Source organism: Haloterrigena salifodinae, assembly GCF_003977755.1.
GTDB classification, from domain to species: domain Archaea; phylum Halobacteriota; class Halobacteria; order Halobacteriales; family Natrialbaceae; genus Haloterrigena; species Haloterrigena salifodinae.
The window spans coordinates 1-111713 of record NZ_RQWN01000005.1 but is presented as its reverse complement, the minus strand read 5'-3'; the positions used below and the strand labels follow the sequence as shown (position 1 = coordinate 111713).

General features: G+C 65.4%; 112 protein-coding genes and 2 pseudogenes (1 of these 114 running past the window's edge). 55 read left to right on the top strand and 59 right to left on the bottom strand.

Features of this window, described 5'->3' with window-relative positions:
- Positions 1-431, bottom strand: partial view of a helix-turn-helix domain-containing protein gene (locus EH209_RS20715; protein WP_126664713.1) — the 5' portion only. Its footprint begins 241 nt before the window's first position; 431 of the gene's 672 nt are visible here — the first part of the coding sequence; the start codon lies at positions 429-431; its stop codon lies off the left edge, out of view.
- Between the two features lie 134 nt (positions 432-565).
- Here EH209_RS20715 and EH209_RS20710 point away from each other — a divergent pair, with 134 nt between their 5' ends.
- The 3 genes from EH209_RS20710 (at position 566) to EH209_RS20700 (ending at position 1670) form a co-directional block, all read left to right on the top strand.
- Complete coding sequence (locus tag EH209_RS20710; RefSeq protein WP_126664712.1) at positions 566-850, top strand: DUF2249 domain-containing protein; 285 nt, start codon at positions 566-568, stop codon at positions 848-850.
- 76 nt (positions 851-926) lie between these two features.
- Positions 927-1160, top strand: coding sequence for a DUF2249 domain-containing protein (locus EH209_RS20705; RefSeq protein WP_126664711.1), 234 nt, complete (start codon positions 927-929; stop codon positions 1158-1160).
- Positions 1161-1349: 189 nt separating this feature from the next.
- A complete protein-coding gene (locus EH209_RS20700) occupies positions 1350-1670 on the top strand; it encodes a DUF2249 domain-containing protein (RefSeq protein WP_126664710.1) in 321 nt (106 codons plus the stop codon).
- A 48-nt stretch (positions 1671-1718) separates the two neighbouring features.
- On the opposite strand, the gene EH209_RS20695 is transcribed toward EH209_RS20700, so the two are convergent.
- A complete protein-coding gene (locus EH209_RS20695; RefSeq protein WP_126664709.1) occupies positions 1719-2633 on the bottom strand; it encodes an alpha/beta fold hydrolase in 915 nt (304 codons plus the stop codon).
- Between the two features lie 99 nt (positions 2634-2732).
- Positions 2733-2858, bottom strand: a complete 126-nt coding sequence (locus EH209_RS24990) for a hypothetical protein (RefSeq protein WP_267878306.1) — start codon at positions 2856-2858, stop codon at positions 2733-2735.
- Positions 2859-3072: 214 nt separating this feature from the next.
- On the opposite strand from EH209_RS24990, the gene gatC reads away from it, so the two are divergent.
- The 3 genes from gatC to EH209_RS20680 all read left to right on the top strand — a co-directional run bounded on the left by gatC (position 3073) and on the right by EH209_RS20680 (position 5133).
- A complete protein-coding gene (gene gatC / locus EH209_RS20690; protein ID WP_126664708.1) occupies positions 3073-3351 on the top strand; it encodes an Asp-tRNA(Asn)/Glu-tRNA(Gln) amidotransferase subunit GatC in 279 nt (92 codons plus the stop codon).
- Positions 3352-3353: 2 nt separating this feature from the next.
- Positions 3354-4628 (top strand): Asp-tRNA(Asn)/Glu-tRNA(Gln) amidotransferase subunit GatA, encoded by a 1275-nt coding sequence (gene gatA, locus EH209_RS20685; RefSeq protein WP_126664707.1) that lies wholly within the window; start codon positions 3354-3356, stop codon positions 4626-4628.
- A gap of 91 nt (positions 4629-4719) precedes the next feature.
- Entirely contained in the window at positions 4720-5133 is a 414-nt protein-coding gene (locus tag EH209_RS20680) for a hypothetical protein (RefSeq protein WP_126664706.1), read from the top strand.
- A 56-nt stretch (positions 5134-5189) separates the two neighbouring features.
- Here EH209_RS20680 and EH209_RS20675 read toward each other — a convergent pair whose 3' ends face one another.
- On the bottom strand, positions 5190-5540 hold the full coding sequence (locus tag EH209_RS20675; protein ID WP_049941854.1) for a helix-turn-helix transcriptional regulator: 351 nt from the start codon (positions 5538-5540) through the stop codon (positions 5190-5192).
- A gap of 137 nt (positions 5541-5677) precedes the next feature.
- Positions 5678-6460, bottom strand: a complete 783-nt coding sequence (locus EH209_RS20670) for an NRDE family protein (RefSeq protein ID WP_126664705.1) — start codon at positions 6458-6460, stop codon at positions 5678-5680.
- A gap of 246 nt (positions 6461-6706) precedes the next feature.
- Here EH209_RS20670 and EH209_RS20665 point away from each other — a divergent pair, with 246 nt between their 5' ends.
- The gene (locus EH209_RS20665; protein ID WP_126664704.1) at positions 6707-8302 is read left to right on the top strand and encodes a BCCT family transporter; all 1596 of its coding nucleotides are present in this window, start codon (positions 6707-6709) and stop codon (positions 8300-8302) included.
- Positions 8303-8344: 42 nt separating this feature from the next.
- Here the strand turns inward: EH209_RS20665 and EH209_RS20660 are convergent, their stop codons facing one another.
- The 7 genes from EH209_RS20660 to EH209_RS20630 all read right to left on the bottom strand — a co-directional run bounded on the left by EH209_RS20660 (position 8345) and on the right by EH209_RS20630 (position 16528).
- On the bottom strand, positions 8345-9928 hold the full coding sequence (locus EH209_RS20660; RefSeq protein ID WP_126664836.1) for a class I adenylate-forming enzyme family protein: 1584 nt from the start codon (positions 9926-9928) through the stop codon (positions 8345-8347).
- Positions 9925-10998: a mandelate racemase/muconate lactonizing enzyme family protein gene (locus EH209_RS20655; protein WP_126664703.1), complete on the bottom strand. Its 1074-nt coding sequence runs from the start codon at positions 10996-10998 to the stop codon at positions 9925-9927. The genes EH209_RS20660 and EH209_RS20655 overlap by 4 nt, the downstream gene beginning before the upstream one ends.
- A gap of 1 nt (position 10999) precedes the next feature.
- Positions 11000-11941 (bottom strand): 1,4-dihydroxy-2-naphthoate polyprenyltransferase, encoded by a 942-nt coding sequence (locus EH209_RS20650; RefSeq protein WP_126664702.1) that lies wholly within the window; start codon positions 11939-11941, stop codon positions 11000-11002.
- 71 nt (positions 11942-12012) lie between these two features.
- The gene (locus EH209_RS20645) at positions 12013-12720 is read right to left on the bottom strand and encodes a cohesin domain-containing protein (RefSeq protein WP_126664701.1); all 708 of its coding nucleotides are present in this window, start codon (positions 12718-12720) and stop codon (positions 12013-12015) included.
- A complete protein-coding gene (locus tag EH209_RS20640) occupies positions 12713-13927 on the bottom strand; it encodes a DUF7350 domain-containing protein (protein WP_126664700.1) in 1215 nt (404 codons plus the stop codon). Before EH209_RS20640 ends, EH209_RS20645 begins: the two co-directional genes overlap by 8 nt.
- A 43-nt stretch (positions 13928-13970) precedes the next feature.
- The gene (locus tag EH209_RS20635) at positions 13971-15236 is read right to left on the bottom strand and encodes a DUF7405 family protein (RefSeq protein WP_126664699.1); all 1266 of its coding nucleotides are present in this window, start codon (positions 15234-15236) and stop codon (positions 13971-13973) included.
- A 347-nt stretch (positions 15237-15583) separates the two neighbouring features.
- Complete coding sequence (locus EH209_RS20630) at positions 15584-16528, bottom strand: 1,4-dihydroxy-2-naphthoyl-CoA synthase (RefSeq protein ID WP_126664698.1); 945 nt, start codon at positions 16526-16528, stop codon at positions 15584-15586.
- A 373-nt stretch (positions 16529-16901) separates the two neighbouring features.
- Between EH209_RS20630 and EH209_RS20625 the strand changes: the two genes are divergently transcribed.
- Positions 16902-17786, top strand: coding sequence for a hypothetical protein (locus tag EH209_RS20625; RefSeq protein ID WP_126664697.1), 885 nt, complete (start codon positions 16902-16904; stop codon positions 17784-17786).
- Between the two features lie 48 nt (positions 17787-17834).
- On the opposite strand, the gene EH209_RS20620 is transcribed toward EH209_RS20625, so the two are convergent.
- The gene (locus tag EH209_RS20620; RefSeq protein WP_126664696.1) at positions 17835-19193 is read right to left on the bottom strand and encodes a right-handed parallel beta-helix repeat-containing protein; all 1359 of its coding nucleotides are present in this window, start codon (positions 19191-19193) and stop codon (positions 17835-17837) included.
- A gap of 442 nt (positions 19194-19635) precedes the next feature.
- Here EH209_RS20620 and EH209_RS20615 point away from each other — a divergent pair, with 442 nt between their 5' ends.
- On the top strand, positions 19636-20718 hold the full coding sequence (locus EH209_RS20615; RefSeq protein WP_126664695.1) for a J domain-containing protein: 1083 nt from the start codon (positions 19636-19638) through the stop codon (positions 20716-20718).
- Between the two features lie 231 nt (positions 20719-20949).
- On the opposite strand, the gene menD is transcribed toward EH209_RS20615, so the two are convergent.
- The 3 genes from menD to EH209_RS20600 all read right to left on the bottom strand — a co-directional run bounded on the left by menD (position 20950) and on the right by EH209_RS20600 (position 24840).
- Positions 20950-22752 (bottom strand): 2-succinyl-5-enolpyruvyl-6-hydroxy-3-cyclohexene-1-carboxylic-acid synthase, encoded by a 1803-nt coding sequence (menD, locus tag EH209_RS20610; RefSeq protein WP_126664694.1) that lies wholly within the window; start codon positions 22750-22752, stop codon positions 20950-20952.
- The gene (locus EH209_RS20605; RefSeq protein WP_126664693.1) at positions 22749-24104 is read right to left on the bottom strand and encodes an isochorismate synthase; all 1356 of its coding nucleotides are present in this window, start codon (positions 24102-24104) and stop codon (positions 22749-22751) included. The genes menD and EH209_RS20605 overlap by 4 nt, the downstream gene beginning before the upstream one ends.
- Positions 24105-24189: 85 nt before the next feature.
- Positions 24190-24840, bottom strand: coding sequence for a sulfite oxidase-like oxidoreductase (locus tag EH209_RS20600; RefSeq protein WP_126664692.1), 651 nt, complete (start codon positions 24838-24840; stop codon positions 24190-24192).
- Between the two features lie 256 nt (positions 24841-25096).
- Between EH209_RS20600 and EH209_RS20595 the strand changes: the two genes are divergently transcribed.
- Both EH209_RS20595 and EH209_RS20590 read left to right on the top strand, forming a co-directional pair.
- Positions 25097-25396: a hypothetical protein gene (locus EH209_RS20595; RefSeq protein ID WP_126664691.1), complete on the top strand. Its 300-nt coding sequence runs from the start codon at positions 25097-25099 to the stop codon at positions 25394-25396.
- 311 nt (positions 25397-25707) lie between these two features.
- Positions 25708-25935: a ribbon-helix-helix domain-containing protein gene (locus tag EH209_RS20590; RefSeq protein WP_008895334.1), complete on the top strand. Its 228-nt coding sequence runs from the start codon at positions 25708-25710 to the stop codon at positions 25933-25935.
- 30 nt (positions 25936-25965) lie between these two features.
- Here EH209_RS20590 and EH209_RS20585 read toward each other — a convergent pair whose 3' ends face one another.
- Entirely contained in the window at positions 25966-26148 is a 183-nt protein-coding gene (locus tag EH209_RS20585; protein ID WP_126664690.1) for a DUF7550 family protein, read from the bottom strand.
- A gap of 196 nt (positions 26149-26344) precedes the next feature.
- On the opposite strand from EH209_RS20585, the gene EH209_RS20580 reads away from it, so the two are divergent.
- The 4 genes from EH209_RS20580 to EH209_RS20565 all read left to right on the top strand — a co-directional run bounded on the left by EH209_RS20580 (position 26345) and on the right by EH209_RS20565 (position 30536).
- Complete coding sequence (locus EH209_RS20580) at positions 26345-27043, top strand: hypothetical protein (RefSeq protein WP_126664689.1); 699 nt, start codon at positions 26345-26347, stop codon at positions 27041-27043.
- Positions 27040-28404 carry a hypothetical protein gene (locus EH209_RS20575; RefSeq protein WP_126664688.1) on the top strand — a complete coding sequence of 455 codons (1365 nt, stop codon included), beginning with the start codon at positions 27040-27042 and terminating at the stop codon, positions 28402-28404. Before EH209_RS20580 ends, EH209_RS20575 begins: the two co-directional genes overlap by 4 nt.
- Positions 28405-28550: 146 nt before the next feature.
- On the top strand, positions 28551-29363 hold the full coding sequence (gene hisF, locus EH209_RS20570) for an imidazole glycerol phosphate synthase subunit HisF (RefSeq protein WP_126664687.1): 813 nt from the start codon (positions 28551-28553) through the stop codon (positions 29361-29363).
- Between the two features lie 279 nt (positions 29364-29642).
- Entirely contained in the window at positions 29643-30536 is an 894-nt protein-coding gene (locus EH209_RS20565) for a hypothetical protein (RefSeq protein ID WP_126664686.1), read from the top strand.
- 201 nt (positions 30537-30737) lie between these two features.
- On the opposite strand, the gene EH209_RS20560 is transcribed toward EH209_RS20565, so the two are convergent.
- Positions 30738-31022, bottom strand: a complete 285-nt coding sequence (locus EH209_RS20560; RefSeq protein ID WP_008895328.1) for a DNA-directed RNA polymerase subunit L — start codon at positions 31020-31022, stop codon at positions 30738-30740.
- 157 nt (positions 31023-31179) lie between these two features.
- Here EH209_RS20560 and EH209_RS20555 point away from each other — a divergent pair, with 157 nt between their 5' ends.
- From EH209_RS20555 to EH209_RS20540, 4 genes are all read left to right on the top strand, one after another.
- Positions 31180-33009, top strand: a complete 1830-nt coding sequence (locus EH209_RS20555) for a rhomboid family intramembrane serine protease (RefSeq protein WP_126664685.1) — start codon at positions 31180-31182, stop codon at positions 33007-33009.
- Positions 33010-33308: 299 nt separating this feature from the next.
- Positions 33309-34079 (top strand): ABC transporter ATP-binding protein, encoded by a 771-nt coding sequence (locus EH209_RS20550; protein WP_126664684.1) that lies wholly within the window; start codon positions 33309-33311, stop codon positions 34077-34079.
- Complete coding sequence (locus tag EH209_RS20545) at positions 34069-35343, top strand: ABC transporter permease (RefSeq protein ID WP_126664683.1); 1275 nt, start codon at positions 34069-34071, stop codon at positions 35341-35343. The genes EH209_RS20550 and EH209_RS20545 overlap by 11 nt, the downstream gene beginning before the upstream one ends.
- Positions 35340-36590, top strand: coding sequence for an ABC transporter permease (locus tag EH209_RS20540; protein ID WP_126664682.1), 1251 nt, complete (start codon positions 35340-35342; stop codon positions 36588-36590). Before EH209_RS20545 ends, EH209_RS20540 begins: the two co-directional genes overlap by 4 nt.
- Before the next feature lie 416 nt (positions 36591-37006).
- On the opposite strand, the gene EH209_RS20535 is transcribed toward EH209_RS20540, so the two are convergent.
- Both EH209_RS20535 and EH209_RS20530 read right to left on the bottom strand, forming a co-directional pair.
- Positions 37007-37645 (bottom strand): METTL5 family protein, encoded by a 639-nt coding sequence (locus EH209_RS20535; protein ID WP_126664681.1) that lies wholly within the window; start codon positions 37643-37645, stop codon positions 37007-37009.
- 9 nt (positions 37646-37654) lie between these two features.
- Positions 37655-38056 (bottom strand): hypothetical protein, encoded by a 402-nt coding sequence (locus tag EH209_RS20530; protein WP_126664680.1) that lies wholly within the window; start codon positions 38054-38056, stop codon positions 37655-37657.
- Positions 38057-38220: 164 nt separating this feature from the next.
- On the opposite strand from EH209_RS20530, the gene EH209_RS20525 reads away from it, so the two are divergent.
- A complete protein-coding gene (locus EH209_RS20525) occupies positions 38221-38388 on the top strand; it encodes a TFIIB-type zinc ribbon-containing protein (RefSeq protein ID WP_008895321.1) in 168 nt (55 codons plus the stop codon).
- Between the two features lie 88 nt (positions 38389-38476).
- On the opposite strand, the gene EH209_RS20520 is transcribed toward EH209_RS20525, so the two are convergent.
- Both EH209_RS20520 and EH209_RS20515 read right to left on the bottom strand, forming a co-directional pair.
- Positions 38477-39502: a hypothetical protein gene (locus tag EH209_RS20520; RefSeq protein ID WP_126664679.1), complete on the bottom strand. Its 1026-nt coding sequence runs from the start codon at positions 39500-39502 to the stop codon at positions 38477-38479.
- Between the two features lie 98 nt (positions 39503-39600).
- Positions 39601-40500, bottom strand: a complete 900-nt coding sequence (locus EH209_RS20515; protein ID WP_126664678.1) for a DUF7139 domain-containing protein — start codon at positions 40498-40500, stop codon at positions 39601-39603.
- A gap of 246 nt (positions 40501-40746) precedes the next feature.
- On the opposite strand from EH209_RS20515, the gene dph2 reads away from it, so the two are divergent.
- Positions 40747-41796, top strand: a complete 1050-nt coding sequence (dph2, locus tag EH209_RS20510; protein ID WP_126664677.1) for a diphthamide biosynthesis enzyme Dph2 — start codon at positions 40747-40749, stop codon at positions 41794-41796.
- Between the two features lie 43 nt (positions 41797-41839).
- On the opposite strand, the gene EH209_RS20505 is transcribed toward dph2, so the two are convergent.
- Positions 41840-42619 (bottom strand): superoxide dismutase, encoded by a 780-nt coding sequence (locus EH209_RS20505; protein ID WP_126664676.1) that lies wholly within the window; start codon positions 42617-42619, stop codon positions 41840-41842.
- A gap of 306 nt (positions 42620-42925) precedes the next feature.
- Between EH209_RS20505 and EH209_RS20500 the strand changes: the two genes are divergently transcribed.
- The 4 genes from EH209_RS20500 (at position 42926) to EH209_RS20485 (ending at position 48188) form a co-directional block, all read left to right on the top strand.
- Complete coding sequence (locus EH209_RS20500) at positions 42926-44137, top strand: DUF7344 domain-containing protein (protein ID WP_126664675.1); 1212 nt, start codon at positions 42926-42928, stop codon at positions 44135-44137.
- Positions 44138-44335: 198 nt separating this feature from the next.
- A complete protein-coding gene (locus EH209_RS20495) occupies positions 44336-45166 on the top strand; it encodes an MBL fold metallo-hydrolase (protein ID WP_126664674.1) in 831 nt (276 codons plus the stop codon).
- Between the two features lie 85 nt (positions 45167-45251).
- A complete protein-coding gene (locus EH209_RS20490) occupies positions 45252-47189 on the top strand; it encodes an AAA family ATPase (RefSeq protein WP_126664673.1) in 1938 nt (645 codons plus the stop codon).
- Between the two features lie 63 nt (positions 47190-47252).
- Positions 47253-48188 carry a hypothetical protein gene (locus EH209_RS20485; protein ID WP_126664672.1) on the top strand — a complete coding sequence of 312 codons (936 nt, stop codon included), beginning with the start codon at positions 47253-47255 and terminating at the stop codon, positions 48186-48188.
- Positions 48189-48453: 265 nt separating this feature from the next.
- On the opposite strand, the gene EH209_RS20480 is transcribed toward EH209_RS20485, so the two are convergent.
- From EH209_RS20480 to EH209_RS20470, 4 genes and pseudogenes are all read right to left on the bottom strand, one after another.
- On the bottom strand, positions 48454-49491 hold the full coding sequence (locus EH209_RS20480; protein WP_126664671.1) for a tyrosine-type recombinase/integrase: 1038 nt from the start codon (positions 49489-49491) through the stop codon (positions 48454-48456).
- The gene (locus EH209_RS20475) at positions 49484-49870 is read right to left on the bottom strand and encodes a DUF5805 domain-containing protein (protein ID WP_126664670.1); all 387 of its coding nucleotides are present in this window, start codon (positions 49868-49870) and stop codon (positions 49484-49486) included. Before EH209_RS20475 ends, EH209_RS20480 begins: the two co-directional genes overlap by 8 nt.
- A 2017-nt stretch (positions 49871-51887) precedes the next feature.
- Positions 51888-52499, bottom strand: a pseudogene (locus EH209_RS25200) (transposase); the annotation flags it as partial.
- Positions 52500-52585: 86 nt separating this feature from the next.
- Complete coding sequence (locus EH209_RS20470) at positions 52586-53029, bottom strand: ester cyclase (protein ID WP_126664669.1); 444 nt, start codon at positions 53027-53029, stop codon at positions 52586-52588.
- 140 nt (positions 53030-53169) lie between these two features.
- Between EH209_RS20470 and EH209_RS20465 the strand changes: the two genes are divergently transcribed.
- Positions 53170-53802 carry a helix-turn-helix domain-containing protein gene (locus EH209_RS20465; RefSeq protein ID WP_126664668.1) on the top strand — a complete coding sequence of 211 codons (633 nt, stop codon included), beginning with the start codon at positions 53170-53172 and terminating at the stop codon, positions 53800-53802.
- Positions 53803-54322: 520 nt separating this feature from the next.
- On the opposite strand, the gene EH209_RS20460 is transcribed toward EH209_RS20465, so the two are convergent.
- Positions 54323-54559, bottom strand: a complete 237-nt coding sequence (locus tag EH209_RS20460) for an HVO_2901 family zinc finger protein (RefSeq protein ID WP_126664667.1) — start codon at positions 54557-54559, stop codon at positions 54323-54325.
- Between the two features lie 318 nt (positions 54560-54877).
- Between EH209_RS20460 and EH209_RS24270 the strand changes: the two genes are divergently transcribed.
- Positions 54878-55045, top strand: coding sequence for a hypothetical protein (locus EH209_RS24270; protein ID WP_164722100.1), 168 nt, complete (start codon positions 54878-54880; stop codon positions 55043-55045).
- Between the two features lie 297 nt (positions 55046-55342).
- Here EH209_RS24270 and EH209_RS20455 read toward each other — a convergent pair whose 3' ends face one another.
- Entirely contained in the window at positions 55343-56752 is a 1410-nt protein-coding gene (locus EH209_RS20455; protein ID WP_126664666.1) for a class II fumarate hydratase, read from the bottom strand.
- Between the two features lie 210 nt (positions 56753-56962).
- Between EH209_RS20455 and EH209_RS20450 the strand changes: the two genes are divergently transcribed.
- The 4 genes from EH209_RS20450 to EH209_RS20435 are packed head-to-tail and all read left to right on the top strand — an operon-like array spanning position 56963 to position 61389.
- Complete coding sequence (locus tag EH209_RS20450; RefSeq protein ID WP_229380159.1) at positions 56963-58231, top strand: ABC transporter substrate-binding protein; 1269 nt, start codon at positions 56963-56965, stop codon at positions 58229-58231.
- Positions 58232-58245: 14 nt separating this feature from the next.
- Positions 58246-59256, top strand: a complete 1011-nt coding sequence (locus EH209_RS20445) for a carbohydrate ABC transporter permease (protein ID WP_211338402.1) — start codon at positions 58246-58248, stop codon at positions 59254-59256.
- Complete coding sequence (locus tag EH209_RS20440; RefSeq protein WP_126664665.1) at positions 59253-60176, top strand: carbohydrate ABC transporter permease; 924 nt, start codon at positions 59253-59255, stop codon at positions 60174-60176. The genes EH209_RS20445 and EH209_RS20440 overlap by 4 nt, the downstream gene beginning before the upstream one ends.
- Positions 60177-60216: 40 nt before the next feature.
- On the top strand, positions 60217-61389 hold the full coding sequence (locus EH209_RS20435; RefSeq protein ID WP_126664664.1) for an ABC transporter ATP-binding protein: 1173 nt from the start codon (positions 60217-60219) through the stop codon (positions 61387-61389).
- 84 nt (positions 61390-61473) lie between these two features.
- Here EH209_RS20435 and EH209_RS20430 read toward each other — a convergent pair whose 3' ends face one another.
- The 6 genes from EH209_RS20430 to EH209_RS20405 all read right to left on the bottom strand — a co-directional run bounded on the left by EH209_RS20430 (position 61474) and on the right by EH209_RS20405 (position 67031).
- Entirely contained in the window at positions 61474-62181 is a 708-nt protein-coding gene (locus tag EH209_RS20430) for a DUF4013 domain-containing protein (protein ID WP_126664663.1), read from the bottom strand.
- A gap of 151 nt (positions 62182-62332) precedes the next feature.
- Entirely contained in the window at positions 62333-63976 is a 1644-nt protein-coding gene (locus tag EH209_RS20425; protein ID WP_211338401.1) for a PH domain-containing protein, read from the bottom strand.
- On the bottom strand, positions 63966-64427 hold the full coding sequence (locus tag EH209_RS20420; RefSeq protein ID WP_126664662.1) for a PH domain-containing protein: 462 nt from the start codon (positions 64425-64427) through the stop codon (positions 63966-63968). Before EH209_RS20420 ends, EH209_RS20425 begins: the two co-directional genes overlap by 11 nt.
- 49 nt (positions 64428-64476) lie before the next feature.
- Positions 64477-66213 carry a PH domain-containing protein gene (locus tag EH209_RS20415; protein ID WP_126664661.1) on the bottom strand — a complete coding sequence of 579 codons (1737 nt, stop codon included), beginning with the start codon at positions 66211-66213 and terminating at the stop codon, positions 64477-64479.
- Between the two features lie 5 nt (positions 66214-66218).
- The gene (locus EH209_RS20410; RefSeq protein WP_126664660.1) at positions 66219-66680 is read right to left on the bottom strand and encodes a PH domain-containing protein; all 462 of its coding nucleotides are present in this window, start codon (positions 66678-66680) and stop codon (positions 66219-66221) included.
- 96 nt (positions 66681-66776) lie between these two features.
- The gene (locus EH209_RS20405; RefSeq protein WP_126664659.1) at positions 66777-67031 is read right to left on the bottom strand and encodes a BolA/IbaG family iron-sulfur metabolism protein; all 255 of its coding nucleotides are present in this window, start codon (positions 67029-67031) and stop codon (positions 66777-66779) included.
- A 132-nt stretch (positions 67032-67163) separates the two neighbouring features.
- Between EH209_RS20405 and EH209_RS20400 the strand changes: the two genes are divergently transcribed.
- The 4 genes from EH209_RS20400 to EH209_RS20385 all read left to right on the top strand — a co-directional run bounded on the left by EH209_RS20400 (position 67164) and on the right by EH209_RS20385 (position 71279).
- Positions 67164-67658: a DUF7523 family protein gene (locus tag EH209_RS20400; protein WP_126664658.1), complete on the top strand. Its 495-nt coding sequence runs from the start codon at positions 67164-67166 to the stop codon at positions 67656-67658.
- A gap of 179 nt (positions 67659-67837) precedes the next feature.
- Positions 67838-68869, top strand: a complete 1032-nt coding sequence (locus EH209_RS20395) for a patatin-like phospholipase family protein (protein ID WP_211338400.1) — start codon at positions 67838-67840, stop codon at positions 68867-68869.
- A gap of 102 nt (positions 68870-68971) precedes the next feature.
- Entirely contained in the window at positions 68972-70468 is a 1497-nt protein-coding gene (gene cysS, locus EH209_RS20390; protein ID WP_126664657.1) for a cysteine--tRNA ligase, read from the top strand.
- 115 nt (positions 70469-70583) lie between these two features.
- Complete coding sequence (locus EH209_RS20385) at positions 70584-71279, top strand: DUF6517 family protein (RefSeq protein ID WP_211338399.1); 696 nt, start codon at positions 70584-70586, stop codon at positions 71277-71279.
- 104 nt (positions 71280-71383) lie between these two features.
- On the opposite strand, the gene EH209_RS20380 is transcribed toward EH209_RS20385, so the two are convergent.
- From EH209_RS20380 to EH209_RS20365, 4 genes are all read right to left on the bottom strand, one after another.
- On the bottom strand, positions 71384-72451 hold the full coding sequence (locus EH209_RS20380; protein WP_126664656.1) for a presenilin family intramembrane aspartyl protease PSH: 1068 nt from the start codon (positions 72449-72451) through the stop codon (positions 71384-71386).
- Positions 72452-72545: 94 nt separating this feature from the next.
- Positions 72546-72806 carry an H/ACA ribonucleoprotein complex subunit GAR1 gene (locus EH209_RS20375; RefSeq protein WP_126664655.1) on the bottom strand — a complete coding sequence of 87 codons (261 nt, stop codon included), beginning with the start codon at positions 72804-72806 and terminating at the stop codon, positions 72546-72548.
- Position 72807: 1 nt separating this feature from the next.
- Positions 72808-73089 carry a signal recognition particle subunit SRP19 gene (srp19, locus tag EH209_RS20370; protein ID WP_008895289.1) on the bottom strand — a complete coding sequence of 94 codons (282 nt, stop codon included), beginning with the start codon at positions 73087-73089 and terminating at the stop codon, positions 72808-72810.
- A 62-nt stretch (positions 73090-73151) separates the two neighbouring features.
- Positions 73152-74249: a PGF-CTERM-anchored ABC transporter substrate-binding protein gene (locus tag EH209_RS20365; RefSeq protein WP_126664654.1), complete on the bottom strand. Its 1098-nt coding sequence runs from the start codon at positions 74247-74249 to the stop codon at positions 73152-73154.
- A 60-nt stretch (positions 74250-74309) separates the two neighbouring features.
- On the opposite strand from EH209_RS20365, the gene btuC reads away from it, so the two are divergent.
- Positions 74310-75440: a vitamin B12 ABC transporter permease BtuC gene (btuC, locus tag EH209_RS20360; protein ID WP_126664653.1), complete on the top strand. Its 1131-nt coding sequence runs from the start codon at positions 74310-74312 to the stop codon at positions 75438-75440.
- 149 nt (positions 75441-75589) lie between these two features.
- Positions 75590-76894 (top strand): annotated as a pseudogene (locus tag EH209_RS20355) (ATP-binding cassette domain-containing protein); the annotation flags it as partial.
- Positions 76895-76930: 36 nt separating this feature from the next.
- Here EH209_RS20355 and EH209_RS20350 read toward each other — a convergent pair.
- The gene (locus EH209_RS20350) at positions 76931-78046 is read right to left on the bottom strand and encodes an acyltransferase family protein (protein WP_126664651.1); all 1116 of its coding nucleotides are present in this window, start codon (positions 78044-78046) and stop codon (positions 76931-76933) included.
- Positions 78047-78508: 462 nt separating this feature from the next.
- Between EH209_RS20350 and EH209_RS20345 the strand changes: the two genes are divergently transcribed.
- Entirely contained in the window at positions 78509-79063 is a 555-nt protein-coding gene (locus tag EH209_RS20345; protein ID WP_126664650.1) for a hypothetical protein, read from the top strand.
- Positions 79064-79154: 91 nt separating this feature from the next.
- Here the strand turns inward: EH209_RS20345 and EH209_RS24265 are convergent, their stop codons facing one another.
- Both EH209_RS24265 and EH209_RS20340 read right to left on the bottom strand, forming a co-directional pair.
- Positions 79155-79301, bottom strand: a complete 147-nt coding sequence (locus EH209_RS24265) for a hypothetical protein (protein ID WP_164722099.1) — start codon at positions 79299-79301, stop codon at positions 79155-79157.
- A gap of 63 nt (positions 79302-79364) precedes the next feature.
- The gene (locus tag EH209_RS20340; RefSeq protein WP_394343711.1) at positions 79365-80177 is read right to left on the bottom strand and encodes a hypothetical protein; all 813 of its coding nucleotides are present in this window, start codon (positions 80175-80177) and stop codon (positions 79365-79367) included.
- Between the two features lie 243 nt (positions 80178-80420).
- Here EH209_RS20340 and gatE point away from each other — a divergent pair, with 243 nt between their 5' ends.
- Positions 80421-82289, top strand: a complete 1869-nt coding sequence (gene gatE, locus EH209_RS20335) for a Glu-tRNA(Gln) amidotransferase subunit GatE (protein ID WP_126664649.1) — start codon at positions 80421-80423, stop codon at positions 82287-82289.
- Between the two features lie 65 nt (positions 82290-82354).
- Here gatE and EH209_RS20330 read toward each other — a convergent pair whose 3' ends face one another.
- On the bottom strand, positions 82355-82837 hold the full coding sequence (locus tag EH209_RS20330) for an Lrp/AsnC family transcriptional regulator (protein ID WP_126664829.1): 483 nt from the start codon (positions 82835-82837) through the stop codon (positions 82355-82357).
- Between the two features lie 186 nt (positions 82838-83023).
- Between EH209_RS20330 and EH209_RS20325 the strand changes: the two genes are divergently transcribed.
- The gene (locus tag EH209_RS20325; protein ID WP_126664648.1) at positions 83024-83977 is read left to right on the top strand and encodes a DMT family transporter; all 954 of its coding nucleotides are present in this window, start codon (positions 83024-83026) and stop codon (positions 83975-83977) included.
- Positions 83978-84135: 158 nt separating this feature from the next.
- Positions 84136-84795, top strand: coding sequence for an HTH domain-containing protein (locus EH209_RS20320; protein WP_126664647.1), 660 nt, complete (start codon positions 84136-84138; stop codon positions 84793-84795).
- A 68-nt stretch (positions 84796-84863) separates the two neighbouring features.
- On the opposite strand, the gene EH209_RS20315 is transcribed toward EH209_RS20320, so the two are convergent.
- On the bottom strand, positions 84864-85643 hold the full coding sequence (locus EH209_RS20315; RefSeq protein ID WP_126664646.1) for an RNA methyltransferase: 780 nt from the start codon (positions 85641-85643) through the stop codon (positions 84864-84866).
- Between the two features lie 990 nt (positions 85644-86633).
- Here EH209_RS20315 and EH209_RS20310 point away from each other — a divergent pair.
- The 3 genes from EH209_RS20310 (at position 86634) to EH209_RS20300 (ending at position 90063) form a co-directional block, all read left to right on the top strand.
- The gene (locus EH209_RS20310) at positions 86634-87875 is read left to right on the top strand and encodes a Cdc6/Cdc18 family protein (protein WP_126664645.1); all 1242 of its coding nucleotides are present in this window, start codon (positions 86634-86636) and stop codon (positions 87873-87875) included.
- Between the two features lie 88 nt (positions 87876-87963).
- Positions 87964-89157 carry a dihydropteroate synthase gene (gene folP, locus EH209_RS20305; protein ID WP_126664644.1) on the top strand — a complete coding sequence of 398 codons (1194 nt, stop codon included), beginning with the start codon at positions 87964-87966 and terminating at the stop codon, positions 89155-89157.
- A 207-nt stretch (positions 89158-89364) separates the two neighbouring features.
- Positions 89365-90063, top strand: coding sequence for a 6-hydroxymethylpterin diphosphokinase MptE-like protein (locus tag EH209_RS20300; protein ID WP_126664643.1), 699 nt, complete (start codon positions 89365-89367; stop codon positions 90061-90063).
- A 105-nt stretch (positions 90064-90168) separates the two neighbouring features.
- Here the strand turns inward: EH209_RS20300 and EH209_RS24260 are convergent, their stop codons facing one another.
- On the bottom strand, positions 90169-90324 hold the full coding sequence (locus tag EH209_RS24260; RefSeq protein WP_229380158.1) for a hypothetical protein: 156 nt from the start codon (positions 90322-90324) through the stop codon (positions 90169-90171).
- A 327-nt stretch (positions 90325-90651) separates the two neighbouring features.
- Between EH209_RS24260 and EH209_RS20295 the strand changes: the two genes are divergently transcribed.
- Both EH209_RS20295 and EH209_RS20290 read left to right on the top strand, forming a co-directional pair.
- Entirely contained in the window at positions 90652-91089 is a 438-nt protein-coding gene (locus EH209_RS20295; protein WP_126664642.1) for a hypothetical protein, read from the top strand.
- 170 nt (positions 91090-91259) lie between these two features.
- Complete coding sequence (locus tag EH209_RS20290; RefSeq protein ID WP_126664641.1) at positions 91260-91562, top strand: HalOD1 output domain-containing protein; 303 nt, start codon at positions 91260-91262, stop codon at positions 91560-91562.
- Positions 91563-91592: 30 nt separating this feature from the next.
- On the opposite strand, the gene EH209_RS20285 is transcribed toward EH209_RS20290, so the two are convergent.
- The 8 genes from EH209_RS20285 to trmB all read right to left on the bottom strand — a co-directional run bounded on the left by EH209_RS20285 (position 91593) and on the right by trmB (position 100383).
- Complete coding sequence (locus EH209_RS20285; protein WP_126664640.1) at positions 91593-92561, bottom strand: sugar phosphate isomerase/epimerase family protein; 969 nt, start codon at positions 92559-92561, stop codon at positions 91593-91595.
- 155 nt (positions 92562-92716) lie between these two features.
- Positions 92717-93034 carry a carboxypeptidase regulatory-like domain-containing protein gene (locus EH209_RS20280; protein ID WP_126664639.1) on the bottom strand — a complete coding sequence of 106 codons (318 nt, stop codon included), beginning with the start codon at positions 93032-93034 and terminating at the stop codon, positions 92717-92719.
- Between the two features lie 71 nt (positions 93035-93105).
- Positions 93106-94185, bottom strand: a complete 1080-nt coding sequence (locus tag EH209_RS20275; protein WP_394343712.1) for a Gfo/Idh/MocA family protein — start codon at positions 94183-94185, stop codon at positions 93106-93108.
- A gap of 146 nt (positions 94186-94331) precedes the next feature.
- Positions 94332-95519 (bottom strand): ABC transporter ATP-binding protein, encoded by a 1188-nt coding sequence (locus tag EH209_RS20270; RefSeq protein WP_126664637.1) that lies wholly within the window; start codon positions 95517-95519, stop codon positions 94332-94334.
- A 4-nt stretch (positions 95520-95523) separates the two neighbouring features.
- A complete protein-coding gene (locus EH209_RS20265) occupies positions 95524-96561 on the bottom strand; it encodes a carbohydrate ABC transporter permease (protein ID WP_126664636.1) in 1038 nt (345 codons plus the stop codon).
- Positions 96561-97604 carry a carbohydrate ABC transporter permease gene (locus tag EH209_RS20260; protein WP_126664635.1) on the bottom strand — a complete coding sequence of 348 codons (1044 nt, stop codon included), beginning with the start codon at positions 97602-97604 and terminating at the stop codon, positions 96561-96563. Before EH209_RS20260 ends, EH209_RS20265 begins: the two co-directional genes overlap by 1 nt.
- Positions 97594-99063 carry an extracellular solute-binding protein gene (locus EH209_RS20255; RefSeq protein WP_211338398.1) on the bottom strand — a complete coding sequence of 490 codons (1470 nt, stop codon included), beginning with the start codon at positions 99061-99063 and terminating at the stop codon, positions 97594-97596. Before EH209_RS20255 ends, EH209_RS20260 begins: the two co-directional genes overlap by 11 nt.
- 255 nt (positions 99064-99318) lie before the next feature.
- Positions 99319-100383: an HTH-type sugar sensing transcriptional regulator TrmB gene (gene trmB, locus EH209_RS20250; protein WP_126664634.1), complete on the bottom strand. Its 1065-nt coding sequence runs from the start codon at positions 100381-100383 to the stop codon at positions 99319-99321.
- Between the two features lie 158 nt (positions 100384-100541).
- Between trmB and EH209_RS20245 the strand changes: the two genes are divergently transcribed.
- Positions 100542-101579: a mechanosensitive ion channel family protein gene (locus EH209_RS20245; RefSeq protein WP_126664633.1), complete on the top strand. Its 1038-nt coding sequence runs from the start codon at positions 100542-100544 to the stop codon at positions 101577-101579.
- A 110-nt stretch (positions 101580-101689) separates the two neighbouring features.
- Entirely contained in the window at positions 101690-102133 is a 444-nt protein-coding gene (locus tag EH209_RS20240) for a universal stress protein (RefSeq protein WP_126664632.1), read from the top strand.
- 70 nt (positions 102134-102203) lie between these two features.
- On the opposite strand, the gene EH209_RS20235 is transcribed toward EH209_RS20240, so the two are convergent.
- Positions 102204-102614: a universal stress protein gene (locus EH209_RS20235; RefSeq protein WP_126664631.1), complete on the bottom strand. Its 411-nt coding sequence runs from the start codon at positions 102612-102614 to the stop codon at positions 102204-102206.
- Positions 102615-102768: 154 nt separating this feature from the next.
- Here EH209_RS20235 and EH209_RS20230 point away from each other — a divergent pair, with 154 nt between their 5' ends.
- Complete coding sequence (locus tag EH209_RS20230) at positions 102769-103008, top strand: DUF5816 domain-containing protein (protein ID WP_008895260.1); 240 nt, start codon at positions 102769-102771, stop codon at positions 103006-103008.
- A 281-nt stretch (positions 103009-103289) separates the two neighbouring features.
- On the top strand, positions 103290-103595 hold the full coding sequence (locus tag EH209_RS20225; RefSeq protein WP_126664827.1) for a DUF7116 family protein: 306 nt from the start codon (positions 103290-103292) through the stop codon (positions 103593-103595).
- Positions 103596-103631: 36 nt separating this feature from the next.
- Here EH209_RS20225 and EH209_RS20220 read toward each other — a convergent pair whose 3' ends face one another.
- Positions 103632-104837, bottom strand: a complete 1206-nt coding sequence (locus EH209_RS20220) for a pyridoxal-phosphate-dependent aminotransferase family protein (RefSeq protein ID WP_126664630.1) — start codon at positions 104835-104837, stop codon at positions 103632-103634.
- A gap of 193 nt (positions 104838-105030) precedes the next feature.
- Here EH209_RS20220 and EH209_RS20215 point away from each other — a divergent pair, with 193 nt between their 5' ends.
- The 4 genes from EH209_RS20215 (at position 105031) to EH209_RS20200 (ending at position 107659) form a co-directional block, all read left to right on the top strand.
- Positions 105031-106023, top strand: coding sequence for a metal-dependent hydrolase (locus EH209_RS20215; protein WP_126664629.1), 993 nt, complete (start codon positions 105031-105033; stop codon positions 106021-106023).
- An 81-nt stretch (positions 106024-106104) separates the two neighbouring features.
- Entirely contained in the window at positions 106105-106722 is a 618-nt protein-coding gene (locus tag EH209_RS20210) for a hypothetical protein (RefSeq protein ID WP_126664628.1), read from the top strand.
- The gene (locus EH209_RS20205; RefSeq protein ID WP_126664627.1) at positions 106715-107374 is read left to right on the top strand and encodes a hypothetical protein; all 660 of its coding nucleotides are present in this window, start codon (positions 106715-106717) and stop codon (positions 107372-107374) included. The genes EH209_RS20210 and EH209_RS20205 overlap by 8 nt, the downstream gene beginning before the upstream one ends.
- An 84-nt stretch (positions 107375-107458) precedes the next feature.
- On the top strand, positions 107459-107659 hold the full coding sequence (locus EH209_RS20200) for a dodecin (RefSeq protein WP_008895254.1): 201 nt from the start codon (positions 107459-107461) through the stop codon (positions 107657-107659).
- A gap of 195 nt (positions 107660-107854) precedes the next feature.
- Here EH209_RS20200 and EH209_RS20195 read toward each other — a convergent pair whose 3' ends face one another.
- The 4 genes from EH209_RS20195 to EH209_RS20180 all read right to left on the bottom strand — a co-directional run bounded on the left by EH209_RS20195 (position 107855) and on the right by EH209_RS20180 (position 110272).
- Positions 107855-108229, bottom strand: a complete 375-nt coding sequence (locus tag EH209_RS20195) for a HesB/IscA family protein (RefSeq protein ID WP_126664626.1) — start codon at positions 108227-108229, stop codon at positions 107855-107857.
- A 150-nt stretch (positions 108230-108379) separates the two neighbouring features.
- Complete coding sequence (locus EH209_RS20190) at positions 108380-108625, bottom strand: hypothetical protein (RefSeq protein ID WP_126664625.1); 246 nt, start codon at positions 108623-108625, stop codon at positions 108380-108382.
- 81 nt (positions 108626-108706) lie between these two features.
- Positions 108707-110002, bottom strand: a complete 1296-nt coding sequence (gene hisD / locus EH209_RS20185) for a histidinol dehydrogenase (RefSeq protein WP_126664624.1) — start codon at positions 110000-110002, stop codon at positions 108707-108709.
- A 48-nt stretch (positions 110003-110050) separates the two neighbouring features.
- Positions 110051-110272 (bottom strand): hypothetical protein, encoded by a 222-nt coding sequence (locus EH209_RS20180; RefSeq protein ID WP_008895250.1) that lies wholly within the window; start codon positions 110270-110272, stop codon positions 110051-110053.
- Between the two features lie 274 nt (positions 110273-110546).
- On the opposite strand from EH209_RS20180, the gene EH209_RS20175 reads away from it, so the two are divergent.
- Entirely contained in the window at positions 110547-111170 is a 624-nt protein-coding gene (locus EH209_RS20175; protein ID WP_126664623.1) for a metal-dependent hydrolase, read from the top strand.
- The last annotated feature ends 543 nt before the right edge of the window (positions 111171-111713 follow it).

Here is a 111713-nt window from a genome sequence, read left to right as displayed (position 1 = left end):
AGCCGTTCGCGGACGTGTTCGATCCGGTACTGCAGCCCGAAGTGCTCGAGCTGTTCGGCGAGTTCGGCCAGCCGATCCCGCGATCCGGTCACCTCGATGGTCGCCTCGCCGTCGACGATCTCGACGGGGAGTTCGATCGGCATCCCCGAGTCCCGCGAGGAGAACAGTAGCAGGGGGTCCGTCGTCTCGAAGTGGACCGTCACCTCGTTGTCGCTGTACTGGGCGAGCGAGAGTTCGGTGAGCTGATCGTGGCCGCGCATGTCCTCGACGATGTCCGCGACGTCGGGACCGGCGATGCGGACAAGCGCGAATCCCGTATCGGAGCCGGGAACGGCCGCCAGTACCCGAAAGGTCGCCCCCGGATACGCCGTCGAGAGCTGCTGTATCCAGATCTGTTCGGGCATCGTGATAGTGAGTGTCGCCTGAGCCATACGAACGTGTTCCGTTCGACAGTATATCCTCGTACCGTCGAATATATTCGCCGTAGTTCCCAAGCCGTGGGAACACCGTCGAATCGAACACGTTCGCCCGAATAGCCACGCCCGTTCCGCCCCACAGTCGACCTATGGCAACCGATTCCACTGCTTCCGAGACGATCCTCGACGTCCGCGAGATCGACGGTCCGCCGTTCGACGACATCGTCGCCGCCCTCGAGGAGCTCCCGGCAGATGGCCGACTCCACCTGATCGCGCCCTTCGAACCGAAGCCGCTCTACGAGGTCCTCGAGACCCGCGGGTTCGAGCACGAGGTCGAGCGCAGCGAGACCTCGGAGGGAGCGAGCGGCGATGCCGCGAGCCGCGAAACCGAGCGGCGCGACGGCGCCTGGCACGTCGTTATCGAGCACGCCTAGGCGCGACGATTCGCCGGTTGCGTGCGAACACGTTCGTGCGAACACCCATGCGATCGCGATACCCACCACTATCCGTATGACACGACTCGACGTCAGGGACGTGCCGCCGATGAACCGCCACCCCAAGATTCACGACGCCTTCGAGGAACTCGAGCCTGGCGAGGCGCTGACGATCGTCAACGATCACGAGCCGAAGCCGTTGTTCTACGAGTTCCAGGCGGAAGTCGACGCGTTCGACGCCGACGGCTACGAGGTCGAACGCGTCGAGTCCGACGAGTTCGTCGCCCGGTTTCCCAAGGTCGAGGCGTAGTCGGCCGCCGACCCGCGTCGCTCGTCCCGACTCGGCCGGCTCGCTCGATCCCTGCCAGTGCCGGCCGTCACGACCGTCGCGGAACCGCCTGCTCCATCCCTTTTGTGTCATCTCACGCGTCACCTTCCCGGTCTCCGACCGAACACGTACGGGACGAAAACGAGGTCCCGTCGCCGCGAACGAACGCGTATGCAATCGCTCGCTACTGTCGTCGATAGCACCGATGCGCCGAGCGATCGACCGCGGACGGTGATCGACGTGCGGTCGCTCGGCCCGCCGGAACCGCTCAAAAACACCCTCGAGAAACTGGTCGAGTTGCCCGACGAGACCGTCCTCGTCCAGCGCAACGACCGCGTCCCGCAGTTCCTCTTCCCAAAACTCGACGACCGCGGCTACGCGTACGAGACCGTCGAGGGCGACGAGATGTCCGATGACAGCGAGGGACGAAGTCCCTCGAGCAGCCGGACGCAGTCCGGCGACGAGGTCGTGACCGTGATCTGGCGGCCGTAACTGATTCGACGGGCGCGATCACGACCGCGACCGTGACCGTGACCGCGACTACGCGCCGTTTTCGAACGCCTCGAGCAACAGTTCCGTCAGTCGGGTCGGCCGTTCGTGTTGCACCCAGTGGCTCGTCTCCGGCAGGAGTTCGAGGCGACTCCGGCGACACCGTTGGTCGCTGTCGACCGCGAGCGACGGCGTCAGCGCGGCGTCGTCCTCGCCCCAGACGATCGTCGTCGGGGCGTCGACCCGCTCTCGAGGCGGCGGCGAGGGAGCGCGAGCGGCCGCCCGGTACCAGTCGAGCATCCCGGTCAGCGCGTTCGGCCGAGCCCAGGCGCGGCGATACCGGTCCAGTTCCGCGTCGGTGAACGTCCCCGGAGCGGCCGTCTCCCGGAGCGCGCGCTCGAGCAGTCGGAAATCGGCCGCCCCGAAGGCCAGTTCGGGCAGCCACGGAAGCTGGATCGCGGCCGCGTACCAACTGCGCCGCAACTGCTCGGGGTCCGACAGCAGGTGCTGTCGGTAGACCGTCGGATGCGGCGCGTTGACGATCGCGAGCCGATCGACCGCCGACGGGTACCGAAGCGCGAGATCCCAGGCGACCATGCCGCCCCAATCGTGGCCGACGACGCGCGCGCTGTCCCGTCCCTCCGTCGCGATCAGGCGGGCGATATCCCGCGTGCACTCGCTGATTCGATAGGCCCGCAGCGCCTCTGGCTTCTCGCTCAGGTTGTACCCTCGTTGATCGGGCACGAGCACGCGGTAGCCGGCCTCGACGAGCGGCTCGAGTTGGTGGTGCCAACCGTACCAGAACTCGGGGAACCCGTGCAACAAGACGACGAGCGGGTCGTTCTCGTCGCCTGCGGCGACGACGTGCAACCGGACCCCGTTGACTTCCCGAACGGTCGATTCCGCGTCGACCGTCGACAATAGCTCCGCGTCCGTCCCGGCCCGCGTCGACGGCATCGTAGCCATACCTCGACCGACGACGGAGAGCGTGATACCGGTTTGGGGACGACCGCCGCGAGTCGGCGCGTCAGATCGGGCTCCGACGGTCGATCCGGTAACCCTGCGCTACGTCCAGACGCGGAGGCACTCGCTCGAGCAGAAGTGCAGTTCGACCTGCTCGTCCGGCGCGTCCGCGACATGGGTCGTCAGCGTGTAAGCGACCTCCTCGGATCGGCAGTTGTCGCAGTTCATACGCGACAAGTCGGTGCTGATGGTTTTCAGTATACAGTTACTATATTCGGTTCGTATCGGTTAGTGGCGTAATAACTCGAGTCAAGCCGGTATTGACGATCGGCCGTGATCGACGGCCGGCGGAGCCCCGATCGGGTCGAGACCCCGCTCTCCGGCGTCGATCCGTAACGACGGTATCGAAACCCTTACTCTCCGCCCGCCGGTTCGAGCAACCATGAGCGACGACGCCGTCAGCCCCGAGGAGGTCCGCCACGTCGCGGGACTCGCTCGCGTCGACCTCGACGACAACGAGGTCGACCGGTTCGCGCGACAGTTCGCGGACATCCTCGAGTACTTCGAGACGCTAGACGAGGTGCCCGAGGTCGACCGCGAGGCCGACCTCACGAACGTGATGCGCCCGGACGAGGAACGCGACTCGCTGGACCGCGAGGCGGCCCTCGAGAACGCCTCGGAGACCGAGGACGGCTACTTCAAAGGACCGAACGTATCCTGATCATGTCGGAGAACATCTACATCACCGAGGAGCGAATCGAGGGGGCCGACGACGGGCCGCTTTCGGGAACGACCGTCGCGGTCAAGGACAACATCTCGACCGAGGGCGTCCGGACGACCTGCGGCTCGAAGATGCTCGCCGAGTACGTCCCGCCTTACGACGCGACGGTCGTCTCCCGCCTCAAGGAGGCCGGTGCGACCATCGTCGGGAAGGCTAACATGGACGAGTTCGGGATGGGGACGACCAACGAGACCTCCCACTTCGGCTCGGTCGACAACCCCGCCGCACCCGGTCGCGTTCCCGGCGGCTCCTCCGGCGGTTCGGCGGCCGCGGTCGCCGCCGGCGAGGCCGACGTCGCGCTGGGCTCGGACACCGGCGGCTCGGTCCGCTGTCCCGCCGCCTTCTGCGGTGTCGTCGGGATCAAGCCTACCTACGGGCTGGTCTCCCGGTACGGGCTCGTCGCCTACGCCAACAGCTTAGAGCAGATCGGTCCCTTCGGCGAGACCGTCAAGGACGCCGCGCAGTTGCTCGACGTCATCGCCGGCGACGACGAGCGGGACGCGACGACGCGCGAACTGCCTCTCGAGGAGGGCGAGACCTACGCCGACGCCGCGACGGGCGACGTCGACGGCCTGCAGATCGGCGTCCCAACCGAACTGCTCGAGGGCGCCGACGAGGGCGTCGTTGAGACCTTCTGGGACGCCGTCGCCGAGTTAGAGGACCGCGGCGCGGAGTACCACGAGGTCTCCCTACCCTCCGTCGAACACGCCGTCGAGGCCTACTACGTGATCGCGATGTCCGAGGCTTCCTCCAACCTGGCGCGGTTCGACGGCGTCCGCTACGGCCACTCGGCCGATGCCGAGGGCAACTGGAACGAAACCTTCGCGCAGACCCGCGAGGAAGGGTTCGGCGACGAGGTCAAGCGTCGCATCCTGCTTGGCACCTACGCCCTCTCGGCGGGCTACCACGACAAGTACTACAAGAAGGCCCAGGACGCCCGCGCGTGGGTCAAACAGGATTTCGACGAGGCGCTGTCGGAGGCCGACGTGCTCGCCAGCCCGACGATGCCCGTCCCGCCGTTTGAACTCGGCGAGAGCCTCGACGACCCGCTCCAGATGTACCTCGCCGACGCGAACACGGTTCCGGTCAATCTGGCCGACCTCCCCGCAATCTCGGTGCCGGCCGGCGAGACCGACGGCCTCCCAGTCGGACTCCAGCTGGTCGGCCCCGCGTTCGGCGAACGGCGGCTGATCCGCGCCGCGAGCGCGCTGGCCTGAGCCGCGACTCACATCTCGAGTCGGAGGATAGCTTTTTATACTAATTTTGCTAACAGTACCCATAGCTAACCGATCTCTCGGTGACCGTTCAATGCAAATTACACACAATCAACAGGTCGAGTTCGACGAGTTCTCTCGGGCGTGCGATCTCGTCGAAGGCTACTTCGGGGAGACGATCGACGAGATCGCGCTGCACGCGCCGGTCTCGCGGCGCCAGCTCGTGGCCGTCCTCGCGCGAGCGCAGCTATCGGGACGCCAGCTCGCGATCGAGGGGCTGACCGAGGAGGGAGAGGTCGTCTACCAGTCCAACGACGAAACGCTGCTCTGGCTCGACGGCGGGTTCTGGAACGACATGCGAGGTCGACACCACTTAGAGCCGGACGAGGGCCGAGCCGCACGCGAGGTTCACCGCCGTCTCATCGAGGCCATCGACGGCGACGTCCCCTACTACAACCGCGAGCGGGATCCGTTCGTCCTCATCGAGCAGTTCGATCCCTACGAGTAGCCGTCGCTTGGCAATCGGGTCCGTCGAAAAGCGAGTACTCGAGTCGCGGTCGGTCGCTAGTCCTCGTAAGCGAGGTTCATGATCCACTGCGAGAAGGCGTCGCTGTTGGGATCGACCTCCTCCTCGCCGATAAACGGCGAGAGCATGTCGCCGGCCATCAGCAGCGTGAAATCCAGGTCTCGAGCGGTCGGCGCGATGTAGTAGGTGTTGTGACCGTCGTAGACCGTGTCCTCTCGGTCGACGAGTTCCTTCTCGACCAGCGACTCGACGATTCGGCTGCCCTTTCGCGAGGAGACGCCCAGTTCCTTCCAGAAGTCGCTCTGGTGGATGCCGCCGGTCTCGCGAACGAGTTCGAGCCCGGCGCGCTCGTCCTCGGAGAGTTCCGCTTCGGCTGTCGACATGCTCACGGTGACCACCTCTCCGTACTCGTCGCTAGCGGCAGGAGTGCGTCCATGTGCGTATGAGATAGATGGAGGCGCATGAATCTACCGCTCCCCGGTTCGGTCCGCCGGCGGTCGCTCGAGAACCAGTGAGCCGGCGTGCGTTATTCCCGCCCCTCTGAGGCGAGACCGGTCTCGAGGGAGACGGGTACGGGTTCGTACGCCGTCTCGCAGGGCGGCCCCGGTGCGAACTCGTAGCGAGGCCCCGCAGGACCGAGCGCGATCAGCGACGACGACCGCGTCCCGAACCCGTTGTGGTGGATGCAGACGCCGTACTCGTGGTCGCCCAAGACCTCGCCGGCCCGCTCGAGCCACTCGTCGACCGATTCGCCGTCAGCGGCGTCGCCGTCGACCGCCAGTGCCTCGCGAACCCCGCGGGCGTTGGCGGCCTGCGTTCGTCCCGCGTCCGCTCGGAAGTCAGGAACGTCGACCGTCTCGTCGACTGCCACGTTGACCACGACGTGGACGCCGGGGTCGAAGTCGATCCGCTCGAGGGAGCTGTCCCAGTAGTAACAGTACGCGTCCGTCTCGTCGGCGACGACGAGGTAGAATCCGTCGTACTCGTAGTCGTCCGTCTGGGCTTCGACGATCGCACCGGCTTCGGCGGCCGACGTCGCCTCGAGAACGTCGGCGACGAGCAGACCTCGCGAGCGCTCCCCCGCGAGATCGGCGTCGGTCCACTTGTTCGTGATCCCCGCGAAGACGCCGTGCTCGTTGTATCCGATCCACGTTCCGCCGGCCTCGGCGTCTCTGGGCGCGACCACCAGCGGCTCCTCGTGGTAGACGTCTGGTGGGAGCGACTCGCGGCCGACCGCCTCGTCGCGGTTGGCGGCAACCGCGACCGGCGCATCCTCGAAGACCTGCCAGGCGAGGGTCAGTGTACACACGACTCGCGATAGGGACGCCAGCGATTTAACTTCCGTTCCGGCGGCAATCCGTTTCGGCGCTCCCTCGCCGTGGCCCGCTTCGAGAGATATGATAACACCTCTCCACCAGCGGTTGAGACGAAGAGTACTTGAAGAACTAACCGTGGGATTGGAGACACATCTAATGGTGACTCGCGAGCCTGCGAGTGACGGCAGTGCGCAGTCGAATAACTGCTTAAGAGACGGTCGTATCGGGGGGACCGAGCGATGAACGCGGCGGAACTCCTCGGGCTCGAGGAGGCGTCCTGGCCGGAACGAGCCCTCTTCGCCGTGACGATGGGCGTGATGCTCTCGCTCGGCGCGGTCGGCTTCCTGCGTCCGGCGGCGATGAGTAGCGCGCTCACCGGCGCGAAGGGCTGGGTGCTCACCTACTTCGGCTGGTGGTTCATCCTCCTCGGATTCGTCCTGCTCGTTGCCGTTTTCGCCTTCACGGTCTCGAGGTACGGTCGACTTCGTATCGGCGGTCCCGACGCCGAACCGGAGTTTGGCCTCTTCTCGTGGCTGTCGATGGTGTTCACCGTCGGGTTCGGTGCCTCGGTTCTCATCTGGGGCGTCGCGGAACCGGTTTCTATCGTCCAGCATCCGCCGCCGGATCCCGCCCCCGTCCAGGGTGCGTCAGTCGAGGCGATGGCGCTGGCCTTTATGTTCATTCACGAGGTGTTCCCGGGACTGGCGATGTGGTATCTCCCCGTTGCGATCGCCTTCGGGATCGTGGTCTACACGGACGGCGTCGGCGACTACAAGATCAGTTCGATGCTCGCTGGCATCGTCGACGAAGACCGTATCCCAGGGCTCTACTGGCTGGTCGATCTGGCGGCGCTGATCGCCACGATCGGCGGCATCTCGACGACGCTCGGCTTCAGCGCACAGACAATGTCCGCGATCCTCAGTAGCGTATTCGGACTCGATGCGACGGTCCTGACCTACGCGGTGTTCGCCCTCATCGGTATCGTTTTCCTCGGCGACATCTGGCTCGGTCTCCGGAAAGGGATCCGCAACGCGGCACGCGCGACGGTGGTGCTCATCGGCGTCGCGATGGCCCTGCTCGTGGTGGTCGGACCGACCCTCTACATGCTCGAGCTGAGTCTGGACGCGACGGGTGTCTGGCTCAGCAATCTGTTCCGCCTGACGCTGTACACCGCGCCAGGAGCCGAGGGGAACTGGGCGGCCAACTGGACCGGCTTCTGGTGGGCCTGGTGGGCCGCCTGGAGCATCTTCGTCGGGAGCTTCGTCGCCCGTGTCTCGAAAGGCCGGACCATCCGGGAGATGTTCGCCGTGCTCGTCGTGGTCCCGACGGTCTTCACGTGGATCCAGCACGGGCTCATCGGCGGATGGGTGCTCGCGCCGGGCTACCAGGAACCGGTCGCGGCGGCGATGGCCTCGGCGGGCAATCCCGCAGCTATCGCGAAAGCGCTCCAGATCACCCCGTTCGGAACGGTGCTCGCGGTGCTGTTCGTCTTCATCATCGCCGGCTACATCATCACGTCGCTCGACTCGGCAGTGTTCATGATTTCGGCCATCACGCTCGGCGACGAGAATCCGAACGCGCGAAACCGCGCGTGGTGGGGCGGGCTGCTCGCAGTGTTCGGAATGATGTCGCTCAGGCTCGAGGAGTTCAGCGCTATCGAGTCGCTCTCGGTGACGATGGCGCTCCCGTTCTCGCTGTTCCTCTTGCTCGTTCTGTACGGGAGCTACGTCGTCGCCCGGGACTACGTCCGCGAGGACGACGACGAAACGTCCAAACCGGATCCTCAGCCGCCCCATCCGCAGCCAGCTACCCGAAGCGTCACCGACGACGATTGAGTGACGCCGCGGGGCGGCCCGGGTTCGAACCAGTGACCGACCTTAGGTCGATTCGGCCACGTCGATGCCGTCCTCGAGCAGGCGCTCGCGAACCCCCTCGCGGTCGACGGTTCCCGACGCCGTTCGAGGGAGTTCGTCGGCGAATCCGATCGTCTTCGGTTGCTTGAAGCCGGCGAGCCGCTCGCCACAACGGGTGAGCAGCGACTCGAGGTCGATCGCATTGGTCCCGCTGGCGCCGGTCTCGACGCCGTCAGTGGGGACGACCAGCGCCGCTACGCGTTCGCCCCACTCCCGGTCCTTGAGGCCGACCACCGCCGCCGCCTCGACCGCCGGGTGGGAGCGCAGCGCCGCGATCACTTCGCCGGGATCGACGTTCTCGCCGCCGGTGACGATCCGGTCGCTTCGGCGGTTGAGAACCCAGAGCCGGCCGCCCTCGTCGCGGTAGCCGATGTCGCCGGTGTGCAGGCCGTGCTCGCCGAAGGCCGCCTCGGTCTCCGCGTCGGAGAGGTAGCCCGCCGTCACCGTCGGCCCGGCGACGACGAGTTCGCCGGACTCCCCCGCCGGACACGGCTCACCGCTCTCGTCGACGACCGTTACGTCCGTACAGACGAGCGGACGACCGACCGTTCCCTCGTGGGTCGTCACCTCCTCCGGCGTCGCCGTCGCGATCTGGGAGGCCGTCTCGGTCATCCCGTAGGTCGGGTGGACCGGCACGCCGGCCTCGCGACAGCGCTCGAGCAACTCGCTCGAGGCGGGTGCGCCGCCCAACAGGACGAAGCGCAGCGAGTCCGGCGGCGACCAGCCGGCATCGAGCAGCCGCTTGCACATCGTCGGGACGAGCGAGACGCCCGTGATATCGTACTCGTCGATGATCCGCGCGGTCGCCGCCGGATCGAACTCTCGCTGGATCACCACGGGCGTCCCGTAGAGCGTCGAGCGGACGACCGGCGCCAGCCCGCCCATGTGGTACATCGGGAGACAGCAGAGCCACCGATCGTCGGGCGCGACGCCGAGTCGGAAGGCCGACGCGTTCGCGCTCGAGACGAGATTCCCGAGAGTCAGCCGAACGATCTTCGGCTCGCCCGAGGTCCCCGAAGTGAACATGAGTAGGTGGGTCCGATCGGACTCGAGGACGGCCGGTTCCAGATCCGACTCCGGCGTCAGCCCGCTATTCGAGCGGAGCGAATCCGCGCCCCCGCGTTCGGGCTCATCGACCGAGGCGATCGGACAGTCCGCGACTTCCGCGGCGAGTTCCGCCGTCCCGGCTTCGCAGATGAGCGCATCGAGATCAGTTCGTCGAACCTTCGACTCGAGTTCGGCGGCCGTCTCGCGGACGTTCAGCGGGACGACTGTGACGCCGCGGCGCATCGCTGCGAAGTAGAGCTCGGCAAATTCGACGCGCGTCTCCATCAACACGCCTAGTCGGGCGAGGTCGTCGAATCGACCGTTGGAGTCGGCGAGGAGCGACTCGAGGCCGGCGGCGACGGCGTCGACTCGCCGATCGAACTCGCCGAACGTCCACGACTCGTCCGCGTCGGCGTCGATCACGGCCGTCGCGTCCGGCGTCGTCGACGCGCGGTGGGCGAGCAGATCACGCGTCGGCCAGTCGACCGGTTCGAGGGTCACTCCCACACCCCCTCGACGCCCAGTCCCTTCGTCTGCGGGACGACCGCCGACCCCTTCTCGAGGAGGACGGGATCCTTGCCGAGGTCGTCCGCGAGCAGGTCCGCAGTGGCCAGCCCGCAGGCCGACACGTCGGGGACCGACGCGGCCAGGTGGACCGCCCCCGTCCGGGCGACGACGGCGTCGATCGTCGTCGTCACGATCGGGTCGATGTCGAGCTCGCTCACCCACGCTGCGACCGTTCGGGCGACGTCGACGCCGCCCAGCGCCATCGGCTTCAGGACGAGGGCGTCGGCCGCCTCGGCGTCGCAGATCGCGTCGACGCCGTGTTCGAGCAGCCCCTCGTCGAGCGCGATGTCGACGCCCTCCCCTCGATCGTCCGCGCGGAGGTCCGCGTGCCCCTCGAGGGCCCCCGCGGGAAGCGGCTGCTCGAGCAGCGACACGTCGAACTCGGCGGCGGCCTCGAGCGCTGTCGCCGCCTCCTCGTACGTCCAGCCCTCGTTGGCGTCGACCCGCAGTTCGACGTTGGGGCCGACGGCCTCGCGGACGCGCCGAACCCGTTCGATATCCTCCTCGACGCTCCGCCGGCCGGCTTTCAGCTTGCAGCAATTGAACCCGCGGTCGACGGCGTCGGTAGCCTCCCGGACGGTCTCGACCGTCGAACCGTCGCCGATGGTCGCGTTGACCGGCACCCGGCCGACCATCGGTCCCTGTCCGATGTACCGGTACAGCGGCGTCGACTCGCGTCTCGCGGTCAGATCCGTTAACGCGAGGCCGACCGCGTGTCTGGCCGCGACCTGTTCGTCGACCGCCTCGATCGCCGCGGCCGATCCGGCCTCGATCTCCTCGGCAGCCCGCGCCAGTGCCGCCTCGCAGTCGGCGTGGGACTCCGTCCAGCCCGGCAGCGGCGTGGCCTCGCCGTAGCCCACGGGGCTGTCGTCGGCCCCCCGGTCGGTGATCCGAACGAGGAAGCCGTTGCGCGAGTCGATCGTCCCGTCGGCCGTCTCGAGCGGATCCGCGAGATCGAGCGAAAACGGTCGGTACTCGAGGTCGAGCTCTCGGTCGTCGGACATGCTACGTCGCCACCCCCGCGGCGAACAGGATCGCGTAGATCGCCAGCAGTTTGCCGGTTCCCTCGAGTGCCGGGTTCAGCGCCTCGCCGTCGGTCCGCGTACAGACCGTGCGGGCGACGACGGCCGCGTAGGGCAGCGAGGCGAGGGGCAGCAACACGCGCGGGCCGAACCCCTCGGCCAGCCAGAGCCACGGCGGCACGAGGTAGGCGAGCCCGAGCAGCGCGGCGTACTCGACGCGGCTCCAGCGGTAGCCGATCCGAACCGCTAGCGTCCGTTTGCCGGTCTCGGCGTCGGTCTCGAGGTCGCGGATGTTGTTGACCACGATGATGCTCGTCGAGATGCCGGCGACCGGGAGGCTCGCGAAGAACGCCTCGCGGGTGACGGTTCCGTCGGGGATCGCCGTCGTCAGCGGTTCGGCGACGGTCGCCGCAGCCTGGACGTAGAACGTCCCCATGACGGCGACGAGTCCAAAGAAGACGAAGACGAACAGGTCCCCGAGACCGTGGTAGCCCAGCGGATAGGGGCCGCCGGTGTAGGCCCAGCCGCAGACGACGCTCGCCAGCCCGACGACGAGGATCGGCAGGCCCCCGACGTAGACGAGGTAGGTTCCCGACAGGATCGCCAGCGTGAAGGTGACGAACGTCGCCAGCTTCACCTGTTCCGGGGAGATGATCCCCGCCTGGGTCACCCGCGTGAACCCCTCCCTGTCGTCAGTGTCGGCTCCCTTGATCGCGTCGTAGTAGTCGTTCGCGAAGTTGGTCCCGATCTGAATCAGCGCCGCGCCGACGAACGCCAGCAGCGCCGGCAGCGGGGCGAACACGCCCTCGTGGAGCGCGACTCCCGTCCCGACGATCACCGGCGCCGCGGCCGCGGGCAGCGTCTGCGGGCGTGCGGCCATCAACCACGCCTTTGTCCGTGAGATATCGACCTCGGCCGTACTCATTGCTCGAGTGTCCCACTCGCGGAAGTGTCAACGTTGGCATTGCGATCGATCGAAAGTCGGATCGATCGCCGCTACCGTCGGGCCCGCAGCCAGAGCACCGCGCCGAGACCGGCCACCCCGGCCACTCCGGTCAGCGGCGTCAGTCCGGGGACGGGATCCTCGAGGCCGCCGTCGCTCTCGTCGCCCGCGGCGCCGTCGACGACCAGCGTCGCGTTACGTTCGACCGGATCGACCGGATAGCCGCTCGGGAACATCGCCGACTCGTCCGTGATCGCGAGGGTCTCGTTGGTCGTCGGCGCGTCCTCACTGACCTCGAGGGAGATCGTCGCCGTCGGTCCGGTTCCCGTCGTGCCGTTCCCCGGCGGGGTTCGCTCCTGCTCGACCGTAATCACGCCGGCTTCGTCGTCGATCTCGACGTCGCCGTCGACCGTGGCGTTCCCGCCCTCGTCCCCGCCAGCCAGCATCGATCCCTGTTGGACGTCGGTCACGGTGAGCACGTCGGGATCGTACTCGATCGCGTAGGAGAGCCCGCTGATCCCGTTGCCCGCGGGGTTGCCGTGTGTGCTCGCCACGAGATCGAGCGTCACGGTCTCGCCGGGCGCGACGTCGATCTCGGTCGTGTCGTCGTTGAACCCCTCGGAGTCGAAGTACAGCAGCGTCGCGCTGTCGATGGCGCCGGCCGGCGCGGGGACGAACGCGAGCGGGGCGAAGAGGAGCCCGCAGGCGACGACGGCCGCCAGCGCGGCCGAGAGGACGGCCGCAATCCGGCTCTCAGGCATCGGCCTCCGGCACCCGCAGTTCGATCGGCGGCATCTCGAGGAAGGCCGTATCGTACCCCTGATGGCGGGCGACCTGCGGTGGCGACCGGATCGTCAGCGTCACCGTATCGCCGGCCCGGAGATCGACGCCCTCGAGCGACGCGCCGTAGTGGAGCCCGTACTCGCCGTCGATGGTCTGCTCGAGGGAAACGGGGTCGTCGGTGACGGACCTCCCGTCGCGTTCGACCGTCGCCTCGAGGCTCATGTTCGGAAGCGGGACGCGGTTGTACGGCGTCCGCGGCGAGACGAGCAGATACGGATTGTCGCCGTCGGCCAGCCGATGGTCCGGCCCGATGGCAGTCGCGAGAAACGCCGCGTCGCCGCTCCGCGGCAGGTCCGCTGTCGTGTCGGGTCGCTCGCCGTCGGGGTCGACGAGGAGCGTCCCGGGGAACGCGTCGACTTCGGGGAGCTGGGAGTAGGGCATCTCGCCCTGGTCCGGCGGCTCGAGGGCGCCGCGTTCGCCCCACCGCTGCTCGTCGAAGTATTCGATGTCCGTGACTGACTTGCGAAACTCCTGATCGTAGTCGAACTCGAAGGTCACGGTCTCGCGCTCGTCGAACCGACCCGCGAGGTCGCCGGTCGTTCGCGCCGACAGCGGTGGCAGTTCGACCTCGACCGTATAGGTGCCGTCGTCCTCGAGGGGGACGTTGTCGCCGAAGTGAAAACCCATCTCCTGGGAGAGCATCGACCACATCGACTGCGAAGATCCGACCCGCTCGCCGTCCCGAGAGAGTCTGACGACGACGCCGCTGTCGATCGGCAGAACGACGCCCGTCTCGGCGTCCCGGAGGGTGAACATCATGTGGACGCCCCGCATCTGCTCGGGCGTGACGTGCTGGACGTCGTCCTCGCCGTCGCCGGTCACGGTCCAGAACGGGTGGGGGTACGACAGCATCGGCGCGAGCCGGTAGTCGCCGGCTGCGATCGGCTCGAGGGCCCGCATCGACTCGCGGTGGGTCGGCACGTATACCGCGTCCGGTTTGTCCTCGATTTCGGGGAACGGAGGCGCGACGTCGACGGTCTCGTTCGGTTCCTCGTCGGTTTCGTTCTGCTCGCCGCCGTTTCCGTCGTCGTCGCCGTCCTCGCCCAGACAGCCCGCCAGCGCGAGCGCGCCGGTCGCCGCTCCCGTCCAGCCGACGAACGTCCGTCGATCGATTTCGTGGTCCATGTGGATGGTCGTGAGTCGTCTGTCGGTCTCGTCCTCGAGTCGTCTAGTCAGGATTCGCCGGCGGCAACGCCCGCAGCGACCGCGGCGGGAGCAGGTAATTCCCGCGTCGGTCGACGAAGATGTAGCCGGTGATGCCGTTGTTGAGGTTAGTCACGTTGAGGTCGGCGCCCTCCATCGCCTGCCGCACGCGGACGAACTCCTCGATCCTCTCCTGGAGAGCGAGGAAGTGGACTCCCGGCTGGTCGTCGTCGACCGTGCTGAAGTCGCGTCGCAACAGCGGCGGCTTCCCGTCTTCGCGTCCGCGGGCGGCCTTCTGGGCGTGGCCGACGACGCCGCGGTCGCTGGCGTCGGCTTCGGTCGCCGCGATGCGCTCGTCGGTCAGTCCGTTGGTCGTCGTCAGTTTCTCGCCGGTCGTGCCGACTGCATTCTCGTCGGCGTGTACCGGGCTGAACATCTTCTGGACGCGCTGGTCCTGGCTGTCCTGTTCGAACCACTGCCGGAGGTTGAGCCCCATCGAGGAGACGTGCTGGGTCGTCGCCTCTGCGAACGGCCCCTCCGTGATCGTCACGCGATCCTCGGGGGCCTGGCTCTCGGCGAATCCCGACCGAAAGCCCATCAGCGACGGCGCCTCGTCGGGAATCGACTCCGGAACGCCGTCGAGATTGGTGTGGTTGGCAGGAAGCCCCGCCCCGATGAAGCCGGTCCGGCGCCGCTCGTCGACGCGCTCGAAGACGCCCGTCAGATCCGTCTCGATCCCGAGGCCGTTGTACTCGTCGCGCTCGCCGAACAGCCCCTGCTCGGCCTCGAGGGTAACCTCCGGGTGGTCGCTGGCGAGGTGGAGGACGGCGTCGAACTCGTCGAACCTGTCGGCGTCGCCGACGATCGGCTCCGGATCGGGAAGGTCGATCGAGTCGGGCAGCGATCCGTCGAACCGGTCGAAGTACGCCGGCGTGTAGCCGATCGTGAAGACCAACCCCTCGTTGCTCCACTCGTAGGCGCGTTCGAGGGTTCGAAGCGCATCCTCGACCTGCGCTCGAGCGTCGTCGGACGGCTCGGTCGAGAGCGACAGCGCCACCAGCACGTGGTGTTCCGGCAATTGAACGTTCCCGTCGTCGTCCGTCGAGAGAAACTCGTTCCAGGCGTGCTGTCGCGCCGGCAGCGAGTCGGGATCGTCGGTTCCGGAGGGGACGTCGACTTCTTCGTCGCTGTCCTCGGAGAGGCAAGCACTGAGTGCCGACGCGCCGCCGACGGCCACCAGCGCCCGGAAGTAGTCCCGGCGAGACAGCGCGGACCGATCGGGAAGTGTCACTGGTCGGAAGTCGGGCGCCGACGCTCAAATGATTTTCTCCCCTAATCGCAGGGTCGAACCAACCGGCTCAAGGAGTGTTATCAGTGTACACGGAATCGCTCCCACTCGAACAGGGACGTCTCGCCAGTGGTGGATCCGGCGTGCGGTGGCGCGCGCTGGTGACCGCCTAAGCGAATCAATTGGGGAGGACGTGGCATCCCCGTTGCCAGCAGTAGCAGTACGGCTGAGGGCTGAGTGGCGTCGAAACCGACGAATGAAACGCGCGCTCGACCGAGTTGAGTCGCCTCCCGTACAGTTACGATCCGATCCGAGACAGTCACCGACGGCGAATCGGATCGATCAGGCGCTCAGTAGTGCCACGGAAAGTCGTCGAAATCGGGATCGCGGCCTTCGACGAAGGCGTCCCGGCCCTCCTTGGCCTCGTCGGTCATATAGCCCAGTCGCGTCGCCTCGCCGGCGAAGACCTGCTGGCCGATCATTCCGTCGTCGGTCATGTTGAAGGCGTACTTGAGCATCCGCATCGCCGTCGGGCTCTTGGCGTTGATGCGCTCGCCCCACTCGAGGGCTGTCTCCTCGAGCTCCTCGTGGGGGACCGCTTCGTTGACCATTCCCATCTCCGCGGCCTCGTCGGCATCGTACGTTTTCCCGAGGAAGAAGACTTCGCGGGCCTTCTTCTGGCCGATCTGCTTTGCGAGATAGGCCGAGCCGAAGCCGGCGTCGTAGCTCGCCACGTCGGGGTCGGTCTGGAGGAACTTCGCGTGCTCTTCGCTCGCGAGTGTGAGGTCGCAGACGACGTGCAGCGAGTGGCCGCCGCCGACGGCCCATCCCGGCACCACGGCGACGACGACCTTCGGAATGTGGCGGATGAGACGCTGGACCTCGAGGATGTGCAACCGTCCCTGCTCCGAGGCTCGCGCTCGCGGGCTCTGCCCGCTCGCGTCTTCCGAGGCGCGAAGCGCCTCGCTCTCCTCGTCACCCCCGTACTGATACCCGTCCTCACCGCGGACCGTCTGATCGCCGCCGGAGCAGAACGCCCAGCCGCCGTCCTTCGAGGACGGCCCGTTGCCGGTCAGCAGGATGCAGCCGACGTCGGTCTGGCGCTTGGCGTGATCCAGGGCGTCGTACAGTTCGTCGACGGTGCCCGGCCGGAAGGCGTTGCGCACGTCGGGCCGGTCGAAGGCGATCCGGACCGTGCCGGAGTCGACCGCTCGATGGTAGGTGATGTCGCTGAACTCGTCGTTCAGTTCCGCGACCGGCTCCCAGCGCTCGGGGTCGAACAGTTCCGAAACCATTGGCTCGACGTTGGTCCGCGGTCCGTGAAATAGGTTCGCGTCGCGCTCGAGCGACTGAGCGACTGAATGACTCGAGGCCCGTCTCACCGGGGACATGGTCCTCGAGCCGCGGTGGAGCTCGCCGATCGATAGGAACGTGCAGGTCGAGATATCGATATGGTTTTTCTGCTAACAAGAGATCGTCAGAATGAATGTTCGCTTGCCCTCCGACTAGCACGGATATACGGACGACAGCGGACAGTGTGATCTGCCCGTTCGACGGCGCCGCCGAATGGTCCAGCAGTGCGGTCGAGCGATTCGACAGTCCGGTCGAACACGTCGATAGAGCGGTCGAACGGATCGGTCGATCGTGCCGGACGGAGCATGGTTCAGCATGAACCGTTCGCTCATCGCATCGGTCATTGCTGGACTGCTCGGCGGCCTCGCGAACGTCACGGTGACCCGCGAGTTACTCGAGCGCGTGGGGTCACCGTTTTTCGAGCCGGGACGAGAGACGGCCCTCAACCCGGCGACGATCGGCTCGGTCGCCGACGCGCCCCACGTCTGGCTCGGCGTGTTCGCGCTCGGATTCGTCCCGCTGTTCGCGACGACCGCCACGAGACTGCTCGCGCCTGCCGGCGGGTTCGCCGCGTTGCTCGTCGGCGTCGTGCACACCGTTCTGACGGCGCCGTTCCCTGAGGAAACCCCCATGCTTTGGGGGGCCCTGGTCGAGGGTCCGTTCTACGCGTCGAACTACGCGAAGTCGTGGTACGCGTGGCTCTCGCTGCTGCTGGTCGCCGGCGTCGCCGAGTTCGCGCTCCGGCGCGGCTACGGTCTCGGCAACGAACGGCTTCAGCACCTTCCGACGCTCCCGCTGTCCCGATCGCAGCTCCGGGCAGTGGTCCTCGGAAGCGGCCTCCTCGTCGGGCTCGGTATCGGGCTACTGAGTTCCACCGGTGCGTACTACCAATCCGATATATGGACCGTTCTCACGATTCTCGTCCCGGGGTGTATCGCCACGGTGATCGCCCTCACCGCGCTGCTGACGAGAGGACTGGTCACACCGATGGCCCTCTACACCTACTGGACGGCGAGTATCGTCGAGGGCACGGTGTTTCCGCCGCAGCCCTCCCCGGAGCGCCACGCGCATCCGGAGGTTCTGTTCTGCTTCCTCTCGGTCGCCTTGTCCCTGCTCGCGCTCCTCGAGTGGAGACTGCGATCCCGCGTTCGCGGCTGGGACGGTGGCCCCTTCGCCGGGCAAACTGGCACAGCGAAATAACGGTATAAGTGTCGAGGCCGCCCTCGAGGGACGGTCGAGATCGCGGGATTACTCTCGAGTCGCGTTCAGTCCCTGCTGGATGTCGACGGCGTAGGTCTCGTCGATCTCGATCGGCACAGGACTATTTCGAACGGTGTTCGTCGCAACGACGCCCGCCTCGCCGGAGCGGATCCGGATGCCGGCGTCCGCGGCGTCGTTGATCGCGTTCCCGGTTACGGTGAAACTGTAGGGCCGCTCCGCCTCGCGGGCGGCCTCGTCGTCGGCGTCGGCGGGGACGGTCCGAGCGAGGATCCCGACCGGACAGTTGTCGACCTGATTACCCGAGATCGTGATGTCGTACGAGCGCGCCAGCGGCGTGCCGGCGATCTCCTCGCGGACGTGGGTCTCCTTGTACTCGATCTCGATGCCCGCCTCGCCGCCGGGGTCAGGGGCGTACTCCTCGAGGTCCCGGCAGACGTTCCCGACGATCGCGCCCTGCTGGGCGGGCGAGCAGGCGATGAGGCTGTGGCCGCCGTCCTCGACGACGTTGCCGTAGACGGAGAAGTTGCTGACGTTGTAGGTGGCGATGTTGTTGTAGGTCACGCCGGCGACGTAGTTGCGCGCGACGACGACGTTCTCGGAGCGGCGCAGATCCCGCTCGCCGCCGGTCGGCGCGGCTCGAGCGGTGATGCCGTACCAGTTGGGATCGAGCACCTCGTTGCCGACGATCTGCACGTTCGTACACCGCGAAAACGAGATCGCCATCTGGAAGCCGTCGACGGTGTGGTTGTTCGCCACCAGCAGGCCGTCGCAGTCGTCGGCCTGAATCGCGTGGTTGTCGAGTTGTGTTCCGTTCGCGTCGAACTCGATATTGGCGACCGTCGCATCGTCGCCGCGGACGCGGATCAGGTCGTGGCCCGACGGTTCGTCGGTTGTCGCGGGGTCTTCCCCGTCGGCGACGACGAACCGCGTTCCCTGCTGGCCGACCAGCGCCGTGTCGTCGCCGATCGTGGCCGGACCGCCGAACGGGAAGTCGCCGCCGCCCGCGACGACGGTGCCGCCGCTCGAGGCGAGTTCGTCGAAGGCGTACTGGAACGCCTCGTCGGCGGTGCCGTCGGTCGAGAACGCGACGCGACCGGACCCGGCCTCGAGGACGAGGGAGCCGGCGCCGCCCTTGTCGCGATCGCGTCCCGAACCGCGGTTCCACCACCCGCCGCGGCCCGTCGCCCCGTTGCCGTTCGGTCCGCGACCGTCGCTGCGGACGACGGAGTAGCTCGCACTCGAGAGCGCGTCACCGCCGCGTCCTCGCGCCTCGCCGAGTCCGGTCAACGCGCCGATTCCGGCGGTCGCTCCGAGGCCGCCGAGGAACGTTCGTCGCGTCGACTGTCCGAACCGCCGGCCGCTGGTGACGTCGGTGTCGTTGGACATCGCACGTCACTGTCGGTGTGTCGGCCATAGTTTCTTATAATATATCTACTATTGAATTTCTCTGTATCCGGTCCGGAACGTATCAGTACTGATGGGTGGTTAGTGGCTTCGCTCCGAGCGCCGCACGCCGATCCGAATCACGTGGCGGCGATCGCTCGGGCCACCGGCCTCGAGTCGCGTCTCGATCGTACGCTGAATCTGAATCCGGCACGGTTCGCATCCGTCAACCGAGTTCGACGCCTCCAGACGCTCAGGAGTCCGATATCGTCGCCAGAGAGTCGACACGCCGTCTCGATCCAACGCCCTATTTGATATAGCGCTATACGATACATCAGTCCGAGAAACGACGTACCGAGACGCCACTTTCAGTTTCCAACCCGGACTCTGACGGCGATCATCTAAGCCGATTGGTTTTTCAGCCGGCCGTTCGACTCCGAAGGCGATGGGCGAGACGTACTACGACGTCCTCGAGGTCGATTCGGACGCGACTCGCGAGGAGATTCAAACCGCCTACCGCGAGCGCGTCCTCGAGACCCATCCGGACCACAACGACGCGCCCGACGCCGCCGAGCAGTTCAAGCGCGTCTCGACGGCGGAATCGGTGCTGACTGACGGCACCGAGCGGGCCCGGTACGACCGACTGGGCCACGAGTCCTACGTCCGTCTCGCCGACCACTCCGCTGGGGAGACTGGGGACGACTCGAGTGCGTCGACCGACGGGTCGGACACGTCGAGAAGGACTGCGTCGAACGCGTCAACGGCTGGCTCAAACGCATCGTCGTCGAACGCAGCAAACGCGTCGACGACCAGCGATTCGAGTACCGATGCGAGCGCGAACGCGACGGGATCGAGAACAACGCAGCGGACGAACTCGAGAACGGAATCGAAGAGCGACCGAGGTCGGGCCGGAGGTCGAAGCGCCACTGGTTCGAGTCGGACCGACTCGGACCGCTCCGGATCTCAACGCGGCGCGCGAACCGAGAGCCATCACGCGCGACAGCGCAAGCGGCGACGCCGGCAGCGGACCCGACAGCGGGCGACGGGCGGGTGGTCGTTCGGCGACGAGACGACGGCGTCGGCAACCTCGACACGCAGTGGGTCGACCGCGACGGCTACCGGTGCCGATGTCGACGCCGAGGCGTCGGCGTTCCAGTACGCCGTCCACGACTGGACGGACGACGTTGACCTCGAGTGGGAGGGCCAGTCCCTCGAGTACTCGACGGCGGTGACGATCGGCTGTTGCTGGCTGCTCTATCCGGTGTTCATCGCGGTAGCGCTGACGCCGGTGTTCTCGGCGCCGGTCAAGGCCATCGTCGTCGTCTGTACGCTCGGTCTCGTCGGATACTTGCTCACTAGACCGCGGGTCGCGGCCGTGCTGTTCGGCTCTTGGAGCCTGCTGTTCCCGATTGGGATGGTGTGGATGGACCCCGTCTCATCGTTCTCGCTGGTCGGGCTGGTCGCGCTCGGCTTCGCCTGGATCCCCTTTGGCTACGCTCTCGCGCTCTGGTGGGCACTTCGTCCCTAAGCGTTCCGTTCGGTTCAGTTGGTTGTAGGCGTAATGATTCTGGTTCTATTTCGCGAAAACCGGAAACTGAAACGTTCTGCTCGCGCTGGCAACGGAGAATCACCACGCCCTCCCCAGCCGATTCGTTCGTTCACTTCGCTCACTCATCCCTCGCACGTATTCGTGCCGCGGTGAACCGCGGCACAGCGTGCGCCACTGTAGGAATGGACAACCGGAAACGCTGTGACGAAACTACTCGCCCTCGCCTCGAAGCTCCTCGCGAATCCGTTCCGCGAGCGCGTCCCGCCGCCGATGGCTCGCCTCGGAGTCGAATTCGACGGCGAGCACCTGCGTTCCCTCGGACTCGAGCGACCGCCGATACGCGCTCGCGAAGTCGACGGGGGCGACGCGCTCGAACGCGAGGTCGTAGAAATCTGCCAGCGCGTCGAACTCGAGGCCGTGGGGCGTCTTGAACTGGTCCGTGAAAGGGGGTTCGAACTCCTCGATCGGGAGTTCGTGGAAGATGCCGCCGCCGTCGTTGTCCAGCAGGACGATCGTGGCGTCGACGCCGCAGCGGTCGACGGCGAGCAGCCCGTTGGAATCGTGGTAGAAGGCCAGATCGCCGGTGACGAGCACCAGCGGCTCGTCGGTCGTGCTGCCGGCGCCGAGCGCCGTGCTCGTGATCCCGTCGATCCCGCTGGCGCCGCGATTTGACAGCACCGTTAGGTCGGCGTCGCGGGGCCGACCGAACCGGTCGGCGTCCCGGATCGGCATGCTGTTGGACACGAAGATCGTCGCGGGATCGGGCGCCTCCTCGAAGACGTCGGCGAGAACGGCCCCTTCGAACGGCTCGGATTCGAGGGATGCCGACTCGAGGGCCGCGTCCCGAACCGCCCAGTGGCGACGCTCCGCGGCGGCAAACGCGGCCAGCCACTCGTTTTCGGAGCCCGTCTTTGCTCCGGCGTCCGTCTCGAGGCGTTCGCACAGCCCCTCGAAGACGGGCCCCGGCGACGCGGCCAGCAGGTCCGTCGCGGTGAACGTCGCCTCGCGCCAGTCGCCCGCGGGGTCGAGCAGGAACTGACGAGCGTCCGAATCCCGCAGCGCGTGTCGCAGGGGTTTCGAGGTCGGGGACGCGCCGAACCGAACGACGGCGTCGGGCTCCGGCAGGGTGTCGACGTAGGCGTCGTAGCCGCCGTACACCGGCCCCGTCGCGGACTCCCGGTCGACGTGCGGGCCGAACCGCAGGTTCGAGAGCGGATCCGCGAGGATCGGCGCGCCGACGCGCTCGGCGACGGTCGCGACGCGGTCGGGATCGAGCACGGACAGATCGGCAGGATCCGCTGGCCCTGCGACGATCAGCGGTCGGTCGGCGTCCTCGAGCGTCCGGACGAGGCCGTCGTATTGCGCGTCCGCGAGCGACCGCGTTCCCGACTCGGTGTCGACGAACGCGCCGTCGCGTCCGCGTCCGGCGAGCGTCTCCGCGAACGTGTCGGGGACGGCGTCGGGCACCTCGATCGGCTCGAGGGGCTTGCGGAACGGACAGTTCAGGTGGACGGGACCGGGATCGACGCCGCCCGTCTCGGACAGCGCACGGGCGGCAGTCGTCCGGAGACTCCGCACCTTGCGCTCGTCGGCTTCGGGATCGGGGAGTTCAGCGTCCCAGCGGACCGCGTCGCCGTAGAGTTTGACCTGGTCGACCGTCTGATTCGCGCCGCTGTCCCGGAGTTCGTGCGGGCGGTCCGCCGTGAGAACGAGCAGCGGGACGCGCGCCTGATCGGCCTCCATCACGGCCGGATGAAAGTTCGCGGTCGCCGTCCCGGAGGTCGAAACCAGCGCCGTCGGCTCGCCGGTCCGGCGCGCTCGCCCGAGCGCGAAGTACGCCGCCGAGCGCTCGTCGAGGTGGGAGTAGACGTCGATCTCCTCGTGTGCGGCGAAGGCGACCGTCAGCGGCGTCGACCGGCTTCCGGGAGCGATACAGACCGCCTCGAGGCCGGCCTTCGCGAGTTCGTCGACGAGCACGCGGCCCCACAGCGTCGCGCGGTTCGGTGCGCTCATCGGTCGTCCAGTTCGTCGAGGATCGGTCGGAACTTCAGCTGTACCTCCTCCCACTCCTCGTCGGGGTCGCTGTCGGCGACGATGCCGCTGCCCGCGAAGAGCGTGACCGTCTCGTCGGTCGCGATCCCCGAGCGGAGGCCGACCGCGAACTCGCCGTCGCCGGCGGCGTCGAACCAACCGATCGGCGCCGCGTACCAGCCGCGATCGAACGTCTCGGCGTCGCGGATCGTTTCCCAGGCCGCCGCGGGCGGCACGCCCCCGACCGCCGGGGTCGGGTGCAGCGCCTCGACGATTTCCAGAACGTGGCGATCGCCCTCGAGGGTCGCTTCGATCGGCGTCTGCAGGTGTTGAATGTTCGCCAGTCGCCTGAGCGTCCGCTCGTCGATCGTCAGGTCGCTCGTGAGCGGTTCGAGTTGCTCGCGGATCGCGTCGGCGACGAGGCCGTGTTCGCGCTGAAACTTCTCGCTGTCGCGCATCTCGTCGGCGTAGGCCCGGTCGGCTTCGGGTGTTTCGCCGCGTGGCATCGATCCCGCGAGTGCTTCCGTCTCGACGCGGTCGCCGCGCTTGGAGACGAGCCGTTCCGGCGGCGCGCCGAAGAACGTGCCGCCGTCTTCGCGACCGATCAGGAACCGGTAACAGTTCGGGTACCGGCGGCGCAGCCGCTCGAGCGTCTCGGGGACGTCGACCGGTCCCTCGAGGTCGACCGACAGCGCCTGCGCGAGGACGACCTTGGTGAGCTCGCCCCGGTCGATCCGCTCGAGGGCGGTCTCGACCTGGGCGGTCCAGTCCGCGCGCGACGTGGTTCGCCGGGTCGATTCGACGCCGGGGCCGTCGCCGCTCGGTCGCATCGACGGCAGCTCCCGGAGCCGGTCGGTCCAGCGCTCGAGTCGATCCGCCGGCGTCTCGTGGTCCGACGCGACGGCCGTCAGCCAGGTGTCCGCGCCGCTCCGAACGACCAGTATCTGCGGAACGACGAACTCACCCGCCCGAAATCCGGTCCACGGCGGTGTCGGTTCGTGGCCGTCGTGAAAGGAGAGGCCGCCGAAGGCCCGCGGTCGGGCGACGCGTGGACCGTCGTGTTCGAGGCCGTCGAACGCCCGGTTCGCGCGGGCCCGGAGTCGGTCGAACCGCTCGGTTCCGTCGGCCGTGAGGCGAGCGGCGACGCCTCGGCCGACGATCTCCAGTCCGTCGGGCGTCGACCAGAGCACTCGCGACTCGTCGTCGGCGTCGACGACCGCGCCGAACGACACGTCCTCGAGTTTCCGGCTGGCGCTGACGAGGGGGGTCGCGTCGGCGCTTAGCAGCGAGTCAGAATCACTCGCGAGCCGACGCTCACCCGACGTTCGATCCATCGAACGCAGTTCAGGACCGCCGCGCCTTCAGCCTAACTATCCCGGGCGCCGGCCCGCGCTCTCCGCTACCGATCCCCGCTCGCGCCTAGCTGTACCGTTCTTCCTCCCACGGGTTCGCCGTCTCCGAGTAGCCGCGTTTCTCCCAGTAGCCTCGCTGGGTCTCGGTGAGGAATTCGATGCCGTCGACCCACTTCGCCCCCTTGTAGGCGTACTTGTGGGGCGTGACAACCCGCAGCGGGCCGCCGTGGTCCTCGGGGAGGGGCTCGCCGTCGTAGGCCCACGCGAACAGGACCTCCTCACGCATGCAGTCCTCGAGAGGGAGATCGGTGGTGTATCCGTCCAGCGCCGAGAACATGACGTGGACCGCCTGACCGGACTCCGTCCGGTTGCCCGACGAGCGTCGCTCGTCGACGTCGTCGATGACGCCCGCGCGCTCGGCGAGGGTTGGGAAGGAAACGCCCGTGAACCGGCAGTCGAACTTGCTCCAGCCGGTGACGCAGTGGAAATCCTGCTGTTGAGTCTCGCTTGGCAGGTCGCGGAACTCGTCCCACGAGAGCGAGAGTTCCTCGTCGACGGCGCCGGTGACGGTGAACTCCCACGTCTCGGGATCCCAGTCGGGCGTCCCGCTCTTCGAGAGCACCGGAAACGCCGAAGTTTCCCGCTGCCCGGGCGGCAGCCGCTCGTCGCCGAACTCGCGGTAGAGTTCCGTAACGTCGGTCGCGTCATCGTTGCTCATACGCGTGCGTACGTCCCGACGCAGGTAGATGTGACGCCTCCAGCGGACGGACTGGGCCGACAACCCATCCATCGACGTGTCGCGTGTGACCGAGACACACCGCTCGAATGAAACGATCGTCGACACGTAAGCTCGTATTTCCGGGACGGTGGCGGGGGTGAAACGAACTGTAACAGTCGGTCCGACATCACAATTCAGGGGCTTCCTCGCGAAACCCTCGCCATCCCTTAGTACAGTCTCGACCACGCTTACCTGTATGGCAAGTAGACAGCAGATAGCCGAACAGGAAGTCACCGAACAGTCAGCAGAAGAAGTCGGCGAAGAAGCCATGGGCCCCGCGTTTGTCGCGTCGGCCGCATCCGTCGGACTCTCGCTGTACTACTTCTTCCTTCGAGGCGAGCGAGAGTTGGGAACGTTCATCGGGCTCTGGCCGCCGACCATCCTCGCGTTCGCGAGCTACTTCAACCAGCGGAAGATGCTCAACCAGCTTCAGTCGATCACCCAGCCGGGGACGACGCTGAAGAACGCGTTCGACTCCATGATGGGTAACCGGTAACGGATCGAAATCGACCCGCGGTACGACCGCGATTCAATCGCTGCGAAGCGACTGCGGCGCTGTCAGCGGTCCTTTCTAGACGGATACTACCGACCGTCGATAGCGAGGTTCGTCGAGAAGTCAGTCGCGCTGAGACGGACGACCTCCCGACTCGAGACCGGCCACAGCGAACTCGAGACGACCGAACCCCGGATTCGCGAACGGTGACGACGGCCACGATCGGCGGCGGGAGGATCGCCGATCAGGGAATGATCCGCGGCGTGTGGTGTCCCCGTCAGACCTAAATACCCCCTCGCCGAAAGCCGAATCAGATGCCGAAAGTAGAGATCACCATCCCGGAACACCTCGAGATGCAGATCGCCCAGATGGTCGAGCGCGGCGAGTTCGTCAACCGCGAGGAGGCGATCGAAGACCTCCTTTCGACGGGGATCAAAGCCTACAAGACCAGCGGACCGATGGACGAGGAAGAGGGGACGAGCGGTGGTACTGGCCTCGAAGACGACGGTATGATGGGTCACGACGACGAATACGTCTTTTAACGCCGCCGATTTTCGCTCTCGACGACTCAGTCAAACCGTGAGCAACGGGATTCCGAACGCGACGGCCAGACCGAGGAGTGCGACGACGAGGCCGATTCCGACCTCGCGCATCCCGTAGTCACTCATCGGTGCGGTCGTCCGCTCGGCCTCGAGATCGTGGCCGACGTCGGCGCCCGTATCGCCGTCTGCCGTCTGGTTCGTGTCGTCTGCCATACTCGGCTGTTGCCGACTCACCGCCTTAAAGACACCTCTCTCGTCGACGAGCAGGCGCTTCGCTCATCCCTCGCGGTCATCGAAGGTCGTTGGGCGCGACTCGCCGTCTCGCGACGAAAAGCGTCGGTCGGAGAATCGCGCTCCTAAATACAGTCAATCAGTATGTATTTACAGTTAGACTACCAATTCGGTGTCGATGCCCTCCACATCGCTCTCTCGCCGGCGGCTGCTCGCAGCGAGCGGCGGCTGTCTTTCGGCCGCGTTCGCCGGCTGCATCGAGTTCAGCGAAGGCGAATCGGTCTCCGGCCACTCCACCTCCGAGGGAGGCACGCTCGAGTCGACCCACGAGTACGAGTCGTTGTCGATCCGCTCGACGGATGATACGCCCGTCGCCTACTCGAGCGAGGACGCCGCGGAAGCCGACGAAGAGAAACGGGCGCCGCGCTATCTGGCCGATTTCTTCGTCACCGACGAGGACGACGCCGCAGCGCTGTGGTTCACCGGCGCCGCCGCGGACGACGACGTCGACGCCGCTCGAGCGTTCGTCGAGGAGACCGATTTCGACGGCGAATCGATCTACGTCGACCAGCGGTCGATCGACGACTGCTATCGCCGACGGCTGCTGAGCGTCAGCGCGGCCGATGGCGAGTTCCGGACGAACTACTGTCGAGCGCTGAAATCCCCGATGGAGCCGTGCGAGGCGGACAGGACCGTCACGGAAGCGGTGTTCGTCCGCGTCCACCGCCCGTACGACGATCCCCCCTCGAGTCGAGGAAGTTCCGAACGCACCACCTGTCCGAGCGACGCCGGCGGTAGGAACGGCTCCGCGGCGAACAAGATGGACGGAACCGAAACCAACGACACTGACGCTCCGAGCGCGGAGGTACCGCGATGAGCGACTGCGGCCACAGCCGTCGCCGGCGGTTCCTCGCGGGACTCGCCGCGACCGGAAGCGCCGCGCTCGCTGGCTGTAGCGCTCTCTCGTGGACCGACGACGGCGGATCGTCGTTCACCGCGGCCGACGCGGCCGACGTGCTCGCCGACGGGACCGAGCTGCCAGAGATCGAATGGCCGGCGCCGGTGGGTCCGGCGTCGAACGCCATCGACGATGGCCTCGAGCGCGTCGAGACGCTACTGGCGGACGTTCCGGACCCGCTCGAGGCCCAGACGGTCCCCAACGGCGTCGTTCGGCAGTCGATCGCAGATCGACGGGACGAGGCCCGCGACTACCGCGACGAGGCCGCCAAAGCGACCGGCGACGATCGCTACCGCGCGCTGCGGACGACCCGCGAGGCGCGCGACGCCGCGCGGGCGGCGACGACCACGCTCGCCGCCATCGAAGACGAGAACGAAGCGATCGTCGCGGACCTGCGCGAGGAGTGTACCGAGACCCGCTCGAGCGTTCGCGATCGACTCGAGTCGATCGACTATCGGGGCGCTGACGCCGCGGACGAACTGCTCCGGGCGGCGCTGTTCTACGCGCGCCAGGAATCGGACCTCCGGCGCGCGGCGGACCAACTCGGCCGGCATCAGTGGGCGATCGACGACGACGATCCTACCGTCATCGATATCGGCGACGGTGCCGGCGACGTTGAGTTCGCGGCGGCGACGAAAACCGTCTGGGAGCACCTCGCAGAGCGCTTCGACGAGGAAACCGACGCACCGACCGATCTGACGCCGGTCTTCGACGCAACGCTCGAGGCGTCGACCGAACGCGTCGAAAGCGTCACCGTCCCCGATCGATCCGACGAGGACTGGCTCGACGGCATCGTCGACAGAGAGCTCGACCAGCACGTAGAGCAGATGCTCTGGCGGACGGTGGATTCGGTCTCGAGCGCGAGGGACGGCCTGAGACTGGCGATCGAGGACGGAACCACCGGTATCGCGCTCTACGAGGCCGCCCGGTTCGAGGTTCGGTACCGGGCTTTCGAGCGCGTGCGCGGTCGAATCGACGACGGGACGCTGGCGACGCCCGAATCGGCCGCGGAGATCCGCGCGGAGCGAACGGCCGCAATCGAGGCAGCCGCGTCGGCCGGCGCGTGGGTGTCCGAGCCGTCGATCGGCGCGTACGTCCTCGCGGAGACGCTCCGGTCGCTCGAGTGGACCGACGACAGCGTCCGCCGGGCCGCGGACAACGATCCCGAGGTCGTCGTTTCATTGTTCACCGAGTACGGCAATTACGCGCGCATCCGGGCCCAACTCGAGGCGCTTCCCGACGCAGTCGAGGCGTTCCGGGAGCGACTGCGGTCGGCCTGAGAACGGTACCGCGGCGGTTGCGGTGACAACTCGCCGGCCAGACGGTTCGAGCGAGCTATCGCTCGAGGAAGCGAGCCGTCCGTCGCTCGAGACGCCGATGGGGACCACTTTACTATCCCGGGTTCCAAGGCTCGCACAACGACCACATGCTGACAAAGCGAATCATCCCGTGTATCGACGTGGACTTGGACGAGGACGGGAACCCGGCGGTCTACACCGGCGTCAACTTCGAGGACCTGAAGTACACCGGCGATCCGGTGGAGATGGCCAAGGCGTACAACGAGTCTGGCGCCGACGAGTTCGTCTTCCTTGACATCACCGCCTCCGCGGAGGGTCGCGAGACGATGCTCGACGTCGTCGAGCGCGTCGCCGACGAGGTCTTTATCCCCCTCACGGTCGGCGGCGGCATCCGCACCACCGACGACATCAAGGAGACGCTGCGGGCCGGCGCCGACAAGGTCTCGATCACCACCGGCGCGCTCGAGCGCCCCGAACTGATCAACGAGGGCGCCAAGGCCTTCGGCAACCAGTGTATCGTCATCAGCGTCGACGCCAGACGGCGGTTCGACGAAGGGGGCGAACACTACGTCGAGATCGACGGCGAGTCCTGCTGGTTCGAGTGCACCAAGAAGGGCGGCCGAGAGGGAACCGGCGTCGACGTCCTCGAGTGGGCACAGGAGGCCGAGTCCCGCGGCGCGGGCGAACTGTTCGTCAACTCGATCGACAAGGACGGCACCAAGGACGGCTACGACCTGCCGCTGACGGAGGCGGTCTGCGACGCCGTCGACACGCCCGTCATCGCCTCCTCTGGCTGTGGCGGCCCCGAGGACATGTACGACGTGTTCACGGAAGCCGGCGCCGACGCCGGCCTCGCGGCCTCGATCTTCCACTTCGACGAGTACTCGATCGAGGAGACCAAGGAGTATCTGGACGAGCGGGGCGTCCCGGTTCGACTCTGAACCGCGAGCGAACGAACCGGCGAACGGCTGTCGGCCGTGAGCCAGTGAGCAAGCGGCTTTTTGGTCCAGATTTTTGCGCGAGTGGTGAGTGGAACGAACCCGAGCGGAAAAAGGTGGGAACGGAGTATCTGGACGACCGGAACGTTCCGGTTCGACTCTGATTCGCGAGCGAACGAAACGGTGAATGGCAGTCGGCCGTGAGCCGGTGAGCGAGGCAACTCAGGCCGTTCGTTTCGACTTCCAACACGCTTATATCGACACAGTCGTGCGTTACGACCAGTGAAGTGGCGGTGCACGTGGTGTGGCAAACCTCACGCGGAAGACGACCCTCCCTGTGATAACTGCGGACACAATACCTTCGAGAAGGCGGTCATCCGCGAGGGCGAGGGCGAAGACGAGACAGAGGCCGAGCGAAGCGAGTCCTCGAGGGCGGCCTCGAGCGACCGTGACCCCGCCGTCGACACCGGCGTGACCGAGACGGAAACGGTCGACACTGGCACCACCTACGTCTGGCGGTGTCAGGACTGCGGTCGTGACCACGTCAAGTACAATCCGCCGTGTTCGCGCTGCGGTAACCACGACTTGGAGAAGATCGAACAGAACTACGACGATGTCGACGGCGAACTCGAGACGTCCAGTTGGCTCGAGGTGGCCAAGCCGTACGCGCCGATTCTGGCGGCCATCGTCGTGGTCGCCGCACTGTTCGCGACCGGTGTCGTACCGCTGTCGATCATTCCGGGCGTCGGCGAACCGTCGCCGCCCGACGCGCCGGGGTCGGGCAGCCAGGCCGCGGGGATCGACCTCGAGGCGACCGAACTCGAGGTTCACGACCGACTCGAGACCGAGCGCGATAGCTCGCGCTCGTACGACGACGGACTCGCGGCCTACGCCGAGTACAACAACCGAGCGTACGTGGCGAGCGAGCACGACGGCACGGAATCGGAGGGGGTCCAGCCGAGCGATTTCGGCGTCGGTTGCGGGAGCGCAGGCACCAGCGGTCAGTTGACCCCGCCGCTATCGATCGACGACTACGACGACGAGGCCGCCCTCGCCGACGAGATCGCCGGCGGGCTCGAGACCAGCGACGCGGTCACGGATCCCGAACTCGAGCGCGAGGGGCTCGACTTACACGTCGTCGAGGGGTCAGTCTACGTCCACTACGCAGCCTGCTAGGCGAACGCCGTTTCGTTCTGCACCATGAGGATCAGCGCGCGCCACCGCACAGTAGTTGGCCTGAGTGGTGGGGGACGCGGCGCTATAGTGAGCTGTTGGACGTTCCGATCCCGTCCGGACGGAGCGTGATCTACCTCGAGAGACGTTTCCGGCGAGAAGACGAGGACTCGAGCCCCCGAGATCGAGTGTCGAAGCTCCTGTTCAGGCGGCCGCTTCGAACGCCTCGCGGAAGGAGATGGCCTTCTCGCGGACGTTGACTGCCGCATCCTCGAGGGCCTCGAGCGGATCGACGCCGCCCTCGGTCTTGATCGTGAGGATGGGTTCGGTCTGGCCACCCGACTGTTCGGGGTTGACGTCGTAGGTGGCCGCGCTGACGTTCTCGTGCTCGAGCAGTGCGCCCTTGAGGACGTTCATGAAGGTGTGATCCTCGCCAGCGATCTCGATCGAAAGTTCGGTGTCGGTGCTCTCGGTGACCCGCAGTTCCATGTCCACCGTTCCGGTCGTCGGCCGCTTGTAGCTTTCTGTTCGGGCTCGAGGGACGGCGGTCGGCGACGGGGTCGACCGCGCGTGCGTGATCGGCGATTGCACGACCCGCGATAGGGAGAACCTAAACCAATATACAGCCGCGGCCGAACCACTGGATATGCTCTCGCAGGAGGCCCTCCTGACGATCGCGCTGTCGGTCGTCGTCCCGCTGTTTATGGTGGCATCGGTGCTCGCCTCCGTCGCTGTCGTCCGCAGACTCCACAGCCCCGCCCGCCGCTGGGGCGACGTCGCCCGCTCGCGACTCGTCCTGGGCGTCCCGTGGGGATCGTTGCTCGTGATCGCGCTGGTCTACTGCATCTACCTGTTCGTCCAGGACGGAATCACCGCGTTCGGAAGCCCGGTAACGCTCCCCTACCGCGCGTATTCGTACTTCTATCCGCTGGGAATGCTAACGGCGTCGTTCTCCCACGCCGGCCCGGGACACCTCATCGGGAACCTCGCCGGCGCCGTCGTCGTCGCGCCGATTGCGGAGTACGCCTGGGGCCACTACCCCGACGGACGGGGCGAGACGGCGGCGACGTCGTGGCGGACCAACCCGTGGATCCGCGCGCTGGTAGTCTTCCCGCTGATCGTCGTCGCGATCACGATCGGCTCGAGCCTGTTCGCGCTCGGTCCCGTCATCGGCTTCTCGGGGATCGTCTTCGCCTTCGCAGCCTTTTCGCTCGTCCACTATCCGATCGTGACGCTCATCGGCGTGCTCGGTGTGCAGAGCGCACTGCTGACGCTCTATCGCGCACTCCAGACGCCGATCGGCGTCTACGTGGCCCAGCCGCGGGCCCCGTCGGCGCCCTCGTGGGCGGGCATCGCCATTCAGGGCCACGCGCTGGGATTCTTCATCGGACTCGTCCTCGCGATCGGACTCCTCCGGCAGCGGGGACGCCGTCCCGACGCGCTTCGGGTCTGGATCGCAATCCTGCTGTTCGGCTTCGCTCAGGGTCTGTGGCAGATCTACTGGTTCGGCAGCGCGAACGTCTACTACCTCTTCCAGGGCCCCGGCGTTCTGGTCGTCGTCGTCCTCGCGCTCGTCGTCACGATCGCGATAACGGCCTCGGATCGCCCGGTCGTCCCCGACCGACTCGAGCGTCGCCTCGCTCGACTCCGCGGCTCGGGTTCTAGGTCGCCCGTCGCTCGGCCGTTCGAGATCGCCCGCGGCAGCGATCGGTCGTCGACCTCGCCCCTCGAGCGGATCGGCGAGATCGCGACGGCGGCGACCGACCGGGGGTCGACGCGTCTCTCGTCGGTCACGCGGCGCAAGACGGCGCTGTTCGCCGTGTTGGCCGTCTTCGCCGTCGTCGCCGGCGCGGCGGTCCCGGTCAACCTCTTCGTGCTCGATGACGCGACCGAGGCCTCCGAGTCGGCCGTCCAGATCGATGACTACACGATCCAGTACGCCGAAGGAGTCGAGAACCAGAAGGTCTCGCCGGTCCAGGTGGGACCGCTCGCGGAGGCCATCTCGATCGAGTCCAGCGGGGTGATCGTCTCGAGCACGGAGCGCCAGATCTGGGTGGAGGTGGTGCCGGCCAACCGGCTCGCATTCACCGGCGACGCCGGGGTCGTCGTCGGCGGCCCGGGCTGGCGCGAGACCGTCCACGTCGAGCGGACCGGCTGGGAGCCGGTCGGCAACGACACCGTCTATCAAGTCGAGATCTGGCCCGAGGGGGAAGACCGACGGCTCGCCCACGAGTCCGAGGGGGCGCGGGCGGACGTCCGCATCGACGATCGCAACGTCACGATCGAGTCCCGAGACGGCGAGTTCGTCCTCGAGGTCGAGACGCAGGCGGGCGAGACCGTCGGGACGACGCCGATGCCCGCCGACGGCGAGTCGGAGACGGCGGGCGGACTCACGTTCGAGCGGGTCGACGACACGATCTACGCGAGCGCCGACGGGACCAAGGTCGCGGTCGCGACCCAAGAGACGTACAGCTAGGACCGACAAATAGCGCGATCAGCCCGTTTCTCCAGTACCGCCTCGAAGCAGCGTCGCCGGTCCCGTAAATCGGTTCGTATGGACGACAGTCCGCAGTACGTTCACGTTTCGATCGACCGGACTGGGTCTCGAGCGCGTATCGCTCGCGTTCTCGAACGGTCAGGGCTCGATAACGGTGCGTTCGCGAAGACGTTCTTGCAACGATCACAACGTCCGTTAACGACCGCGTGGCCTCGAGAAGCCGGAGAGGAACAATGACCCGCTGAGTGGTCGGTTCGATCGAGTTGACCTACGGACCGATGAGCGACCATGCACTCCGGCGGACGACCCCCCAGGCCGGCCCGACGACCACCGACGAGCGCGAATCGCCGACGGCCGTTCGCCTCGAGGACGTCACCCACGAGTACGGCTCGAGCGGCGGCCGCGGTCGCTCGAGCGAGGACCGGACGGTGACGGCGCTGCGAGACGTCACGCTCGACGTGGGCGCGGGCGAGACCGTCGGTCTCGAGGGACCGAGCGGCAGCGGCAAGTCGACGATCCTGCACGCGGTCAGCGGGCTGTTGGTGCCGACCGCGGGACGGATCCAGCTGCTCGATACCGCCGACCTCACGTCGCTTTCGGACCGCGAGCGAACGCGCTTGCGGCGCCATCACGTCGGCATCGTCTTCCAGCGGTTTCACCTCCTGCCGTCGCTGTCGGCCCGTGCGAACGTCGCCCTCCCTCTCGTGCAGGCCGGGATCAACAGATCGACGCGCCGCCAGCGGGCCGAGTCGCTGCTCGAGCAGGTCGGTCTCGGCGACCGGATCGACCACTCTCCGGGCGAACTCAGCGGCGGCGAACGCCAGCGCGTCGCGATCGCCCGGGCGCTGGTGACGGATCCGGACGTGATCGTCGCCGACGAACCGACGGGGGAACTCGACACGGCGACCGGCGCGGACGTGCTCGACCTCCTGACGGACATCGGACGCGACCGGACTGTGCTGGTCGCCTCCCACGACGACTCGACGCTGGCCGTCGCCAACCGCGTGGTCACGCTTCGCGACGGGCGGGTGGTCGACGATGGCAGGTGACGATCGGTTCGAGACGACGACCGCGGGCACCCGCCGCGCCCGCTGGTGGGGGGTCGTCACCGTCTCGGTCGTCCGCCTCTGGAAGCGCGCGACGGGGACCAAATCGCGGCGACTCGCGGCGACGACGGCCGCCGTCGCGCTGACCATCGCCCTCCTGATCGTCGTCACCGGGGTCGCGCTGGGGCTCGCCGACGGCGCCACCGTCGATCAGGACGACGCCGACGTCCGCGTCGCCCCCGCGGAAAGCGACTCCCTCGCGGCGGTCGACGGCGTCGAGAAACCCCAGCTCGGCGAGGCGAATGCGCGCGCCGAGCGGATCCGGAATCGGGACGGCGTCGCCCACGCATCGCCGGTGCTCGTCGAACCAGTCGCGCTCGAGTCGGCCGACGGCGAGTCGAAGCGCATCCTGCTCGTTGGCGTCGTTCCCGACGACGAATCGCGGACCGTCGCCGGGCTCCCCACGGACGAACTCGAGTCCGGCGATCCCCACTACGCCGACGGCTCGTACGACGGCCCGCGTCGGGGCGAAATCGTGCTCTCGGCGGCCGCGGCCGATCGACTCGAGGCCGAGGCCGGCGACGAGCTCACGCCGGGCGGCGAGCAGTTGCCCGACGGCGCGGCGCCGTCGTCGACGGTCGCCGCGGTCGAGACGGCCGGCGACAGCGAGACCGAGACGCCGGTCGGGCTGGTCCACCTGAGCGAACTGCAGGCGCTGACCGGGGCGTCCGACGGCGAACTGGCCGATCAGGTGCTGGTGTGGGGCGACGGCGCTGCCGCGGAGTCGGCCGCCGCCGACGCCTATCCCGAGGAGACGGTCCAGTCGGTCGACCGAACCAACCCCTCCTCGCTGTTCGAGGATGAACTGGCCTTCGCGACGAGCCTGCTCGCGCTGGTCGTCGGCGTGGTGATCTGCGCCTCGTTCGTCGCGACGACGATGGGGATGACCGTCAACGAGGACCGGCGGACGCTGGCCGTCCTCGAGTCGGTCGGCTTCACGACCCGAAGCCGGCTCGCGATCGTCGCCGTCTCGACGCTGTTGACGACCGTCTGCGGCGCGCTCGTAGGGGTCGCACTCGGCGCGGGCGGAATTTACGTCGTCAACAGGATTGCCACCGCGACCGTCTCGCCGGGCGCCGTCGCCGAGCTCCATCCGCTGTTCGTTCCCTACGCCATCGGCGTCGCGCTCGTTGCGGGACTGGTGGCCGTCCCCTACCCGCTCGTCGTCGCGGCTCGTACGTCCGTCCTGACGGAGGTGGGGCGATGAGCCCGCAACTGCGCCGCGCGGCGGTTCGGACGCGGGCCGTCGTCGGGTTGGCGTTCGCACAGCTTCGCCGCTCGCCCGGCCGGACCGCGCTGACCGTCCTCGCGGTGGCACTGGCCGTGCTGTCGGTGACGCTGCTGGCGAGTCTCGGCGTCGGCGTCGTCGAAACGGGAGAGAACGGCCTCGAGAACGCCGGCCGGGACATCTGGGTCACGAGCGAATCGATCGATCCCGGATCCAGCGACACGGCCAACCCGATCGTCGGCGCTCACGCGATGTCGGCCGAAATGACCCAGCGCGACGACGTCAGCTCCGCCTCGCCGATTGCGATGCACGAACTCTACGTCGCGACGGGCGACGACGCGGTGCGGACGTCGGCGGTCGGGGTCCACGAGACCCACGACGGCTTCGGCTTCGAGGCCGGCGGCGGGTTCGAGACCGAGATGAATCACTCGGACGGCAACTACTCCGCCGCCGACCGGCCGACCGAACCGACGACGGAGGAGATCGTGCTCGACCCCAGCACGGCCGAGTCGCTGGACGTCTCGGTCGGCGATACGGTCTCCATCGGGACCAGCCGTCAGACGGCCCGGGACAACGAGTTCACCGTCGTCGGCATCGCGTCCTACTACTCGCAGTTCCTCGGAACGGACGTCGAGACGGTGCCGCTGACCGACCTGCAGGCGGTCGCCGGAACGACCGGCACCGACCGGGCGACGTTCGTCACGGCCAGCGTCGAGGACGGGGCCGACCGCGACGCCGTCGCCGAGGACCTGGACGCGGCGTATCCCGGCTACGACGTCCGCACGAGCGACGAGCAGATCGGGTCGATGGTCGAAGAACGGCCGCTCGTCCTCGCCAGCGGCGCGACGCTGGTCGGGCTCTCGCTGGTCGGCGGCATCGTCCTGACGGTCAACCTGTTCGCCCTCGTGGCCTACCAGCAGCGGGACGAACTCGCCGCGCTCCGGGCGGTCGGCCTCTCGCGGTGGGTCCTCGCGGGGACGATCGGCGTCCAGGGGCTGGTCATCGGGATCGTCGGCGGACTCGTCGGACTCGCCGCCACGCCGTTGCTCACGCGCGGACTCAACCGCCTCACGGCGACGGTTGTCGGCTTCGAGTCGCTCCTGCGGACCCCCCTCGAGGTGTACGCCGTCGGGTTCGCCCTAGCGATCATCGTCGGGACCGTCGTCGCGCTCCTGACGGGCTGGCGGGCCGGTCGGTACGCGAGCCTCGAGCGCCTCGAGGCCTGACGGTCGGCTGAGTCGTTATCGTTCCCATGCGACCATCCGACGTGCAGTGGCGCGCGCTGGACTGCGGTGAGCCACCGGCGAACCGCAGTCGAAACTCGTGCGAGGTCTTCGTGAGTGAAACGAACGAAGTCGTTCGAGACGGCGAAGCCGTCTCGTGATGCGAAAATCTCCGATTTTCAGCAGCTTGGAAGGCGCGAAGCGTCTTCCAGTGGATGAGCGAGTAGTGCGGGACCGAAGGTCCCGCAGACCATGCGAACGGGCGCGAAGCGCCCGTGAGCAGATGAAACGAGCAAATCGGGTGGGGAGGGCGTGGCAACTCCCTGTTGCCACGATAGCAGAACGCTTCTGTTCAGTGTTCTCTGCTGAACATACGGCTTCAGTACAGACGCGAATATCTCCCGTTACGAATCAGCCACTTACCACTCGATCCGGAACACTTCCGCCTCGAGCGTCGTCTCCGCCTCGGTGTGAAACTCGAACCGTTTCGCGATCGGGAACTCGGCACGGAACGCGTGGGTCACGTCGGCGCCGGCGTCGGCCGCGTACGACTCGACGAACGCCTGGCTCCCTTCGTTGTGGATCGTATAGGAGACGCTTGCGATCGAGCGGGCGGTCTCGAGGAACTCGCGGTCGGCGTGGCGGTTCCCGCGCTGGGCGCCGAAGGGCGGGTTCGAGAGGACAGTGACGTCGCCGTCGACGGGCGGCGACAGCGGCGGTTCGGCAGCGTCGCCGCGGACCCACTCGAGCGGGCCGTCGCTACCCGCCTCGTCGATCCGGGCGGCGTTGGTCCGGGCCAGCGCGAGGGCCTCGGGGTCGACGTCGATCCCGACGACGCCCTCGGCGCCGGCCAGCGAGGCGGCGATCGCGAGCATCCCGGTTCCGGTCCCGAGATCGACGGTCCACCCCTCGAGGTCGCCCTGCATCCGCGCCTGGTGGGCGATGTGGGCGGCGATCTCCGGCGGCGTGAGATACTGCTCGAGGGAGGGTGACGGATCGGCAAAATCGGCGAGCGCTTCGAGCGCTCGAGCGAGCGTGCGCCGCGACGGCCCTGACATGCCGACGCGTTAGGCGTCGATCGTAATAGGCCCCTCGAGTTCGAGTGCGAGCCCCTCGCGTTCGGCCCGTTCGGCACACGCCGCGAGTGCGGGGCGGACCTTCGCCGGATCGGCGACGTCGTCGATGCGAACCGTTACGCTCCCGACGCCAAGGAACGAGCCCGCCCGCACGTAGCCGCGCACGCGATCAATCTCGTCCTGGGTCGCCAGCGAGCAGTCCTCGTCGAAACAGGCGTCGACGGAGAGGCGGGCCGGAACTAGGGCCTCGTCGGTGAGTTCGCGTTTCAGATCGCGCAGGTACTCCGGTGCCGTCGACTCCAGCGACTCGGCCTCGATCGTGACGGGGGTGGCGTCGGCGGGTCGACAGCGGTCGATCGTCGATTCGAGTTCGGGAGACGATGACGTGCTCATTGCGAGGGGATACACTAGTTGCATACAAAAACCTTTGTAAATGTTCAGTAGTAATATAACGTCCGTCCGCTCGGCGACGAGCCGGCGCTTCCGACGGTCGAAAATGTACTTTTTCGTGATAGTTTCGAATAGAGTTAAGGAGAGTCCGTGTGAGTGAGTCGGATATGAACTGTCCACGGTGTCAGGGCTCGCTCGAGGAACTTTCGTTGGGCGACGTCTCGACGACCATGTGTCCCCACTGTGGATTCGCGGACATCCCTGTCGAGCATATCCGTGAGGGGGAGGAGCCGGAATCCTGGCGCGACGCGTTCAACCGGTTTTACGAGAGCTAACCGCCGGTAGGGGGCCGTCGAACTCGAGCCGAGTGCGTCGAGACGACGGGCTCTGGGGGAAGAATCGAACGGAAAGAACGGAGACGAGTTATTCGGCTTCGGCTTCCGCTTCGACGTCGTCGGCTTCGTGGTCGACGTCCTCGTCGGATCGGGCGGCGACGAGGCCACCGCGTGCGACGCTGTAGAGGGGTTCGTTCGCGTGCGTGACGCCGCTAATCGAGAACGGAATGTTGGCGTCCTCCAAGTGGTCACGGAACAGCGCCTCGAAGCCGCTGGGGCTCGAGGTGCCGCCGGTGACGACGACGGGGACGTCCAGCCCTTCCTCGACGTCCTCCTCGTCGACTTCCTTGACGATGTTCTCGATGACGTAGTCGAGTAGGTTCTCGTAATAGATCGAGAGTGCGCCCTCGACGCCGCCGACATCGGTCGTGAAGTCGAGTTCGAAGTCGTCCTCCTTGATGGAGGTAACCTTGTCGACGGGCGTGCCCGTCGCGCGGGCGGCCTGCTCGTCGACCCAGTCGCCGCCGCGGGCGACGGAGAACTTCATGACGGGCACCGCGTAGTAGGCCAGACAGACGTTCGTCATGCCGGCGCCGAAGCTGATGCCCAGCCCGGTGAAGTTGTTGTCCGCGAGTTCGCTGTAGATGACGGACATCCCTTCGTTGATCGGTTCGGAGTCGTATCCCATGTCGTCGAGGAACGACTCGATCGTCTTCTGGTGGTACAGCGTCGAGAGATCCGAGTCGATCGGATCAGCCGGGGAAGAGAAGTAGAGCTTCTCGTCCGGATACGCGGGCTCGCCGACGACCTGCTCGATGATGAGCTTCATCATCGGGATCGCGCTCTTCTCGTCGTTCGAGAGGATCCCGTGTTTCATCGGTCGACGAGTTTCCTTGTTGAAAATGTTCGCGAAATTGAGTGCGTCGTCGCCGACGACGTACACCTTGTCATCCTTCCGGATATGGAGAACTTCGCTCCGCGAGAGCATTTGCTCGGCCATATCCGAGTACTCGATTTCCACGAAGGAGTTGCGCTGCTGCACGAATACCGTATCGTTCCCATCCTGTTGTGCTGACAGGATGTTCATCGTTCCAACGTCTAGGCCTTTCGCCATAGTTGGCCAAGGTGGCCCACGGATTATAAATCTATGTGAATTCCTTACATCTCAAACTACGTGGTAGTAAGAATATTTTAACTTTGGGTAGCGAAGGATTACTCCCGACCCAGCAGTTGACGCAATCGGTTGAGCAGGCCGGACAGCGGCGAGCCGTCGTCGTCGGCCGTCGCCATCTCCTCGGCCCGCTGCTGCTCGCGGAGTTCCCTCAGTTTCGCCGTCTGATCGTCGACCGTCGATTGCGAGGTGGTCGTCTTCGTCTCGCCGCCTTTCAGTCCCTTGAGCCCGGCGACCTGCGCGTCGACACCGGTCGAACGAGTCGTCTTCGTCCCGGCGTCGGCGTCGATCGAGACCTCGTCCAACTCGTCCTCGGAGAAGCTCAGACGCTTGTGTTCGGTCTTCTGGACGCCGCCCCAGGAGAGTTCGACGTCCTCCATCGCCTCGTCGATGTCGCCCCGAACGTCGGCATCGGTGAGTTCGTCTTCCTCGTCCTCGTCGTCAGTTTCGACGGCCTCGACGCGCCGGGCCATATCGAGGTAGTGGGCGATCAGCGCCGCGCCGGTCGACGCCGTCAGGCCGGCGAGACCGATCGCGTAGAGCGCGACGACCTGCGCCGTGTAGTCGGCTCCGTAGCCGTTCCAGTCGTCGGGATAGGCGTACAGAAAGCCGCCGACGGCCACGAGCGTGATGATAACGCCCGCTATCGACGTGTACAGCACCCGGCGCTCGGAGGGTAACAGGACCACGATTCCCAGCATGAGAAGCGGGAGTGCGATCATGACGATACCGTACGCGGGTTCGGCCCACGTTATGTGGGCCGCGCTGCGGGCTTCGAACGTACTGCTCCACAAGAAGAGCAACAGCGCGATGCTTGCCAGGCCGATGCCGCCGAGAAACAGACCGAAGCCGACATAGACGTCGGTTCGATCCTCCGGTTCGCCGATGTACCGACGGTAGAGGTCGAAGAGAAATCCGTCTGGAGACTGTTCCGCTGACATTAGCTTTCCGTTTATACTCCAGTACTATGACTGTTGGGTCGCGAAACCAATCCGTTTCTGCGGGGTTCTGAGGGCACATCGGCGCCACCGATCGCAACTGATTTTCTCTTTCACGCGCCCGCACGGGAACGTGCACGCACCACCATACACTATCTCAGTATCGCTGCCAACGGACCCCGCTCGGGGCCGTTCGACGACGGGTCGAAAAGCGCGGCCGTTTTACGTCCGTGGCCGCTATGACGGATAATGAGTCAGGAGTCGGAGTACACCGAGGGGGACCTCCGGAACACCGGAATGCAGCTCAAACACGACCGCGAGTGGGACTACGAACTCGAGCAGATCGTCGACGCCATCGAGGAGCGCGACGCCAAGAAGGTCGGCCTGCAGTTCCCGGAGGGACTGAAACGGCGCGGCCCGGCCGTCGCCGACGACCTCCGCGAACTGTCCGACGACGACGTGACGTTCATGCTCTCGGGCCAGCCCTGTTACGGCGCCTGCGACCTCGACACCTATCTGATGAAGCGCACCGACGTGTTCGTCCACTTCGGCCACTCGCCGATGAAGAACACGGACAAGGTGATCTACGTGCCGCTGTTCTCGAACGTCGAGGTCACGCCGATCATGGAGGAGGCCCTCGACACTCTGGAGCCGCCCGAGGAGACCGAAGACGTCGGCCTCGTGACAACGGCCCAGCACATGAACCGCTACGAGGAGATGAGCGAGTTCCTCGAGGAGCGAGGCTACGACGTCCACAGCCGTCGCGGCGACGAGCGGCTGACCCACGAGGGGCAGGTGCTCGGTTGTAACTACGCGAGTGCGGACGTGCCAGCGGATCAGGTCCTCTACGTCGGCGGCGGAAAGTTCCACCCGCTCGGCCTGGCGATGGAGTACCCCGAGAAACACGTCGTCATCGCCGACCCCGTCAACAACGTCGTCACCGTCGCCGATACCGAGAAGTTCATGAAGCAACGGTACGGTGCCGTCCACCGCGCGATGGACGCCGAGAAGTGGGGCGTCATCTTCTGTACCAAGATCGGCCAGGGCCGCTGGGAACAGGCCCAGGAGATCCTCGCGGACAACGACGACGCCTACCTCATCACGATGGACGAGGTGACGCCGGACCGCCTGCGCAACTTCGACATGGACGCGTTCGTTAACACGGGCTGTCCGCGGATCACGACCGACGACGGCCCGCAGTTCCACAAGCCGATGCTCACGCCCGGCGAATACGAGATTGCCGTCGGCAACAAGTCCCTCGAGGACCTCTCCTTCGACACGTTCCACGGAACCTGGTAGGCGGTCTTAGTCCCGTTTTTCGATTCTCCGCTCTTCAGCTAGATCACACCCCATCAGCCTCGAGTTCGGCCCCGGCCGTCTCCGTGAGCAGTTCGTATCGCTTCCCGACGCCGCCCCAGTCGACGACGTTCCACCACGCCTCGACGTAGGCCTCGCGATCGTTCTCGTACTGGAGGTAATAGGCGTGCTCCCAAACGTCGAGCGCGAGGATCGGCACCGCGCGCTGGTGGGCGAGTTCGTTCTGGTCCTCGACCTGTCCGACGACGAGCGCGCCGGCCAGCGGTTCGTAGAAGAGCATCGCCCAGCCGTCGCCCTCGACCGCGTTCGCGGTCGCGGCGAACTCCGCCTGGAACGCCTCGAACGAGCCGAACTGCGACTCGAGCGCCGCCGCAAGGTCGCCCTCGGGATCGCCGCCGCCGTCGGGGCTCATGCTTTCCCAGAAGACGGTGTGGTTGACGTGGCCGGAGAGGTTGAACGAGAAGTCGCGCTTCGCGGCCCGGATACCGTCGAACTCGCCGGACGATCGCATCGATTCGAACGCCTCGAGTGCTGCGTTCGTGCTGTCGACGTACGACTGGTGGTGTTCACTGTGGTGGAGTTCCATAATCCGCTCGTCGATGTGCGGCTCGAGCGCGTCGTACGCGTACGGGAGGTCGGGCAGTCGATATCGCGGATAACCCCCGGTTACGGCTGCCTCATCGTCGTCCGCGGCCGCCGATACCGTCGTCGCACCCGTACCGAGCAACGCGATAGCGGCCGTGCCGCCGATCGTTTCTAAGACGTTTCGTCGTCGGAATCCGGCATCCAATTGGCCGTTTGACATGCAATATATGTTCCCGCGAGAAAGCGTCGTCAACGTTATCCCGGCACTCGACGGCGTCTCACGTGGCAGTCGGTCGCAGGCGAGATTGGGTAATTACCGATGAAACAGTCCGTTCACGATAGTCCCGCAAGGGGGGACATACAGTAACAAACATCCTATTATGGAGCCGATATCGAAATACCGTACTACTATTAACGGGAATTTAGACTTCTAGCGGAGATATTCAGTAAAATATGGGTAATCTCGCACTGATTCCAAAGTGGTTTGGAGCAGTTCTTTAGCCCCACTAACACAGACCAGTAGTTGATGAGTAATCCTGGTGTCAGCAGCCGATCGATATCTCAAGACGAGGTTTTCGACGCGCTTGCGGACGGAACCCGTCGCGAAGCCCTTCGGATCGTCCGCGAGCGATCGCCGGACGGAATCGCGAAAACGGATCTTGCCTACGAGCTTGCGGCGGTAACCGACGATAAACCGCTCGCGGAAGTCTCCGAGGACGACCACCGACGCGCGCGCCTCGACTGTACCCACCGCGTCCTGCCCGCCCTACTCGAGGCCGGCGTCCTCGTCGAGACGGGCGACGACCGACTCGTCGCGGCCGACCACCCGCTGTTCGACGACGCTGAACTCGTGGCCCTCCTCGGGCGCGAAAGGACCGATTACGAGACCGACCTCGACGGGCTGTTCGCCGCGCTCGCCGATGCGCGACGACGGACGATCCTTACCGTGCTGGCCAACCAGTACCACCCGATCACGGCCGAGACGCTCGCTCGGGACGTCGCGGCCCGCGAGGGCGGGACGGCCGAGCGCGAGGTGTCCCAGGAGCGCGTCGACAAGGTTCGACTCTCGCTGCGCCACGTCCACCTCCCGCTGCTGAACGACGCCGGGCTGATCGGCTACGACGGCGAGAGCGAGACCGTCTCCTACGAGGGCCACCCGGACCTCCGCATCGAGTGGCTCGAGGCCCGAGACGACGGCGCCGGCGAGACTGCGGACGACCGCGACGCCGATGACGACCGATCGGCGACCGACGAGGGCGTTCGCACGCTCGAAGGTCGCGATCGGATCATCGCGACCGGCCAGTCGCTGTGCGAGCGGGCCGACGACGAACTGTTCATGATGTTCACGACGACGGGGCTGCTCGAAGAGGGCTGCATCCGTCGGGTCGAGGACGCGATCGACCGGGGCGTCGACGTCTACGTCGGCTCGCAAGACCCGCGCGTGCGCGAACTCGTTCGCGAACGGGCGCCGGAGGCGACCCTCTGGGAACCCCAGCTCGACTGGCTCGACCTGCCGGCGAACGGCGAATCGGTCGGTCGGCTCGTGTTCGCCGATCGCGAGGCGGTGATGCTCGGAACCTTCGGAACGCCGGCCGGCGGCGACGAGTACGACGAGACGGCGATCCTCGGCGAGGGGCCGGGGAACGGGCTCGTCGTGCTCATGCGACAGCTGCTGGGCTCGCGACTCGACGGCCGGGACGTGACCGACGCGGCCGACGCGTTCGAGATTCCGCTGTAGCGAATCTGCTCCATCGACGGCATCCTCGAGTCGGTCGAACGTCTCACGCCAGCCTAATAGCCCGCATCAACCGTCACGTCTCGATCGCGACACCACCGATTACTCTTCGTTTCCGGCTTCCGCTCCCCGTTAGACTCGCGTCGGCTCGCGTCCATCGAGACAATAACACTTACCCAGTCGGTCCTCCCACCCTGGCACATGGTCCAAAGCGATTGGGGAGACTGGCTCGTCCGCGACATCGAAGACGCCTCGCCCGATAGCGTCGGGATCTGGTATCTCGGCTGCAACGGCTTCGTCCTCAAGGGACGCGAGGGGACGACGATCTACATCGATCCGTACCTCGGGCTGGGCACGCCGCCGCGGACGATCCGGATGATCCCCGTCCCGTTCGACCCCGAAGACGTCACCGAGGCCGACGCCGTGCTCGCGACCCACGAACACTCCGACCACGTTCACGGCGAGAGCCAGGCGCCGATCCTCGAGTCGACTGGCTCGCCGTTATACGCGCCCGACGACAGCCTCGCGGTGACTCGCGAGGAGAACTGGACCGACGAGTGGGAACTCGACGACGACCAGTTCGTTGACGTGAGCGAGGGCGACACGATCGAGATCGGCGAGTTCACGGTCCACGTCGAGGCGGCCCACGACCCCGACTCGACCCAGCCGGTCAGCTACGTCTTCGAACACGAGGCCGGAACGATCTTCCACGGCGGTGATACGAAGCCGAGCGACGAGTTCGAGCGACTCGGCGAGGAGTATGACATCGACCTCGGGATCCTCGCGTTCGGCACCGTCGGAATGATCCCCGACAAGGAGACCGGCGAGCCCAAGCGGACGCGCTGGTACAACGACGAGAACCAGATCGTCGAGGCCGCCGAGGCGCTCGAACTCGATCGACTGCTGCCGAGTCACTGGGACATGTGGAAGCGACTCACCTCCGACCCGAAAGTCCTCCACCACCACGCCAAGAGCTTCGACTACCCGCGAGAACTGGAGATCGTCGAAATCGGCGATCGGCTCGATCTCTAGATCGTCGTCGCCGGGCGCTGAATTCGTGAACCAGATCTGATATTGTCCGTATCATTTATAGTAATGCTGTGGTAACGTTGGCCTCATGAGTAGCACCGCCGACACGGACGACGAAGTCGAAGTCAGCGCCGACGGGTTGTCCGTTCGGAAGACGTTTGCGGCGGACGAGTTTCCCGTCCCTGCCATCCGGTTCGAGATCGAATCGGAGCGCGAGGATCAGGTCGAGTTTCGTCTCTCCGAGGAGATCCCGGAATCGTTCCCGATGGACAAGGTCGGGTTTCACCCCGAGTATCACAGCGACGACTGGACCGCGTTCCAGGACAACCACGTCGAGTTCACCGGCAGCCTCGACGCGAACGAACAGCTCGTAACGGTCTACGGCATCCGAATCGAAGACGAGAGCGAGGCCGCCGAGTTCCTGACGAAGCCGGAACTCGTCGAGGTCAGCTCCGACGCCGAGAGTGACTCCGAGGCCGAGGAAGTCGACGACGACGTCATCGGCAACATCGTCTCCGAAGACCGGAATCAACCCGTCAAGGACATGATCGCCGGCGACTCGGAGGCGGTACCCGGCCTCGAGGCGGACGACGCCGCGGACGCTGAGACCGACGATACCGAGGCCGATGCCGCCGAGGCCGAGGAAGACGGTGCTGACGACGTCGAGGACGAGACCCCCGAAGACGACTCCGTCGACGAGTCGTCCGGCCTCGATCTGAACCTCGACGACGTTGATCCCGAACCCGACGACTCGGTCGTCGATGAGGACGACGCCGAGGACGCGCCGGATATCGACCTCGGCTTCGGGGAAGAGGAGATTCCCGGTACCGAAGAGACGGCTGTGGATACCGACGACGAGGCCGACGAGGACGAGGGCGTCGAAATCGACCTCGGTACCGACGAGACTGACAAGAGCGACGAGGGGCCTGCAGCGGACGAAGACGACGGCGACGCCGACGAACCTGAGATCGAACTCGATCTCGAGGCCGCCGCGGCCGGCACCGATGAGGCGGACGACGATGCCGACGCGCCGGAGATCGACCTCGGAGCCGACGGGGCCGACGAGGACACCGCCGAGACGGATGACGGCGCTCCCGAGTCTGCCGTGGCCGACACGGACGCCGACGCTTCCGAGCCGAACGTGACCGACGACGAGGGCGACGAAACGGACGCCCAGACTACTGACGAGGTCGACGACGAGGGCGACGAAACGGACGCCCAGACTACTGACGAGGTCGACGACGAGGACGCACTCGAGGTGGGGTCGAACGAAACCGACGACGCGGCGACCTCGTTCAAGGACGACGAGGCGGAAGCGAGCGAATCCGACGCCGAGCCGGCCCCCGCACCGACGTCGACAGCGGACGCCGACGACGCGGAACCCGAGTCCGTCGCACCCGTCGAGGGATCGATCGGCGCCCGCCTCGCAACCGAGATTCGCGAGGACGAACTCGAGGACGACGATCTGGCGGCCCTTCGCTCCGCGCTCGACCTCGAGCCGTCGGGCCCGGAGATCGCGAAGGTCGACCATCTCCAGTCGCGCGTCGAGGAGGTTCTCGCCTATGCCGACGCCCTGGAATCGTTCCTCGAGGAGAACGGTACCGGCGAGGAACTCATCGAGGAGCTTCAGTCGGATCTCGCGGCGCTCGAAGACGAGTTCGACGCGATGGATACTCGGGTCGAGGACAACGAGGGACGGCTCGACGACGTCGAGACCGATCTCGACGCGGTCTCCGAGGACGTTACGACTGTCGAGAGCGAGGTTGGTGACCTCGAGGACGACGTTGCGGCCGTCGACGGAGACGTCGACGAGCTCTCGACCGACGTGACCGAACTCGAGAGAGACGTCGGAACAGTCGAAGCGGACGTCGAGGACGTTTCGGACGATCTCGATGAGGTCGCCGACAACGTCGGCGATCTCGAGGGCGAGGTCGACGACCTCGAAGACGACATCGAGGACGTCCGCGCCGAGGTCACGGACATTCAGGACTGGCGCGACCAGCTCGGCTCGATGTTCTCCGAGTAACCCGGGTTCGACGTTCTGCTGGAAACGCAACTCGTTTATCCGTCGACGGTCGAGAACGGAGCGATGGGCGAGACGATCCCGATCGCAGTGCCACGGAAAGGACGACCCCTCGAGTCGGTGCTGGACCGACTCGCGCGTCGACTCGACGTCCCGGAGCTCGCGGACGACATCACGTCGACGCTCCGCCACGAGAAGGCGGTCACGAAGGGAACGGTCGATTCTGAACCCGGCGCCGAAGAACACGTGTACCATCGTCTCGCCGACTACAGCGCCGTCGACGATCCCACCGAACCGGAGTACACCCTGTTGCGCGACGACCGCGCCGGGAAACCCCGCCGGATCGTCTTCGACAGCGTCACGATCCCGCTCGAGGGCGTCGACGGCGTCCCCGACGACGCGGCCATCCAGTTGATTGGCCGCGAGGAACCGTTTCGAGCGCTGCGGACCCACGAGTTCGCGCTCGGGTTCGACAGCGCTGATCTCATTCTCGAGGAGGTCGTCGAACTCCGCCCGGAGCCGCTGGATCGGATCGCCGATATCAACGCCCGGATCGACCCCGCGGACACGGACGTCCGCGTGGTCACCGGCCTCGGCGATACCGTCTACCACACGCTGATGGCCACACCCGATGTCGCCCCGTCGGGCGAGTCGCTCGACCGGTCGTTCCTCGAGTCCTACGAGGGACCGCTGTGTATCGAACCGCGGTACGAGCGACTCGTCCAGGCCGTCCTCGGCACCCGTACCCTCGACGATGTCGGTTTCGAGTATCCCGCGGAGGGCCACGAGGAGGAAGCCGCGATCGCCGACACCGGACTCGGGGTCTACCTGACCGTGACGGGGTCGACGGCTCGGGAGCACGGACTCCTACTGGGCGAACAGCTGTTCCCCAGTGAGACCGTCCTGCTCGAGACGAAACCAGAAGTAACCGACACCGCGGCGGCCGTTCGAGCGCTGTTGAACGGAGCCGACCTGAAGACGGAACTTGCGGTCGAGACCTGACTCGACGGCTGCTTCTCGAGACGGACGGCCGCGTATTGCTCTCTAGCGTCCGATTTTCCGAATATTGGGGTCGAAGGTTCGGTTTCGATTAGCTCTGATTAGATATAGCTACATACAGTTCATCAGACCGATTCCAGACAGTATAGACAACTACTATAGTAGTAAATCTCAATCAATATCTCGAGCAGTATGACGAGATTCGCCGGTAGCAACCGTCAGCGGGTCATCGGCACGATAACTAGTCACCGCTGCGAGACGAGCGATTTCAGGGCGTCACGGAGTAGATATGCTCGAGGTAGGTTTCCCGGACCCGGTCGCCCCAGTTATGGGTGTAGGTATCGATCACGTCGCTGGCGACATCGCCCCGGAGGTACTGGACGATCCCGCGGTCGCCCGTCCGATCACGGAGGTGGGTCGTGAAGAAGTGCCGGAAGTAGTGGGGCGTCACGTTCTCCGCGGCGCCGCCGCCGGTGCGGTACCAGCCGCGGTCCCTCGCATAGCCTTCGACCACGTGGTGGACGATATCCGGCGTGAGTCGCTCGCCCCAGCTGTCGGCGGTGCCGACGAACAGCGGCCCCGTAGCGGGGGCTGACGGTGCACTCGAGGGCGTATCCGGACGCACGGCGAGCCACCGGATCAACACCTCCTTCAATTCTTCGTCGATCGGGACGACGGTCTCGCGTTTCCGTTTGTTCGATGCCGTCCGGCGTTCGCCGCCGGATTCGCGTCCGTAGGTGTGTTCGGTCGCGATAAACAGCGAATCCGGGCGGCCGGCGATGTGGGCCCGCGGCTGCCAAGTCTGGGCCTCGTGGTCAAGGTGGAGGTCGATCAGGTCCAGGTTACAGAGCTCTCCAGCCCTGATCCCGGTCTTCAGCAGCGTCGTTACGATAGCCCGATGTAGCGGGTGGCGAATCTCTCCGACGAACGATCGCATCTCGGGCAGCGTTACGTCCCGTCGGGTCGGGTTCGACTCGATCGACTCGTTCATCTCCTCTAAGACGACCGTCATCGGGTTCTCGTCGGTGTGTCCGACCCGCTCGAGGTAGCTGTAGAACCGGTTGAGATACGAAGCGTACGTCGCGACGGTGCTTTCGGAGTGCGTGGCTCGGAGTTCGTGAACCCAGGCCATGCAGTCCCGGTAGCTCGCCTCCGGCGGCGTCTTCTCGAACCGCTCGGTAAGGAACGCTTCGTAGTCCGAGAGGACCCGTTCGTAGGCCGCTGCGGTCCGTTCGTTTCGACCGTGGTGCTCGATGTCCTGCAGGAAGTATTCGACCGTGTTCGGTTCCTGACGGCCCTCACTCATCGTCGGTCACCACGTAGCCGCCGTCGCGGCCGCTGTAGCGGATCTGGTTTTCGTCCTGCAACCGCTGGAGTTCTGCGTCGAGGTCGGCCTCGATGTCGTCGACTAAGGCGTCGACGAGTTCGTCCCAGTCGAGGACGCCGCGACGCTGGAGTACCTCGAGAATTCGATCCGCGAAGTCGTCGCCACCGGCGGCGCCGTCGTCGCCACCCTGCTCGGTCGTCCCGTCCGTCGGTATCTCGTAAGACGTGCGCCCCGCCTGTACCATCGTTCGGACGAACTCGCTTTGACTCATCTCGAGTTCCTCGGCCTGGGCTTCCCAGAGCTCTTTCTGGTACCGCGGCACGTAGGTCTTGACGGCGACTCGTTCGTCGTCGGCCATACGGGGTGGCTCTCAGCGGAACCACATCAATCTATCCCACATTCACAAATAAGGGCATTTATTTGTACTCGAGGGACTCCGATACCGGCCGTGGAGCAGATTTATTTGTGAGTATGAGTCCACAAATTAGCCCACTGTAGTACCATCTCAGAGAATAAAGGAGAGCCACGAATGGGAGCCAGGAGTCAGAGAGAAAAACAAGATAGGACAATAACATAAATTATTTGATTAGTGGAGGAGGATCGACGAACTAGTCCAAACCGAGCCTCGTTCGATTCCGAAACTGGACTAGAATCGGCAAAATTTGAACGGCATCTTCCCGGGTCAGACCCTTGGGGTTACGGCTCGAAAACAGGCTTGCAGAACAAATTGTTTTCCTTCCCTATACATCAGTTTTTTAATTGGAAGGGGTTGTGAACGAGTGACTCAGTTGGGCCGTCATCAGACGGACGGCCACCAATCAGTGATGATCACGCAATCGCCTTCGGCGTCTGCTCGGTCTCGACTCGAGGTGTCGGTCGGACCGAGTAAGGCGACTCGATCGGCTCGCATTGGCACGTCGTTCCGTGCCCCCGTTAACGAGGGCCGAGAGGAAACGAACAGAAACTCGTGGCGGTGCAGGGCTACTCGAGCCCACCGGTTCCGGAACCGTCGGGCATGGTCGCGGGCCGTTCTCGATCGTGATCGGTCCCCGTGATTCGAGAGGGGCTCGCATCGAACGGTTCGGCTAGTGGATTCTCCGACTGTGCGATGTCCGAGTACCGGATAGTCTCGTCCTCGTCTCCCGATGAATGCGAGCTCGTTGGTCGGCTCCCAGAAGTCGAAATTCGGTCGTCGACGCTGTCGCATTCGACTCGATAATTGAATTTGGGGATTGGCTAGTGTGTTGAGAAAACGGCCTCAGCGGCAGCTCTGGGCGAATACAAGGCTTGGTGAAACCGTGACCCGTCACGGAGTGAGCGAGGTGGAGCGGGGCCTTCTCGTATCGCATTCGTACTCCGATCGAACCTCGCCCGCTCACGGACGGGCCGACTCGGTTAGTCGATCGACGAACGAGGTTCGGTGGTAGTCCCGTCCCCAACGGGTTGTCCGATCTGACCGGTCAGACTAATTCAGTAGGGTTCAGTGCGGGTTTCCGTTCGAGACTCCCGTGGCCGGAGAATAGTCCTTCGTTCACGCTACTATCCCGCTGTCCGCTTATTGACACAGTATTCGTCCCTGTGGGCCTCGAGGTCGGCGTTGCTAGGCTATTCGAACACCCCGGGAGTACGCGACCGTCACCTCGGTGCCGGTTGCGTCGGAAAATCGTGGCGCGGCTTTCGAGCGAAACGGAACTCGAAGAACGCTGCTGACGAGACGCATCTGCAAACCGTGTTCTTCACGGCTGCCAGGACGTCCGGCGGGGAGCCAGAGACCTTTGCTCCTAGCGTCCTAGCCAGCCTGATTTTCGTGGCCCGGTTTACGCACTCGAATCCCGCACTATCGCGGCTATCGCACGGCGTAATCCCCCGTACGAACCGATGTAATGCGTTCTCGAGAGGAATCTGCTCGACTGCGATACCGCGTCGTCTCTGTACTCGAGGCCTCGATAACGGTAGTCGAGACCCGCTTGTACCCTGTGACGTACCATTGCGTTCGTGAATATCAGCTGGCCCCTCGAGCGGGGAACCGTGCTCGGGAAAACCGAGGAACAACTGCACTTGCCGGGCTAAATCGCTCCGGCGGTCAGTCACAGACTCCGAACCCGTAACGAATGCACGGGCGACAGTTCGCAGTCAGTCTCGAGTCGGTCGAGCAATCACAGTCGGATTGGTGTCGCTGAAGCAGCTGTTCGATTCAGCGACCGACAATAATGTTGTATGTTATCTAGCTACGAGCACGGTCGAAGACGGACAGATAAATACCATAGCGCTATACCGAATATCCGAGTGGCGTCCAATACAGTAGTTCGGAGGATTGGTTCTCGTTAGGCTCGATCGGCTCGATGAGTCTTGGAGAGAAAGGTTTTCTCTACTCAGTCGAATTCGCGGTCACAGAGCACGGTGTCGATCTGGACGTGGCGTTGAGCTCGTCGAACCAGGGTGCGGACGACGCGATGCATCCGATCAGCGGATTCTCGTCCCACTTCGAGTTCTGCTGGACGGGCTCGACGCCGAGGACCAACGGGATGTTCCGGACGACTAGCGATATGGTGGCGTATTTGTATGCGTACTGATCAGGGTTTTTGTGCCGCTGACCATCGGCATGGCCTCCACTTCACCGTAGTATGGAACGTAGTTATATCGATAGCGACGGTCACCGGCCGCGGAAACGAGGTTTGGGATGCGATTACAGAGAGGATGCACTTGTTGGCGTCGTCAAAGCCGTCGACAAGCGTATCCCGAGAGAATTGTTTGGCGGTGCGAAGGTGGGTATCACTGTGTGGCCCGTAGTTTTTGCCTCTTCGATACTTGAAGCGAGCCGCGCCTTGGGCGGTCCCACAATCAACCATTCCCATGAACGTCTGTAACTCAAAAAAGCATGTATCTTCGTACGTCACGTTGTCTGCGCGTCCAGAGTCGAAGGATTCGAAGCCGTATTCTCTGGCGAGTCTCGTCGTCCGATAGATCTCGGTGTCCGTGAACGCGTCCGTCAAAGTATTCATCAGTCAGGCGGCCTGCTCAAATAGCCATCCGGCTAAGGCCTATGTATGAGGGTGTTTGGACGGGCTCTTCCTCACTCTGGTGGGAAATCGATAACGCCGAGTTGTCGGAGTAGCGTCAGGTTATCTGAGAGGAACCATCGCTCAGCGATTAACCCATCCTCGATGCGGAAGAACGCCATCTGTTGTACCTCAATCTCCTTCCCAGTTGGCTCAATCCCCCAGAAGACTCCCCTGTGCGTTCCGCGACTCGTGATATGGAGTGCGACCGTATCACCACTAGTAACGCTGTGCTCGACTGTTTGCTTGATGTCAGGGAATGCCGAAAGGAACGATTCATAGGATTCTCGAATCGCCTCTAATCCCTCTTGGGCACCGAATGGGTTGTAATCGACGGCATTGGGTGCGTACAGGTCGTCAAGCAAGTCGAGATCACTGTTACCGAAAACATCTTCAGGAATACGACGTGCAATACGCTCGTTCTCTCGTTCCTGCGGTGTGAGTGAATCGGCTGTCATTGGTCTTTCCCTCTGCGAGTGCTTGGATAGGTCGTGGAGTATTTCATTTCGACCACAGGGGAGAGAGGGCCTCGACTAGCGTAGGTTTTAGTAGAAACAGGTTGCTGTCTTTAAGTACTTCCCAGGAATCGATTCTAGCAATGCCACACTTGAAAGTCGAATTGAATGGGGCGGCGATCGGGGGATGGCTCGCAGAACTTTCAACGGGGTTTCCGACCGCCGAATTCCGACTTCTCGCGACGCAACTTCGTGATGAAGGTGCGCTCGTCACACTCGAAGTCAGGACAACCGATAGGTCCGACGTTATTCGGGAGTTCAAAACTACACCTGATGCCGCAAATGTTGAACTCCTTCACGCGGACTCAAAGATAGTACTTCTCCAGTTTCTCACCAGAGATTCAAAGGCATACGATCCTCTCTACGAGTCCGGCTGTATCTCGATATATCCAACGATTCTCCAAAACGGACGGTTCTCAGTACATGTCGTCGCTGGTCATGACAGCCTGTCGGACTATTTAGAGGAACTTGCGGCATCGGAGATTCCGTATCAGGTGATCTCTTTGTCTCATTCCCACGAAACTGATACGGTACTAACGAACCGACAGCAGCAATTCATCGACACTGGCATTGAGAGGGGATTTTACAACGATCCCAGAACGTGTACGCTCACCGAACTTGCAGAAGCTCTGGATATCCACAAGTCTGCTGCTAGTAGACTCCGACACCGTGCAGAAAGCCGTTTGGTTACCCACTTCGCTACCAAAACTGTCTAATAGAACACCTAAGGAGAGGTATTCGTTCTATCTTAGCGATTGGATAGTTTACCCAAATCAGATCATTCGGGTTAGAATCGACGTGAAGCAGACGCTGAACAACCCAATCTCCGAAGTTGTGGTCCAATACGGAAGACCGGCGACACCACCGGTCTCGAGGGTAGAAAGGCCACATCTCGTTTCGTTCGCTCTCGTTGTCTGGGCGTAACCGGTGAGATCGCACCAACCGAATACGGGAGTTCCTCTCTGCTCGAGTCGAACATCGAACTCCGGAATACGCTCGTCATTCCAGTCGACGAAGTAACTCGAGGGTAGCTCAGTCGATTACCAGATCCTGTCGAGGAGCGACCCTGATCCCCAGACCGTACCACCGGTACTGACGAAATCGATGTGCAAAATCGAGGGGCAGCGAGCTGACCGTCGCACGGACACACGTGACACCCCGATCGCACACACGGAACACGAGTCGCAGCCGGTATCCAGTCGGAAAACGAGAGTGAACTGAGCTCGCTGCTCGGTCTCAGTGCGTCGTCGTCGTTCGAACGTCTTCGACGCGATACAGGTCGGCCGTGAGCCCCTCGCCGTCACAGTCCTGGTTCGGGCACTCGTAGTGCCATCCGTCCTGCGTGGCGTTGCCCTCCCGGAATCGTTCGCCGCATACCTGACAGAGGAGTTGTCCCTTTCGACACGTATCGCGGTGGAGTTCGAGGGCGAGCTCGGTTTGGAACGACTGGTTGCAGTTGCGACAAGTGTGCATATTTCGTCAGACGCGAGCATTCGCCAAAACTGCTTGGGTTTTTTATTCCACGCTAACCGGCGCTGATTCGGCTCCACTACGCCGATTTAGTCGAAACGATTCGTGAAGAAAGACCTATTCGGAAACGTGATTACTCGAGACCGAGTACTCCGAATGCTGGTAGGTGACGAGGGTATTGGGTCGTGTGAGCACCGAACGGAGGCATCTATCAGGTCCCGGGTACGTAACGGATCGGCGACCGGACAGTAGTCGGAGTCCAGCAACGCCGGCGCCGGTATCGACTCGATGACTTACTCCGTCCTCGAGACGAGGTCGATAATGGACGCCCTCGAGATCGTCAGTCGACTGCTCGGCGGCGGGGTCCTCGTCCTGCTCACCGCCTTTTTCGTCGCAATCAGATTCGGGCTGACGCGGCCGCGCCAGTATCCCGACTCGGCTCGGTACTCGAGGAAAAAGAACTCCCGACGGAACGCCGAGAGAACGTGATGAAGCCCCTCCGGATCGGCGAGCGGTTGGTGGCGACGTGATGGACTCACCGGGCGAGATCGTCGTCCTGTCGACGGCCGTCGATCCCGAGGCGAACCGCCGATGGCGGCGTCGTGGATCCGGTGACCGTAACGGATCTGCTCGAGGTGGTGCTGGGCGATATCGAGGAGCCGCTCGATCGGGGGACGATCGACTCGAGCGGTGAAGCCAGCGCGTAGCCGCCGAAGCGGACCCGGAAAGCGACGGAGACGGAGCCGGAGAGAGAAGAGCCGCGAGAAGTACTCGTAGTGGGTCGGCTCAGTCGTCCTGACCGAGGATGCCGCGCTCGGCCATCTTACGGGGGTCGAGCACCTCGTCGGCCTCCTCCTCGTCGAGGTAGCCCTTCTCGAGGACGACCTCGCGGACGGTCTTGTCCTCCTTGAGCGCGGTCTTGGCGACCTCGCTGGCCTTGTCGTAGCCAATGTGGACGTTCAGCGAGGTGGCCATCGCCATCGACTGCTCGACGCGGTCCTCGCAGTACTCCTCGTTGGCCTCGAGCTCCGCGACGAAGCGCTCGGCGAAGACCTGGCTGGCGTTCGAGATGAGTTCGGCCGACTCGAGGAAGTTGTGGGCCAGCACGGGCTTGTAGAGGTTGAGGTCGATCTGGCCCTCGGCGGCGCCGGCGGAGACGGCGGCGTCGTTGCCGACGACCTGCTTGTGGACCTGGTTGACCGCCTCGGCGACGACCGGGTTGATCTTGCCGGGCATGATCGAGGAGCCGGGCTGGTTCTCGGGCTGTTCGATCTCGCCGAGACCGTTACGGGGGCCGGAGGCGAGCAGCCGCAGGTCGTTGGCGATCTTGTTCAGCGAACCGGCGACGACGCGGAGCGCGCCGTGGGCCTCGGACATCGCGTCGTGGGCGGCCTGGGCCTCGAAGTGGTTGTCGGCCTCGCGGAACTGGACGCCGGTCTCCTTGGTGATGTACTCGGCGGCGCGGCCGGGGAACTCCTCGTGGGTGTTCAGCCCGGTTCCGGTCGCGGTGCCGCCCAGCGCGAGTTCCGCGAGATGTTCGCGAACCTTGTCGACCCGCGAGAGGCCCTTCTCGACCTGCGTTCGGTAGCCGGAGAACTCCTGGCCGAGCGTGACCGGCGTCGCGTCCTGCAGGTGGGTCCGACCCGTTTTCACGACGTCGTCGAACTCTTCCTCTTTCGCCTCGAGCGCCTCTCGAAGGGTATCGAGGGCGGGAATGACGTCCTTCTCGACGGCCTCGAGGGAGGCGACGTGCATCGCGGTCGGGATGACGTCGTTGGAGGACTGACCGTAGTTGACGTGGTCGTTGGGGTGGACGACGCGGTCGCCGATCTCCGAGCCCATGATCTCGGCGGCGCGGTTGGCGATGACCTCGTTGGCGTTCATGTTCGAGGAGGTGCCGGAGCCGGTCTGGAAGATGTCGACCGGGAACTGGTCGTCGTGCTCGCCGGCGATGACCTCGTCGGCCGCTTCGACGATCGCCTCGGCGATGTCGTCGTCGATCAGATCCAGATCGCGGTTGGCCTGCGCAGCGGCCTTCTTGACGACGCCGAGCCCTCGGATGAACCGACGGCTGAACGAGATCCCCGAGATCGGGAAGTTCTGGATGGCGCGTTGGGTCTGGGCGCCCCAGTAGGCGTCCGCGGGTACCTGCATCTCGCCGAGGCTGTCGCGTTCGACTCTGTAGTCGTCACTCATGTGCGGAGATTGACCGGCGGGTGCGTAAAATCCACCGGTATGCGTCCGAGACACAGTGTTGAATACCGGGGAATCGGATCGCCCCTCTCTGTGCGTGGTATCGCCAGCCCGCAGGGTATTCATCAGCCGGTTTAGCAGATTCACTCAGAATGTAATTAATTATGGAAACTATTAAGGGGGGTATGGACTATTAATTATGTGTGATTCACTGTGGTCGACGGTAACAACCTATCACGTCGAACGATTCTCAAGGGTGCGGGTATAGCAGGAACGGCGAGTGTAACCGCCCTCGCGGGCTGTACCGGCGGTGGCGGCAGTACGCTCGAAGTCCTCCACGGATGGACCGGCGGCGACGGCGCCGAGGCCGCCGACGCGCTCTTCTCGGCGTTCGAGGAAGAGCACTCGGACCTCGAGTACGACGAGAACCCGATCGGTGGCGGCGGCAACGAAAACCTCGACCAGACGGTCGCGAACCGCCTCCAAGGCGGCAATCCGCCGAGTTCGTTCGCCGGCTGGCCGGGTGCAAACTTGGAGCAGTACGAGGACGCCGTCGGCGACATCGAGTCGGAGGTCTGGGACGAGGCCGGCCTGAAGGACGCCCACGTCGAGGAAGCGGTCGAACTCTGCCAGCACAACGGCGGCTTCTCGGCGGTCCCGCTCGGCTCCCACCGCCTGAACGACCTCTTCTACAACGTCAGTGTCCTCGAGAGCGCCGGTGTCGATCCGAGTTCGATCGACAGCGCCGACGCGCTGATCGACGCGCTTGACGCCGTGGAGTCGGAGACCGACGCGACGCCGTTCGCGTTCTCGCTCGCGCCGTGGTGTATCCTCCAGACGTGGGCCCAGACGATGCTCGGCGAACACGGCTACGAGGCCTACATGAACTTCATCGAAGGCAACGGCGACGAGAGCGCCGTCCGCGACACTTTCGAGAAGCTCGAGCAGATCCTCGGCTATATCAACGCCGACGCGTCCTCTGTCGACTTCACCGAAGTCAACCAGGACATCATGAGCGGCGACGCCGCGTTCATCCACCAGGGCAACTGGGCCGCCGGCGCGTACATCGCAGATGACAAGGATCTCACGTACGGCGAAGACTGGGACGCGATCCAGTACCCCGGAACGGAGGACTACTACACCCTCCACATCGACTCGTTCATCTACCCGAGCGACAATCCGACGCCGGACGATACCGCAACCTGGCTCCAGTTCGTCGGATCCGAGCCGGCACAGGTCGCGTTCAACCAGTCCAAGGGATCGATCCCGACGCTGACGGACGTGTCTACCGACGAGTTCAACGCCTATCTCACGGACACGATCGACGACTTCGACAACGCCTCGGAAAAGCCGCCGACGCTCGCACACGGCCTCGCCGTGGACACGAGCACCCAGGCCGACCTCGAGGACGTCCTCAACAACAACTTCGCGGACCCCTACGATGTTGACGGCGCCACGAGTGGCTTCATGGACAGCGTCTAACTCGTCCCATAAACATGAAACGTTTTTTAGCATTACTGCGTAGCGTCCGGCGTAACCGTGACGACGGGCCCGAAAGCGGGCGGACGGGTCGCGAGCGACGCGTCAGGACCGACGGGGGAACGACTGAGGGACGCTCGACGCTCCGACGCTGGCTCGACAGCGACATCGTGCAGTCGTCGCCGTTCTGGCTGCCGCCGTTCCTGCTGATGGGCTTTTTCGTCTACGCCGCGATCGGCTGGAACCTCCTGCTCTCGCTGACGGAGTACTCCGGATTCGGAGATCCGGACTACAGCAACCTCAGTCTGCACAACTACCGGGCGATGCTGGACGATCCGGGGATGTGGGCGGCGACACGGAACACGTTCGTTCTGCTCGTCGGCTTCACGGTCGTCTGTCTGATCGTTGGCCTCCTCCTGGCACTGCTGCTCGATCGGGAGATTCGGTTCAGCAGGTCGTTTCGGACGATCTACCTCCTGCCGTTCGCCCTCTCGTTCATCGTCACGGCCCAGTTCTGGCGGTGGATGTACAACGTGAACAACGGTATCGTCAACCAGTTCATCGGGCTCTTCGGCCTTGGCCCCTACAACTGGCTCGGGAGCCCCCGCCTCGTGTTGGGGGCGGTGATCTTCGCGCTCGTCTGGCAGTTCAGCGGGTACACGATGATCATCTACCTCGCCGCGCTCCGGTCGATCCCGAACGACCAGTACGAGGCCGCACGAGTCGACGGTGCGAGCACGGTTCGAATGTACTGGCGCGTAATCGTTCCGCAGTTACGACCGGCGATGGTCAGCGCGACCGTCACGTTAGTGCTGTTCGCGTTGAAGGCGTTCGACTTCCTGTACGCGACCTTCGACGGTTACCGACCCCGCCGCGGGGCCGACATCCTGGCGACCAAGATGGTCCGTGAGTCGTTCGGCCGATCCGAATGGGCCTACGGGTCGTCGATCGCACTCATGTTGTTCGTCCTGTCGCTGGGAGTCATCGCACCGTATCTGTACAACCAGTACAAGCGAGGGAACCTATGAGCGAGCAAACAGTTACCACCGAAGAGGCGGCGACGGAGCACGAGACCGGCGGGATTTCGATCGGCCGCGTCGGACTGTACACCACGCTGATCGGCCTCGTCGGGTTCTATCTGATCCCGATCGAGTCCGGACTCGTGACGTCGATCAAAACGCCGACCGCACTTCAGGAGACATTCCCGTTCTTTCCACCCGCTGGAAGCGGGATTACGGTCGAGAAGTGGCAGATCGCGTTCGATTACCTCGCGCCCGGGATGGTCAACAGCATGCTGTTTACGATCCCGTCGACGATCCTGTGTGCGCTCCTCGGCAGTATGGCCGCCTACGGGCTGACGCTCGTCGACTGGCGCGGGCAGATCGCCGTGCTGGCGCTGTTCATCGCGGGCATCTTCGTCCCATATCAGGCGGTGATCGTCCCGCTCTTCCAGTTCTGGAGCCAGTACATGCAACTGAGCGCGCGGCTCTCGTTCCTGTGGGGCCTCCCGCTGCTCGAGCCGCATTACGCGACGATCCTCGAGTTGATCATCACGCACACGGCCTACGGGATTCCGATCGTGACGCTGCTGTTCCGGTCGCAGTACAAGACGATGTCCGAGGAGATGATCGAGGCCGCGCGACTCGACGGCGCGTCGATCTGGCGAGTCTACCGACGGATCGTCCTGCCGCTGTCGATCCCAATGTTCGCGGTCGTGTTCATCTTCCAGTTCACCCAGATTTGGAACGAGTTCCTGTTCTCGCTGACGATCATCGGGAGCACCAACGATCCGGCCGCGTCCGCGACCCTTATCCTGTCCGGGCTCGGCCAGTCGCTCGAGGGAACGGATTACCCGCTCCGGATGGCGGGCGCGTTCATCACGGCGCTCCCGACGCTGCTCGTCTACGTGCTGTTCGCCGACAAGTTCGCGGAGGGAGTACAGACATGACCGACCGACAACTAACGATACGCAACTGGAGGCTCTGACGATGGCAGAAACCCAACTCGACGACGTACGAAAAGTATTCACGGAAGACGACGGCAACGAGATCGTCGCCGTCAACGACGTATCGATCGATATCGAGGACGGGGAGTTCCTCGTCCTCGTCGGCCCCTCGGGCTGTGGCAAGTCGACGACGCTGCGGATGATCGCGGGACTCGAGTCGATCACGGACGGCGAGATCTGCCTCGACGACCGGGTGATCAACGACTTGCCGGCGAAGGAGCGAAACATCGCGATGGTGTTCCAGTCCTACGCGCTGTACCCGCACATGACCGTGCGGGAGAACATGGCGTTCGGACTCGAGGAGTCTACCGACCTCTCGGACGACGAGATCGCCACCCGAGTCGAAGAGACCGCCGAGATGATGGGGATCGATCCCCTGCTGGACCGGAAGCCGGAAGAGCTCTCCGGCGGCCAGCAACAGCGGGTCGCGCTCGGCCGCGCGATCGTCCGGGAGCCGGCCGTCTTCCTGATGGACGAACCTCTCTCGAACTTAGACGCGAAGCTCCGCGCGCAGATGCGGACCGAGCTCCAGCAGCTCCAGGAGCAACTCGAGACGACGACGGTCTACGTCACGCACGACCAGACGGAAGCGATGACGATGGGCGACCGGATCGCCATCCTCAACGACGGCGAACTGCAGCAGGTCGGCACGCCCCTCGAGTGCTATCACGAACCCGCGAACGCGTTCGTGGCGGACTTCATCGGCGAGCCGGCGATGAACTTCTTCGACGTCACGCGCCGCAACGCGGACGGCGACGGAGCCGTCCTCGTCGGCGAGACCCTCGAGTACGCCGTCTCGAACGACATTACGACGGCGATCGGCGATCGGAACGAGCTCGTCCTCGGCGTGCGGCCGGAGGATATCGACATCCAACACAGCGACGGCAACCCCCGGCGCGCGGACGGCCACACCGTCCCCGCGACGGTCACCGTCGTCGAACCGACCGGCGACGAGAACATCGTTTATCTCGATCTCGGCGAGGACGGAAGCGAGACGGCCATCGTGACGATCGACGGGATGAGCCGGATCGAGGCCGGCGACCGCGTGGTCGCGCACATCCCCGAGGACGCGATTCACGTCTTCGACGGGAAAACCAACGAGACGCTCCACAACCGTCGCGTCGAGAGCAGCGAGCCTCGAGCACCGAACATCTGATCGACGACGACCGACCCGCCGGTTCTCGAGACCGGTGATAGCGACTCCTTCTCTCGAGATGGCTCGACGTTCGATCGGCCGTTCCTATCTCGGCCCGCCGCCCGACGCTCGAGCGTAGCCGACGCCGACGGCGCGGGCGCCCGCGACGACGGCGTAGGCGGCGACCCCCGCGGCGAGCAACCCGAGTACGTCGCCGCGGCGGACGGCCGTCGCGGCCAGCCACGCCGCGAACACGACGAACGAAAACCCGACGGTCCACCGCAAGAAGTACGTCGGATCGGTCAACACGGGCAGTACCGTCTCCGCCTCGGCCGCCGCACGCAGTCGTCCGGTCGAGACGCTCGCGGCCACGGCGGCCGGGTACACGTACGCACACGCGGCGAAGAAGAAGATCGCGATCGTCGAGGAGACGAGCGAGAACAGTCCCAGCCCCGCGCCGTTGTCTTGTGCAAGCGCCGCCGGCGTCTCGATCAGCGACCGCGTCAGCAGGGCGATCGCCGGGACGAGGACGACGACCGACAAGGCGAGCGCCTCGAGGCCGGGACGGACGACCGCCCGAACGGACGGCATCGGTCGTCGCTCGTCCGATCCGAGGATGACGGCCGCCGTTCCGAAGAGGACGACGGCGCCGACGAACGCGACGGCCGCGGGAACGAGCGCGACGATCGACGGCGCGACCGCGACCGCGTACCGCACCCCGACCGCGAGCGCGACGACGCTGACGCCGCACCTGAGCAGCGCCGCTCGTCCGAGGGCGTCGCTGACCGGGTACCGAAGCGCGTCGCTGATCATGACCGTCCCCGGTGGCGTTTCCCGGTTGATCGGTCGATGCCGGCTGAAGCCATACTCTGCGAGTCGAACGGTCGGGGCAAAAACGTCGTGGTCTCCCGTGGCACTGCAGCGCCGTCGGGCGTCGACTCGAACGCGGTGTCGGCGCGGGAACTCACGGCCGGTCGCCGGGCTCCACCGAGAGCCCGACGTCGTCTCCGGCCCGCTCGCGCAAGGCCGTCTGCAGTCGTTCGCCGCAGGTTTCGTGGAGCGTCCGCGCCGTCTCGAGATCGATGTCCTCGATCGTCGGTTCCGACCAGGTAAACGTCTGGGAGCTGGCCGTATCGACGACTAGCGACGCGAGTCCGAGGCGGCGCTGGAAGATCGACCGCCGGGTCGAGAGCGTCTGCACGCGGTAATAGGGAATGACGGTTGTCCGCCGTCGCCAGAACCCGCGCCGGATCACGATGTGATCGTCCCCGACGTGATAGCCGATGTTGACGTATTTCAGGTGCGCGGCGAGCGGCGCCGCGGCGACGACGACCGCGGCGAGATACCAGCGCTCGAGGCCCGTCACTCGACTGGCCCCGAAGGCGAGAGCGACGACGCCGACGGCCAGCAGCGAATAGCGCACGAGGTACCGACGCCGGGCCAGCGGCGACGCGCCGCGAAAGTCGGGGCGGTCGACGCCGGTCAGCGCCGTCGCAAAGCGATAGATCCGCGATTCGGCGGCCATCGGAACGGCCGACTGATTTCCGCCGGTGCTCTCGGGCCCGTAACCCGCCGTCTCGACCCAGAGGCCGGCGTAGCCGACCAGCCGCTGGAGCGGGTTGGCGGTGATCGTCACCGACTGGATCTTGTCGGTCGGGATCGAGCCGCTGTAGCGCTGGAGCAGGCCGCGTTCGTAGAGCAAGTCGTTTCCCTGCCGGCCGAGTCGGAACCCGTAGTAGTTCACGATCGTGTAGAGCGCGCTGGCGACGTACGTGGCGACGAACCACTGTAGCGCGGCGACCGCGGCCAGGACGAGGAGCGCGTGGACCGGGGCCCCGTCGATCGATTCGGGACCGCCGACCGTCCGGGCGGTCTCGAAGACGAAGTCGGGAACGAAGCCCGCACCCGAATCGGCGTCCAGCAACAGGGACACCAGCAGAATCGGGAAGACCGCCGCACCCCACCGGAACGCCGTCGCGGCGTAGACCAGCAGTTCGCCGACCTCGAGTTCAAACAGGGGCGTCGTCGATCGGTCGCCTCGAGTGGCGCCATTGTCGGGCTGGGGCTCCGCGACGTCTTCGTCCGCAGTCTCGGAGACCGAATCGGTCGCCGCGGACCCCTCGGCCGCGTCGCTCGCGTCGTCGAGCGCGGCCGTTCGCCGTCGAATTTCCGAGCGGACGCGATCGGCCTCGTCGTTGCTCACGAACTGTAGCGTCGCCTCGGTGCTGCCGCCGCCGGCGGTCTCGATCGAGACGACGGCGAGGCCGAGCAGTCGCTGGACGATCCCCTGCGAGACGTCGACGTTCTGGACGCGGCGGTACGGAATCTCGCGGGCGCGCCGGGAGAATACTCCCGACGTCACGTCGAACGTGTCCGCGGTGAGCGCGTACGTAAAGCGGTAGTAGTAGGCGAGGCCGTAGCCGACGCCGACGACGAAGCCGAGCGGAGCGAGGACGAACAGGAGGTCGACGGCGAGGTCGGCGTCGATACCGAGGACGGTCGGGACGATTCCGATGAGGAACACGGGAATCGAGAGTCCGTTGACGCCCCGCCGAAGAGCCATCATCGCCCCGCTGAGCGGGTGGAGACGGTTCGTCTCAGACGCCATCGTCGGCCTCGCTTTCGACGGCCAGTTTGCGAAGCGTATCCTGCAGGTCGCGCGCTCGGTCAGGGGTCAGCCCCGGAATGCGGACGTCCGCGTTCCGGGAGCCCGCCGTGTAGACGACCACGCTCGAGAGTCCGAGGGCGCGCTCGATCGGCCCGAACTGCGTGTCGACGTGCTGGACGCGAACGAACGGCACCGAGGTCTCGACGAACGTGAGGACACCCCGTTCCAGATAGAGCGCGTCGGACTGGACTTCGTACTGCCAGACCCGGTAGAGCTGTACCGCGTACGCGATTCCGAGGCCGAGGCCGAGGAGCACGACGGTGGCGATCGCGGCGGTCGGAACGTCGGTCACCCACTGATCGACGGCCGCGAGCACGATGCCGAGAGCGATCGCGCCGATCGCTCCCTTCGCGATCCAGAAGAGTCTGATGCGGGAATGGAGGACTTCCATAGCTGAAAAATGTTAGTGCTGTTCAATAAAATCTCGGGATCGTCGCGACTCAAGTAAAGTCGATCGTCAGCCCGCTGTCGTCGGCCCGGGCGCGATCGTGCAGGGCCGTCTGGAGGCGTTTTCGGCCGGTACCGTGAACGTCGCGCGCGTCCTCGAGGTCGACGTCGTAGATCGTCGGCGACGTCCAGAAGAAACTGCGCGAACTCGCCGTGTCGACGACCAGAGACGCGAGACCGAGGCGACGCTGGAAGATCGTTCGACGCGTCGAGACCGTCTGGATTCGGTAGTAGGGGATCACGGTCGTCCGTCGCTTCCAGAAGCCCCGCCGGACGACAAGGTGGTCCTCGCCGACGTAGTAGCCCAGGTTGACGTACTTCAGGTAGGCCGCGGGCGGGACCGCGACGAAGACGACGGCGGCGGCGTACCAGCGCTCGAGGGGAGAAAACTGCGCGACGGCGAACGCGGCCGCGACGACGAGGGTTGCGACGATGGCGTATCGAGCGAGATACCGTCGGAGCGCCGTCGTCGGCGGGCTCCGAAAGCGCGGCGATTCGACGCCCGTGAGCGTCTCGGTGAACCGGTGGACGCGACCCTGTTCAGCCAGGGGCACGGCCGACTGGCTGCCGCCGCTGTCGCTCTCGGGACCGTAGCCGGCCGTTTCGACCCACAGTCCGGCGTAGCCGATCAGTCGCTGGAGCGGGTTGGCGGTCACCGTTACCGACTGCACCTTCTCGACGGGGATCGAGCCGCTGTAGCGCTGGAGCAGCCCGCGCTCGTAGACGAAGTCTCCGCCGGCCCGACCGAGCCGGAAGTCGTAGTAGGCGGCGAACGTGTAGACGACGCTCAGCACGTACGCGGAGACGACGCCGTTGACGAGCGACACCACCGTGAGAATACCGTAGCTGGCGGTCGACCCCTTACCCAGGTTCGCGGGGCCGCCGAACGGCCGCGCGGCGCTGACGAGCAGTTCGATGGCGAGGTCGGTCGCGAGGAAGAACAACCCCAGCAGGGCCGCGGCTGCGGCGGGACGGAACGACGTAAACGAGTAGAGCAGGAGTTCCCGCGCTTCGAGTGCGAACAGGTGCTCTCGACGCGGTCCCTGCGAGTCGGGTCCGGCGACGCGGTCGCGACCGTCCGAGACCGGGTCCGAGTCGCTCGTTGTCGTCCCGTCCGTCGAGTCGGATTCCGCCGTCGGTCCGTCGGCGTCGGGCGCCGGTTCGTCGAGGTCGGTCGCAGCGCTCGTCCGCTCGGTCTCGGCGTCGCTCGAGGCCTCGTCTGTCGCAGGGCTCCGCTCGTCGGCCGCCGACGCGGCGGACCGTCCGCGCCCGCGGCGGCGGTCTTTCACCTCGGCGGTTCGCGTGCGGATCTGGTGTTGCAGCCGGGTGGCCTCCGATTCGCTGACGAAGTTCAGCGCGGCCTCGGTGCTGCCGCCGCCGGCGGTCTCGATGGAGACGACGGCGAGGCCGAGCAGGCGCTGAAAGACACCCTGTCGGACGTCGACGTTCTGGATGCGTTCGTACGGGATTTCGCGCGATCGGCGGGCGAGCACCCCCGAGGCGACGTCGAACGTATCCGGGGTGATGCCGTACTCGAACCGGTAGTAGTAGGCGATTCCGTAGGCCGCTCCGGCGACGAGTCCCACCGGTGCGGCGAGGGGGACCCAGGCCGACTCGATCGCGTCGAAGATCCCGCCGAGGAGGAGCGTGAGGATCGACGCGACCGACAGCCAGAGGAACCCGTACTGGAGGGCGTACGCGGCCGCGCTGAGTGGGTGCAGACGGTTCATCGCGGTCAGACGGCGTCGGTAGCGTCGCTCTCGGTGGCGAGTTGGCGGAGCGTATCCTGGATCTTCTCTGCGCGCTCCGGCGTCAGCCCCGGAATGCGAACGTCGGCGTTCCGCGAGCCCGCCGTGTAGACGACCACGCTCGAGAGGCCGAAGACGCGTTCGACGGGACCGAACTGCGTGTCGACGTGCTGGACCCGGACGAACGGGACCGCGGTCTCGACGAAGGTGACGACGCCCCGTTCGAGGTAGAGCGCGTCCGACTCGATCTCGAACCGCCAGACGCCGTAGCGTCGGACGGCGTAGGCGACGCCGAGGACGAAGCCGAGTGCAACGATGACGCCGAAGGCGACCGTCGGAACGTCGACGAGCCACCGGTCGACGGCGGCGAGTCCGACGCCGAGACCGATCGCCGCGAGCGCTCCCTGGGCGATCCAGAGGAGTCGAACGCGGGGGTGAAGCGATTCCATACGCGTACCTTTCAGGAACGGCGGATAAAACTGGGGTTCGGCGGTTCGACGGCGCGGCCGACGGTCGGGGGAGCGCCAGCCATGATCATCCGTCGGTTAGCCCTCGTACTCCTCGTATTCCTCGGGCGTGTAGGTCGACAGCTCGAGGGCGTGGATGTCGGTCGTCATGTGGTCGTCGAGGGCGTCGTAGACCTGCTGGTGTTGCTGGACCAGCGGCTGGCCCTCGAACGCGGGCGAAACGACCGTCGCCGCGAGGTGATCGTCGTCGTGTTCGTCTCGCGCGTGCGTGACCGTCGCCGTCGCGTCCTCGAGGTTCGATTCGATGAGTTCCTCGACGTCTGCCAGTTGCATAGTCGAAACGACGGGCGCTCGAGGCAAAAACACGGCGGTCCCGGTGCGTCCGAGCGAGGGAGCCGACGATCGACCGACCCGCGATCGGCGAGCGGCGTCGTATTTATGGTGTCGGCCGCCCCGATGGGCGGTATGTCACTGGCCGCCGAGACCCGGCGCACGGCCGAGGAGCATCCGTTTCTCGTGACGGCACTGCGCGCGGGAATCGTCAACTACACCGCCGCCGCCCGGTTCCTCGAGGTGGACGGCGAGACCGACGCGATCGCGACGGCACTGCGCCGCTACGCCGAGGAGTTGTCGGCCTACGAAACGGACTCGCGCGACGTTCGCGTGCGCATGGAAAGCGGAATCGGGTCTGTCGACGGCGACGCGGAGGCGCTGCTCACCGTCGGCGAAGCGGCCTTCGCTCCCGACGGCGGCGACGGCGACCACACGGCGATCGTCGCGGCCGGGGCCGTCGACGCGTCTGCGCTCGCCGCAGTCCTCCGGCGGTTGTCACTCGAGGAGATCACACCGATCGCGGCCGGCGTCGGCGAGGGGTCGCTGCTGGTCGTCGTCGATCGGCTGGCGGGTGCGAACGCGTTACGGGCCGTCGAGGACGCGCTCGCAGCCGTGCCGACCGAATAGCCGCTCGCGTTACCGTTAATATATTTACAGGTGGCCGTTGGCTATCGTGGTTGTCGGATGACTTCTCGAACCACGGCGACGCGCACGAACCGAGTACTGATCCGATCACTGGGTCGACGGGCCGAGCGAAACGGCGATATGGGGGCCCTCACTCGACGACCGAGCGGGCGTGATGGCGGATGAGCGACGGAAACGGCGATGCGAGTCAGTCGGACGCGACGCCCGAATCGACGATGGCTGACTCGAACGGGCCGCGACAAATCGCGATCGCCTGTCAGGGCGGTGGGAGCCACACTGCATTCGCGGCGGGCGTGCTCCGCGAACTCCTCGCGAACTGGACAGCGGACGAGGAACGGTTCGAACTGGTCGGCATCAGCGGCACCTCCGGCGGCGCCGTCAATGCGCTGGGCGTCTGGTACGGACTGCTCACCGGCGGCCCGTCGACGGCGGTCGAGATCCTCGACGGAATCTGGAGCGATCTCGCGGCGACCGACGCGTTCGATCGACTCCTCAACGATTGGGTCCGGACCTATACCCGTCTCGACAGTATGGGCGTCGGGCTGCCGAGCGTGAGTCCGTACTGCGTCCCCTACGACGACGCGGCACAGCGGCGACTGGCCGAGATCCTCGAGCGATACATCGACTTCGACGCGATTCCCGAACTCGGCGGCGCCGAGCGACCGGAACTGGTCGTCGGCGCCGTCAACCTCGAGCGGGGCGACTTCGAGACGTTCACCGCCGAGGACGTCACCGAGGACGCGGTGCTCGCCTCCGCGGCGCTGCCGACGTTGTTCGAAGCCGTCGAAATCGACGGGCAGCGCTACTGGGACGGCCTCTTCTCGCAGAATCCGCCGGTGCACGACCTGATGTCGGTCCCCGGCGAGCGGACGCCCGACGAACTCTGGGTCGTTCAGATCAACCCCCAGCGACGGTCGGAGACGCCGACGACGCTTGCGGAGATCGCCGACCGGCGCAACGAACTCGGCGGGAACATCTCGCTGAATCAGGAGCTTCGGTTCATCGAACGGATCAACGAGTGGATCGAGGCGGGCCACTTCGACCATCCCGACTACACGGTGACGACGACCCATCGAATCGAACTCACGGGGTATCACCACGCGACCAAACTCGACCGTGATCCCGATTTCCTCGAGGAACTGATGGCGCTGGGGGAGCAGCGGGCCGCGGCGTTCCTCGCCGATCGGAACTAAGCTCGCCGCCGCGATGGATGTCGCGTGCATCCCGGCGTTTCGGCCGTCACGCTCGCGAAGGAGGTCAAACGCTTTAACTACCATCCACGGGAAGTATCGCTAATGACCCTGCACGTGACGAACACGTTGACGGGCGAGAAGGAGCCGTTCGAGCCACGGGATCCCGAGAGTGTCCTGCTGTACTACTGTGGCCTGACGGTCTCCGACCCGCCCCACCTGGGCCACGCGCGGTCGTGGGTCCACGTCGACGTCATGCACCGCTGGCTCGAGTACATAGGCTACGACGTGCGTCACGTCGAGAACTTCACCGACATCAACGAGAAGATCGTCGCCCGCGTCGGCGAGGACGACCTGGGCGAGGACGAACTCGACGTCGCCGAGACCTACATCGAACGCACCCTCGCGGACATGCGCTCGCTGAACCTCCTTCGGGCCGAGGTCTACCCCCGCGTCTCCGAGCACGTCCCCGAGATCATCGACCTCGTCGAGACCTTGGTCGAAGAGGGCTACGCCTACGAGTCCAACGGCTCGGTCTACTTCGACGTGACGAGCTTCGAGGAGTACGGCAAGCTCTCGAACCAGGAACTCGACGAGATCGAGTCTCAGGGCGATCCGGACGAGCGCTCGGAAAAGCGCCACCCCGCGGACTTCGCGCTCTGGAAGGCCGGCGCCGTCGACGAGAGCGCGATCGAGGAACACCGCCACGAGGGCGCGGCGCCGGCCGAGGAGGCCTGCGAGACGTCCCAGACGTGGGAATCGCCGTGGGGCGAGGGCCGGCCCGGCTGGCACATCGAGTGCTCGGCGATGAGCATGACCCACCTAGACGAGACGCTGGACATCCACATCGGGGGACGGGACCTCGTCTTCCCCCACCACGAGAACGAGGTCGCCCAGTCCGAGGCCGCCACGGGCCAGGCGTTCGCGAACTACTGGCTCCACTGCGAACTGTTCCAGATGGACGACGAGAAGATGTCCTCGAGTATGGGCAACTTCGTGACCGTCGACGACGCGGTCGACCAGTGGGGAGCGAACGTCCTGCGGACGTTCCTGACCGCGGGGTCGTACAACAGCAAACAGCTCTACTCCGACGAGACGATCGCCGAGGCCGAAGAACGATGGGATCGCCTCGAGCGCGCCTACGAGGCCGCTGTCGAGGCGGTCGACTCCCCCGACGCGCGGACGAAAGTCGAGGACGCGTCGTTCCGCGAGGAGATCGAGACCACCCGGGAGTCGTTCGTCGCGGCGATGAACGACGACTTCAACACGCGCGAGGCCCAGTCCGCGCTGTTGTCGGTCGCGACGGCGATCAACGCTCACCTCGAGGACCGCGCGGAGTACGACTACCGTGGTCTCCGCGAGGCCGTCGAGGCCCTCGAGGAACTCGGCGACGTGCTCGGGCTCTCCTTCGCCGGCGAGACGACCGGGACGGCCGACCTCGCGGGCGACGTCGTCGACCTCGTCCTTGAGGTCCGCGAGCGCGAACGCGAGGCGGGCAACTACGAGCGCGCCGACGACCTGCGCGACGAACTGCAGGCGCTGGGGATCGAGGTCCAGGACACCGACGACGGCGCGACCTATCGGCTGCCCTCCGGCGAGTAGCGGTCGGCCGACGGTCCGCGAACCGTCGATTCCGACGCCGGCGTCCGTCTCTCCGTTCCACGACGTGACGAAGACCACGAAATTTATACTGCAGAATACGGTCGACCAGAATAGTATGAATCGACGACGTTTCGTTGCCGCGGCTGCAGCCGGTGCCGTCGGCGCATCGGCGGGCTGTCTCAGCGATCTCATCGACGACGCCACGACGTTCGAGGCGTCGCCGATCCGCGTCAGCGAGGACGCGGCCGGGGAGGCCGGCTACGAGTACCAGGGAACCGAAGAGCTCGTCGAAGAGCGGGAGTTCGCCGGCGAGTCGGTCGAAGTCACGAACTACCTCACCGACTACACGCGGATGATCGAACTGCCGGGCCTCGGCTCCGAGCAGGAAGCGGGCGTCTTCGCGCTCGTCTCGACGCCGCAGGTCTCCGTCGCCGGCGAGGAGTTCAACCCTGTCGGGGAGATGTCCAAGGCCGAACTCGTCGAATACCTGCAGGGACAGTACGAGGGCCTCGAGGTCGGCGATAACATCGGCGGCCGGGCCATCACCAAAGACGAGATCGACGGACTCAACGCGGCGGTGCGGTTCGACACGTGGGAGGGATCGGCGACGCTGCAGGGTGAAACCGAAGTCGACGTCTACGTCGACGTCGCCCGGGCCGAAGACGGCGGCGACCACCTCGTCGTCGTCGCCGTCTATCCCGACGACGAGAACGTTCCGATGGAGTCCGAGCAGGACCGCGCCGATACCATGACCGCCGGGATCCAGCACGGCGACGACGTGGATGTCGAACTCAAGAACGGCGACGAGTAACTCGAGCGGGCCCCGATCGTACTCGGTCCGAGCCGGTGTAATTCAGCGCGATTCGTTTTCCCGCAGACTAGCATTCTCGAGGCCGGAGCGGTCGCCAGCCGCGATCAGAGGCCGAGCGCCGTCGCCAGCGAGAGCCCGCTCGCGAGCGCGCCGACGAGGTAGCCGGCGATCGCACCGCCATTGAGCAGCGGCAGTCCCGCGTGGGGTCGACCCTTGAGGACCATGTACATGAGCACGAGCAGGCCGGCGATCGTTCCGAGCAGCGCGCCTAGCGCCGGGACGTTCAACGTGATCACGGGGACGTCGATCATCCCGACCTCGAGGAAGTACGCCGCGCTCGCGACGAGGACCGTCGGAATGACGGCGTCGCCGAGCCCGATGAAGAGGGCGTCGCGCTCGAGGGCGTCGTCCCCGTCGGCCGCCGGGTCGGCGTCGGTCTCGCCCGCCGTCGGCGCGTCGTCGGGACGCGGCCCGCCGTTGGTGCTCGAGGCTGCGTTCGGACTCGAGTCGTCGACGCTCTCGGCGTCGGCCGCTTCGTGGCCGTCGACGACGCCCTCGGTGCTTTCGGGGTCGAGGTAGGAAAAGGAGAGCGTCGTCGGGACGACGAGGACGACGGGAATCTTGAGCGCCATCACGCCCTCGGCGAGCTCAAGCATGTGCTCGGTGCCGTAGACACTGATCGCGTCGTAGACCGCGAGGACGGTCAGCAACAGCAGCGCGGGGAGGAGCCCGAAGCTGATGCCGAACAGGGCGGCCGCGCCAGCACCCATCACGACGCCAGTGAGGTCGATGACGTACCACTCGGGATACAGCAGGAGGGCGCCACCGACGGCTACGGCGGCGGCCGCAGCGGCGACGTTGACCGAGCTCACCGTGACCACGGACGGGATGAGTTCGTCGAAGACGTACCACGAGATCATCACGCTGACGCCGATGATCATGGCCTTGATGAGCCACTCGACGTCGTACTTGATGGTGACGAGCATGAGCGCGGTCGCGACGAGAATGATACCGAAGTAGACGAGACTGTTGGTCGGATCGTCGGGGTTCTCGACGGACTGGTGGCCGCCCTCGTAGAAGGGTTCGACCAGCGCCAGCGCGCCGAGTTGGACGCTCAGAAAGAGCGCGACCGTGAATCCGACGGCGAGAAGGACTCGCGTCCGATCGTTCATAGCCCGCGGTTCGCACCCGCCTCGTATGGGTGTTTTCCTCTCCCCTCGAGGCGGCTCGAAGAATCGCCCACTCGGGGCCGAGACGGCGGTAGCGTTACCGCGCGTACAGCGTCGATCCGACCAGCGATGGCAGGTGGACGTCGTCGTCCGGCGTCACCGCGAGATACGGGCGGTCGACCGGGCCGAAGACGTCGACGATTCGACCGACCGACTCGAGGGAGTCGTCGAGAACGGACGTCCCGATCTCGTCGCGGAACCGGTCGCCGGAGTCGTCGTTCGATCCGTCGTCGGTGTCCTCCGCCCGCAGGACGGCCAGTCCCTGCGCGGTGCGGACGACGGAGCCGATCCGACGCACGTCAGTCCCGCATCGCGACGACGTACGCCGCGACGGCCTGAACGAGGTCGTTTTTCGTCGAGTCGTCGGCGCCGCGGACGACGACGCGACCGCGATCGGCCCAGTGCTCCCGAGAGTAGGCCTTGTCCCGCTCGATCGTGGCGTCGTAGCCGATCTGCTGGACGGCTTTCGCGATTTCGTCGACCGTCGGCTCTTCGACCGCGAGATCCTGCGAGACGCGCCGCCCCTCCGAGCGGGTGCGGTTCGCGTCGAGATAGGCGGGCCAGATGACGTTTTCGACCATACACTCATCTCGACAGTCCGACGGGTAAATGCTTTTCAAAACGGGGCGGGGTGAGACGACGCTTACCGACGGCGCGCGAGGATGCCGACGGCGGCGAGCGCTGCGGCGACCGCGACAGGGGCCCCAAAGCCGGGGATCGTGTCCTCGTTTTCGCTCTCGCCGTCGTTCGTCTCGTTCTCGGCGTCGGTTTCGTTCGCGCCGTCCATATCAGCACTCGCCTCCGCGTACGCCTCCGGGTGAACTTCGCCCACGATCTCGAGGAGGGGATAGATCACCTGCGGCGTAGGTTGGCTGATCTGATTCGCGTCGACGGCGACGAGGTTGCCGGACTGATACGCGGTCGTCGCCTCGGCGACGTCGGGCATCCGCGGTTCGTCCGAGTCGTCGGGGTAGATGATCCACTCCGGATCCTCCTCGACGATCGTCTCCTCGCTGAGTTTCGGGTAGAACGTTCCCGAGGCTTCCTCGGAGAGGTCCTCGACGCCGGCCGTCGTCAGCACGTCGTGAATGAAGGAGTCGGTTCCGGGCGTCGTCCCGTCGGCTCCCATCGGGTAGTATGCGAGCGGCCGGTCCGTCCCCTCGAGCGTCTCGGTAACGATCTCGAGGCGGTCGTCCATCCACTGGACGGACTCCGCGGCGCCGGCGCACTCACCGGTGAGTGCGCCGGTCCGGTTCGTATTTTCGCGGACGTCGTCGATCGACCGGGCCTCGTCGAACTGATAGACGGTGAGGCCCGCGTCGCGGAGCGTCTGGATATCCGAATCGAACGTGGTGTTCGCGGCCAGAACGATGTCCGGATCGAGATCGATCACCGTCTCGTGTTGGATTTCGTACCCGTCGGTGACCGACTCGATGCCGTCCGTCTCGAGGTCAGAGACCCCCGGGTTGTCCGGAACGCCGACGAGGCGATCCTCGGCGCCGATCTCGAAGACGGTCCGCGCGTCGCTCGGCTGTAACGCGACGACGGATTCGGGCGGTTCCTCGAGCGTGATCGTTTCGCCCGTCGCGTCAGTTACTTCGAGCGGGTACTCGCACTCCGCCTGGGTCGCCTCCGCGGCGGTCGTTGTTGCGGTTCCACTTCCACTGCTCCCAGCCGCGGCGGGAGCGAGCAGAGAGAGAACGAGGACGGCTGCAGCGAGAACGGCGATTTTTTGTCGCATTAGCTGATAAATAGCGGCTCTTCAACAAATATTTGTCTAACCCAACCGAGGTTGCGATGTATGACGCGCCCGATCCGGACCGTCGCGTGGTCGGGGGGCCTCGTGGCGCTGCTCGCCGCTGTCGTCGTCGGGAGCGCCGCTCTCGGCGCGGTCAGTATCGATCCGGTAACGGTCGCGGCAGCGATACTGAACGCCGTCGTCGTTCCTTCGGGCGTAGTGGTTAGAGAGGTGATCGTTCCGGGTATCGGAATCGGACTGCCGGCCCCCGGCCTCGAGTATACGCCGATCTTCTCGTTCGAGGTCAAGTCGACCCACCAGATCATCGTCGAGGATATTCGACTGCCCCGAATCGCCCTCGCAGCGACGGTCGGGTTTTCCCTGGCGGCCGCGGGAACGGTGATGCAGGGCTTTTTCAGAAATCCGCTAGCCGATCCGTCGATCATCGGCGTCTCGTCGGGGGCCGCAGCGGGCGCGGTCGCGGCGATCGCGTTCCCGGCGCTGGTCCCGTTCGGAAGCCTCCACTTCTCGGCGTTCGTCGGCGCGCTGGGAACGGCGTTTCTCGTCTACGCGATCGCGACCGAGGGCGGACGGACGCCGGTCGCGACGCTCCTGTTGGCCGGCGTCGCCGTCCAGGCGTTTCTCGGCGCGATGATCTCGTACATGCTCGTCCAGAGCGGCGACGACCTCCGACAGGCCGTCGTCTGGATGATGGGCCACCTCAGCAACAGCACGTGGGGCGACGTGAAGTTCGCGCTCCCGGTGACGGTCGTCGGCGTGACGATCCTGTTAGCCTACGCCCGGGACTTGAACGTCCTCCTGCTCGGCGAGGAGGACGCCCACCACCTCGGGGTCGACGTCGAGCGGACCAAACTCCTCCTGCTCGCGCTCGCGAGTCTCGTCACGGCGGCCGGCGTCGCCGTCGCCGGCGTCATCGGCTTCGTCGGCCTCGTCGTCCCACACATCATGCGGCTGCTCGTCGGTCCCGACCACCGGATTCTGTTGCCCACTAGCGCCCTCGCCGGCGCGTCGTTTCTGGTCGCGACCGACACGATCGCGCGACTCGGGAGGCTTCCGCTGCCCTTCGGCCCCGCGATCGACACCCCGATCGTTCCCGTGGGCATCATCACGGCCGCGCTCGGCGCGCCGTTCTTCCTGTTCCTGCTGACCCGCCGGGAGGTGCATTCGGTGTGAGGAGCTTCGAAAACGACGAACGCGGCGACGATGGCACCAACCGGGACCCACCCGTCGATCCCGAACCCGAATCGTCCGTCGAACCGGCGTCGATCGCCGTCGACGGCATCTCGCGTTCCTTCGGCGACCTCCCGGTACTCGAGAACGTCTCGCTGACCGTCGACCCCGGCGAGTTCGTCGGCTTCGTCGGCCCCAACGGCGCCGGGAAGACGACCCTCCTGCGGCTGATCAGCGGCGCGCTCGAGCCCGATTCGGGAACAGTCACCGTCGACGGCATCGACGTCCACGATGTCCCCTCGAAGCGCTCGAGCCAGTTGGTCTCGGTCGTTCCGCAGGACACGACGCTGTCGTTTTCCTTCCCCGTTCGCGACGTCGTCGAGATGGGGCGCCACCCCCACCGCTCGCGGTTCTCGGGACCGAGGCCGGAGGACCGCGCGGTAGTCGAACGGGCCCTCGAGCGTACCCGCACCGCCGAGTTGGCGGACCGGCCGATCGACGAGGTCAGCGGCGGCCAGCGCCAGCGCGTCGTCCTCGCGCGGGCGATCGCGCAGGCGACCCCCGTCATGCTGCTCGACGAACCGACGGCGAGCCTCGACGTCAACCACCAGCTCGAGACCCTCGAGTTGGTCCGCGAGCTGGTCGCGGAGGGCCGGACCGTCTGCGCGGCGATCCACGACCTCGAGCTGGCCGCGCGCTACTGCGACCGGCTGGTGATGCTCGCCGACGGCGAAGTCTACCGGAACGGGCGGCCGGCGGACGTCCTGACCGGAGAGTCGCTTTCGGACGTCTTCGACGCGACCGCGACGGTTACGCGGAATCCGATCACGGGGACGGAGACGGTGACGGCGTTCCCGAACGACGCCGGAATCGGGAATCACAGTGAGGACGAAAGCGACCGTCGCGTTTCCGTCCACGTCCTCGGAACCGGACGGACCGCCGCGGGCGTCGTCGCTCGACTCGTGACGGCGGGAGAGTGGATCGACGTTTCCGTCGGGCCCGTCACGAGCGGCGATACGGCGGCCGAAACCGCTCGCTCGCTCGAGATCGACCGGCTCGAGGTGGCGCCGTTCGAGTCGCTCTCGCCGGCCGACCTGACGGCGTTCGAGGACCGCGTTCGGAACGCCGACGCGACGGTCGTGACCGAGAGCGTGGTCGACTCCGATGGCACGGGGACGCGGCGGCTCCTCGAGTCGCTCGAGACGATGGCCGACGCGGTCGTCATCGCGACGCGGGCGGAAGACGACACGTCTCGAGAGGGACCGATCGCGTCTCCGGAACGGGAGCGAGGGGTCATGGCGACCCCGGAGACGGTCCTCGAGGCGATCCGGAACGCGCTCGAAAGCGACCGGGATTCGGCGCGCTCGGTCGTCGATTTCGACTCGTCGGAGACCAGCTCGAGTTCGTCGGACGGCGACTCGGGTTCGGGCGTGTCGGCCGAGTCCTCGAACGACTGAACCGGTCGGTGACGCCGACCGCGACGACGCCGACGCCTACTGACGCTGCACGTATTTCCCGATCGATCGAACGCTCGGGAGGTGGGAGCCGCCGATCTCGATCGCACCGACGCGATGTGCCCCGATATAGACGACCAAGGCCCCGAAGAAAGTCGCCGGAGTCAACGCGAAGTGCCACAGGAGCGTGGTTTGAATCTCGTATCCCATCCCTTCGAGCACGTCGGCCGTCGTCTCGAGCGCGAACAGAACGGCAGGATGCGCGACGTAAACGCCGACGGCGTACTTCCCCCAGTCGGGGAGCGGCGTCCGTGCGCCGAGCGTCGGGCGCGACAGGAGAAACAGGAACAGCGAGAGCGTGACCAGCGCCGTCGCGATCGTGTAACTCGACGTATAGACGCCGTGACCCAACGTCTCGTCCGTCACGACGTATCCCAGAACGTATCGTTCGCCCAGGTGGAGTGCGCCGAAGAGGACGGTTGCGCCGAGAAAGAGCGCGCTTCGATCGGCACTCGGTCGCCACTCGCTCGAGTGGAGCGCGTACCCGAGGCTGGTGTAAAAGAATCCGAAGAACAGCGCGTCTCTGACTTCGAACGGAACATCCATGAACATCGTGTAGCTCGACCCGAGGAGGCCGACGACGTGGAGGCCGAGCGAAATCGGAACCAGGTATTTCGTGGCGTCGAAGACGACGAACAAACAGATGATCGCGAGCGAGAAGAGCAGCGCCGGCAGGAACCAGAGGATCTCGCTCACCGAATTGCCGTAGTACAGGAGTGCGAGCGGCGAGACGAACTCGGTCAGTTTGAGCACGACGGTGCTCGCGATGTCTCGGTTCTCGATACCGGCGCGGACGACCCACCCCGCGAGGAACACCGGCGCAGAGAGTAACAGTCCGAACACGTAGATCGACGAGATTGTCGCCACTCGCTCGGCGAAATACTCAACCGGATCGCAGTGAGCGATCTTGCGGGCGAAAAAGTATCCGGACGTCACGAAAAAGAACGGCACCGCGAACCGCGCCGACGAATCTATAACGAAGTTGAGGATATCGCCGCGTGCACCGACCCCTCTGAACGGGTCTGTGTGTATTGTGATAATAAACGCCATCGCAATGATGCGCATTGCATCTATGCTGTAGATGCGATCGGACATTGTCCGGGCAAATTCCACCCTTATATATTGCTTTTGGGCCTCAATTAGAAGATATCCAGACTCGAGAACAGATTTCATGAGACGGCTCGTTCTATTACCTAATTTACTTGACTGGAAATCGGTGTAAAGCCGCACCGTTCAATACAATCGCCAATATCGTCCATTATTTGATTTGTTAGTGACATACGTTTCGGGCGGAAGACCGAGCGATCGTCGACTCGCAGTCGGCCCGAAGGCGTTCGCGGGGAGACGCCGATCGATCCTGCAGTCGACCGGACCGAGGGCTGTCGTCGAGACCACTTGCAACGCGCACGCACTCGGGCGAAAATCGCGGCCGTTTCTCCGAGCTAGAGCTAGTTTAACGCAGTTTTGCGCGCAAATCGCGCTCTAACCGGACATAGAACGTCGTTTCTCGAGAGACGGGTGCGTGGCTTTTTCTCCAGTCGCCGGATCTCGCAACACATGAGTGATTACGATCCGACCCGACGGACGGCACTGCGGCTCATCGGCGCGACGGCCGCCGCGAGCGGACTGGCAACTGCGGCGACCGCCCAAGAGAACGAGAGTAACGAGAGCAGCGGGGACGCTCACGAGGGTATGGGTGACGACGCCGACCAGACACCAATCATCCTCGCCGGCCGGAGCGAGTACTGGTACGGCATCGCGCCCGAGGAGATCGAAGGCGAGGAGAACCCGACGCTGGACCTCGCTGCGGGGACGGAGTACGAATTGGTTTGGATCAACGTCGACGGCGCCGAACACGAACTGATCATCGAGACCGCGGACGGCGAGGAACTCGAGGAGTCCGACTCCTCGGAGGAAGCGGGCGAGGCGGTATCGATGACGTTCGAGGCCAGCGAGGACGCCGCGGAGTACTACTGCGAGTACCACCCCGAGGCGATGCGCGGCGACGTCGAACTGGGCGAGGGGTTCGACCTCGAGTCCCACAGCAGCCACGAGGAGCACGATCACGGAATGGAAAACAACGAGTCGGCGGACGAGAACTCGAGCGAGTGATCAAACGGTGAAGACTGGGTTCCGCTCGTTTAGCGTGATCTTCCTCGAGTGTCGAGTGTGGGCGTTCCAGTGGGGACTCGAACGACTGCGCTCAGTGCCCGAGGACGCGGAGGATGATTCCGATCACGATTCCCGAAATTCCGACGACGATGCCGACGCCGGGGATGACGGGGATCGGGATGAGACCGATACCGAGGACGATCGCGAGCAAGAGTACGATCGTGGAGAGCCTGACCATACTCGAGTGAGCGGACAGCGGGGCGTAGCCGTTGGGCTTGCTCGTGCGACTGCAACGCGGCGATCAGCCGACGATCTCCCCCTTGAGACGGAGCGCTCGTTCCGTCCGTCTCGCTTCCGGCCCCGCTTCGACGAGCGTCGGCTCGTCGATCGGTTCCGAGAAGCGATTCGGATCGGGTTCGACGCGTTCGAGCATCGCAGAGAATTCCGATCCGCGCCGACCGCCCGCGGAGACGATACCGCCATACTCGCGTTCCCCGACGCTCGTTTCGTCGGGGTCAGGAAACGCTTCGCGGATGAGCGCCGCCGTTTCCCTAAGGTACTCCGCTGCGTACTGTTGCGTGTAGACGCTCTCGCTGTAGTAGATCTCCGCGTGATCGTCGGTCAACACTTCCGACGAGTGCTCCGGCGACTCGTAGCGGATCGATTTCGGCGTGGTGTAGCTGCCGGCGAATCGGATGTTCGTCGTAAAGCTGTCGGGGTAGCGGAGGATGAGCGGCGAGAACAGCATGTCCGTCACGGTCGTTCGCTGCTGGATGCGCCAGAGCCCCTCGACGTAGTACGCGGCGAGTTCCCCGAGTCGATCGTCGCGCTCGCCGCGGTGGTGGGCCATGGCGACCTCGCGGTAGTCGTCGCCGACGATCCGGCGGAGCCGCCGCTCGAAGCTCTCGGCGACGCGCTCGAGTTCCGCCTCGTAGGCGTCCAGTAGCGGGACATCGGGGTCGGCGAGCAGGTCCGCCTTCCGCTCGCGGGCCGCCGCGACGGTCATCATGTTCTCGTGGAACACCCGCTCGGCCTCGAGATTCGGCAGCGGCGTTCTCACCGCGCGGTGATGCAGCACCTTCGCGTCCCCGTTGAATTGGTCCCGTTGCCCCATGATAGGCAAGCGTACGTCGGAACGCGCTAATGAATGTACCGCTCCCTACTTCGCTCGTTCCGCAGATCCGCTCGTTGAAGGAGGGGTGTTGCGTCAACTCGAAGAAACACACGAACCCGTGCAGAGGCCTCGGCCTCGAGTCTATCGGCACACGGGAGTCTCCGACGAGGGACGAAACGGGACCACCGTCGGTCCGACCGTAACTGGACGGTTTTTTACCGTTCCGCCTCCGAGTGGCCGTCAATGAGCGAGTACGATTACGACGAGCTCGGACTCGTCGCCGGGCTGGAGATCCACCAGCAACTCGACACGGCGACGAAGCTGTTCTGCCAGTGTCCGACCGAGCTCCGCGAACCGGAGGAGTCGACGCGCAGCTTCACGCGCTATCTCCACCCGACGCGGAGCGAACTGGGCGAGATCGACCAGGCCGCCTTAGAGGAAAGCAAGGTCGACCGCGAGTTCGAGTATCTCGCGTACGATACGACCTGTCTCGTCGAGGAGGACGACGAACCGCCCCACGAGTTGGACGCGGAGGCCCTCGAGACGGCCCTCGAGATTGCCCAGCTGATGGACATGAAACCGGTCGATCAGGCCCACGTGATGCGCAAGATCGTCGTCGACGGCTCGAACACGACGGGGTTCCAGCGCTCGACGCTGATCGCCACCGAGGGCGAGATCGAGACCAGCGAAGGTGCCGTGGGAATCGAGGATATGCTGCTCGAAGAGGAGAGCGCCCAGCGCGTCGAGGAGACCGACGACGGGGTGCGCTACAGTCTCGATCGACTGGGGATTCCGCTGGTCGAGATCGGCACGAGTCCGGACATCTCGACGCCCGAGCAGGCCCTCGAGGCCGCCGAGCGGATCGGGATGCTTCTGCGCTCAACGGGGAAGGTCAAGCGCGGGCTCGGGACGATCCGCCAGGACGTCAACGTCTCCATCGAAGAGGGCGCCCGCGTCGAGATCAAGGGCGTCCAGAGTCTCGACGACATCGACGACATCGTCCGCAACGAGGTCGGCCGGCAGGCCGAACTCGTCGACATCGCCGAGGAACTCACCGAGCGCGAGGCCTCCGTGGGTGAGGTCCAGGACGTGACGGACGTCTTCGAGGACACCGAGAGCGGCGTTATTTCGGGGGCGCTGAACTCGGGCGGCTCCGTCACCGCAGTGCCGCTCTACGGCTTCGACGGCATCGTCGGCCGCGAGATTGCCCCCGACCGCCGTCTGGGGACCGAACTCTCCGATCACGCCAAGCGCCACGGCGCCGGCGGGATCTTCCATACGGACGAACTGCCGGCCTACGGCGTGACAGAAGACGAGGTCGACGACCTGCGCGAGGCCGTCGGCGCCGGGCCCGAGGACGCCGTCGCCATCGTCGCCGCTGACACCGACGTCGCCGAGTCGGCGATCGACGCCGCCGCCGAGCGCGCCGCGACCGCCCTCGAGGGCGTCCCCGAGGAGACCCGCGACGCGAACGACGACGGGACGACCCGCTACCTGCGCCCGCTCCCGGGCGCGGCGCGGATGTACCCCGAGACCGACGTCCCGCCGGTCGAGCCCGATCCGAGCGAGGTTCCGGAACCCGAACTGCTAACCGAGAAGGTCGAGCGCTACCAGGACGAGTACGGCCTCGGCGAGGGGCTGGCCGAGCAGGTCGCCTACGGCGAGTACATGCCACTGTTCGAGGATGTCGTCGCCGACGGCATCGATCCGACGCTCGCGGCGTCGACCCTCGAGTCGACGCTGACCGAACTCCGCCGGGACGACGTCCCCGTCGAGAACCTCGAGCGGGAGCACCTCGAGGGCGTGTTCGAGATGGCCGAGAGCGGGGACCTCCCCAACGAGGGCGTGCCGGACCTGTTGACCGCGCTGGCCGAGGAGCCGGATCGGACCGCCGAGGAGGCGGCCGACGAAGCCGGCCTCGGGGGCGCCGACGAAGAGGAGGTCCGCGATGCCGTCGCCGAGGTTGTCGAGCGCAACGAGGAGCAGGTCGAAGAAGAGGGGATGCAGGCGTTCTCGGGCCTCATGGGCGAGTGCATGGGCGCCCTGCGCGGCAAGGCGGACGGCGACCTTGTGAGCGAACTCCTCCGCGAGGAGATCCAGAAGCGCGCGTAGGAACCCCGACCCCGCCTCGAGTCCGTCTCAATTCGGTTCAGTACTTCGATCGAGTCAGTCGATTCTCACTCGTCAGTCAGTTCCTCGAGCAGCGTCTCCAACTCGTAGCTCTGGAGCGCGTCCCGTTCCTCGATCGCCGAGATGACGAACGTCGAGTCAGTCCGCTCGACGCCCTCGAGCTGCTCGAACTCGGCGATCAATCGCTCGACCATCTCGCTGCCGCTCAGTCGCGCGATCACGATGAAATCCGTCTCGCCCATCGTGAAGTAGACGTTCGTGACCCCCTCGACGGTCAGCAATCGGTCTGCGAACTCCTCGTAGGAGCCCTGATAGTCGGCGTGAACCTCGACTAAGACGGTGACGCCGAGCCCGAGTTCCTCGAGGTCGATTTCGTAGCGATCGTTCGCGATGATCCCCTCCTCCCGGAGGTTGTTGAGCCGGTAGTGGATCGTCGAGACCGGAATGCCGGTCGCCTCGTGGAGCCGTTCCGGGCTCCCCGTCTCGAGTTCGGCGATCGCCTTCAGCAGGCGCACGTCGCGTTCGTCGATGGCCATGAACGGGGGTTGGCCGGGTAGCGGGATGTGTCTTCCGACCGAAGTAATTGGAGTTATCTACAACATCGGTGCCAGCTGTGGATGGCTACTCGGAAGACATCCATATGTGTGGTTTTCAATCCAGGGAAATCCGCTCGCTTGTAGAAGAGCCTAAATATAGCGACGATTTCCGAAGCGGATATGAAACTGTTCGATTCAGTGCCGAGCAGGTACCGCGAAGCGGTGCTCTTTTCGATGCTCGCGCTCTGCTGGGGAACGTCGTTCGTGGCGATCGAGATCGGACTCGAGCACGTGCCGCCGCTGCTGTTCGCCGGGCTCCGCTACACGGTCGCCGGCGCGGTCGTCTTCGGGTACGCGACCGTCGTGACCGATCGCACGCGGCCGCGAGGGCGGGCGGAGTGGCTAGCGGTAAGCGTCGCCGGCGTCTTCGTCATCGCGCTCTATCACGGGCTGTTATACCTCGGCGAACTGTACGTCTCGGGCGCGGTCGCGGCGACGCTCGTCAGTACGGCCCCGATCCTCACGGCGGCGTTCGCCGGCCTCGTCCTTCCGGAGGAACGGCTCTCTCTCGGCGGCGTCGTCGGCTTCGTGCTCGGGCTGGTCGGCGTCATCGCCGTGGTCCAGCCGTCCCCCGGGTCGCTCGGCGACGACGTCACCGTCGGGGCCGCGCTGGTGTTCGCCTCGGCCGTCGCGTTCGCCCTCGGCAGCGTGTTCGTGCGACCGATCGACTCGGAGCTTCCGCTCGAGACGCTCCAGGCGTGGGCGATGCTCGTCGGCGGCGCGGTGCTGTTGTGCTGGGCGGCCCTCCGGGGTGAATCGGTCGCGGCGATCGATCCGACCCTATCGGCGCTGGTCTCCTACGGCTATCTGACGCTCGTCTCCGGCGTGTTCGCATTCCTCCTCTATTTCGAACTGCTCGACCGAAGCGGGGCGACGCAGGTCAGCCTGGTCAGCTACGCGGAACCGGTCGTCGCGATGGGCGTTAGCTGGATCGCGCTCGGCTACGTCGTCGACTCGGTGATGCTCCTCGGGTTGGTGACGATCCTCGCGGGCTTCGCCATCGTCAAGCGCGGCGCGCTCCGGACGCTGCTGCGGTCGGCACTCGAAACGCGCTCGACTACGACCTCGAAGTAGGAATGTCTCGTCGACGTGAGGAAGAGAGAGACCGTCAGATTCCGACAACTGCCGAATTTCGATCGAGACGAACAGTCCCGCTGGATGGCTAGTGTCGGATATCTGCGGCGTCGAAAATCTTTATCAGGACACACGTTGGTCGAACAAACACTGAACCAATGACGCCAGACACACAATCAACCGAGATCACGGCCGTCTGCCACGTTCGCGCACCGCTGCTGCTCGAGCCGGTCGACAGGCAGGTCGAGACCCTCCGCGCCTGCGAGTCCGAGGGCGCTGTCGACGACCTGTTGCTGCGCAGTTGGCCCAAGGAGGTCACGCTGACCGACGACACGCCCTATCAGGAGGCCCTCGAGAGCGTCGAGCGCTTCGATGGGTGGGCGGACCGCCAAGGCGTGAGCATCCGACCGCCGTTTCGGGAGCGCACCGCGACCAACCAGATCAGCGGCGAGACGACCGACGTGCTGATCATGCCGATGCTCTGTCTCGAGCTCTACGCGGACGACGAACTGGTCGGCGTGTTCCCGCATACCGACGAGAACGCCGACGAGACGTACACGACTGACGAGGCTATCGCCGCGCTCCGAACCGGAGAGCTTCCCACGCCACTCGGCGGCGAACCCGAAGAGACGGCGGCCGCGGATTCGGGGACCGACGGCTGTCCGGACTGCGGCGCCTCGCTGATCGACGGCCAGGGGCTGTTCGCCTGCCCCGAGTGCGGCTGGCTCGGGACCGTCACCGAGACGGGGCAGTTGGTTGCCAGGGAAGAAGCATCTCGAACGACTGAACACGAGACCGCGGCGGCCAAATCCCAGTAAGACGTTCGACTCGGCGATCAGCCGGATTCGAGTCCGAATTTCTCTTCTCGAAGCTCGTCTCGAGGCCGTTACTCGCGTCCTCGGTTCTCGGCGGGTCGTTCGGTCGCCCGCCGAAGGATGCCGAGCAGCGTGTTCGCCTCGCGTTCGGTCAGATCCGCGCGGCCGAACACGCGCCGGAGCATCCGCATCGTCTTGTCGCGTTTCTCTTCGGGATGGTTAATCTCGCCGAGGAGGTCTGCCCACTGATCGTAGAGACGATCGACCGTCGGTTCTGGGGCGCGGACGCGTTCGACGTCCGGCAGCTGGGTCTCGTCGTCGTCGAGGGCCAGCGAGCGCAGTTCGTACAGCGTGATCGTCGCGGCCTGGCCGAGGTTGAGGACGGGGTACTCGGCGCTGGCCGGGATCGAACAGATCTCGTCGATGCGGGCGAGTTCCTCGTTCGTCAGCCCGACGCGTTCGCGACCGAAGACCAGCGCCGTCGGCGCCTCGACGGTCGGCAGTCGCTCCGCGAGGTCTGCGGGCGTCGAAAACGGGAACCGGACGTGACTCCGGTCGTCCTCGTTGGTGACCGCCGTACAGCCGATCGTGTGATACTCCGCGACGAGCCGGTCGAACGAGATCTCCGTCGCGTTCGGAAGCACGTCCTCGCGGGCGTGGCCCGCGAATCCGTAGGCCTCTCCGTCGGGATCGAGTTCCGGCGGATCGACCAGCAGGAGGTCCTCGAATCCGAAGTTCTTCATCGCTCGAGCGATGGTGCCGACGTTTCCCGGGAACTGGGCGTCGACGACGGCGACCGCTGGCGGGGTCCGATCGGACGGCGGCTCGGTCGCGGACGGCTCGGGAGTCATCGTTCGATGGAGGATATCGGCTCGAGGAGCCGTGTATCCGTTTCGGTTCCGTCCGTCCGCACACGTCGCCACGGGAGTCCACAACTCGAGTCGACGGACTGAGAGGGCGGCGACTCGAGAGACGCGTCGATCATACCTCGACTATCTGCTGCGGTGGCAAAAGGGACGCGTTCGGGAGGTCAGATGGTTTCGTTTGAACAGCGTCTACTCCCCCTTAGGAGGATCACGTTGGCAGCGACTGTTAACCTACTTTATCTAACTAACTTCGTTCTAGACTAGCTAGAACTAGATCTAGAACTAGTCTAGGCGGGTTCGAAGACGATCGGTGGAGTCGTCGGATCCACGTTTTCTGGAATGAGTTGGCTCACTGGCGTTCCTGGATTCGTGTTTCCCGACGCTGTGGACTATCTGAGCAGTTTTGGGCTGATCCGTCCTCGAACGATGGTGTCCGTCGGAGTTGTTGAGGGGACACACACCCCCATCGCGTTTGTAACGCCATCTAGGTGTGGGGGTCTCTTCGTGGAACACACCAGTGTCGCGGATGTAAATTCGGCGGGTCGATGCCCCGAATCTCGTCGAAATCCGGGATAATTCTGCAACCCCCTCCCCACTGTTCCCGTTACAAACGCGACGGGGGTGTGTGTCCCCTCCGTGTCAGACGCGCGTCGCACAGGGGGCAAAATCACCCGCTATCCCGGCTCTCGAACGGGTTCTTCTCACTTCCGTGATGTCTCCGCTCGATTCTCCCGGCTTCGACGGCGAATCGAAGTTCGGCGGTTGACCGATGTCAGCGTTACATCCGCGACGGGGGTGTCTGTGTTTGACACGCCTGAGTCGCCGCCGCGGTTAGAAGCGCGAGGCCGCCGTCTCCTATCAGAATAACTGACGCGGACAGTTGCGACCGTCTTACGGCCTTACAGTCGACATTTACATCCGCGAGCGATCTCCATACCTTTATTTCAATCCAGCGGGAAGCCACGGGGTACCGCAATGTCCGCAAACGACGATCGAGACCCGCTCTTTCGGTACGACGATCCGGTCTTCGCCGACGAGCGCCTGCTCGAGATTACGCACCTGCCCGGTCCGGATCGGATCGTCGGGCGCGACGAGCAGATGCAACGGGTTGCGGACGCCCTGAACCCGGCTATTTTCGGGAGCGAACCCAACCACCTGTTCATCTTCGGCAAGACCGGAACCGGCAAGTCACTCATCTCCCGTTCGATCACCCAGCGGGTAATTTCCGAAGCACAGCGCGACGACATCACCGTCAAGTACGCCTTCATCGACTGCGGCGAGCAAAACACTGAGGCGTCGATCGTGAAGACGATCGCCCAGATCGTCAACGAACCCGATCGGAGCGGCGTCTCCATCCCCGATCGCGGCCTCGGCACCGGCGACTACTACAAGCGACTCTGGCAGGCGATCGATCACTGCACCGACGTCACCATCGTCATCTTAGACGAGATTGATATGCTCGAGGACGACGAAGTCCTCCGGAAACTCTCCCGTGCGGGAGAAAACCGGCGGATATCGGACTCGAGTATCGGCATCATCGGCATCTCTAACAAGATCGACTTTCCCGATCACCTCTCGGAACGCGTCAAATCCAGTCTCTCTCGCGACGAACTCGTCTTCTCGCCGTATGACGCCAACCAGCTGGTCGAAATCTTGGAGAAGCGGCGCGACGCCTTCCACGACGGCGTGCTCTCGGACGACGTCATTCCCCTCACGGCGGCGCTGGCGGCACAGGAACACGGCGACGCGCGCAAGGCGATTGACATCCTCCGCAACGCCGGTCGCATCGCGAAGAAACAGAACGCGACTCGGGTAACCGCCGATCACGTCCGCGACGCCAAGGAGAAGACCGAGGCCGACCGCTTCAACGAACTCATCGAGGGCTCGCCCCAGCAGGCCAAGGCCATTCTCTACTCGCTGACGCTGCTGACCGAGAACAGCACGGAGAAGGAGTTTCCGACGAAGATTATCTACAACCAGTACAAGGAGGTCGCCCGACAACTCGACTTCGACGTGCTCTCCGAACGGCGCGTCCAGGAGATCCTCCAGGAACAGAACTTCCTCAACGTGATCCAGTCCGAACGCGAGGGTCGCGGGCGCGGCCGCGGCGCCCACGCCAAACACCGACTGCTCGAGAACCCCTCGATCGTCAAGAAGGTGCTCTTGCGGGACTCGCGGCTTGCCGTCCTCGAGGACGACGGCGACGACGCTGCGTAGTTGCACGCCGAGAACGATTTCCGTATCGCCCGGTCGCCGAATACGCCGGAACCGGGGGTCATTTCCGTTTCCTCTCCTCAGATCGGGTATGCACAACGTCGACGCTGCGGGGCTGGGGATCGGTGACGACCATCCGCCCCGCATTATGGGCGTGTTGAACGTCAGCGAGGAGTCTCCCTACGATCCCAGCGTCTACGACGACCCCGGCGAGGCAGCCCAGTACGTCGACGAGGAACTCATCGGCGACGGCGCCGATATCGTCGACATCGGCCTCGAGTCGGCGAACAAACGGTTCGACGTGCTCTCCGCCGACGAGGAACTCGAGCGTCTCCACGTCGCCCTCGAGACGATCGAGAGCGTCTCCGGAGACGCCGTCTTCTCCATCGAGACCCGCTACGCCGAGGTGGCCGACACAGCCCTCTCGAAGGGGTTCGACATGGTCAACGACATCGCCGGCTTCGCGGATCCGGAGATGCCGACCGTCTGCGAGGAGTACGACGTCGCCGTCGCGAAGATGGCGAGTCCGCCGAACCTCGAACGGCCGGGGGCCGTAGAGGAAACGGACTGGGCTGCGCGCAAGTCAGCGGACTGGGCCGAGCGGGCCGACTACGTCGACCAGATCTACGAGGCCCTCAAGCAGAACGGCCTGACCGACAAGACGATCGTCGACCCCGCCTTCGGCGGCTGGAGCGAGGCCCAGACCCTCGAGGACGACCGCGAGACCTTCCGCCGACTGCGCGAGTTCCGCGCGCTCGACCGGCCGATGCTGGTCTCGATCAACCGGAAGAACTTCCTCGGCGAGATCGCCGGCCGCGAGACCGACGAGCGACTCCCGGTCAGCCTCGCGGCCACGTCGATGGCCGTCGAGCGCGGCGCGCACGTGATCCGGACCCACGACGTCGCCGAGACGCGCGACGCGGCCCTGATCGGCGACGCGTTCACCGAGCGCTCGCGGAGCGTCGACGACGACCTTTCGGTGACCCGACTCGACGTGCACTCGAGTCGGGAACTGCGCGCGTATCTCGACGAACGCGGTGTCGATCCCGCCGTCGCCGACGACTGGTACGCGCTCGCGATCGAGGTCGACGGACTCCAGAGCGAGGATCGAGACCGCATTCGGTCGATCGTCGACGATGCCGACGCATCCGCGTATCGCGGTACCAATAACCAGGTATTGATCGTCGGCTCGGTAACTGGAATTTCCGCCGTCAAAACGTGTCTTCGTGACGAAGACGGAGATCTTTCTTCGGTCGGGGAGTCGCTCGCGCAAATGCTTGAGTAAGAGAAAGCTTATACCGGAGGCTTCAAAAAGAGGGAGTGGACGCCGGGCGGCCTCCCGGGTAGGGGTACTTTGGAGGCGACTCCCGGCCCACAACACGGAATTATTGTGGCCTTACGTCGACCAGTGACGGCTCGACCGGGTCGACGGTTCTCGTCTCGGCTAGCGATGAGTCCGAACACCGATAGGACTCCGGCCGCCAGTACGACCATGGAGTTCGACGAGTGGGTGCCCGTCTACGAGGCGATCTGTCGCGATTTCGGCTACGATCGAACCGGCGACGAACGAGCCCGCGACGTCCTGGCCTCGCTGACCGACGACTTCGATCTCGACCAACTCTCGAACCTTCGGGACGCCACGGTGGCGGTCGCCGGTGCCGGCCCGTCCCTCGAGTCGGAGTCTTCCCTCGAGCGGGCGCGGGCGGCCGACGCCGTCGTCGCGGCCTCGACGGCGGTCGATACGCTGACAGCGAACGGGATCGACGCCGACTGCATGGTGACGGATTTAGACAAGAACCCCGAGACCGTCCGTCGGTTGACCCTCGAGGGGACGCCGGTCGCGGTCCACGCCCACGGCGACAACGTCCCCCTCGTTCGCGACGTCGTCCCCGACTGCGCGAGCGAGTTCGTCCTCCCGACGACGCAGGCCGCGCCGCGCGGGCCGGTCCGGAACTTCGGGGGGTTCACCGACGGCGACCGAGCGGCTTTCCTCACCGACCACCTCGGCGCCGCGGAACTCACCTTTGTCGGATGGGACCTCGAGGACCCCGCTGTCGACCCGCCCAAAGCGCGCAAACTCGAATGGGCCGAGCGACTGCTCTACTGGCTCGAGTCGCGGCGCGCCGAGCGTTTCCCGGTGCTGGACGGCCGGCGGAACGCGATCGACACGAGTGCCTTACCCCTCGAGTGACGGCCCGTTCGAACGACGGCGGATAGCGGACCGTCTGGGAAGCGCCGACGGCGGTCGTTCAGTCGTCAACGGCCGAGAACTAGTGAGTACAGTCGGGTACGTCCGTCACTCGATACGGTACCGCGCGACGCCGTCGCAGCCACAGGTCGGGCAGGACACGCCATCTGGCTCGCGGCTCGTCCCGCAGCGCCGGCACTCCTCGACGATCGTCCCACCGTCGTCGCGGCCGAAGACAATCTCGAGGACGATCCGTAGTCCCACCGATGCCGACTCCCGGTTCGGTCTCCCCTGACCTCGCATACGCAGCGGTCCCACCGTATTCGGTTTCGTTATGGTCTTGTTACTATGAATGACACGAGATATGATAGAAATGTACTCACAATACTCACGGCCGGCCACAGCATAATGAGGCGCTTACCGCCGTCGAACACCGCCGAACGACGTCGATCTGTCTCAAGCCGCACCGTTCGATCGACGGAGCGCTCGGAAGGAGACGAAATTCCCAACTGTGTTCCGTCGCCGGGCGACGACGAACCTATCGGAACGATGGTAATAACGGTTAAGACGAATAGGTCGCCATCGTAGTACGTGGATCCCCGACTCATCGTCACGGTCCCGGTACTGACGTACTACGTCATCATGGGGTTGTTCGCCCTCGCCCAGTCGACGGTGGGCGCGACGTTTACGCAGGGCCAGCCCGCCTTTCTGCTGGTCGTCGGCGTCATCGGCCCCCTAATTGCGCTCGGATTGGTCTGGCTGCGAAACTACATCTACGGAGCGCCGTTGCTCGTGGGCGCGTTGTTGCCGACCGCGTGGTTCGTCTGCTACTTCTTCTTCGTCCACGACAACCCGGCGAACGTGTTCGCGGTCGGCGGCGAGGGCTCGACGGCCTATCTGGTGGCGACGTTCGGGATCGTCGCCACGTCGCTGATCTCCGCTGGCGTCAGCTGCTGGCTCTGGTATCAGGTGAGCCCGCAGTTCCGGACCGCGGTCGATCGATTCATTCGTCCGGAGGCCGCCGAGTAGTCGCCCGGCGTCTCCGGCGACGTCTGTTCGGACCGCCGATTTCGTCAGACAATATCCGACGACGGATTTCAGAACGGCGAAATACCGTCGGCTAACGGATTGTACGGGCGCTTTGTCACGAGGGTTTGAGAGCCGCTACGCTTATCGGGCCGTTCGATGTAGCGACGGCTATGTCCGCTTCGTCCGACCCGTCGTCCGATGCGGTGGCACCCAGCCAGGCCGTCATCGAGGCGATCGCCGCCCACGAGGGCATCGACGTCACCGACGTCGAACCGCCGGCATACGAGCCGCTGTACGCCGTGGTCAACCCCGAGGCGCTAGACCGACTGTTCCAGCCCGCAGCCGGTTCGACGACCGCACGGGTCGTCCTCGAGTACGAGGGGTACGAGATCACGGTCTGCAGCGACGGTCGCGTCGACATCAACGACCGATCGGTCGCCGACGGCTCCATCGAGTTCTCGCTTGAGGACTAGGCCCGCACTCGAGGCGCGAGAACCGCCCTCCTATTCGGCCCAGTAGGCTTCGCCCGGTTCCGTCTCGAAAACCGCTCGCTCGAGCAGGTCGACGGCCTTCTCGAGGCCCTCCCGAGAGCTGGTCAGCGAATCCTCGTGTTCGATGCTCAGCGCGCCGTCGTAGCCGACCATCCGTAGCGTCGAGACGATGTCCTTCCAGTGGCCCTCGCCGTGGCCGTAGCCGACCGAGCGGAAGAGCCACGAGCGGTTCGGCTCGTCGTCGTAGGCGGTCGTATCGAGGACGCCCTTCTCGCGGGCCTGGGCGTCGTAGATCTTGGTGTCCTTAGCGTGGACGTGGTGGATCGCGTCGCGCTCGCCGAGGTAGCGGATCGCGTCGGTGATCGTGATCCCTTGCCAGTAGAGGTGGGACGGATCGAAGTTCGCCCCGATACGCTCCCCCGTCTTCTCGCGCAGTCGGGCCATCCCGTGGGGTTCGTAGACCAGCATGTTCGGGTGCATCTCGATCGCGACGTCGACGCCGTGCTCGTCGGCGTACTCGTTGAGATCGCTCCAGTAGGCCACCGCTTGCTCCCACTGGTACTCGAGCGCCTCGTCGTGTTCCGGCGGCCAGGGGGCCGTGATCCAGTTGGGGACCTCGTCGTTCGGCCCCCCGGCGGGGAGGCCGGAGAAACAGGTGACGGCGTCGACGTCGAGCTGATCGGCCAACTCGATCGCCTCGCGCAGTTCCGTGTCCGCCCGCTCGGCCCGCTCGTCGTCCGGGTGCAGCGGGTTGTTGTGCGTCGCGAGCGCGCTGATCCGCATGTCGTGCTCGTCGAGGAGGTTTCGAACCTCCTGTTGTTCGACGTCGTTGGCGAGGTATTCGGCCCGCGGGAGGTGGTCCTGTCCCGGATGGCCGCCGACGCCCGGTTCGATCGCGCTCACGCCGAGTTCGTCGAGGTACGAGAGTGCCCCCTCGAGCGATTCGTCCGCCAGCGGCGGGGTGTGTACGCCGATGTCCATATCGACCACCAACCACGGCGGGAGAAATAAAACGCGGGCCGGCAACGCGGGGTCCCGATTCCCGCAATCTCCGGCGGGGGTTCGATCCTTCTCCGGCGGAGCGAGACTCGCGGCTCGGTTCCGCTCGCCGTTCAGCGGCGCTACCGGGTTGCGCGCTATCTCGTCGGCGGACCGACCCGTCGCGACCGCCGGTCCGTCGTTGATCGCGGGATCGCTCGGACGAGCGTCGACGTCGACCGGTAGCGGACCCGTTCGGTCGATGACTTGGTCGCGACGAGTTTCCAGAAGCCGGGCGAGCGAAACGCGATCTCACACCGGCCGCGGCCGTCGGTTCGCTTTCGCTTCGAGCCGGCCTCGACGAGCGCCCCCTCGATCGGGTTGTTCCCCTTGTCGCGGACCCGGACGGTGATCGGCCGTCCGACGGGCACCTCGTGACGGCTGATCTCGAGCACGAGGGATCGTTCGATCTGCATGCGAGGTACTACCCCGACTGCGGAGAAAACGGCGTATCTGCAATCGCAGGCACCGTCGGCGGAGGTGCGGCTCACTCCTCGATCGTGATCGTGTGGCCGTCGTCGCTGGAGCGGTAGATCGCGTCGATGATCCGCTGGACAGAGAGTCCGTGATCGACGCTCTTGTCGTCGGGATCGTCCCGAAGGATTTGGTCAAAGAACTCCTCCTGTTCCGCCGAGTGCGTGTCGTTCTGTCGCGTCTCAATGGACGTGTTCTCGAGGTGGTCGGGTCCGGCGGCGCTCGCCGAGTGGATGGTCAGATCCCCCTCGAGCAGGTCGAACCGCGCGGCCGCCTCGGTACCTCGAACGACGAACTCGTGGTTCGCCGGCCGGTTGGTCGCCCACGCGACTTCCAGCGAGATGGTCCGGTCGCCCTCACACCGGATGAACGCGCTCGCGGAGTCGTCGACGTCGAAGCCGGCCGGGCCGGCGTCCTCGCCCCACATGTCGAGGTAAGCGTACTCCTCTTCGGACCCGAACTCGCCGCGAGCGACGCCGTTTACCTCCGAGACGGGGGGATACCCCAGCAGGTAGAGAGCCAGATCGATAGCGTGGACGCCGAGATCGATGAGCGACCCGCCGCCGGCGATCTGTCGGCGGGTGAACCACGAGCCCCGCCCCGGTATGCCTCGGCGGCGAACGTAGTTGGCTTCGACGTGGGTTACCTCGCCCAGATCGCCGCGTTCGATCCGGTTGCGGACGATCTGGACCGTGTTCGAAAACCGGTTGTTGAATCCGACCATCGCGTGGCCGTCCGAGTCCGCGGCGGCGTCGGCGATCCGTTGGGCGCTCTCGAGGGAGTGTGCGAGGGGTTTCTCGAGCAGGACGTGCAGATCGCGCTCGAAGGCGTCGACGGCGTACTCCTCGTGGTACTTGTTCGGCGTCGTGATGACGACGGCGTCGACGGTGTCGTACAGTTCGTGGTGGTCCTCGTAGACGTCGACGTCGTAGCGGCGGGCGAACCGCGATCGCGCCTCGGCGGCGACGTCCATCCCACCCACGAGCGGCACGCCCAGTTCGATGAGGCGTTCCGCGTGGTACTGACCGATGTTCCCCAAGCCGACGATTCCCGTTCTGATGTCGCTTCGATCTGTTGTCATCGGAGTGTCGATAGCTGCAGTCTGTTCTCGTACTGATACACCCGGTGCCGCGATATCGAATCTTCGTACTCGAACGTCTTTTGTCCGTTGCCAAACGGCAGCGGCTGATAAGCCGATCAGCGGGTCGGCGGCCGCCCGCTGCCGGTGGTCGAGACGTGTCAGCTATCGGCTTCCGTCGGCGTCGTTCCGGGTTCTCGCTCCGAACGGTCGGTCAGGCCGTGGAGCAAGGCGTCGCCGGTCGTCGTGTCGAAGAGGTGGATTTTCGATCGATCGAGCACGACATCGACGTTCTCGTTCGCCTCGATCTCCGTGTCGGGGGTGACGCTCATCAGCAACTGGTTCGGCGACGTGGCGGGGTCCTGATCCATCGAGCCCCCTGCCGCTTCGGAGAGCAGGAGGTAGACGAAGACCTCGTCGCCCATCGGCTCCAAGACGTCGGTTCGGGCGTCGATCGGATCCGTCGGCGCGGCCAGCGAGTCCGCGTACTGGGTTAGGTGGACGTCCTCCGGCCTGACCCCGAGTGTGACGTCGTCGCCGATCGAGACGCCAGAGAGCCGGCCCGGATCGAGATCGATGGTGAAGTTGTTCGTCTCGAGGCCGCCCTCGACGAGGGTCCCCTCGACGAAGTTCATCGACGGCGAGCCGATGAAGCCCGCGACGAAGAGGTTCGTGGGTTCGTTGTAACAGACCAGCGGCGGGGCGATCTGCTGGAGTTTCCCGTCGTTCAAGACGGCGATCCGGTTGGACATCGTCATCGCCTCGGCCTGGTCGTGGGTGACGTAGATGACCGTCGCGTCCAGCTCCCGGTGGAGCCGCTGGAGTTCCGTCCGCATGTGCACTCGGAGCTTCGCGTCTAAGTTCGCCAGCGGCTCGTCCATCAGGAACACGTCCGGGTTGCGAACGATCGCGCGGGCGATGCCGACCCGCTGTTGCTGGCCGCCGGACATCTCCGCCGGCATCCGGTCTAACATCCCCTCGAGCTGGACGATATCGGCTGCCTCTTCGACGCGGCGCCGGACCTCCTCGTCGTCGTACTTCCGGAGGCGCAACCCGAACGAGATGTTCTCGTAGACGTCCATGTGCGGGAACAGCGCGATGTTCTGGAAGACCATCGCGACCCCGCGATCCTTGGGGGCGAGGCCGGTGACGTCGTCGTCCCCGATGTAGACCCGTCCCTCGGTGGGCTCCGTCAGTCCCGCAACCGTCTCCATCGTCGTCGATTTCCCACAGCCCGAGGGGCCGACGAAGGTAACGAACTCGCCGTCCTCGACCTCGAGGCTGATGTCGTCGACTGCCGTTTCGTCTCCGTACCGTTTCGTGATGTTCTCGAGTCGTACTCGTGCCATTGTCTTACTCCTTGAGTGCTCCTGCGGTGAGCCCGCTGACGATCTTTTCCTGTGCGATAACCACGAGAATCGCGACGGGGATCACCCCGATGATACTCGCGGCGGCCATCAGATGGTAAAGCACCTCGTACTGGCCCTGATAGGCGAGGATCCCGTCGAGGATCGGCGCCCAGTTCTGGGGCTGCCCGTCGGTCATCAGGAACGAGAAGAAGAACTCGTTGTAGACGGCGATGAACGTCAGCACACCGGCGGTCGCGACGCCGGGAGCCGACAGCGGGATGATGACCCGGAACAGCGCGCCGAGTCGGGTCGTCCCCTCCACGCGGGCCGCGTCCTCGAGCCCGTCCGGAATCTGTGAGTAGAACGTCGTCAGAATGAAGATCGCCAGCGGCATGAAGATCGCCGACAGCGGCGTCACCAGCGCGTAGGGCGTGTTGTAGAGGGTCCCGTCGCCGGTGATCGGCTCGAGGAAGAAGAACGAGGTGTTAAAGAGGTCGTTCAGCGGGATGAAGAACGCCGCCGGCGGGAAGAACGAAATGATCAACACCAGCAGCATGAGCGGCGTCCGGCCGGGGAACTCGAGGCGACCGAAGGCGTACCCCGCGAGGCTGGCGATGACGAGGACGACGGCCGTCGAGGCCAGCGCGATCACGAAGCTGTTGAACATGTAGACATGGAATGGGATGACCTCGAAGACCTCGACGAAGGCGCCGGGGTTGAACCCGTTCGGCGTGAAGACGATGTCCTGGAGCTGTCCTTCGGGCGTCAGCGCGACCATGAGCAGCCAGTAGAACGGGAACAGCGTCGTAAAGAGGAAGAAGATCGCCGCGACGTAGAACAGCGCCCGGTAGACCCGTTCGGGGTTCTGGATCGAGTCGGCGGCCCACTGCTGGAGCGGGCCGCGGTCGAGTTCCGCGTCGCGGCCCTCCTTGAGGACGTTCGTGCCCCCGTCGGGTCGGCGGAGCGTCGGGTCTCTCGGTCGGTCACCGTCGTCGGTACCTCTAGTATCGTTCGGGTCGGTGGGTGCGTTCGGATCGGACATCAGTACATCCCTCCTTCGGTGTCGCGGAAGAGCACGATGTAGCCGCCGATTATCAGGCCGATGACCAGCGCCGTCGAGAAGGCGACGGCGGCGGCCGTCGCGTAGATTCGCGTGCCGCCGAACATCGCCTCGACGACGAGGCAGGTCAGCGACGGCACGGTCGTACAGCCGGCCGTCGACTCGATCAGTCCGAAGACGCGCATCGCGTCCATGGTTCGGAACAGCATCGCGACCAGCAGCGCCGGCATCACCAGCGGAAGCGTGATCAGTTTGAACCGCTGCCACGGCGAGGCCCCGGCCACGCGCGCGACATCGTACAGACTCCGGTCGACGCTCTGGAGTCCCGCGAGGATCAGCAGGGCCATGAACGCCGACGACTTCCAGATGTCCGCCACGAGGATGATGATGAACGCGTCCCGGCTGTTGGCCAGCGGCGTCGAGCTGAAGAGCCCGATGCTCTGCATGAGATCGGAGCCGAACCCGACCGTCGGCTGGAACATCAGGAAGAAGATCATCCCCTGGATGACGATCGGCACCGCCCACGGGAGGATGATCGCGACGCGGACCCAGCGGCGCCCCGTGAAGTCCTGATCGAGCACGTAGGCCTGTCCGAACCCGATCAGCGTCTCCATGATGACGCTGATGATCGCGAACGCGAGCGTGACGAACAGCGCCTGCTGGAAGAACGGCGTACCGAGTTCGATAAAGGGGAACGACGACGTCAGCCCCACGTCGAGGAACTGCCGGGCCAGCCGCGCGTTCCCGGTGAGGATGTCGACGTAGTTCTCGATGCCGACGAATCCGCCGAGCGGGTCCATGCCCCGCGTCTGGTCGGCCCGGAGTGACATCACGAACGTCCGAATCATCGGATAGAACGCGACGAGCGTCAACAACGCGAACGCCGGCAGCAACAACAGATACGCGTAGGCCGCCTCGCTCAGGCCCTCCATCCAATTGATGACCGCATTACCGGTCCGTTCTCGGTCCTTGGTCCGTCCGGTCTCACCGCCGGTCAATCCATCCGTATCGGTATCAGTTGCCATTCGTTTGCACCTCCGATTCGCTCTGTTCGAGTTCTTGCGCGAGGTCGTTCATCGCCGCCTGGGGCGCATTCGCGCCGCGGTAGGCCGAATTGACCGACTGATAGATTAGCGCCGACTGCTCTGGCCAGAGATCGGTCGCGGGCCGCGGAATCGCGTTGTCGCTGGCCGCCTGCACGACCTCGCCATAGCGGGCGACCGGGCCGACGTCGTCCGGGTTGGCCTCCGCGACCAGATCGAGATTCGGCGGGAGGTATCCGCCGAGTTGGAAGACCGTGAGCATGACCTCCTCGTTGGCGAACGCCTCGAGGACCTGCAGCGCTTCCTCCTTGCGCTCCGAGAACGGGCTCACGACCAGGTTCCAGCCGCCAAGCGCCGCGGCGGTGCCGCCGGTACCTTCGAACTCGGCCTCGTCCTCGGGGACCCCAATCGGACTCGTCGTGACCCCGAGGTCCTCGCCGAAGGCCTCCTCCGCGCCGGTCTGGGCGATCGCGAACGACCAGTTCCGGTTCGAGACGGCGTTGCCGGCATCGAACGGGCTGAGCGATTCCTGTTCGGTCCACTGGACGATCGGCGACGGACAGATCTGGGAGTACCCGTCGAGGGTGTTCTGATTCTCTCCCTCGATGAACGAGCGCATCATCCGAATCGCGTCGACGACCGACTGTTCATCGACGGTGATCGGCCGGTCGCCGGCGGTGAAGAGGTTGTCCACGCCGCCGAAGTACGCCCCGCCCCAGCTCGTCATCACCTCGTTGAACGTACAGCAGGACAGCCCCTCGTAGGCGGCCGCCTGCGTCGTGTACCCGTAGTTGAGTCCGGCCTGGTCCCTCGCGTCGCTGACCGCGTTCGCGAACTCTTCCCACCGCGGCGGCTCCGTCCCCCAGCCACTGGTGTCGTAGCCGGCGTCTTCGATCAGGTCCTGTCTGTAGAGGGTAAACCCGAGGTCCGGGAACAGCGGCAGCCCGTGGAGGTCTCCGGACTCGGGATGGCGAGCCGTCTCGAGGATCGCGTCGAGGTAGTTCTCGTTGACGTACGAGAGCGTCTCCCCGGGAAGCTCTTCGGTCAGGTTGACCGTCTGATTGCGCAGGACGAACGGGACCGTCCACCCGCTGTCCATCATGTGAATGTCCGGCGGGGCGCGACCCGCCTCGAGCGCTGATTGCGCCGTCTGCATCCGCGATGCGGAGTCGCTGACGACGGTCTGAATCTCGATACGGATGTCCTCGTCGAGACCGGCGTCCCAGAGCGCCTGCTGGACAGAGGGTTGGTCTCCGTCGCTGTGTATGATCCCCTCGACACCCGAATCTGCGGTCATCACCACTGTGTTCGATCCGGGACCCCTCCCGAGACAGCCGGCAACAGCGATCGTTCCGGCCGCGGACGAGGCTGATGCGGCCTTCAGGAACAATCGCCGTCCGAGGCGACCCCGGTCGTCACGACCGGCGGTATCACGTCCCATGACCTGTGGGCCGTCCACGTTCTGGGACTTAGCTGTTGGCAATAAATGGTATAATAAGGCGTGAACGTACGGAATCCGGTGCTATTACGACGCCTTTGCAGTATTACGGGTGAGGGTGGAGATAGAGAGATTCCCGAGTCACTCGTCATGTCGCGGTTTCAATCGATCATTGCCGACAATTGGTCGGCACCTGCCGGCCGACGACCGATGTGGGCCGGCCCCGTCCTAGGTCGGGAGAGACCGACCGTCGACCGCTCAGTCCTCGAGCGTCGGCGGCTCGTTGCGGCCGATGTGGATCTCGTGGGCTTCGACGTCCTCGAGGGCTGCGACGCGGCCGCCGACGGTGATTTCCTCGCCCTCCTCGGTCTCCATGGTGAGGCTGGCGACTTCCTCGCTGACCTCGAAGGAGACGTCGAGGATGCGCCCGCGGACGACGCGCGGTCCGCCGACGTCGACGTCTCGACCCTCGATCGTCGCGTAGAACTCGCCGCCAGCCTCCATGATGTCCTTCACGCAGCGGCGGATCGTGGCGTACTTGCGCGGATACGTCCGCGTGCTGCCGTCCTCGCCCAGCGTCCGTTCGGCGGTCGTCCAGAGGACGGTCCCGAAGAAGCCGGAGACGAGAAAGCCGAGCGCCGAGCGGTTGAAGATGACGCCGTAGCGGTCCTGATCGTCGCGCAGGGCGTCCTGGGTCGCGTAGATCGAGTAGTTGCCGTCGGCGACGGCGATCACCGGCGTCGTGATCCCGCGTCGCGCGCGGGCGGTCGTCGCGATCTCGCGGTAGTCAAACTCGGACGGATCGGGCGCCTCGCCGGCCGGCGTCACGATCAGGTCGACGCTGACGCCGGCGTCGACGGCGGCCTTCAGCTCGTCCTCGAAGCGAGTCAGCAGGTCCGGCGTCAGCGACAGGGAGAGCTCGTAGTCGGCGGCGTCGATGACCTCCTCGAGGTAGCGCAGGATCGTCGAGCGCGATTTGACCAGCGAGACGGCCTCCGTATCGCGGGCGGGCGCGGTGTATCGGGCCTCGAGTTCGTTGATCATCTCCTCCAAGGACTGCTGGACGTTCTCGAAGGCCTCCTCGGGATCGATCGCGACGACTTTCATCGGGCGAGATTCCCGGAGTTCGACGAGCCCGCGGTCGCTGAGGCTGCGGACGGTGTCGTAGACCCGCGGCTGCGGGATGTCGGTCCGATCCGCGATTTCGCTCGCGGTGAGCTGTCCTTGCTCGAGAACGGTGAGATAGGCGTCGATCTCGTACTCGCCGAGATTGAATCGCTCGCCGACCCCTTCGACGGTCGTGCGGAGCTCGTCTGGTGCCATACGAGCCCCTACGATCCCGACGGATATATGATTTATTATAACCCGAGTAGCACCTGTTTTCGAAATCGGGTAGTTCCGGTCAGTGGGAGTGGTTCCCAGTTAGCACGACAGACGTGACAGTCAGAACTCTTAACCACAGCGGTCCAGAGTGTGCTGCTATGCGCGGGGTGTTACAGGGAAACGAGAGCGAGGCCAGCGAAGCGGCCAAGGGCGTTCGAAGCGTGTTGCCGTTCGACGTTTCGCAGACCACGGTCGACATCACCCTCTCGATTCTCGTAGTCGTCGCCGGCTGGTACCTCTCGAAGTACGTCGTTCGGATCGCCGGACGGACGGTCGCTCGCCGGATCGAACGCCCCAGCGTCACCCGGACCGTCCTTCGCGGCGTCAGACTCTCCGTGTTGTTGTTGTCCCTGTTCGTCGCCGCGGGCATCCTCGGCGTCGGCGACACGCAGATCCTCCTCTCGGTGACCGTCATCTCGGCGGTCATTGCCGTCGTCCTCGCGCCCCTGGTCGGCAGCCTGATCAACGGCTTCTTCGTGCTCGCCGACCGGCCCTACGAAATCGGCGACATGATCGAGGTCCCCGATCAGGGCCACCGCGGGTTCGTCGAGGATATCACCATTCGGTACACCAAGATCTTCACCCTCCAGAATACGTTCATCGTGATCCCGAACTCCGCGATTCAGGAACGGGACGTGATCAACTACTCTGCCGAAGACGAGCGCACGCGGATTTCGCTCTCGTTCGAGGTCACCTACGGGAGCGACGTCGAGGCCGCGCGTCGGCAGGCCGAACGGGCCGCCAGAGCTGTCGGAACGGTCATCTCCGGCGGTCCGGACATCCGGATCGGCAGCGCGCGGTACGGCGCGGCGCCCCTCTGTAACATCGCCGAGTTCGCCGACCACGGCGTCGTCCTCGAACTCTTCTTCTGGGTGAAAAACCCCTACAAGCTGAACGTCGCTCGCTCGGAGGTGCAAACGGAGTTGCGCGACCGGTTTGCCGAGATAGACGTCGAGTTCGCCTACCCGCGACGCCATCACGTCTTCGACGAGACGAGCGGCGTCGCCCGCATGTCCATCGAGGAGCGGGGCGCCGAGCGGCCGGCACCCGAGTCGTCGGTCGAGCGGGACCCGCGGTCCGAGGGCGAGGGCGAAGAGGGCGACGGGACCGACATCGGCGAACCGGCCGATCAGTGACCCCGGGTCGACCGGGCGCGTCGTCGCCGCTCCATCGGACACGCTACCGCCGCGGGAGAACTGTGACCGTCTTTTATCCGGGTTCCCGTCCAAGTCTGCGGTAGCCGACGATGTACGACGACATCCTCATTCCGACCGACGGGAGCGAGACGATCTCCGAGACGCTAGCCCACGGCCTGCCGATCGCCGAGCACAACGACGCGACGGTCCACTCGCTGTACGTGGTCGACAGCCGCGTCACCGCCGCAGCGACCGACGAGACGGGTCCCGAACTCGAAGCCTCCCTCGAGGACGAGGGTCGCGAAGCCGTCGCCGACGTCGCCGACCGGGCCGACCGACGGGGTCTCGAGGCCGTCACCGACGTCCGGAAGGGGACGCCGTCGAAGGCGATCCTCGAGTACGCCGACGAGCACGGCATCGACCTCATTGTCATCGGGACGCGGGGGAAAAGTCCGCGGGAAAAGATCGCCTCGCTGGGCAGCGTCTCGGAGCGGGTCGTCGACAATGCCGAGATCCCAGTGTTCGTCGTCCGCGATGTGGGCGGCGCCGACTAGCGGCGCGTTCGGACGACGGCAGTAACGCGAGCGCCGCCGGCGAAGAATCGGATGCGGTCGAGTCGCAGTTCTACGCGCGGGCGCCTTCGACCGTAATGACCTCGCAGTCGAGGTGGCTCCGCAGATACTGGTCGATATTCGGGTTGTCGGTAAAGCGCCGGAAGAGCCGGCGCAGTCGGCTCGCCTGCTGGCTGCCGATGACGACCGCGTCGGCTTCCTCCGCCGCCACCTCGTCGAGGATGCTCTCCTCGACGAGAAAGCCCGTCCGCACGACGTAGCGGGCGTTCTCGAGGTGGCCGAACGTCCGCTCGACGGCGGTTTTCAGGTCGACCCGCGTCACTTTCCGCCCGTTCTGATAGAGATCGACGTGGAGGACCGTCAGCGCCGCCTCCCGCTCGCGAGCGATCTCGATAGCTCGCTCGAGCGTGCGTTTGGAGCGTTTCGACAGGGGATACCGAACGGGGACGACGACCAGCGACATTACCCAAGCGAACGACTCCCGTCCGGGTAAACCTTTCAGTTAGGACAATCACGATTGTGAACGTGTATCACAGTCGGATCGCGGCCGTTCCCGGTGCTCCGAGCGGGGAAGACGGAAGGACAGTCATTTATCTCGAGCGACGATAGCAGGTGGTATGCAATCACGGTCCACTGCGGACGGGACGACCGTCTACGTGACGGAGACCGAGGGCGACCGCGGCTCGAAGGGACCGTTCCTCGTCGCCTACGAGTCTTCCGACGCCGACCGGCGGTACGGCTGGTTCTGTACCAACTGCGAGAGTTTCGACAACGCGATGGATTCGATGGGCCGCATCAAGTGCAACCAGTGTGGCAACTTCCGAAAGCCGACTGAGTGGGACGCCGCACACGAGTAACCGTTGTCGCGCGCCCGCAGCCGTGCGGGAGCACCACTTGAACGTGAACGGTGCGGACGATGGCGAGCGACGGGTACCGAACCTGGTACCCCGCGAACCGTCGATACGTCACATTTCTGGAGAGACGGTCGATTTCCTGCCACTAATCGAGTCAATAAGTTCCTAACCGTCTCTAAACAGGCGCACGGAGTGCCGTTCGTCGGAGAATCCCGCAGCCCTTGTCACGGACTAACATTTATGGTGGGGGCCGTCGTAGGGAGTATCGAATGGGTCCTGTTAACATGCGACTCGTCGAGCAGGCCAGGTCGATCTTCGCAGAGCTCGGTTACACCGTCGAAGGAAACGGCCCGACGTTCCGCGCCGAACGCGAGTGGAAAGTCGTCCACGTCAACGCCGTCCTCGAGACAGGAGAGTTGCCCTCTGAGTCGGGGCAGTTCCACTGTTTCGTCGCCGAACCCGAGGACGCGGACGACCTCGAGAACAAGCTCCGGAGCCAGAATCCGGACTACGAGTGGGCCATCATCGTCGTCGACGGGGAAGACTATCAGGTCGAACGAGCCCCGCCAGGACCGCGCGTCTCCGCGTAACGACGCAGACGAGAATCCGAACCGCTTTTTTCGCCGCTACAGTGCGTCTCGAGTCGCCGACACGCCGGCGCCGGGATCGACGTCCGCACCCATCGACTCGAGAACATCGCCCAGCGCCGTCACGACGTAGATGACGTTCTCCGGACGCGCGGAGTGTCCCATACAGCCGATCCGGAAGATCTCGCCGTCCAGATCGCCCAGCCCGCTGGCGATCTCGAGATCGTACTGCTCGAGCAAGGCGTCACAGACCGCGCCGTCATCGATGCCGTCGGGGACGCGGACGGCGTTCAAGCTGGGAAGCCAGTACTCGTCTGGGGCGTTCATCTCCAGACCCATTCCCTCGACGCCGGCTTTCAGCGCGCCGGCCAGTCGCTCGTGGCGCGCCCAGCGCTCTTCGATTCCCTCCTCGGCGACCAGCCGGAGCGCCTCCCGGAGCGCGTAGACGTTCGTGACCGGCGCCGTGTGGTGATAGGATCGCTCGTCGCCCCAGTAGCCCTCGAGCAGGGAGAGATCGAGGTACCACGAGCGGGGCTCTTCGTCGCGCGCGAGGACCTTGTCCATGGCCTCGTCCGAGAGCGTGAGGGGGCTGGCGCCGGGCGGACAGGAGAGACACTTCTGGGGGCCCGAGTAGGCGACGTCGATATCCCACTCATCGACCCGTAGCTCTACGCCGCCAAGGGAGGTGACGGTGTCAGCGATGACGAGCGCGTCGTGATCGTGGGCTGCCGCCGTCAGTTCGGGAACGTCGGGCTGAACGACGCCAGTGCTCGTCTCCGCGTGGACGAACCCGAAGACGTCGGGATCGTGTTCGGCCAGCGCGTCCGCGACGTCGTCGGGATCGAGGGGCTTTCCCCACGGCGCGTCGACCTCGACGACCTCGCCGCCGGCTCGGCGGGCCATCGACGCCATGCGGCCGCCGAAGTAGCCGTTCGTGGGCACCAGCATGGTGTCCCCCGGCTCGACGACGTTGCCAATCGCGGCCTCCATGGCCGCCGACCCGGTCCCCGAGATCGGGATCGTCCACTGGTTGTCGGTTCGGAACGTGTAGCGCAACAGTTCCTGAACCTCGTCCATGATCTCGACGAACGACGGATCGAGGTGGCCCACCAGCGGCGTGCTCATCGCCCGGAGCACGCGCGGGTTCACGTCGCTCGGTCCGGGACCCATCAGCGTGCGATCCGGTGGGGTGAGTTCGCCGACCGACGGCGCGCGAGCCGACTCGTTCAACGGAGTCTGAGCCATATGAACGTGTGATCGAGTGCCACTTGCAAAGGCCTACCGGCATCGGAAGTACTGGACGCCGGACGGCAGGTCTCATCCGCTCTCGGCTGTACCCCTGATCGAGCGAGCGCCGAGCGACTCGAGTTCTGCGGATCGCTAGCATTCCTCACGGCTGCGAGCCGTTTAAGCCTCCCCGACACATAATCGAGCCATTGTGTTCGTCGGTCACGCCCTCCTCGCGTTCGCCGTCGCGGCGCTGGTCGCCGACTGGCGAGGCTGGGAGCGCCGCCCGGCGCTGATCGTCGGGGCCGTCGCCGGGGCGTTCGCCGCGATTCCCGACATCGACGTCGCCTACGCCCTCGTCGGGCTCCTCCGGTGGCAGGTCGCCGACGGCGTCCTCGGCGCGTCGACGGCCTTCTGGGACGCGAGCCGGGCCGTCCACCGCTCGGCTACCCACTCGCTGGTCTTCGGCGCCATCGCCGCGCCGGCGTTCGGACTGCTCGCCGTTCGCGGCCGTTCCGATCGCGCTCGAGCCGCTCGTACTGGCGCGCTCGCAATCCTCGCGGCGCTCGTCGCGGTCGCGTTTCTCGCCGACGGGCCCCTGACTGCGGTCGTCGTGGTCCTGTTCGCGGCGAGCGGCGTGCTCGTCGCCCGCAGCGTCGCTCGACGGACGACGCTCTCGCCGTCGACGGTCACCGTCGCCGCGCTCTGGGGCCTCTGGTCGCACCCGTGGGGAGACCTCGTCACCGGCTCGCCGCCCGACTGGTTCTTCCCCTTCGACTCCCCCGTGCTCGAGTCGCGGGTCGTCCTGCACCCGGACCCGACGCTGCACCTGCTCGGCGCGTTCGCGATCGAACTCGCGGCGATCTGGCTCGCCGTCGCGGTCGTCTGCCGGCTCACCGACCGATCGATCCTCGCGTCCGTCGACCGCCGCGCCGGCGTCGGCGTCGCCTACGGGCTCGCCGCGCTCGCGGTCGCGCCGCCGACCCTCGACGTTTCGTACCACTTCGTCTTCTCGATTCTCGGCGTCGGCCTCTGCTGCGGCGTCGTTCGAGGGGGGAACTCGATGCCCGTCCGCCGGCTACGGGGCCGTCAACTCCCCCGGACGGAGTCGACCCTCGAGGTCTCGCTCACGGCTCTGGCCGCCGTGACTGTCGCGCTCGCGGCGTACGCCGCAGTGTACCTCTTCATCGCTCCGGCCGGGTAGCGACGGACGTCCCCCGTGCCGTCCGCTCCTTTCAATACAAGACGAAATACGCTTTTGTGAGAACGGTCAGTACCAGTCACTGTGTCTCAAACTTCACTCGAGGAACTGCTCGCTGACGGCCGCACCAACGCGGCGATCGCGTGGGCGTTGGTCGTCGCGATCGCGGTCGTCGGCATCAGCGAACTGGTGACCGGCGGGTTCCTGTGGGCGACGTTCGCTGCGGTGCTCGTCGCGCTTGCGGTACTCCCTTCGATCGCCTACCGATCGGCGGTCGTGATGGTTCCCTGGGAGGTGTTGCTCATGGCGGCGCTGCCGGTACTCGGAATGGCCGTCGGCGCGGAGCGGTTAACGGGGCACTTCGCATCCTACCTCTCGGTCGCGGCTATCGCGCTCGTTCTCGCCGTCGAACTGCAGTCATTTACGACCGTCCGGATGACCTCCGGCTTCGCCGTCGTCTTCGTCGTTGTGACGACGATGGCCGCGGCGGGGCTGTGGGCGCTGCTCCGATGGAGCGCCGCCCAGACGCTCGGCATCCCGTTTACGGCTGACCACGACGCGGTCATGTGGGAGTTCGTCTACTCCGCCCTCGCCGGACTCGGCGCCGGCGTCGTCTTCGAGCTGTACTTCAGGCGGTACGCCCGTCCGGAACGGCGCGTTCCGGTGACGGTCCAGCCGGCCGCGGAGGTCGACGATGCGTAGTCTCGTTCGCGGGCTGCGATCGCAGCGCCGGCAGCGACAGCTCACCTACCTCATGGAGATCGGGCTGATCGGCATGCTGTTCGTCGGTATCGAGCGCGGTAACGGCGGCATCGTGATCAACACTGGCGTGGCACTGCTCGTTACCCAACTTCCCCCGCTGCTCGAGCGCGACTACGAGATTCCGATGGATCCGCGACTCACGCTGTGGATCACCGCCGCCGTCTTCCTCCACGCCTTCGGAACCGTCGGGCTGCCGGGTGCTACCGTCACCCTCTACAGCCAGATCTGGTGGTGGGACCACATGACCCACGCGCTGTCGGCCTCGCTGGTCGCCGGCGCGGGCTACGCCACCGTCCGCGCGCTCCACGAGCACGCCGACGGGATCCACTTCCCCCGGCGATTCGTCGCCGTCTTTATCCTGCTGTTCGTCCTCGCGTTCGGCGTCCTCTGGGAGATCCTCGAGTTCACCATCGCACTGGCAGCGCAGGCACTGGGGACTAAGGCCGTGCTCACGCAGTACGGCCTCGAGGACACGATGCTCGACTTCGTTTTCAACTCGATGGGCGCGATTATCGTCGCGCTGTGGGGCGGCGCCTACCTCGCGGACGTCTCCGGGGCGATCCGCGAGCGACTCGAGGCCCGGGCCGATTGATGGCGGGCCGATATCTCGGGCCCGATTCACGTGCCGAAACTGACGACCAGCTTTACGTCCGCGTACGGTGTAGCGATCCGGGCCATGGTCTTCAAAAAGATCACCCTGATCGGTACGAGCACGGAGAGCTTCGACGACGCCGCCGACGACGCGATCGACCGTGCGGAGGACACCCTGCAGAACCTCTACTGGATCGAAGTCGACGAACTCGGCGTCGAACTCGCCAGCGTCGAGGAGCGACAGTACCAGGCGGAAGTGACCGTCGCCTTCGAACTCGAGGAGTAGTCGTCGACCTGCCGGTGCCTACGCAGATGTCGCGTCCGGTCGGTAACGCACCGGCACACCGGCCAGCGTAGCCCGTCCGAGCGACAGCCGGTATCGACGGACGGCCGCTTTCGACCGACGCCTCCCGCGGCGGTCCCGCCGCTGGTCGAGCATGCGAGACCGCAGTGAACGGACGGCGAGAAACGTCGACCGGCGTTACGTTCGGAACGATTCGCCGCAGCCGCACTCGCTGACGACGTTCGGATTCTCGACGTGGAACCCCTCGGCCTGCAGGCCGTTCTCGTAGTCGAGGACGCTGCCCTCGATGTACTTCAGGCTGGCCGGATCAACGAACACCCGCAGGTCGTGGTGTTCGTAGATCGTGTCGTCCTCGTCGGGCGCGTCGTCGAAGCGCATCCCGTAGGACAGTCCCGCACACCCGCCCTGCTGGACGAACAGGCGCAGCCCGGCTTCGCCGTCGTCGAGCCCTTCTCCCTCGAGCAGCGACAGTGCCTGCTCGGCCGCGTCTTCGGTTACTTCGATCTCGGGACGCGTCTCCGCTTCCCCGCCATCCATGCTGTCCGTGCTCATGTGTATTCCGTACCGGCGCTACGATGTTAACTGTGACGCCACCGGCACCGCTCCTTGACCTGTGATCGTCCGGAGAGACATTCGATACAGCCCGCCTCGAGTGTGGTCGTCGGGTCGGGGTCGGTGACGGGCGCCACGGGGCTACTCGCCTTAGCCGTTCGCGTGTCGTTTCACTGTCCGATAGTACGTCCCGAACTGCCGTTCGTCGTTGCGCGACAGTTCAATGTCGTGTTCCGCCAGTAGCTCGAGCATTCGCTTGGGCTCGCAGTCGTACCACATCGACAGGAGCCGAACGTTCTTCTGAGCGTAGTCATAGTTTCGCTCGAGTACGCGTCCGTCGGTCGGATCGACCACCGACTCGCGATCGGGCTCACGGTCGCATTCACGCCGTGACATCTTAATTCGTACTTGCGGATCCAGCACCGTAAAAACTCGGTTGGCCGTGTCCGGAACTCGGTCGGCCGCCGTAACTACTGCTTACACGTCGTTCTCGCGGTCCTCGATCCGGCGCCGAACGCTTTCGGCGTGGGCCTCGAGCCCTTCGGCGTCGGCCAGCGTCGTGATCGTGTCCCCGATGTCGGCCAGTCCCGTGGCGGACAGACGCTGAACCGTCGTCGACCGGAGGAACGTCTCGATCGAGAGCCCTCCGGTCACGCGCGCGCCGCCGTTTGTCGGCAGCACGTGGTTCGTTCCACTGGCGTAATCGCCCGCAGCCACCGGCGTGTTCGGCCCGAGGAAGACGCTGCCCGCGCTGTCGATCCGCTCGAGGACCGACTCCTCGTCGTCGGCGATGATCGAGAGGTGTTCGGGGGCGTACTCCTCGGTGAACAGGATCGCCTCGCTCATCGACCGGGCGAGCAAGACGCCGCTCGCGTCGTTATCGAGCGCACCGCGTATCACGTCCTCGCGCTCGCGCGCCTCGGTCTGTTCGTCGACGGCCGCGGCGACGGCGTCAGCGGTGTCCGCGTCGTCCGTAACGGCGACCACGGACGCGTTCGGGTCGTGCTCGGCCTGCGCGACCAGCTCCGCCGCGACGAGGCCCGAATCGGCGGTCTCGTCGGCGACGACGACCACTTCGCTGGGTCCCGCGAGGAAGTCGATCTCGACGTCGCCTCGAACGGCCGCTTTCGCGGCCGTCACCCACTTGTTGCCCGGCCCGACGATCTTCTGGACCCGCGTGATCGACTCGGTGCCGTAGGCCAGCCCGGCGATCGCCTGCGCGCCGCCGACGCTGTAGACCGCGTCCGCGCCCGCGACGTGGATCGCCGCCAGCGTCACGGGATTCAGCTCGTCGGCCGGCGGCGTGACGACCGCGACGTGGTCGACGCCCGCGACGACCGCCGGAACGACGCCCATAATCGCACTCGAGGGATAGGCCGCAGAGCCGCCGGGCACGTAGACGCCGACCCGTTCTATCGGGCGAAACCGCCGGCCGAGTTCCCGTCCGGGGCCGAACTCGCGGCGCCAGTCCTCGGGGAGTTGGGCCTCGTGGAACTCCCTGACGTTGTCCGCGGCCGTCTCGATCGCCTCCCGGACGTCGTCCTCGAGATCATCGTACGCGCGCTCGCACGCGTCGGTAATTTCGATGTTTCCCAGCTCGACGTCGTCGAACTCGCTCGTAAACTCGCGAACGGCGACGTCGCCCTCCTCGTGTACGCGGTCGACGATCTCTCGAACGTCGTCGCTGATCGCGTCGATACCGGCGTCGCGGTCGAAGAACGCGGTCCGATCGGCCGGTCCGAGGTCGGCGAGTTCCCGTACGTCCACAGTCATACCATCCGATTCGTGGGGTGGCGGAAAAACGGTTTCCTTAGTCCCGCCTCAGGCCTCGTCGTTCTCGACCGTCCAGACGCCGACCGCGTCCAGCGTCGCCCGGACGAACAGGTAGACGACGATGAGAAAGCCGACGACCGCGAACGGTGCCTGGAGCATCTCCGCGACGTCGTGGCCGAGGGCCAGCTGACCGAACCCGCGGACGAAGAAACTCAGCACGACCAGCCCGATCCCGACGACCGCGAGCTTGACGAATCCCGATCGATCCATACGCGAGCATACGATGCCGATCGGTAAATCGTATCGATTAGCCGGAGTCCGACCCGACTGCTCCGCGTTTCACCTCTCATCCGTGATACTTTCAGCCGTTCCGTACAGTTCGAATCGTTCCACTGGGCGCGGTAAATCGACCGTTTCGAACGGCAGTTCGGTACCGTGGCCCCCAATCAGCGATACGTGTCTTCCGGCCGGCGCCGCGCGGACCGTCACCCGCGCGGTCAACAGGCGCTGCATAACTATCCACTCCCCACCGCACCGCCCTCGTATGTGGCCGTGGGAACACGCGATCGTCGCCTACCTCGCCTACTCGACGTTTTGTCACGCAATCTATCGGGACTCTCCCTCCGGACTCGAGGCGATCGCCGTCGTCTTCGCGTCGGTCTTCCCGGATCTCGTCGATAAACTGCTGGCCTGGGAGTTCGGCGTCTTCGACGCCGGCTACGCGCTCGGTCACTCGGTTTTCGCCGCCGTTCCGATCTCGATCGGTATCGGCCTCGCGGCTCGCTCGACAGGTCGCTCTCGAGTCGGGATCGCGTTCGCGCTCGGCTACCTCCTGCACCTGCCCGCGGACGTCTTCGACTCCTACGTCCGCGAGGGGATCTTTCAGCCGGAACTGATGCTCTGGCCCGTCGTCATCGTTCAGGACCACGGTGTGAACCAGGGATTCGTCGAGCAGTTCCTGCTGTTTTTCTCTCGATATCGGGACGAACTGCTCGCGGGGGACCTCACGACGTACCGCTGGCTCCAGATCGGACTCGCCGTCTTTACCGCCCTCCTGTGGCTCTACGACGGCGCACCCGTGCTTCGGAACCTCCTCCGTGGCTCTCGCCGACTCCTCCTTGGCGTGGTCGGGAATCGCCGATTCGACGAGTCCACCGGCCGCCGCTAGCGATCCCGGACTTCGATTCGTTCCCGACAGTTTCGTCTTCCTGACAGTTCCCCGGTACTGATCAACGTACGGCAGACACCTTTCAAGACGACGGCCTTATATATGTCCCCGGCTTCCGTCACTAATGCGAACGACGTGGCCCACGCCGCCACGTCCCCTCCGGCCGCATTCCGGCGCGGAGGTAGGCACAATATCCCGCCTCTCGTCGCGAACCGTCGATTCGATCGATCGGTTCGCTCGAGGGCACGCGGATCACCTCGCGACCGACGCTGACTGGCGTCGTGAGACGACGGCCTTATATGGGCTGGCGTCGTACACTGTAGTACGCGAAACCCGATGCCGGATGTGGTTTCCGGACATCAGGTTGATCCGATGTCCTTAAGTGTATGAGGGCGTTGGGATATGAACGCAAATGCGTGATCGACGGGACGTTCAACTCGTCCCGTCATCCCGGGCCACTCGAGTCCGAAGGGGTTAAGTACCCTTCGTGGCTTACGAGTAGGTCCGAAGGAGATGAGGATTCCACCCCTGCGGTCCGCCGTA

Excerpts from the sequence above, each read along its gene's own strand:
- EH209_RS20710 (WP_126664712.1), top strand. The coding sequence starts at position 566 with ATGGCAACCGATTCCACTGCTTCCGAGACGATCCTCGACGTCCGCGAG.
- EH209_RS20705 (WP_126664711.1), top strand. The coding sequence starts at position 927 with ATGACACGACTCGACGTCAGGGACGTGCCGCCGATGAACCGCCACCCC.
- EH209_RS20700 (WP_126664710.1), top strand. The coding sequence starts at position 1,350 with ATGCAATCGCTCGCTACTGTCGTCGATAGCACCGATGCGCCGAGCGAT.
- EH209_RS20695 (WP_126664709.1), bottom strand. The coding sequence starts at position 2,633 with ATGGCTACGATGCCGTCGACGCGGGCCGGGACGGACGCGGAGCTATTG.
- EH209_RS24990 (WP_267878306.1), bottom strand. The coding sequence starts at position 2,858 with ATGAACTGCGACAACTGCCGATCCGAGGAGGTCGCTTACACGCTGACG.
- gatC (WP_126664708.1), top strand. The coding sequence starts at position 3,073 with ATGAGCGACGACGCCGTCAGCCCCGAGGAGGTCCGCCACGTCGCGGGA.
- gatA (WP_126664707.1), top strand. The coding sequence starts at position 3,354 with ATGTCGGAGAACATCTACATCACCGAGGAGCGAATCGAGGGGGCCGAC.
- EH209_RS20680 (WP_126664706.1), top strand. The coding sequence starts at position 4,720 with ATGCAAATTACACACAATCAACAGGTCGAGTTCGACGAGTTCTCTCGG.
- EH209_RS20665 (WP_126664704.1), top strand. The coding sequence starts at position 6,707 with ATGAACGCGGCGGAACTCCTCGGGCTCGAGGAGGCGTCCTGGCCGGAA.
- EH209_RS20655 (WP_126664703.1), bottom strand. The coding sequence starts at position 10,998 with ATGTCCGACGACCGAGAGCTCGACCTCGAGTACCGACCGTTTTCGCTC.
- EH209_RS20650 (WP_126664702.1), bottom strand. The coding sequence starts at position 11,941 with ATGAGTACGGCCGAGGTCGATATCTCACGGACAAAGGCGTGGTTGATG.
- EH209_RS20645 (WP_126664701.1), bottom strand. The coding sequence starts at position 12,720 with ATGCCTGAGAGCCGGATTGCGGCCGTCCTCTCGGCCGCGCTGGCGGCC.
- EH209_RS20640 (WP_126664700.1), bottom strand. The coding sequence starts at position 13,927 with ATGGACCACGAAATCGATCGACGGACGTTCGTCGGCTGGACGGGAGCG.
- EH209_RS20630 (WP_126664698.1), bottom strand. The coding sequence starts at position 16,528 with ATGGTTTCGGAACTGTTCGACCCCGAGCGCTGGGAGCCGGTCGCGGAA.
- EH209_RS20625 (WP_126664697.1), top strand. The coding sequence starts at position 16,902 with ATGAACCGTTCGCTCATCGCATCGGTCATTGCTGGACTGCTCGGCGGC.
- EH209_RS20620 (WP_126664696.1), bottom strand. The coding sequence starts at position 19,193 with ATGTCCAACGACACCGACGTCACCAGCGGCCGGCGGTTCGGACAGTCG.
- EH209_RS20615 (WP_126664695.1), top strand. The coding sequence starts at position 19,636 with ATGGGCGAGACGTACTACGACGTCCTCGAGGTCGATTCGGACGCGACT.
- menD (WP_126664694.1), bottom strand. The coding sequence starts at position 22,752 with ATGAGCGCACCGAACCGCGCGACGCTGTGGGGCCGCGTGCTCGTCGAC.
- EH209_RS20605 (WP_126664693.1), bottom strand. The coding sequence starts at position 24,104 with ATGGATCGAACGTCGGGTGAGCGTCGGCTCGCGAGTGATTCTGACTCG.
- EH209_RS20600 (WP_126664692.1), bottom strand. The coding sequence starts at position 24,840 with ATGAGCAACGATGACGCGACCGACGTTACGGAACTCTACCGCGAGTTC.
- EH209_RS20595 (WP_126664691.1), top strand. The coding sequence starts at position 25,097 with ATGGCAAGTAGACAGCAGATAGCCGAACAGGAAGTCACCGAACAGTCA.
- EH209_RS20590 (WP_008895334.1), top strand. The coding sequence starts at position 25,708 with ATGCCGAAAGTAGAGATCACCATCCCGGAACACCTCGAGATGCAGATC.
- EH209_RS20585 (WP_126664690.1), bottom strand. The coding sequence starts at position 26,148 with ATGGCAGACGACACGAACCAGACGGCAGACGGCGATACGGGCGCCGAC.
- EH209_RS20580 (WP_126664689.1), top strand. The coding sequence starts at position 26,345 with ATGCCCTCCACATCGCTCTCTCGCCGGCGGCTGCTCGCAGCGAGCGGC.
- EH209_RS20575 (WP_126664688.1), top strand. The coding sequence starts at position 27,040 with ATGAGCGACTGCGGCCACAGCCGTCGCCGGCGGTTCCTCGCGGGACTC.
- hisF (WP_126664687.1), top strand. The coding sequence starts at position 28,551 with ATGCTGACAAAGCGAATCATCCCGTGTATCGACGTGGACTTGGACGAG.
- EH209_RS20560 (WP_008895328.1), bottom strand. The coding sequence starts at position 31,022 with ATGGAACTGCGGGTCACCGAGAGCACCGACACCGAACTTTCGATCGAG.
- EH209_RS20555 (WP_126664685.1), top strand. The coding sequence starts at position 31,180 with ATGCTCTCGCAGGAGGCCCTCCTGACGATCGCGCTGTCGGTCGTCGTC.
- EH209_RS20550 (WP_126664684.1), top strand. The coding sequence starts at position 33,309 with ATGAGCGACCATGCACTCCGGCGGACGACCCCCCAGGCCGGCCCGACG.
- EH209_RS20545 (WP_126664683.1), top strand. The coding sequence starts at position 34,069 with ATGGCAGGTGACGATCGGTTCGAGACGACGACCGCGGGCACCCGCCGC.
- EH209_RS20540 (WP_126664682.1), top strand. The coding sequence starts at position 35,340 with ATGAGCCCGCAACTGCGCCGCGCGGCGGTTCGGACGCGGGCCGTCGTC.
- EH209_RS20535 (WP_126664681.1), bottom strand. The coding sequence starts at position 37,645 with ATGTCAGGGCCGTCGCGGCGCACGCTCGCTCGAGCGCTCGAAGCGCTC.
- EH209_RS20530 (WP_126664680.1), bottom strand. The coding sequence starts at position 38,056 with ATGAGCACGTCATCGTCTCCCGAACTCGAATCGACGATCGACCGCTGT.
- EH209_RS20525 (WP_008895321.1), top strand. The coding sequence starts at position 38,221 with ATGAACTGTCCACGGTGTCAGGGCTCGCTCGAGGAACTTTCGTTGGGC.
- EH209_RS20520 (WP_126664679.1), bottom strand. The coding sequence starts at position 39,502 with ATGGCGAAAGGCCTAGACGTTGGAACGATGAACATCCTGTCAGCACAA.
- EH209_RS20515 (WP_126664678.1), bottom strand. The coding sequence starts at position 40,500 with ATGTCAGCGGAACAGTCTCCAGACGGATTTCTCTTCGACCTCTACCGT.
- dph2 (WP_126664677.1), top strand. The coding sequence starts at position 40,747 with ATGAGTCAGGAGTCGGAGTACACCGAGGGGGACCTCCGGAACACCGGA.
- EH209_RS20505 (WP_126664676.1), bottom strand. The coding sequence starts at position 42,619 with ATGTCAAACGGCCAATTGGATGCCGGATTCCGACGACGAAACGTCTTA.
- EH209_RS20500 (WP_126664675.1), top strand. The coding sequence starts at position 42,926 with ATGAGTAATCCTGGTGTCAGCAGCCGATCGATATCTCAAGACGAGGTT.
- EH209_RS20495 (WP_126664674.1), top strand. The coding sequence starts at position 44,336 with ATGGTCCAAAGCGATTGGGGAGACTGGCTCGTCCGCGACATCGAAGAC.
- EH209_RS20490 (WP_126664673.1), top strand. The coding sequence starts at position 45,252 with ATGAGTAGCACCGCCGACACGGACGACGAAGTCGAAGTCAGCGCCGAC.
- EH209_RS20485 (WP_126664672.1), top strand. The coding sequence starts at position 47,253 with ATGGGCGAGACGATCCCGATCGCAGTGCCACGGAAAGGACGACCCCTC.
- EH209_RS20480 (WP_126664671.1), bottom strand. The coding sequence starts at position 49,491 with ATGAGTGAGGGCCGTCAGGAACCGAACACGGTCGAATACTTCCTGCAG.
- EH209_RS20475 (WP_126664670.1), bottom strand. The coding sequence starts at position 49,870 with ATGGCCGACGACGAACGAGTCGCCGTCAAGACCTACGTGCCGCGGTAC.
- EH209_RS20470 (WP_126664669.1), bottom strand. The coding sequence starts at position 53,029 with ATGACAGCCGATTCACTCACACCGCAGGAACGAGAGAACGAGCGTATT.
- EH209_RS20465 (WP_126664668.1), top strand. The coding sequence starts at position 53,170 with ATGCCACACTTGAAAGTCGAATTGAATGGGGCGGCGATCGGGGGATGG.
- EH209_RS20460 (WP_126664667.1), bottom strand. The coding sequence starts at position 54,559 with ATGCACACTTGTCGCAACTGCAACCAGTCGTTCCAAACCGAGCTCGCC.
- EH209_RS24270 (WP_164722100.1), top strand. The coding sequence starts at position 54,878 with ATGGACGCCCTCGAGATCGTCAGTCGACTGCTCGGCGGCGGGGTCCTC.
- EH209_RS20455 (WP_126664666.1), bottom strand. The coding sequence starts at position 56,752 with ATGAGTGACGACTACAGAGTCGAACGCGACAGCCTCGGCGAGATGCAG.
- EH209_RS20445 (WP_211338402.1), top strand. The coding sequence starts at position 58,246 with ATGAAACGTTTTTTAGCATTACTGCGTAGCGTCCGGCGTAACCGTGAC.
- EH209_RS20440 (WP_126664665.1), top strand. The coding sequence starts at position 59,253 with ATGAGCGAGCAAACAGTTACCACCGAAGAGGCGGCGACGGAGCACGAG.
- EH209_RS20435 (WP_126664664.1), top strand. The coding sequence starts at position 60,217 with ATGGCAGAAACCCAACTCGACGACGTACGAAAAGTATTCACGGAAGAC.
- EH209_RS20430 (WP_126664663.1), bottom strand. The coding sequence starts at position 62,181 with ATGATCAGCGACGCGCTTCGGTACCCGGTCAGCGACGCCCTCGGACGA.
- EH209_RS20425 (WP_211338401.1), bottom strand. The coding sequence starts at position 63,976 with ATGGCGTCTGAGACGAACCGTCTCCACCCGCTCAGCGGGGCGATGATG.
- EH209_RS20420 (WP_126664662.1), bottom strand. The coding sequence starts at position 64,427 with ATGGAAGTCCTCCATTCCCGCATCAGACTCTTCTGGATCGCGAAGGGA.
- EH209_RS20415 (WP_126664661.1), bottom strand. The coding sequence starts at position 66,213 with ATGAACCGTCTGCACCCACTCAGCGCGGCCGCGTACGCCCTCCAGTAC.
- EH209_RS20410 (WP_126664660.1), bottom strand. The coding sequence starts at position 66,680 with ATGGAATCGCTTCACCCCCGCGTTCGACTCCTCTGGATCGCCCAGGGA.
- EH209_RS20405 (WP_126664659.1), bottom strand. The coding sequence starts at position 67,031 with ATGCAACTGGCAGACGTCGAGGAACTCATCGAATCGAACCTCGAGGAC.
- EH209_RS20400 (WP_126664658.1), top strand. The coding sequence starts at position 67,164 with ATGTCACTGGCCGCCGAGACCCGGCGCACGGCCGAGGAGCATCCGTTT.
- EH209_RS20395 (WP_211338400.1), top strand. The coding sequence starts at position 67,838 with ATGAGCGACGGAAACGGCGATGCGAGTCAGTCGGACGCGACGCCCGAA.
- cysS (WP_126664657.1), top strand. The coding sequence starts at position 68,972 with ATGACCCTGCACGTGACGAACACGTTGACGGGCGAGAAGGAGCCGTTC.
- EH209_RS20385 (WP_211338399.1), top strand. The coding sequence starts at position 70,584 with ATGAATCGACGACGTTTCGTTGCCGCGGCTGCAGCCGGTGCCGTCGGC.
- EH209_RS20380 (WP_126664656.1), bottom strand. The coding sequence starts at position 72,451 with ATGAACGATCGGACGCGAGTCCTTCTCGCCGTCGGATTCACGGTCGCG.
- srp19 (WP_008895289.1), bottom strand. The coding sequence starts at position 73,089 with ATGGTCGAAAACGTCATCTGGCCCGCCTATCTCGACGCGAACCGCACC.
- EH209_RS20365 (WP_126664654.1), bottom strand. The coding sequence starts at position 74,249 with ATGCGACAAAAAATCGCCGTTCTCGCTGCAGCCGTCCTCGTTCTCTCT.
- btuC (WP_126664653.1), top strand. The coding sequence starts at position 74,310 with ATGACGCGCCCGATCCGGACCGTCGCGTGGTCGGGGGGCCTCGTGGCG.
- EH209_RS20350 (WP_126664651.1), bottom strand. The coding sequence starts at position 78,046 with ATGTCCGATCGCATCTACAGCATAGATGCAATGCGCATCATTGCGATG.
- EH209_RS20345 (WP_126664650.1), top strand. The coding sequence starts at position 78,509 with ATGAGTGATTACGATCCGACCCGACGGACGGCACTGCGGCTCATCGGC.
- EH209_RS24265 (WP_164722099.1), bottom strand. The coding sequence starts at position 79,301 with ATGGTCAGGCTCTCCACGATCGTACTCTTGCTCGCGATCGTCCTCGGT.
- EH209_RS20340 (WP_394343711.1), bottom strand. The coding sequence starts at position 80,177 with ATGGGGCAACGGGACCAATTCAACGGGGACGCGAAGGTGCTGCATCAC.
- gatE (WP_126664649.1), top strand. The coding sequence starts at position 80,421 with ATGAGCGAGTACGATTACGACGAGCTCGGACTCGTCGCCGGGCTGGAG.
- EH209_RS20325 (WP_126664648.1), top strand. The coding sequence starts at position 83,024 with ATGAAACTGTTCGATTCAGTGCCGAGCAGGTACCGCGAAGCGGTGCTC.
- EH209_RS20320 (WP_126664647.1), top strand. The coding sequence starts at position 84,136 with ATGACGCCAGACACACAATCAACCGAGATCACGGCCGTCTGCCACGTT.
- EH209_RS20315 (WP_126664646.1), bottom strand. The coding sequence starts at position 85,643 with ATGACTCCCGAGCCGTCCGCGACCGAGCCGCCGTCCGATCGGACCCCG.
- EH209_RS20310 (WP_126664645.1), top strand. The coding sequence starts at position 86,634 with ATGTCCGCAAACGACGATCGAGACCCGCTCTTTCGGTACGACGATCCG.
- folP (WP_126664644.1), top strand. The coding sequence starts at position 87,964 with ATGCACAACGTCGACGCTGCGGGGCTGGGGATCGGTGACGACCATCCG.
- EH209_RS20300 (WP_126664643.1), top strand. The coding sequence starts at position 89,365 with ATGGAGTTCGACGAGTGGGTGCCCGTCTACGAGGCGATCTGTCGCGAT.
- EH209_RS20290 (WP_126664641.1), top strand. The coding sequence starts at position 91,260 with ATGTCCGCTTCGTCCGACCCGTCGTCCGATGCGGTGGCACCCAGCCAG.
- EH209_RS20285 (WP_126664640.1), bottom strand. The coding sequence starts at position 92,561 with ATGGACATCGGCGTACACACCCCGCCGCTGGCGGACGAATCGCTCGAG.
- EH209_RS20280 (WP_126664639.1), bottom strand. The coding sequence starts at position 93,034 with ATGCAGATCGAACGATCCCTCGTGCTCGAGATCAGCCGTCACGAGGTG.
- EH209_RS20270 (WP_126664637.1), bottom strand. The coding sequence starts at position 95,519 with ATGGCACGAGTACGACTCGAGAACATCACGAAACGGTACGGAGACGAA.
- EH209_RS20265 (WP_126664636.1), bottom strand. The coding sequence starts at position 96,561 with ATGTCCGATCCGAACGCACCCACCGACCCGAACGATACTAGAGGTACC.
- EH209_RS20260 (WP_126664635.1), bottom strand. The coding sequence starts at position 97,604 with ATGGCAACTGATACCGATACGGATGGATTGACCGGCGGTGAGACCGGA.
- EH209_RS20255 (WP_211338398.1), bottom strand. The coding sequence starts at position 99,063 with ATGGGACGTGATACCGCCGGTCGTGACGACCGGGGTCGCCTCGGACGG.
- trmB (WP_126664634.1), bottom strand. The coding sequence starts at position 100,383 with ATGGCACCAGACGAGCTCCGCACGACCGTCGAAGGGGTCGGCGAGCGA.
- EH209_RS20245 (WP_126664633.1), top strand. The coding sequence starts at position 100,542 with ATGCGCGGGGTGTTACAGGGAAACGAGAGCGAGGCCAGCGAAGCGGCC.
- EH209_RS20240 (WP_126664632.1), top strand. The coding sequence starts at position 101,690 with ATGTACGACGACATCCTCATTCCGACCGACGGGAGCGAGACGATCTCC.
- EH209_RS20235 (WP_126664631.1), bottom strand. The coding sequence starts at position 102,614 with ATGTCGCTGGTCGTCGTCCCCGTTCGGTATCCCCTGTCGAAACGCTCC.
- EH209_RS20230 (WP_008895260.1), top strand. The coding sequence starts at position 102,769 with ATGCAATCACGGTCCACTGCGGACGGGACGACCGTCTACGTGACGGAG.
- EH209_RS20225 (WP_126664827.1), top strand. The coding sequence starts at position 103,290 with ATGCGACTCGTCGAGCAGGCCAGGTCGATCTTCGCAGAGCTCGGTTAC.
- EH209_RS20220 (WP_126664630.1), bottom strand. The coding sequence starts at position 104,837 with ATGGCTCAGACTCCGTTGAACGAGTCGGCTCGCGCGCCGTCGGTCGGC.
- EH209_RS20205 (WP_126664627.1), top strand. The coding sequence starts at position 106,715 with ATGCGTAGTCTCGTTCGCGGGCTGCGATCGCAGCGCCGGCAGCGACAG.
- EH209_RS20200 (WP_008895254.1), top strand. The coding sequence starts at position 107,459 with ATGGTCTTCAAAAAGATCACCCTGATCGGTACGAGCACGGAGAGCTTC.
- EH209_RS20195 (WP_126664626.1), bottom strand. The coding sequence starts at position 108,229 with ATGAGCACGGACAGCATGGATGGCGGGGAAGCGGAGACGCGTCCCGAG.
- EH209_RS20190 (WP_126664625.1), bottom strand. The coding sequence starts at position 108,625 with ATGTCACGGCGTGAATGCGACCGTGAGCCCGATCGCGAGTCGGTGGTC.
- hisD (WP_126664624.1), bottom strand. The coding sequence starts at position 110,002 with ATGACTGTGGACGTACGGGAACTCGCCGACCTCGGACCGGCCGATCGG.
- EH209_RS20180 (WP_008895250.1), bottom strand. The coding sequence starts at position 110,272 with ATGGATCGATCGGGATTCGTCAAGCTCGCGGTCGTCGGGATCGGGCTG.
- EH209_RS20175 (WP_126664623.1), top strand. The coding sequence starts at position 110,547 with ATGTGGCCGTGGGAACACGCGATCGTCGCCTACCTCGCCTACTCGACG.